At 39.2% G+C, this 85119-nt stretch carries 84 protein-coding genes and 10 pseudogenes; 19 read left to right on the top strand and 75 right to left on the bottom strand.

The features are described from left to right. On the top strand, positions 1-597 hold a 597-nt coding region (locus tag L950_RS01100; RefSeq protein WP_021191770.1), incomplete at its 5' end, for a glycoside hydrolase family 15 protein. A 114-nt stretch (positions 598-711) separates the two neighbouring features. Here the strand turns inward: L950_RS01100 and L950_RS01095 are convergent. The 4 genes and pseudogenes from L950_RS01095 to L950_RS01080 all read right to left on the bottom strand — a co-directional run bounded on the left by L950_RS01095 (position 712) and on the right by L950_RS01080 (position 4645). Continuing rightward, positions 712-1164 carry a nuclear transport factor 2 family protein gene (locus L950_RS01095; RefSeq protein WP_021191769.1) on the bottom strand — a complete coding sequence of 151 codons (453 nt, stop codon included), beginning with the start codon at positions 1162-1164 and terminating at the stop codon, positions 712-714. An 87-nt stretch (positions 1165-1251) separates the two neighbouring features. Continuing rightward, positions 1252-3474 (bottom strand): xanthine dehydrogenase family protein molybdopterin-binding subunit, encoded by a 2223-nt coding sequence (locus tag L950_RS01090; protein ID WP_021191768.1) that lies wholly within the window; start codon positions 3472-3474, stop codon positions 1252-1254. Between the two features lie 31 nt (positions 3475-3505). Further along, positions 3506-4147, bottom strand: coding sequence for a hypothetical protein (locus L950_RS01085; protein WP_021191767.1), 642 nt, complete (start codon positions 4145-4147; stop codon positions 3506-3508). A 40-nt stretch (positions 4148-4187) separates the two neighbouring features. After that, positions 4188-4645: pseudogene (locus L950_RS01080) on the bottom strand ((2Fe-2S)-binding protein). A gap of 274 nt (positions 4646-4919) precedes the next feature. Here L950_RS01080 and L950_RS01075 point away from each other — a divergent pair. Next, positions 4920-6050, top strand: a complete 1131-nt coding sequence (locus L950_RS01075; protein WP_197086160.1) for a cysteine desulfurase family protein — start codon at positions 4920-4922, stop codon at positions 6048-6050. 11 nt (positions 6051-6061) lie between these two features. On the opposite strand, the pseudogene L950_RS01070 reads toward L950_RS01075, so the two are convergent. The 17 genes and pseudogenes from L950_RS01070 to xth all read right to left on the bottom strand — a co-directional run. Further along, a pseudogene (locus L950_RS01070) lies at positions 6062-7401 on the bottom strand (molybdenum cofactor biosynthesis protein MoaE); the annotation flags it as partial. Continuing rightward, positions 7402-7815, bottom strand: coding sequence for a rhodanese-like domain-containing protein (locus L950_RS25615; RefSeq protein ID WP_156169474.1), 414 nt, complete (start codon positions 7813-7815; stop codon positions 7402-7404). Further along, complete coding sequence (locus L950_RS25610; RefSeq protein ID WP_021191762.1) at positions 7812-8498, bottom strand: HesA/MoeB/ThiF family protein; 687 nt, start codon at positions 8496-8498, stop codon at positions 7812-7814. Before L950_RS25610 ends, L950_RS25615 begins: the two co-directional genes overlap by 4 nt. A gap of 1 nt (position 8499) precedes the next feature. Continuing rightward, positions 8500-8730: a MoaD/ThiS family protein gene (locus L950_RS01055; RefSeq protein ID WP_021191761.1), complete on the bottom strand. Its 231-nt coding sequence runs from the start codon at positions 8728-8730 to the stop codon at positions 8500-8502. A gap of 117 nt (positions 8731-8847) precedes the next feature. Then, positions 8848-9582 (bottom strand): sulfite exporter TauE/SafE family protein, encoded by a 735-nt coding sequence (locus tag L950_RS01050; protein ID WP_021191760.1) that lies wholly within the window; start codon positions 9580-9582, stop codon positions 8848-8850. Positions 9583-9588: 6 nt separating this feature from the next. Further along, the gene (gene glp, locus L950_RS01045; protein WP_021191759.1) at positions 9589-10764 is read right to left on the bottom strand and encodes a gephyrin-like molybdotransferase Glp; all 1176 of its coding nucleotides are present in this window, start codon (positions 10762-10764) and stop codon (positions 9589-9591) included. Between the two features lie 92 nt (positions 10765-10856). After that, positions 10857-11351, bottom strand: coding sequence for an NTP transferase domain-containing protein (locus L950_RS01040; protein WP_021191758.1), 495 nt, complete (start codon positions 11349-11351; stop codon positions 10857-10859). Further along, a complete protein-coding gene (locus L950_RS31475) occupies positions 11351-11677 on the bottom strand; it encodes a hypothetical protein (RefSeq protein WP_231576752.1) in 327 nt (108 codons plus the stop codon). The genes L950_RS01040 and L950_RS31475 overlap by 1 nt, the downstream gene beginning before the upstream one ends. Before the next feature lie 115 nt (positions 11678-11792). Beyond that, on the bottom strand, positions 11793-12329 hold the full coding sequence (locus tag L950_RS31470) for a radical SAM protein (protein ID WP_231576751.1): 537 nt from the start codon (positions 12327-12329) through the stop codon (positions 11793-11795). Positions 12330-12337: 8 nt separating this feature from the next. Next, entirely contained in the window at positions 12338-12721 is a 384-nt protein-coding gene (locus L950_RS34800) for an XdhC family protein (protein ID WP_052764273.1), read from the bottom strand. Continuing rightward, positions 12699-13466 carry an XdhC family protein gene (locus L950_RS34795; RefSeq protein ID WP_052764272.1) on the bottom strand — a complete coding sequence of 256 codons (768 nt, stop codon included), beginning with the start codon at positions 13464-13466 and terminating at the stop codon, positions 12699-12701. The genes L950_RS34800 and L950_RS34795 overlap by 23 nt, the downstream gene beginning before the upstream one ends. 78 nt (positions 13467-13544) lie before the next feature. After that, positions 13545-15752, bottom strand: a complete 2208-nt coding sequence (locus L950_RS01025) for a xanthine dehydrogenase family protein molybdopterin-binding subunit (protein ID WP_021191757.1) — start codon at positions 15750-15752, stop codon at positions 13545-13547. A 61-nt stretch (positions 15753-15813) separates the two neighbouring features. Beyond that, entirely contained in the window at positions 15814-16791 is a 978-nt protein-coding gene (locus tag L950_RS01020) for an FAD binding domain-containing protein (protein ID WP_021191756.1), read from the bottom strand. Beyond that, positions 16788-17275: pseudogene (locus L950_RS01015) on the bottom strand ((2Fe-2S)-binding protein). The gene L950_RS01020 and the pseudogene L950_RS01015 overlap by 4 nt, the downstream one beginning before the upstream one ends. Before the next feature lie 393 nt (positions 17276-17668). Then, on the bottom strand, positions 17669-17926 hold the full coding sequence (locus L950_RS01010) for a hypothetical protein (protein WP_021191754.1): 258 nt from the start codon (positions 17924-17926) through the stop codon (positions 17669-17671). After that, positions 17908-18102 carry a hypothetical protein gene (locus tag L950_RS01005; protein ID WP_021191753.1) on the bottom strand — a complete coding sequence of 65 codons (195 nt, stop codon included), beginning with the start codon at positions 18100-18102 and terminating at the stop codon, positions 17908-17910. The genes L950_RS01010 and L950_RS01005 overlap by 19 nt, the downstream gene beginning before the upstream one ends. A gap of 1 nt (position 18103) precedes the next feature. Beyond that, on the bottom strand, positions 18104-18880 hold the full coding sequence (gene xth, locus L950_RS01000) for an exodeoxyribonuclease III (RefSeq protein ID WP_021191752.1): 777 nt from the start codon (positions 18878-18880) through the stop codon (positions 18104-18106). A gap of 252 nt (positions 18881-19132) precedes the next feature. Between xth and L950_RS00995 the strand changes: the two genes are divergently transcribed. Both L950_RS00995 and L950_RS00990 read left to right on the top strand, forming a co-directional pair. Further along, the gene (locus L950_RS00995) at positions 19133-19642 is read left to right on the top strand and encodes a DinB family protein (RefSeq protein WP_031289295.1); all 510 of its coding nucleotides are present in this window, start codon (positions 19133-19135) and stop codon (positions 19640-19642) included. A gap of 109 nt (positions 19643-19751) precedes the next feature. Beyond that, positions 19752-20228 carry a PA2169 family four-helix-bundle protein gene (locus tag L950_RS00990; protein WP_021191750.1) on the top strand — a complete coding sequence of 159 codons (477 nt, stop codon included), beginning with the start codon at positions 19752-19754 and terminating at the stop codon, positions 20226-20228. 168 nt (positions 20229-20396) lie between these two features. Here the strand turns inward: L950_RS00990 and L950_RS00985 are convergent, their stop codons facing one another. After that, positions 20397-21254: a bestrophin family protein gene (locus tag L950_RS00985; RefSeq protein ID WP_231576750.1), complete on the bottom strand. Its 858-nt coding sequence runs from the start codon at positions 21252-21254 to the stop codon at positions 20397-20399. A 408-nt stretch (positions 21255-21662) separates the two neighbouring features. On the opposite strand from L950_RS00985, the gene L950_RS00980 reads away from it, so the two are divergent. Next, positions 21663-21899, top strand: a complete 237-nt coding sequence (locus L950_RS00980; protein WP_021191748.1) for a hypothetical protein — start codon at positions 21663-21665, stop codon at positions 21897-21899. 250 nt (positions 21900-22149) lie between these two features. On the opposite strand, the gene L950_RS00975 is transcribed toward L950_RS00980, so the two are convergent. Beyond that, positions 22150-22617 carry a PA2169 family four-helix-bundle protein gene (locus L950_RS00975; protein ID WP_021191747.1) on the bottom strand — a complete coding sequence of 156 codons (468 nt, stop codon included), beginning with the start codon at positions 22615-22617 and terminating at the stop codon, positions 22150-22152. Positions 22618-23005: 388 nt separating this feature from the next. On the opposite strand from L950_RS00975, the pseudogene L950_RS36145 reads away from it, so the two are divergent. Next, a pseudogene (locus L950_RS36145) lies at positions 23006-23248 on the top strand (ankyrin repeat domain-containing protein); the annotation flags it as partial. A 20-nt stretch (positions 23249-23268) separates the two neighbouring features. Further along, complete coding sequence (locus L950_RS36140) at positions 23269-23478, top strand: ankyrin repeat domain-containing protein (protein WP_316930491.1); 210 nt, start codon at positions 23269-23271, stop codon at positions 23476-23478. Between the two features lie 80 nt (positions 23479-23558). Here the strand turns inward: L950_RS36140 and L950_RS36135 are convergent. The 7 genes and pseudogenes from L950_RS36135 to L950_RS00940 form a co-directional block, all read right to left on the bottom strand. Next, a pseudogene (locus tag L950_RS36135) lies at positions 23559-25745 on the bottom strand (catalase). 22 nt (positions 25746-25767) lie between these two features. Next, on the bottom strand, positions 25768-26316 hold the full coding sequence (locus L950_RS00960; RefSeq protein WP_021191746.1) for a ferritin-like domain-containing protein: 549 nt from the start codon (positions 26314-26316) through the stop codon (positions 25768-25770). A 10-nt stretch (positions 26317-26326) separates the two neighbouring features. Then, a complete protein-coding gene (locus tag L950_RS00955) occupies positions 26327-26794 on the bottom strand; it encodes a ferritin-like domain-containing protein (RefSeq protein ID WP_021191745.1) in 468 nt (155 codons plus the stop codon). 253 nt (positions 26795-27047) lie between these two features. Then, positions 27048-28583: an FAD-dependent oxidoreductase gene (locus tag L950_RS00950; protein WP_021191744.1), complete on the bottom strand. Its 1536-nt coding sequence runs from the start codon at positions 28581-28583 to the stop codon at positions 27048-27050. Between the two features lie 74 nt (positions 28584-28657). Further along, a pseudogene (ligD, locus tag L950_RS36975) lies at positions 28658-30546 on the bottom strand (non-homologous end-joining DNA ligase). Positions 30547-30920: 374 nt separating this feature from the next. Further along, positions 30921-31355 (bottom strand): annotated as a pseudogene (locus L950_RS36970) (DNA polymerase ligase N-terminal domain-containing protein); the annotation flags it as partial. Positions 31356-31387: 32 nt separating this feature from the next. Continuing rightward, positions 31388-31639, bottom strand: coding sequence for a hypothetical protein (locus L950_RS00940; RefSeq protein ID WP_021191743.1), 252 nt, complete (start codon positions 31637-31639; stop codon positions 31388-31390). 723 nt (positions 31640-32362) lie between these two features. Here L950_RS00940 and L950_RS00935 point away from each other — a divergent pair. Continuing rightward, on the top strand, positions 32363-33283 hold the full coding sequence (locus tag L950_RS00935; RefSeq protein WP_021191742.1) for a hypothetical protein: 921 nt from the start codon (positions 32363-32365) through the stop codon (positions 33281-33283). Positions 33284-33527: 244 nt separating this feature from the next. Here the strand turns inward: L950_RS00935 and L950_RS00930 are convergent, their stop codons facing one another. The 25 genes and pseudogenes from L950_RS00930 to L950_RS00820 form a co-directional block, all read right to left on the bottom strand. Continuing rightward, a complete protein-coding gene (locus L950_RS00930; protein WP_021191741.1) occupies positions 33528-36767 on the bottom strand; it encodes a response regulator in 3240 nt (1079 codons plus the stop codon). Positions 36768-37397: 630 nt separating this feature from the next. Further along, entirely contained in the window at positions 37398-37718 is a 321-nt protein-coding gene (locus L950_RS00925; RefSeq protein ID WP_021191740.1) for a MazG-like protein, read from the bottom strand. Positions 37719-37720: 2 nt separating this feature from the next. Beyond that, complete coding sequence (locus tag L950_RS00920) at positions 37721-38071, bottom strand: hypothetical protein (protein WP_021191739.1); 351 nt, start codon at positions 38069-38071, stop codon at positions 37721-37723. Between the two features lie 4 nt (positions 38072-38075). Continuing rightward, positions 38076-38597: a DNA-3-methyladenine glycosylase I gene (locus L950_RS00915; protein ID WP_021191738.1), complete on the bottom strand. Its 522-nt coding sequence runs from the start codon at positions 38595-38597 to the stop codon at positions 38076-38078. 135 nt (positions 38598-38732) lie between these two features. Then, on the bottom strand, positions 38733-39731 hold the full coding sequence (locus L950_RS00910; protein ID WP_021191737.1) for a saccharopine dehydrogenase family protein: 999 nt from the start codon (positions 39729-39731) through the stop codon (positions 38733-38735). A 92-nt stretch (positions 39732-39823) separates the two neighbouring features. Further along, positions 39824-40393, bottom strand: coding sequence for an oxidoreductase (locus L950_RS00905; RefSeq protein WP_316930490.1), 570 nt, complete (start codon positions 40391-40393; stop codon positions 39824-39826). 50 nt (positions 40394-40443) lie between these two features. Beyond that, complete coding sequence (locus tag L950_RS36130) at positions 40444-40530, bottom strand: hypothetical protein (protein WP_316930489.1); 87 nt, start codon at positions 40528-40530, stop codon at positions 40444-40446. 124 nt (positions 40531-40654) lie between these two features. Further along, entirely contained in the window at positions 40655-41272 is a 618-nt protein-coding gene (locus L950_RS00900; RefSeq protein WP_021191734.1) for a hypothetical protein, read from the bottom strand. 38 nt (positions 41273-41310) lie between these two features. Continuing rightward, a complete protein-coding gene (locus L950_RS00895) occupies positions 41311-41889 on the bottom strand; it encodes a TetR/AcrR family transcriptional regulator (protein ID WP_021191733.1) in 579 nt (192 codons plus the stop codon). Positions 41890-42012: 123 nt separating this feature from the next. Continuing rightward, positions 42013-42924, bottom strand: a complete 912-nt coding sequence (locus tag L950_RS00890; RefSeq protein ID WP_021191732.1) for a helix-turn-helix domain-containing protein — start codon at positions 42922-42924, stop codon at positions 42013-42015. Positions 42925-43004: 80 nt separating this feature from the next. Beyond that, positions 43005-43811: an SDR family oxidoreductase gene (locus L950_RS00885; RefSeq protein WP_031289290.1), complete on the bottom strand. Its 807-nt coding sequence runs from the start codon at positions 43809-43811 to the stop codon at positions 43005-43007. Between the two features lie 189 nt (positions 43812-44000). Continuing rightward, on the bottom strand, positions 44001-44654 hold the full coding sequence (locus L950_RS00880) for a hypothetical protein (protein WP_231576747.1): 654 nt from the start codon (positions 44652-44654) through the stop codon (positions 44001-44003). Between the two features lie 81 nt (positions 44655-44735). Then, on the bottom strand, positions 44736-45383 hold the full coding sequence (locus L950_RS00875) for a Crp/Fnr family transcriptional regulator (protein ID WP_021191730.1): 648 nt from the start codon (positions 45381-45383) through the stop codon (positions 44736-44738). A 167-nt stretch (positions 45384-45550) separates the two neighbouring features. Beyond that, positions 45551-46432 carry an alpha/beta fold hydrolase gene (locus L950_RS00870; protein WP_031289288.1) on the bottom strand — a complete coding sequence of 294 codons (882 nt, stop codon included), beginning with the start codon at positions 46430-46432 and terminating at the stop codon, positions 45551-45553. Positions 46433-46552: 120 nt separating this feature from the next. After that, positions 46553-46963 carry a DUF4440 domain-containing protein gene (locus tag L950_RS00865; RefSeq protein WP_021191727.1) on the bottom strand — a complete coding sequence of 137 codons (411 nt, stop codon included), beginning with the start codon at positions 46961-46963 and terminating at the stop codon, positions 46553-46555. A gap of 43 nt (positions 46964-47006) precedes the next feature. Then, positions 47007-47228, bottom strand: coding sequence for a tautomerase family protein (locus L950_RS00860; protein ID WP_031289286.1), 222 nt, complete (start codon positions 47226-47228; stop codon positions 47007-47009). 985 nt (positions 47229-48213) lie between these two features. Next, positions 48214-48651, bottom strand: coding sequence for a hypothetical protein (locus L950_RS31455; RefSeq protein WP_231576746.1), 438 nt, complete (start codon positions 48649-48651; stop codon positions 48214-48216). Between the two features lie 80 nt (positions 48652-48731). Further along, positions 48732-49181, bottom strand: a complete 450-nt coding sequence (locus tag L950_RS31450) for a hypothetical protein (protein WP_231576745.1) — start codon at positions 49179-49181, stop codon at positions 48732-48734. A 7-nt stretch (positions 49182-49188) separates the two neighbouring features. Continuing rightward, a complete protein-coding gene (locus L950_RS00845) occupies positions 49189-50391 on the bottom strand; it encodes a M20 family metallopeptidase (RefSeq protein ID WP_031289285.1) in 1203 nt (400 codons plus the stop codon). Between the two features lie 200 nt (positions 50392-50591). Then, complete coding sequence (locus L950_RS00840; RefSeq protein WP_021191722.1) at positions 50592-51851, bottom strand: SLC5 family protein; 1260 nt, start codon at positions 51849-51851, stop codon at positions 50592-50594. Further along, positions 51848-51988: a hypothetical protein gene (locus L950_RS31445; protein WP_021191721.1), complete on the bottom strand. Its 141-nt coding sequence runs from the start codon at positions 51986-51988 to the stop codon at positions 51848-51850. The genes L950_RS00840 and L950_RS31445 overlap by 4 nt, the downstream gene beginning before the upstream one ends. Further along, a complete protein-coding gene (locus L950_RS00835; protein ID WP_021191720.1) occupies positions 51969-53357 on the bottom strand; it encodes a hypothetical protein in 1389 nt (462 codons plus the stop codon). Before L950_RS00835 ends, L950_RS31445 begins: the two co-directional genes overlap by 20 nt. 134 nt (positions 53358-53491) lie before the next feature. Beyond that, positions 53492-54274: an SDR family NAD(P)-dependent oxidoreductase gene (locus tag L950_RS00830; RefSeq protein ID WP_021191719.1), complete on the bottom strand. Its 783-nt coding sequence runs from the start codon at positions 54272-54274 to the stop codon at positions 53492-53494. A gap of 10 nt (positions 54275-54284) precedes the next feature. After that, positions 54285-55420 (bottom strand): annotated as a pseudogene (dgoD, locus tag L950_RS00825) (galactonate dehydratase). A gap of 248 nt (positions 55421-55668) precedes the next feature. Continuing rightward, positions 55669-56973, bottom strand: a complete 1305-nt coding sequence (locus L950_RS00820; protein WP_021191718.1) for an aspartate aminotransferase family protein — start codon at positions 56971-56973, stop codon at positions 55669-55671. A 201-nt stretch (positions 56974-57174) separates the two neighbouring features. Between L950_RS00820 and L950_RS00815 the strand changes: the two genes are divergently transcribed. Then, on the top strand, positions 57175-57990 hold the full coding sequence (locus tag L950_RS00815) for an SMP-30/gluconolactonase/LRE family protein (protein WP_021191717.1): 816 nt from the start codon (positions 57175-57177) through the stop codon (positions 57988-57990). Between the two features lie 21 nt (positions 57991-58011). Here L950_RS00815 and L950_RS00810 read toward each other — a convergent pair whose 3' ends face one another. The 6 genes from L950_RS00810 to L950_RS00795 all read right to left on the bottom strand — a co-directional run bounded on the left by L950_RS00810 (position 58012) and on the right by L950_RS00795 (position 66279). Beyond that, positions 58012-58500 carry a GntR family transcriptional regulator gene (locus tag L950_RS00810; RefSeq protein ID WP_231576744.1) on the bottom strand — a complete coding sequence of 163 codons (489 nt, stop codon included), beginning with the start codon at positions 58498-58500 and terminating at the stop codon, positions 58012-58014. Further along, positions 58497-58646 (bottom strand): GntR family transcriptional regulator, encoded by a 150-nt coding sequence (locus tag L950_RS31440; protein WP_231576743.1) that lies wholly within the window; start codon positions 58644-58646, stop codon positions 58497-58499. Before L950_RS31440 ends, L950_RS00810 begins: the two co-directional genes overlap by 4 nt. A 109-nt stretch (positions 58647-58755) precedes the next feature. Then, positions 58756-60216, bottom strand: a complete 1461-nt coding sequence (locus L950_RS31435; RefSeq protein ID WP_052764271.1) for a hypothetical protein — start codon at positions 60214-60216, stop codon at positions 58756-58758. Further along, a complete protein-coding gene (locus tag L950_RS31430) occupies positions 60213-61433 on the bottom strand; it encodes a hypothetical protein (protein WP_052764270.1) in 1221 nt (406 codons plus the stop codon). The genes L950_RS31435 and L950_RS31430 overlap by 4 nt, the downstream gene beginning before the upstream one ends. A 126-nt stretch (positions 61434-61559) precedes the next feature. Further along, positions 61560-63173 (bottom strand): RagB/SusD family nutrient uptake outer membrane protein, encoded by a 1614-nt coding sequence (locus L950_RS00800; protein WP_197086159.1) that lies wholly within the window; start codon positions 63171-63173, stop codon positions 61560-61562. A 10-nt stretch (positions 63174-63183) separates the two neighbouring features. After that, positions 63184-66279: a SusC/RagA family TonB-linked outer membrane protein gene (locus L950_RS00795; RefSeq protein ID WP_021191715.1), complete on the bottom strand. Its 3096-nt coding sequence runs from the start codon at positions 66277-66279 to the stop codon at positions 63184-63186. A 523-nt stretch (positions 66280-66802) separates the two neighbouring features. Here L950_RS00795 and L950_RS31425 point away from each other — a divergent pair. From L950_RS31425 to L950_RS31410, 7 genes and pseudogenes are all read left to right on the top strand, one after another. Further along, complete coding sequence (locus L950_RS31425) at positions 66803-67012, top strand: hypothetical protein (protein ID WP_021191714.1); 210 nt, start codon at positions 66803-66805, stop codon at positions 67010-67012. Between the two features lie 17 nt (positions 67013-67029). After that, positions 67030-67826, top strand: a pseudogene (locus L950_RS31420) (PQQ-dependent sugar dehydrogenase); the annotation flags it as partial. After that, positions 67800-68312 carry a c-type cytochrome gene (locus L950_RS31415; protein ID WP_231576753.1) on the top strand — a complete coding sequence of 171 codons (513 nt, stop codon included), beginning with the start codon at positions 67800-67802 and terminating at the stop codon, positions 68310-68312. The pseudogene L950_RS31420 and the gene L950_RS31415, both read left to right, overlap by 27 nt. A 6-nt stretch (positions 68313-68318) precedes the next feature. Then, positions 68319-69544 (top strand): annotated as a pseudogene (locus tag L950_RS00785) (Nramp family divalent metal transporter). Positions 69545-69638: 94 nt separating this feature from the next. Next, the gene (locus L950_RS00780) at positions 69639-70568 is read left to right on the top strand and encodes an NAD-dependent epimerase/dehydratase family protein (RefSeq protein WP_021191711.1); all 930 of its coding nucleotides are present in this window, start codon (positions 69639-69641) and stop codon (positions 70566-70568) included. After that, positions 70568-71476 carry a dihydrodipicolinate synthase family protein gene (locus L950_RS00775; protein ID WP_231576742.1) on the top strand — a complete coding sequence of 303 codons (909 nt, stop codon included), beginning with the start codon at positions 70568-70570 and terminating at the stop codon, positions 71474-71476. Before L950_RS00780 ends, L950_RS00775 begins: the two co-directional genes overlap by 1 nt. A gap of 14 nt (positions 71477-71490) precedes the next feature. Continuing rightward, positions 71491-71652, top strand: coding sequence for a hypothetical protein (locus tag L950_RS31410; protein ID WP_231576741.1), 162 nt, complete (start codon positions 71491-71493; stop codon positions 71650-71652). A gap of 295 nt (positions 71653-71947) precedes the next feature. Here the strand turns inward: L950_RS31410 and L950_RS28315 are convergent, their stop codons facing one another. From L950_RS28315 to L950_RS00735, 9 genes are all read right to left on the bottom strand, one after another. Beyond that, positions 71948-72115: a hypothetical protein gene (locus L950_RS28315; protein ID WP_197086158.1), complete on the bottom strand. Its 168-nt coding sequence runs from the start codon at positions 72113-72115 to the stop codon at positions 71948-71950. Further along, entirely contained in the window at positions 72099-72323 is a 225-nt protein-coding gene (locus L950_RS00770; RefSeq protein WP_021191710.1) for a hypothetical protein, read from the bottom strand. The genes L950_RS28315 and L950_RS00770 overlap by 17 nt, the downstream gene beginning before the upstream one ends. A gap of 109 nt (positions 72324-72432) precedes the next feature. Continuing rightward, complete coding sequence (locus tag L950_RS00765) at positions 72433-72837, bottom strand: DUF5675 family protein (RefSeq protein WP_021191709.1); 405 nt, start codon at positions 72835-72837, stop codon at positions 72433-72435. Beyond that, positions 72834-73355 (bottom strand): DUF6266 family protein, encoded by a 522-nt coding sequence (locus tag L950_RS00760; RefSeq protein ID WP_262506939.1) that lies wholly within the window; start codon positions 73353-73355, stop codon positions 72834-72836. The genes L950_RS00765 and L950_RS00760 overlap by 4 nt, the downstream gene beginning before the upstream one ends. Before the next feature lie 69 nt (positions 73356-73424). Then, positions 73425-74069 (bottom strand): DUF6266 family protein, encoded by a 645-nt coding sequence (locus tag L950_RS00755; RefSeq protein ID WP_021191707.1) that lies wholly within the window; start codon positions 74067-74069, stop codon positions 73425-73427. A gap of 474 nt (positions 74070-74543) precedes the next feature. Then, positions 74544-74783: a MerR family transcriptional regulator gene (locus tag L950_RS00750; RefSeq protein WP_197086157.1), complete on the bottom strand. Its 240-nt coding sequence runs from the start codon at positions 74781-74783 to the stop codon at positions 74544-74546. Positions 74784-74888: 105 nt separating this feature from the next. After that, positions 74889-75602: a LytR/AlgR family response regulator transcription factor gene (locus L950_RS00745; protein ID WP_021191705.1), complete on the bottom strand. Its 714-nt coding sequence runs from the start codon at positions 75600-75602 to the stop codon at positions 74889-74891. A 4-nt stretch (positions 75603-75606) separates the two neighbouring features. Then, positions 75607-76614, bottom strand: coding sequence for a hypothetical protein (locus L950_RS00740; protein WP_021191704.1), 1008 nt, complete (start codon positions 76612-76614; stop codon positions 75607-75609). A 30-nt stretch (positions 76615-76644) separates the two neighbouring features. Beyond that, positions 76645-77574, bottom strand: a complete 930-nt coding sequence (locus L950_RS00735) for a hypothetical protein (RefSeq protein WP_021191703.1) — start codon at positions 77572-77574, stop codon at positions 76645-76647. Between the two features lie 532 nt (positions 77575-78106). Between L950_RS00735 and L950_RS00730 the strand changes: the two genes are divergently transcribed. The 3 genes from L950_RS00730 (at position 78107) to L950_RS00720 (ending at position 79448) form a co-directional block, all read left to right on the top strand. After that, a complete protein-coding gene (locus tag L950_RS00730; RefSeq protein WP_156169470.1) occupies positions 78107-78289 on the top strand; it encodes a hypothetical protein in 183 nt (60 codons plus the stop codon). 101 nt (positions 78290-78390) lie between these two features. Continuing rightward, positions 78391-78648, top strand: coding sequence for a hypothetical protein (locus tag L950_RS00725; protein ID WP_021191701.1), 258 nt, complete (start codon positions 78391-78393; stop codon positions 78646-78648). Between the two features lie 455 nt (positions 78649-79103). Beyond that, the gene (locus L950_RS00720; RefSeq protein ID WP_156169469.1) at positions 79104-79448 is read left to right on the top strand and encodes a hypothetical protein; all 345 of its coding nucleotides are present in this window, start codon (positions 79104-79106) and stop codon (positions 79446-79448) included. A gap of 55 nt (positions 79449-79503) precedes the next feature. Here the strand turns inward: L950_RS00720 and L950_RS00715 are convergent, their stop codons facing one another. From L950_RS00715 to L950_RS00695, 5 genes are all read right to left on the bottom strand, one after another. Then, on the bottom strand, positions 79504-80796 hold the full coding sequence (locus L950_RS00715; protein ID WP_021191699.1) for a TlpA family protein disulfide reductase: 1293 nt from the start codon (positions 80794-80796) through the stop codon (positions 79504-79506). After that, positions 80786-81406 carry a RagB/SusD family nutrient uptake outer membrane protein gene (locus tag L950_RS00710; RefSeq protein WP_197086156.1) on the bottom strand — a complete coding sequence of 207 codons (621 nt, stop codon included), beginning with the start codon at positions 81404-81406 and terminating at the stop codon, positions 80786-80788. The genes L950_RS00715 and L950_RS00710 overlap by 11 nt, the downstream gene beginning before the upstream one ends. A gap of 35 nt (positions 81407-81441) precedes the next feature. Next, a complete protein-coding gene (locus L950_RS00705; protein ID WP_021191697.1) occupies positions 81442-82155 on the bottom strand; it encodes a RagB/SusD family nutrient uptake outer membrane protein in 714 nt (237 codons plus the stop codon). 2 nt (positions 82156-82157) lie between these two features. Further along, on the bottom strand, positions 82158-82700 hold the full coding sequence (locus L950_RS00700) for a hypothetical protein (RefSeq protein ID WP_021191696.1): 543 nt from the start codon (positions 82698-82700) through the stop codon (positions 82158-82160). Further along, the coding region (locus tag L950_RS00695; RefSeq protein ID WP_021191695.1) for a SusC/RagA family TonB-linked outer membrane protein at positions 82658-85119 on the bottom strand (2462 nt) is incomplete at its 5' end. The genes L950_RS00695 and L950_RS00700, both read right to left, overlap by 43 nt.

Below are 85119 nucleotides of genomic sequence, written 5' to 3'. Positions count from 1 at the left end.
TTTGAAAACAGACACTGCTATTCCAATCTGTTTCAATGGGCCGGTGCGACAGCAGCTTTAAAAATTGCCGAGCAGTACGGTTTTGAAGAAATCAAAATTAAAGCTCAAGAACTACGGGAGCGCGCCAGTGTACATATTGAAAGCTGCTACGATGAAGAGCGTGGCGTGTATACCACGGCAACTAAAAACCCCAATTTAGATGCCTCTACCCTACAGCTGATCATGATGAATTATTTGGATCCGGCCAGTGATAAGGCAAAACGCCACCTCGAAGCTTTGGAAGAAGAGCTGAAAGGAGAAAATGGACTGTTTTACCGTTATCTGCATAAAGACGATTTTGGAAAACCGAAATCAACATTTCTGGTATGTGCCTTCTGGTATGTGGAAGCACTGGCCTGTGTAGGACGTTTGGAAGAAGCGCAAGAGGTATTTAAGCAGTTGATTGGTTACGGCAATCACCTCAAATTATTCAGTGAAGATGTCGATGAACAAGACGGCAGTCAATGGGGCAATTTCCCACAGGCTTACAGTCATGTGGGTCTGGTCAATGCGGCAAACCGCATAGCGGTTAAACTGGATCACCCTGCATTCTTGTAATCTATAATGAAATGATTAGAAAAATGGCATAATAGAAAAAGAGATTTACGCTCAATTTCTATTATGCCATTTTATATTGTAAAACTTATTGCTGTATAAAATTTAAGTTCTTATTTAATGTTCGATTTTATGCGTATCACGCACACTGCTAAACGTCATGGCCAGCATCTTCCAATCTTTCTTTTGCTTTTTGTAAACCTCCGTTACCGTAAACTCCGTTACTGCATCATTTCCACGCACATCAGCTGTTAAGGTAATTCTATTCCAAACAATTGCAACATCATCTACGATCTCGACCGCTACATCATGAATAGCGGCTTTCTTATACCAGATTCGACCGGTTTTTATAATGTCGAGTTCTTCATTCTTCTTCCATGTTCCGCTCATATGAACAAACTTTGACTTATCATCGAATAATGCTGCGAGTTTATCGACATTCTTATCAGCCATCCACTGCCACTTCAATTTCGACAGTTCCTTCACTTCTTCTACTGCATTCATTTTTTGTGCAAAAGACAACTGCACTGTCAAGACAAATAAGAGTAATCCAAAAATAGCTTTTTTCATTTTTTATTGTTTTTATATTAAAACTGATGTTCTTTAAGTTTCATAAATACGATCAATCCTCCAATTAGACGAAAGGCTAATAGAGAATTAACCCTCCGCTTCGTGAGCTAAGTATTGTTTCATAAAAGGTTGGTTATAGTATCGTTTACCAGTATGGTGAAAAAGAGCATTGGCAACAGCACCGAACATCGGCGGAAATACCGGCTCTCCCATACCTGTGGGGTTTTCCTGATTTTGCACAAAATGAACTTCGATATGTTTTGGACACTCACTCATACGAATGATCCGATAAGTATTGAAGTTGCTTTTCTGGGGTACTCCATCTGCGAACAATTGTTCTCCGTATAGTGCATTTCCAATACCGTCAATCACCGCACCTTCCGCCATATTGACGGCTGCATCCTGATTTACCACAATACCACAATCGACGCTTGCAATGGCCTGTACAACATAGGGTTCATTATTCTTAACGCCTATATCGACCAAAGCCGCGGCATAGGTATTATGGCAAAAATAAGCCGCAATGCCTCTCCCTGTACCATCGTTTTTTTTTAGTAAACTGGCTTTCTCCTTCAACAATTGCAGGACACCTGCGTACCGTGATGCATCATAATCATTACGTTGTCCAACAGGACGTTCTTTCGCCCTTTTAAGTAATTCCAGACGAAAATCGATCGGATCTTTTTTCATTTCAACAGCCAGTTCATCCAAAAATGACTGCTCTGCGCTAGCCATAAAATTGGATCTCGGTGCACGAAAAGCTCCGATCGTAATATCGGAATCAACCGCCCAGGATTCGGCAAGGTAATTGTCAACCGCTCCCGCCGGAAATCTATTTTCATGTAGCGGAGATTCCGGTATTCCCCCAGCCTTGACATGAAATCCGATCAACTGGTTATTTTCATCTAAAGCCGCCCGATATGTTGCACTGTAAGTCGGTCTGTAAATACCATAGGTCGCTTCATCTTCACGGGTATACATCAACTTTACAGGAGCATTTAATTTTTGAGATATCACGGCGGCCTCCACCAGATGATGTCCATAAGCCCTGAGTCCAAAACCGCCACCCATCCGGGCGAGTTTAATCTTTATCTTTTCTTTAGGCAACCCTAATCGGGCCACCAAAGTTGTTGTGATGACCTCCGGTGCCTGGATAGGCGCATATAATTCCGCTTGATCTGCCGTTACATGAGCAAAACAGGAAACGGGCTCCATGGTATTGTGAACCAAAAATGGTGCTGTATACGTTCGCTCAATGATGCGGGCAGCATTTTTAAATGCAGCATCCGGATCTCCATCCTTACGTTTAACTTCCCCTGGAATCTTTGCATATCGATCCATATCTGCATAATGACCAGCTGTACTCTCCAGTTGAAGTGTGTCTTTATTCTTCCTTTTTGAGGCCGTTTGCAGTTCCAATTGCAGTTTTTTCTTTGCCTGCATCACTTCCCAGGTAGAAGTACCCACAACTACAGCTAAGCTGCCGAAACTCATCGTATCAAAATAATTGCGCGTATAGTCCTTTGCTAGCGGTTCAATCAGAAAAACATCCTTTATCCCCGGCATTTGACGTACTGCAGTATCATCAAACGCTGTGATCTCCTGCCCAAAGGCTGGTGGATGTACAATCATAGCAATCAGCATACCCTCCTGCTTATAGTCGCTGGTAAATAAAGGTTTACCCGTTACAATATTATCCAGTTCTACATTTTGCTTTGACGAACCTATTATATTAAAATCAGCCACGTCTTTTAACTTCACATCTTTTGGTACCGGTATTCGGGCTGCCTGAGAGGCAATTTCACCGTAAGTTATTTTTTGATCACTTTTTTTGTGGAAAATGACACCCGCTTCTGTATGCATTTCGCTTAGCGGTACAGCCCATTTTTCAGAAGCTGCTATTAAGAGCATCTGCCGCGCCGTAGCTCCTGCTGTGCGTAACACGGGCCAAGCCTGCCGAACGGACTGACTACCGCCAGTGAACTGACGTCCATATCTTTCTGGAAAAAAATCAGCCTGCTCCACCGTTACTTTCTCCCAGGCTACATCCAGTTCCTCTGCGAGGATCATCGGAAGAGATGTCTTTACATTCTGTCCAAATTCAGGATTGGGATTAAATAACAGGATATCGCCATTAGGGTAAATTTTAATATAGCTGTTTAATTCAATTAATGTATCAGCTGCTGGTCTCGGCTCACTTGCCATCGCTCCAGCACCCGGCCAGTTGAAATGTAAAATCATTCCGCCACCGGCTAAAAGCGCGGCTTTTAAAAAAGATCTTCTGCCTAGCGTCGTTTTATCTGTTGTCATCGCTTATTTCTTTGATTTTTTGAAAAAATAATTACTTCGTGGGAGCATAAGCACCTGTTGTCAACCAGGTAATCCAAGCTTCTTTAAAAGCAGCATGACTAATCGGAGGCAGTGTCCTTCCTTCTCCGGGCTCCCAGCCCCATTTTACCAATCCATCATCCGCATGCGCTATCAATGCTTTTAGATCTTTATTTCCATTTTGTTTTCGGTCTACCAACTGCTTAGCCAATTCATATGCACTTTTTCCTTCAAAGACCATTTTCATATCCTCAGGTGGAAGATGCCAATTCGGACTTCCTGGCGGAGTTTTCAATCCTGCTGTATTTTCATCCTGATGGCAGTTATTACATTTCATGGTCAGCATTCCTTTTCCTTCAGGCCCACGTTTCGGAAACATCGCATGCAACTTGCGCTCATCACCCTGAAGCGGAATATCACCGCTTGGATGGCAATTCACACATCGAGGACTCTGTAGCACAGCATATACTTTTTTAAACGCTTCAACAGACTGTATGCTATCTTTCTTGACCCTGGTATCCCGTTCTAATGTATTTTCAGATCGCGAATCACTTGTAAAAGCAGAAACCAGAACCGTTAAAAACAGACCGATGACACCCAAAGTCAATGTAAGCTTGTAAGTCCCCTTGCTTTTTATATTATTTAATATTTTCATGAGCTATTTTTTAGCAGATTACACATCTATACATAACCATTTATTTCTTTTGCAATGATGCAGCATGATGTATGGCCTGACGAATTCGAGAATAAGTTCCGCAACGGCAGATGTTTCCGGTCATGGCATCATCAATATCCTGATCTGTTGGATTCGGCAGTTCACGTAATAAAACAGCTGCGACATAATTTGACCGGCATGACAGTACCCGCATTGGGGCACATCCACATCTTTCCAGGCAACTTGCAATGGATGGTCACCTTTTTCAGAAAGACCCTCAATCGTGATCACCTCTTTGCCAACTGCACGTTTCATCTTTGTGACACATGATCTTACCGCTTCACCGTCCATATGGACCACACAAGCACCGCATTGTGCTACTCCACAGCCATATTTTGTTCCAGTCAAACCGACGACATCACGTAAAAACCACAGCAGTGGCATCTCTTTATCAATAACGACCTCGTATTCCTTTTTGTTAATGCGAATGGTTTCCATAATTGTGTATGTTAGTTGTTATATAACAGTCTGTATTCATCATTTGTTTATTTTGGGCTTATCCTCTTTCTTTCAGATGCTTTGGCTATCCACTTTCAAAAGCCATCACATCATGATCTTAGTCTTAAAAATATGTAATTTTCACCTATGCAATGACGAATGCAGAACAAAACAGTAATATTGGTAGAAGAATCCGTAAAATGGGTTGTTAATCGCGTGCAGAATAGTGATTTTTGAATCCGTCCTCTCAATTTAATTCACTACATTTATGACTATGCAGTCATCAATCGTATACCTCGACTATAACGCCACTACACCCGTTGATGATCGGGTACTAGACCGGATGTTGCCCTTTTTTAAGCAACAGTACGCCAATCCCAGCAGTCCCCATCTTTTTGCATTGCAGGCTCAGGAAGAGATTGATTTTGCTCAGCAAGATCTTGCCCATTTAATTAACTGCCGTACAAGCGAACTAACCTTTACTTCAGGAGCGACAGAAGCGATCAATATGGCGATAAAGGGGCTCACCTATGGTCACCGCAAACATATCATTTGTGCATCCACAGAACACAATGCAGTACTTGAATGTTGTCGTTACATGGAAACTAAGGGATATGCTGTCACTTATCTGCCTGTAGATAAAGATGGCATCATCGATTTAAAAACGCTGGAGAATAGCATAACAACAGATACGGCGCTAGTTTGTGTCATGCTTGTGAACAATGAGACAGGTGTTATGCAAGATATACCATCAATTGCCACCCTAACCCATCAGGCGGGAGCATGGTTCCTGTGCGATGCGACACAGGCTGTTGGCAAGATTCCGATTGATGTAAAGCAGATGCAAATCGATTTTATGCCGATTTCAGCACATAAGTTTTACGGTCCTAAAGGTATTGGCGCGTTATATACCAATCCTGCTATTGGTTCACTGGAACCCTTGCTGCATGGAGGTCGGCAACAGCAAGGTATGCGAAGTGGCACCCTCAACGTTCCGGGTATTATAGGAATTGGAACTGCCGCAGCTATCGCAAAACAGGAAATGACAAATCAAAATAAGTTAATTTTAACGTTACGCGATACACTGGAAAAATCCATCTTAGAAATCGATGAAACTTTTGTCAACGGCCACCTGCACAAACGTATCTTCAATACAACAAATATCAGCTTACGCGGTCTACACTCCCAAGAAATGATACTTGCACTGGGCAACATTGCTGTTTCCAGCGGCTCGGCATGTTCATCCGTAACACACAGACCTTCTCCGATATTGCAAGCTATGGGACTGAAGGACGAAGATAATCTCAGTGCGATCCGGTTTAGTTTAGGTCGGTTTACAACTGAACATGACATCGATTACACCCTGGACAGAATCAAGAAAGTTGTGACCAAACTTCGTGGATAGCTAAAAAGCTATCCGTGTCCCTGATTATCCTGAATAGGAAAAACATGCAGTATCTGTGGAAATAAAGCTTTCACACTTTCTTTCACCCCATTTGTTGACCCTGGCAAGGTCAAGACCAGCATTCGGTCTGCAAAACCTGCGACTGCTCTGGAAAGCATAGCCGTTTTTACAAATTGCTGTCCATACTGTCTTGCGATTTCCATTACACCCGGCAATTTCTTGGTTAAATAAGGCTCTACAGCCTCTGGCGTAACATCCCGATCAGACACTCCAGTCCCACCCGTATAGATCAGCATATCGACCCCTAATTCCCTGGAAACCGTCAATTGATGTTGAATAGCATCAATTTCATCTGGCACAACCTCAAATCGTACGACGTCTATACCATAATCTTCCAGTAACTCTTCCAATACAAATCCCGAACGGTCTTGTTTTTCACCTGAATAGACCGAATCACTGCAAACAACAACTGCTGCCTTGATCTTCCTGTTTTCTAACAGATGCGCATGGTCACTTTTTCCGCCCGACTTGTGCAATAAACGAATCGAGCCGATTTCAACATGTTTATCGATCGGTTTTAACATATCGTACAGCACCAGTGCGGCGACAGAAGCACCATGCATCGCTTCGACTTCTACACCGGTTTTATAGATCGTGTGCACAGTTACCGAAATCTTAATTGTAAGTTCTTCAATCTCAAAATCTATTGCCGCATATTCAATCGGCAACGGATGGCAGTCCGGGATGATATCGCTTGTTTTTTTATGGCAAGCAACGTCGCCGCACGGGCAAACTCATAAACATTACCCTTTGGAACCTGACCATTTTTGATAGCATCTACCGTTCGGCCATGTGAAGTAACCACAGATGCTGTTGCTACCGCTTTACGCAAAGTAGCGGTTTTATGTGTAATATCGACCATCTTAATTATTTTTTTCCACTGATGTGTATCGTCCTCAAATAGCTCTTTTCCCCAGATCGGAAGTTCTTTCTTGATGTGCTCCACAAGCTCATGACAAGCCTGTTGCGCATCTGCACGGTGTTTAGAAGATACAAATACAAAAAGGCACAGCTGTCCAGTAGACACCGTCCCTAGACTATGGTACACATGCATACAGATAAGCTTATACTTGGCAAACATTGCCTCTCTGATGGTATCCATTTTTTCTAACGCCATCTGTTCGTAAGCTGTATATTCGATTGCGGCTACGGATCTACCGTCTACCACATCGGCCCTGATCTGTCCCAAGAATAACTCGTGGGCACCGATAGCTGTTTTACTGCTATGTGCTGCAATACTCTTCGCGATCTGATCTGGCGAAATGGCTCCCTGCACAAATATATTTTTCATTTATTCTGCTTTATTAGTACTTAAATATGAAATAATGCCACCTGCCAGGTGACTTACCCTCTTTGCGGGACCGAAATGCGCTTTCAGCTTTCCCGCGGCATGTAAACTGCGTTTTCCGCTTTGACACACCACAATAATATGTGTGGTCTTTAATTCATCCAAACGGTCAAACAGTGCAGACAAAGGGATCTCCTGTGTCGCGATCGGAAATGGAGGTTCCTCATAGGATTCCCGGATATCAACCAGACTGACGTTTTTATCCTGCAGATAGAATTCAATTTCATACGGATAGATCAAGCTGATATCCTGTTCCAAGTGTCGGTCCTGCTCAGTGGCCTCCCTCTTTTCTGTAGCATAAACTTTAGCCCTTTCAGAATTCGGAGTGATCGATAAGATCATGGACTGATAGGTCAAAACATTAAAGTCATTAACTTATTGACCAAGGGCTCTCCAATACCCGTTATTAACTTCATCACTTCAGTGGCTTGCATCAATCCGATGATCCCTGGCAAAACACCTAATACACCATTTTCTGAGCAGTTTGGAGCCTCTTCAGCACTCGGGACTTGTGGAAATAGATCGCGGTAATGACAGACAGTTCCATCATCATCAGCGACATTAAAGATTGCTATCTGCCCTTCGTATTGATAGATCGCCGCAAAAACAAGCGGTTTTTCTAAGCGCGTACAACAATCGTTTATAATATAACGTACCGCAAAATTATCCGTACAGTCAACAACGATATCATACTGTGAAACAATAGCATTAGCATTGCTATCATCAAGCAAAACAGGATGTCCAACGATTGTGATAGACGGATTATTTTCGCTTAGCTTCCGCACAGCAACTGCGCACTTTAACTGCCCAAGATCTGCGGTGCTATATAGGGTCTGGCGTTGCAGATTACTCAGTTCTATCGTATCAAAATCAACGATACCGATACGCCCTACACCTGCCGCAGTCAGATACTGCAGTACCGGACAGCCTAACCCTCCAGCTCCGACAACAAGTACCTGAGCCGCGGTAAGCTTTTCCTGCGCCTCATAACCAAAACCTGGTAAACTGTAATGCCGCTCATATCGTGGATCCCAATGCATACTACCCTCCCGAAAATGGTGGCAGAAGGGCTACCGTATCTGATTCCTGTAACAGAACCACCTCTTTTGTAATCTTTCCATTCACTGCAAGCGCCATTTTACGGTTCTCGAGTAAAGGAAACTGCTGGATCAAACTTGTTAACAAATTTTCCGTATCCACTGCTTCCATAAAGAACTCTTTCTCTATAATTTCTACAAGCGGTCCAAATGCAAGTACTTTAATCTTATTCATCTCTTATTCAAATTAAGCATTCTTTTTATCTAATGAGACATCCCATAGGGATCATGCTCGTCAAAAGTCAAGACACATCTATCCAATTCTGATCACTATTGCTTTCTTACCGCGCAGCTATGCCGAAGTAAAGAGCAATTTATAGGCGGCAACGAGTAACACTGTTGCCAGTACATATTTTAAAACATCCTGATTAAACTTTTTAGAACCTAAATAAGCACCCAAAAGCCCACCACTGAATGCTACCACAATATATAAAATCATATTGGAAGTCAACGTAATACCCTGCGTCAACATTCCTCCCAGTCCAGCCAAAGAATTGACAAAAATAAATGCGGCACTGATTGCCGCCGTTTGCTTTTGGTTGGTCCATAGCAACAAGATCAAAATAGGTGAAAGGATTATGCCTCCACCTATACCGATCATTCCGGACAGAAGCCCTATGAAAGCACCCAACAATATCGAAATCCATTTTACTGGAGGTACCAGACGATCGTCTTCCACATTCTTAAAAAAGAAAAATCGAACGATCGGCAGCAACAGTAAAATTCCTAATATTTTTTTATAAAGATGATCATCGATCGATAACATACCGCCCAGAAAAGCAAAAGGTATAGATGCCAGCGCTATGGGTATAAAAATCTCTTTCTTAAAATGATTTCCGCGGTAATACTGAATAAAGGCAGTCAAGGAAACAAATAAATTTAAAAACAGCGCTGTAGGTTTCATTTCTTGCGGCGCCACGCCATAAAGAGCCATTAAAGCCAGGTAACCGCTCGCTCCGCCATGCCCAACAGAGGCATATAAAAAAGCAACAATAAATAAAATAATAAAAAAAATTTCGGTATCCATAGATTTTTAAGGCAATACGATTACTTGGACTTCTTCACCTGCCACAATACCAGTAGATTCTTCCGGTATCACGAGCAGGCAATTGGCCTGGGCATAAGATTGTAGACGATAAGATTCCTGCGCATGCAGGGGCAATACCTTACCGTCCATTAAATGAGCTTTTATAAAATGTGTTAATCCACTGTTTTTTGGATAATCAACGGTAGTCACGGCTTTGCTGTAGCAAACGGAATCAGCTCGTTGCATCATCCGGTCAATAGCCGGTAAAACATACAGGTAGAAACAGGTTAGCGCTGAAGAAGGATTTCCTGGCAATCCGAAAACCACTGTTTCATCCTTAGTTCCAAAAAACAATGGTTTTCCTGGTTTCTGTTTCACTTTATGAAAATGAGGCCGCACCGACTGCGCCAGAGCACTTTGCACCACAAAATCATAATCACCCACACTCACGCCTCCCACCAGCAGCACCAGATCCGAAGCTAACAATGCCTGTCCCAAGATCTTTTCCAATGCGGCAGGATCATCTGTAGCGTGAAAAACCTGAACCGTTTCGATGCCTGCTTTTTGAAGTGCAGCACGTAGTTGAATCGAGTTTGAGTCGTATACCTGTCCAAAAGAAAGTGGCTGACCCACTTCCTGCAGTTCATCACCTGTCACAATGATGGCTACTTTTGGCGGTTCAAAAATCAGAAGCTTCTCACAGCCGATACCTGCTAAAAAACCCAGTGCAGCAGGCGTCAATACAGTTCCCTGTGCAAGGGCCAATGTGCCTTTTGTGGCTTCGCTACCTTTTTCACGGACATGCATGCCAAGAGTTAATTGCTCATCAGCAACCGTGATCCAATCTCCTTCGCGATATACCCGTTCCTGCATGACCACGGTATCTACCGCCGTTGGTATGGGTGCACCCGTAAAGACGCGCATCGCCTGTCCGGACAATAGCGTTACATCCGACTGTTTTCCAGCACGCATTTCGCCCACAATTTCCAATCGGTTATTGTGGTCCTCAAATTTCAACGCATAGCCATCCATCGAAGACTGCCTAAAACCAGGAATATCATATTTTGATATAATCTGCTCTGCAACAGTATATCCTAAAGACTCAGATAAAGTTTTTATTCCAGTGCGAACAAAATGGGCATGTTTTTTAATGATCGCTTTTGCTTCCGATACTGAAACCATTTCCTGTATTAAATATCTTAAATCAGCAGGTTCATCAATGTCGACTGATCCCTTATCAAAAGCAACTGCAACAACATCATCAGGATATGCGGCTATGATTTTTTAGCACCCTGATCTCCCTGCAACTGCTGTAATAATGGAAAATAAAAGTTACTGAACAGCACCGGCACGCCCAAGGTATCCGCATAGGCCGATGCAATAATCCCTTTCTGACTTTCCAACTGATTTTCATGCAATTGCATAAAATGATGAGCCTCAAGAAAGGGCTGATCACATACTGAAAAGATGCACCGAGTTAACAATGGATGATCGTTTAATAACGTCTCCATTCCTTTACGGATAGACGAGGCCATTCCTGTAGACCAATCATCATTGTAACAGATCTTTAGATCATGGTCAACAAGTGTTCCTGCAACGGCCTCGGCATCAGCGCCCACCACTACGATCACACAAGCAGGGTCACTCGACAGCGCCTGTTCTACAGCATGTTGAACTAATGGCTTATGCTGATAATCCAGAAGTTGTTTTGCAGTCCCTAAGCGTGAGGAACTACCCGCTGCTAATATTATTATACCTGTATCCTGCATTATCCTCCAATAGTTATCATACTTCTATTTTGTAATTTATCCGCATCTATTTGCGTAAAATCAGTGGCTAATTGGCCCCCTAGAGCAAAAGCCTTTGCCTCGATATTCGCTTGTATCAACGGTAATATTGGCTGTCCCTGCCGATAGGCGGTAAGTAAGTCTGTTTCATGAGTAGAAAAGAGACAATTTTTCAATTTACCATCTGCCGTTAAACGGATCCGGTTGCAGCCTGCACAAAAAGGTTCGCTCATGGTACTGATGACGGCGAATGATCCACGGTGACTTGCGATATGAAAATGTTTTGCTGTATCGTGTATACTCCCCACCTGTTCGTGGATGGTATAACTTTTTGGATCACATCTTTTATTTCCCGCAAAGTAAACACCTGATTATTGGTCCATTTATTACCAGAAAAAGGCATAAATTCAATAAAACGTACCTCTAATGGCCATTTTCGGTAAGCGCGACAAAATCAATAATTTCATTATCGTTCAACCCTTTCATTACCACTACATTCAATTTACAGGTTATTCCGGATTCCAGCAACAGACCAATATTTGACCAAACACGGTCAAAAAGATTTCTGCCTGTTATCTTATGGAATTTTTCGGTATTTAAGGTATCTAGACTGATGTTGATACTGCTAAAATTGGCCGCTTTGATTACAGGCAGTAAAGCATCTACCCTAACCCCATTGGTGGTACAGGTCAGTTCCACCGGTAAGGTGGCCAGTCCTGCCAAAATCACAGCTGCATCTTTCCGTACAAATGGTTCCCCACCTGTTAAGCGTATTTTTGTAATCCCCTGCGATACAAAAGTTTTAGCGATCGATAAAATTTCATCGGGTTGCATCAGTTTGGCATGCGCGGCGAAAGCATACTCCTCTTCTGGCATACAGTAAAAGCAGCGCAGATTACAATTGTCCGTAAGCGATATACGGAGATAAGTATGTTGACGGCCAAATTTATCGAATAGCATAATAATGATTAAAGGATTGGAATATTCTCGTGCATCTTAGCTGCGAGGTCACGAAGAGATGCAGCAGATCGGCTGTGGAAAAAAGATTTTACCTCCGCAATAATCGAGAGTGCAATCTCCGCCGAAGTTTCAGCTCCGATATCAAGACCGACAGGGCCATGCATTTTTGCCAGCTGAGCTTCTTCTATGATGCAACCATCTTCTTGTAATGTGTTAAGCAAACGTTGAAACCTTTTTTTAGGTCCTAATAAGCCAATATAAGAAACAGATGTCTGTAGTAAATGCTTGAGAACATCTTTGTCATAATTAAAATTGTGCGACATTAAAACCACTGCGGTATAGGCATCGATATCGATCTGATGCAGAAACTCACTGGCAGCTGCAGTGATCACTTGTTTGCTGCAGGAAACGATCAACTGCTGTGTGACTGGCCCTACCATCAACAATGCTTACTTCCCAGCCAAGCATAGCCGCCATCGCAGCTACCGGTTGTGCATCATTTCCTGCCCCCACAATGACCATATGAATTGGCGGAATATGGTATTCCAATAATAGCTCATAATCCACATTTTTATATTCTAAAACCGTTCGCATCGTTGCCTTACTTCTGCATACCTGCTCCATATAAGCAAGCATATCTTCACCTGCAATAAGCGGATTGGCTCTTAAAACGGTTTGATTTTCCAATCGTATACCACATGTACCGGGCTGCTCAGCATAGCGATCCAATGAGCAGATCGTGACCACAAGTGCTGGTACCCGTTTATTGGTTGTTTTTTTTAATAAGGCAATCGGATTTTGAGGATCGCTCGGGTCAATATATTCAAATAGTAGATGTACAATACCATTACAGCCCAATTGTATACCGAGGGTTGCATCGGCTTCATTTGTGGTATCATAAGTTACCAATTTATTAGTTTGCTGCTGGAGCGCTAGCATCGCCCTGCGAAGCGCATCACCTTCCAAACATCCCCCACTGATCGCTCCGGTCATCTCTCCATATTCGGATACCAGCATGCGTGCACCTGGCATCCGGTAGGATGAACCCTCTACCTTAACCACTGTGGCCAGCACAGTTTTATAACCCTGCGCTTCAGCGGTATCGTATGCGGCAATTATGGTTTTTAATTCACTCATCAAACAATTTTCAAATTAAAACAATTATATAAAAACTTATAATACAACAGAATAAATAAACTAAACTAATGTTTTTGATTAACTTAATATTTTATCAGGAGTAATGGGTAAACTGCGTAATCTTTTGCCCGTGGCATTGTAAATCGCATTCGCAATTGCAGCGGCAGTACCGATAATTCCCACCTCACCTAAACCTTTTGCCCCTGTCGGATTGATGTTGGGATCGGCTTTACCGATAAAACTGACATCAATTATCGGTGCATCGGCATTAACAGGAAAATGATACCCTGCCAGATCATCAGCAATAGCTCCACCGATCCGCGTATCCAGCAGGCGCTCTTCCATAAGTGCCATTCCGATGCCGCCGACAGCTGCACCTGACATCTGGTTGGCCGCCGCTTTTTCATTTACAATTTTACCTCCATCGGCCACACAGACCATTTTTGTCACCATGACCTTTCCCGTTTTCACATTGACCCTTACTTGACAAAAATGAGCAGCAGACGAGCAAAAAGCATATTTCTTACGCTCTTCACCGGGACCTGAGGTTGCTTCTACCACTAATTCATCTAAGTTATTTTGCTTCCACAAGGTATCCAAAGGAATAGTTGCAGTTGTATCATTTTTCAAAGACAAACCAGTTTCAGACAGCACTAAGACATCTTCCTGTACATCCTTGAACCTTTGGTCTTGTTTAGCGGCATAGGCTAACAGCTTTTCTTTCAGCAGACGGACTGCTTCCACAACAGCCCCGCTTACAGAAGACATTCCAGTACTTCCACCTTGGCTGGGCGCTGGAGGGAGATTTGAATGACCAAGTTCGATTGTTATTTTATTTTTCGGAATCCCGGTTATCTCATGGGCAATATTTTTCATACCCGTCCCTGTTCCTGTACCGATATCGGTCATTGCAGTCTGAATGATCAGACTTCCATCTTTTTTCATTTTTATGGCGGCACTCGTTTTATTTCTTCCGGCATTCCACATTCCCACAGACATCCCGTAGCCAATATGCCAGTCGCCATCCTGCATGCTATTAGGTTGTGGATTCCGCTTTTCCCAACCGATACGCTGGGCACCTAAGTTCATACAATCTACTAAATAATTTGATGACCAGGGTAATTTAGAATCCGGATGATGCGTTACAGCAATATTTTTTGCTCGGATCGCTACGGGATCCATATTCAATTTATAGCTCAATTCATCGATGGCACATTCAACTGCAAAATCTCCCGTACAATCACCGGGACCACGCATCCAGGTCGCTGCATTGATATTTAACGGCACTAGTGCATCCTCAGTCTTAAGATGTTCAAAATCATAAATCAGACGCGTTATCCGTGTGATCTGATCTGAAAACCGTTCATATAACGATGTTTCATTACGGGCCTGATGATGGATACCCATAAATTTCCCCTGATCATCTGCTCCAAGCTTAATTTTCTGCCAGGAAGCAGGACGATAACCGGTACCGATAAACATCTGCGGTCTTGTCAGCATTAATTTCACGGGACGTCCCACCTGTTTGGCTGCCATAACGGTAGCCAGTACATGTGGCCACACCCGAAGACCAGATCCAAAACCACCGCCGACAAATTCGCTCATGACCTCCACTTGTTCCTTTTTCAGATTAAATAAAGGTGCGATCACCTGTTGTACATTATTCACTCCCTGTGTCTTGTCGTAAAGTTTGAGATGATCGGTACCAGTCCATGCAGCGATCGTGGCATGCATTTCCATGGGGTGATGTACCTCCGTTTTAATTTCATATTCGGCCTCCACCACATGAGGTGCATCTTGCCAGCTCTCGAGATTTCCGCGTTCTTTACCCGCTTCGTGCAGTGGGATCTGTGCGTAGGTAGAGTCAAAATCAACATTAAATTTTGTCTTTTCATACTGCACCTCTACCAGCGATGCCGCATAAGTGGCATCCTCAAGTGTCTCCGCCATAACCAATACAACCGGCTGTCCCTTAAAATAAATGGTGTCTGTATGAAATACAGGAAGACCAAAACGCGATTCTTTCATCAACGCCTCCGTCGCAAACCCAGGAACTGCAGGTTTTTCCAGATGGGATACAAAACCAAGTACAGATTTTACTTGTTTCGCTTTGGACAGATCAATATTTTTAATTTTGCCACTGGGAACCGTGCTTCCCACTAAAACAGCATAGCACATCTTATCCACCGCATATTCGGCTGCAAATTTTCCTTTCCCGGTCACTTTATCCCGTGCTTCGACGCGCCCTTCAGGTATGGTTATATTTTGTTGATTCAAGTCTTTCATTTTACATTATTTTGTAAAAACCCATTCATTTTTATTAAAAAACGTTATTCCTTGCTACAGATTAAGCCAGCAGGCATTGTGCCAGTGCAGATTCCACAGCACCTTTCAGCATGCCTACTTTAAAACCATTTTGTGCCAAGGGATGCGCATCCGCGACAATCATGGCGGCGGCCTCACTAAATACAGCAGCAGTGGCATTTTTACCGATCAAGAACTCTTCAGCTTCCAGCCAGCGCCAAGGCTTATGTGCTACACCACCAGAGGCTAGCCGAGCTTCAACGATACGGTCACCGTCCAAGTGCAGTGCAGCGGCTACCGAAACCAGAGCAAAGGCATAAGAAGCCCGGTCTCTGATCTTAAGATAAGCACAATGTTTCGCAAATGGATTTTCTGAAATTTTAATAAATGAAATTAAAGCATGATCCGGTAAATTATTGTCCAGATGAGGATCATTTCCCGGAAGACGATGAAACTCCTGAAACGGAATAACAGTCTCTTTTTGATCTTTTTTGATCACGTGTACTTCAGCATCCAATGCAACAAATGCGACACAGAGATCAGATGGATGTACAGCAACACAATCTTTACTATAACCAATTATGGCGCTCATCCTATTTTCTCCAGCATATGCACTGCATCCGGTACCCGGTTCACGCTTATTGCAGTGGGTCGTGGTATCGTAGAAATATGGACAACGGGTACGTTGCAAGATATTACCTCCTGTAGAAGCCATATTTCGGATCTGCGGAGAAGCTCCAGCCAAAACAGCTTTTGCAAGCAACGGAAAATCCTTTAATACCTTCGCGTCGGTCGCAATTTCAGTATTGCGAACCATAGCACCGATATGAATATTTTTGTCATGTGTATCTATTGTACGAATAAGCGCATCATTAATGTCTACAACAGTATCCGGAAGATGCACGTTCTTTTTCATCAAATCGACCAGATTTGTTCCGCCCGCGATATACTGCACATGATCTTTTTTATGAGAAAGTGCAGTTTTGGTATTGGTTACTCTTATAAATTCGAAAGGTTTCATGATTGCGCTACTTTTTGAATAGATTGAACAATACCGTTATAAGCTCCACAGCGGCAAAGATTGCCACTCATAAATTCTTTAATTTCCTCAACGGAATGCGTGTGACCCTCTTTTACACAGGCAATAGCGACATAATTTGCCCGGGTGTACAATAGCCACATTGAAAACCATCACATGCAATAAAAGCCTCCTGCATCGGATGCAGTTGCTCACCATCGGCAATTCCTTCAATCGTGGTTACCTCTTTTCCGACCGCAGAGGCAGAAAGAGTCAGGCAGCTTAAAACCCTTACGCCATCCACATGGACCGTGCAGGCGCCACATTGACCGTGATCACAGCCCTTCTTTGTACCGGTAAGGCCAAGGTTTTCACGCAAAAGATCCAGCAAGGTAGTTCTTGTATCCGAATCAAGCGTGTAAGCCTTTTTATTAATCTGTAACGTCAAAGGAACTGTGCGCTTGGCAGGAACAATAAATTGTTTCACCTGTAGGTAGGCCGCTTTTAAAGAAGCCGGAAGGGTCGCCAGTAAAGTAAGGGCGCCAGTGGTCTTTAAAAAAATCTTCTGCTGAAATTACTGTTTTTCTTCATAATTGGAATATTTTTTTGTCCTTACCATTGAACAGTAAAGACAAATTAAGTAGCCAAAGCATAACTTTAGAACAAATTAAAGCAGTTAAAAGTTTTCATATGCCTATATTAAACGGCGACCGTTACACATAACTAAAAAATATTGTTCTACCTATTTCAAATTTCATGAATAACCCGCAATTAATAGGTACATATATTACTGTTTCTGCTACCAATATTACTGATCCTAAGCTGAGGACTTTTTTAAGATCTCATGTAATAATAATACTAAGTGGCTAGGTTAATTCTTTTAGCGAACTTTCTTTTTTTTACGAGGATCATTTTCTGGTTTTATTTTCCGCTCCAAGTTCGCTAAACGTTTACGCCAGCGCATTATCTGCGGTTCTTCGAAAATAGGAAAACCATTGTCATCAACTAGACCCAATGCTTTAGCTAAATTGTGACTAAGAGCTGCAGATGTACTATTTTCACTTTTCCAAGCTAAAAGATCCTGCTGCACATCCTTCTCATAAGCTTGAAGTGCCTTTTTTATAATTGCGATTTCCATCTTATATTTTTTTGGCGATGGTATAAAATCATGAGTCTATTATATGCCTGCACATGTAATGGATCTTTTCCAATTATTGCCCTATAGCTTTTTATAGCGCCATTAGAATCACGATCTATTTCTTGCTGTTTACCTATTTTCATGAGCTCATTAAGAGAAATACGAATAGCTTTCATACTATTGCTCTTTTAAACATATCCAGACCGGTGCATGGTCGCTTGTTTTCTCCCAGCTTCTTACATGCCGGTCGATTCCGCCTTCTAAAAGTCTATCTTCCAATAAGGGGCTAAGTAAAATATGATCCAAACGGAGACCGGCATTTCGGCTGTAAGCATGCCGTAGATAGTCCCAGAAGGTATATACCTTCTGATCCGGAAATAATTTCCGGATAGTATCCAGCCATCCTTGAGCTATAAGATCCTCAAATGCCTTCCTAACTTCAATTCTGAACAAAGCATTATCGGTGTATTTTTCCGGTTTGTATGTATCCATCTCCGTCGGAATGATATTAAAATCTCCAATAAGGATGACGGGAATCTCCATTGCTAACAAGGCCTTAGTTCGCTTGGTCAGCCGTTTTATCCAGTTGATTTTATAGTCGAACTTTGGTCCTGGATAGGGATTCCCATTAGGCAGGTACAAGCAGCAGATCACGAGCTGATTGACAATAACCTCTAGGTATCGGCTATGGGTATCGTCTTTATCTCCAGGCAATACGCGTGAGACTTCTGTGATATCGTATTTAGAAAGCACTGCAACACCGTTCCAGCTTTTTTCACCATGCCATACTGCCTTGTAACCAGCGTCGGTAATAGCCTGTATAGGAAAACGCTCCTGTGGAGCCTTTAATTCCTGCAGACAAACGACATCAGGAGATTCCTCCTTTAACCATCGAAGCAATACAGGTAGACGGCCATTAATACCATTGATATTATAGGTTGCTATTTTAATCATTACTTAACATATTTGATTATGATCACTTCGCATTAAAACAAACACCGTTCACCAAAGTTTGGCCGACATCGGTATTGAAATAAAAAGATTATTATCCCTGATAGAGAACAAAAGCGGACGATCTAGTGTACTCTTTAATATCAAGGCTTTAAAGGAGCCTACATCAGATGAATGCTAATATTTGCTACAGAGTCGAGATCCGATGCAGGTATGGTAATAACAGTTATTATTTCACCACTTAAAACGAAAATCATGGCAAAAGTACTGATAAATAACATGATACAGCAATTGAAAAATATCGAAAGTGCTGATCTATGGATCGATGAAAACTTCGACAAAAAGCTTACTGAAGTAAATGAAATGACAGCTTTCGAGCGTCCGCTACCGGATATGCACAGCATAGCAGAATTGATATCGCATTTGATCGAATGGCGCAAAGAAGTACTCAGCCGTTTAAATGCAAATCCCCGTGGACTTGAAATGACCGATTCGGCAAATTGGCGAACCAATTCGGAGCTCGCCAAAAAAGGATGGGATAACCTGCTAAAAGAATTTTATACATCACAGCAAAGCGTCATCTATTTCTTAGAGGGGAATGATGACGAATTTCTAGCTGCACCGTACCCCTATGCAGGTCCTGCATTTCCGCACGATCATAAGTATTTGGTAACAGGTCTTATCCATCATGACCTCTACCATCTCGGGCAGATGGGCATAACGATTAAATTCTTAAAAATGCGCGAAATCAATCAGATGGCGTAACAAAGATTATGTAGCACTAAATTGAGCAATTTAGCATTTAACTGATGTTCAAGTTATGAACTAAAAGCCTTTTAGATTGTCTATTAGATAAAGATTAAGCGGATATACTATGGAAAATTTATTGCAGGAACAGGCCTATCTGTTAAATAATTTAGTAGAGGCCAATAATGACCGAATTGCGGGTTATACCAAATATATTGAACTGTTACCAAAAGATACGCACAACGATATTGATAAGTACCTTAGGCAATACCGGGATCAGTCTGAACAATTTATTACAGACCTCAAACCCTTCGTTTATGAGGCAAGCGAATTTCCACAGCTAAGCACAACTATATCGAGCAAATTACGCAACATGTGGCTGGATCTGAAGAATAGTTTTGTTGAGAATACGATCCAGAGCATCTTAAATGACTGCGAAAAAAGAGAAGACATCTACAAGCGTGTGTATCATCACACTTTAGAAGAAAAAGAAGTGCTGACATTAGAAGCAGAACATCTCATTCGGCATCAGGCGATACTGCAGCTTCAGGCTCATGATCATATTAAAAGCCTGCGGGACAAAAATTTAGCGGATTGTCCGTAATTACGGCATTGATTCTTTAAGATGATTTGGAAAGGTGGCCATGCACAAAAAAAAGCAAGCACCAACCGATGCTTGCTTTTATAGCTATTTTTTCAATACGTGAATTGATCTTCCTAGCTCCGTATCCTAGGAACTGCTATCCTGATCTTCGAACTCCTATTCCCACCATTACAGTATAAAAAATGTCTTTGGCTTCAAGGGCTCAGGAATATGTTCTTCTCCAAGCAATTGTTTGATATTGATTTCAATATTACGTGCTATCGCGGTTACGGGCACATCACTTTGCCGATTGCGAAAAGGATCCTGTAGATTATAGGCCGTCTTATCCGCCAGGAAGAACAATGCAGCGATCAGCACCAATAACGGAATTTCGAAAACCGGGCTTACATCCTGTATAGCTATCGATAAGGTAATCAGAAAGAGATAGATCGCTCCGTGAAGAAAAAGGCGGTAAGTAACCGGAAATACGGTATTATTGATCCGTTCAGCACGACCCATCGCATCCACCAGCCTGACCAAGGTTTGATCCAACTGAACACGAAAAAAATCGGGAATTGCCTGCTTTTCCGACAGATCCTTGATAGCAAGCGCCTGCATCTGGGTAATTGCCAAGGGTACATTCCGATGTTCCTGTAAATGGTCGAGCTCCTCCTGTGTCAATTCCAATGGTCTTGCAAGCGGATTAAGGTCGCGAAGTGAATCTCCTAATGCATAACACCAGGCACTCTGCTTATAAGCAATATCCTTTATCACCCCTGCAAATTCAGGAGCGAGGTAACTCTGCATCTGGATGACAAGCGACCGGGAGTCATTAACAATAGCGCCCCATACTTTGCGTGCTTCCCACCATCTTTCGTACGACTGGCTCATTTTAAAAGACAATAAAACCGATATGGCGGTACCTAAAAATGCAGGAACCCCCAAGGGCATATCCGGAAGCTTATCGTGCAAAATATAAGTCAATCCATTAAAAATTAAGCCAAAAATGGCTACCAAAGCCACTTCCCTTTTGACTTTGTTAAACATATAACGAAAGGGAATTTTAGAAGAGTTTAAGATCATAATAGCTTAACAAACTTTATTTATATCTGTTTCCGTCAAGGCTATTTTTTTGAATTTTGTAGCGATCTGTGTACAAGTATTTCATAGAATATCATTAATATTTCTAAAAAGAGTGTTTTCATACTAAATCAGTATTTTGATGGTTCACTCTTGGTACCATCATTTAAAATCTCGTATAAACCCAACATAATTTACGTAAGTTAAGCAGTCCTAAACAATTCAACAGCACACTGATTTGATTTTTCGAAGAGATTCTACAGCACTTAGTTTTACTATTTGATTAAAATAAAATCAACTTTCCTATATGGTTAATTGTTATAGACCTAGATAACAACGATATTTTGGTAAAATCTAATAAAAAAAAGGAGGACTATGCCTTGGTACAATGATGACTATCCGCCAACTTATAAAAATTTGCCTGTACATGTTCGTATAAAAGCCATTGAGATGGCCGATACACTCCTGCAAGAAGGGCTTCCTGAAGATACAGCTATTGCTATCGGGCTGAAATTAGCGAAAGAGCATTTTGCAAAGCTCGAAGAAGATGACGCTATTTCTAAATTAGCTGATGCTCATAATGGACCGATCGATACTAAGAATAGTTTATAGATTTTAAACAGTAAAAATAATAAAAGGCTGCGTATGATATATACAACAGCCTTTTATCCTATTAACCACTTAAATAAGCACGGTGGTGAACCGTATTATAAAATTAAGAATAAAAATATAAGTTAACCACAAATGATTGTAATACCAGTATAAAAATGAAAACTTCCGATTAAATACGTAGATCAATACTGATTTTACCGCTTAAAGCGGTAAAGTGTATTTTGCAGTTTTAGTTAACGTTTTAAAATTTTTATAACGTTACTTCATCACGTAGCATTTTAATGGCATCATGTGCTTCCAGCTGTTTGTCCAACTGCTTTAAAAGTATATTTTTCACCTCGATAGATAATTGATCATTATCCTCTTGAAGAATTTTTTTGTACGTGTCCTTAAACGCATCCTCTCCCTTTTCGCAACTTTCCAGTAAACTTTTCCTGTCATTCCCTGCAATGGTTACTTTCACATTCATCCACATTCTGAATAATTTACCGCTTAGCATCGTTGCGTCAGTGGGTTGCTCACCTTCCATTTCTACAAAAGGTTTCAGCTCGTCAATAAAATGCTGCGATTGTAAGACATATTTTGCAAATAATTGCTGTAAGCTATCCAAACTTAACGTATGCGAAAGATCTAATGCTGTTTTATAACCTTCCACCCGATCATTATTAATTTTTATCAGGTCATTGATAATTTCTGGGTTGTTCAAATGATTTTCCATAATACATTGTTTTACTTCATAAATATTTCTACAGGAATAACAAGCCATCCGAAGAGGAGTTCACGGTCTCTTTAATTTCAAGTATTAACACAGCAATACGGTAATAAATCACAAGAACAATGTATTGTTACTGGCTATGCTAAAAAACGTTTCCCAAATAAGTAATTTCAAATCCAGATGAAGATAGTGCTATTTAAAATATTGTTATTTAGTGAAGCACGGCAACTAAATTTGATCTTGTTTGTTATTGATATAACAGGATTAGGAAATCCTGATGAAAGCTAAACTGGCAAGAAGTGCCTTCTGCATTTGAACATATAGGCATTATAAACATTTAATAAATAGGTTATTAAACATAATTATAAGAATAGACTTAAATAAAAATTATATGATACAGGACGCTCACATTATCATTCATGCCGCACGTGTAGGCAATATTGAAGTACTAGAAGAACTTATTCGTCAAAAAGCAGATCTGAATAGCCGGGATGACAAAGGGTATAGTCCCCTTATTATTGCTTGTTATAATAACCAATATCAAGCTGCAAAATTATTACTGAACTCAGGCGCACATGTCAATGCACAAGATAACGGTGGCAACACTGCACTGATGGGAGCTGCATTCAAGGGTTATAAAGATATCGCCGAACTATTAATCAGCACGGTGCAAATCTTGATCTTCAGCATGGAAATGGTGGCACTGCACTTATGTTTGCTGCCATGTTTGGAAGAAATGAAATGCTGCAGCTTTTATTGGAGCGCGGTGCTAATAAAAGTATTCTGGACACCAGAGGCTTGTCGGTAGAAGATCTGGCTGCGCAACAAGGGAATGAAATTGCGTTGTCCATCTTACAAAATTAAAACCTCATGACTTTTTTTAAAATAAAAATACCCGGCACTCCACAGTACCGGGTATTTTTTATTAACAATATACGGAATGATTATGCAGGTATCAATCGTGGTTTTTCACGGTTCCAAAAGCGATGCTGTGCTATTGCTTGCATAAATAACGGCGCTAGTGCAGCTCCATCTTCTGCAACGACCACACCTTCCGCCAGAACAGATTCCTCAGAAAAATCTTCCGGCAGTTTCTTAAAGAAATAAGTTGCCTCGAGTACCTGTAGCGCCTGTTCATCGGCTGCAATGGCTTTACAATGCTTAAATGCTTCATTCAAAAAATGAACGGCATTTGCTTCAGCTTCCAGCGTTGCCACACTATTCGTACCTCCGGGTACATAAACAGCATCGTACAGCACAGATGCCGCAGTCAAAAAGCTTTCATCGACCGGTACAGGAGTATCATCGGAAGCAACGACCATCCCTTGTTTAGGAGCTATAATATGAACAACACCTCCGGCAGCAACAATACTTCTTTGACCGGCAATAACGATTCAGCGTCCACCCCATCAGCGACTAGGAAAGCAATCTTTCTGCTCTTGATACTATCCTTCACCGTATTTTCCATGCTTAATGCTTCTGATTTTTTCACTTCACCATCCACCTGTATCGGCTTATAGTCGTCCGGATTTCCATCTGCCGGTATACTACGGTTAACAGGTTTTTCCAATACTTCGGGCACTTTAAGCCCTAATTGGAAAGCCACGGCAGCGGCCAATCCCTTATCAACCAGTGACAGGATGCCGACCATTCTTTCACGAACAGCTACCGTTTTAACCTTACCGAGTTCAAAACTGAAAGCATCGATGATGTGATTTTTTCCGGCTCTGACTGACTGTAAAAGAACAACCTAGCTTGGCTAAAATGATCCAAGAAACTTTTACTTCTGCTTCTCACCTTTTTCGCATCGATGCGTTCCTCATAAGAAGTAAAGCCACCATCGGCTTCTTTCACCTGCTGCGGATCGTTATTCCCCAATGAATTGGGTCCGTAGCTGACCTTACCTCGGTTAATCGTTTGACGCATAAATCCGTCCCTTTGGTTATTATAAACAGGAACAATGGGGCGATTGATTGGGATCTCATGAAAATTAGGTCCTCCTAATCGGATCAACTGCGTGTCGGTATAAGAAAACAAGCGACCTTGTAACAAAGGATCGTTTGTAAAATCAATACCCGGCACTACATTTCCAACATGGAATGCCACCTGCTCCGTTTCGGCAAAGAAATTATCCGGATTACGATTCAACGTCATCTTACCGATCCGTTGTACAGGAACCTGTTCCTCAGGGATGATCTTGGTCGGATCTAGCAGATCAATACCAAACTTAAATTCATCTTTTTCAGGCAAAATTTGTACACCTAATTCCCATTCTGGAAACGCACCACTTCAATTGCTTCCCAAAGATCCCTTCTATGGAAATCAGGATCTTTGCCGGAGATATTCTGCGCTTCATCCCAAGCTACAGCATGTACACCCAATAAAGGCTTCCAGTGGAATTTAACAAAATGTGCTTCACCTTTAGCATTGATAAAACGGAAAGTATGCACACCAAAACCTTCCATCATCCGATAACTGCGCGGTATAGCCCGATCGCTCATCAACCACATGATCATGTGGGTAGATTCGGGCATTACTGAAATAAAGTCCCAAAATGTATCATGCGCTGATGCCGCTTGTGGAATTTCATTATCTGGTTCAGGTTTTACCGCGTGTACTAGGTCTGGAAATTTCATCGCATCCTGGATAAAAAATACAGGCATATTGTTGCCGACAAGATCGAAATTTCCTTCTTGTGTATAGAATTTAACCGCAAATCCGCGCACATCTCTCGCCAGATCGGTAGATCCTTTAGAGCCAGCTACTGTTGAAAAACGAACAAATACAGGAGTTTCAATTTCAGTGTCATTTAAAAACCCAGCTTTGGTGACACTTTCCAACGGTTCATATAATTTAAATACGCCGTGAGCTCCAGAGCCCCGGGCATGAACAACACGCTCAGGGATACGTTCATGATCGAAATGTGTGAGCTTTTCTCTAAAAATAAAATCTTCCAGCAGCGTAGCGCCACGATCTCCGGCGCGAAGCGAATTCTGATCATCATTAATGGCTAAGCCATGATCGGTAGTCATCATTTTTCCTGTGGCATCAGTAGTATGTGGAGCTAAAGATTTAATCTTATCATTTTCTGCAGTAACGTCAGACTGGTCTAGAATATCTTTTTCTTTCATCATTATGGATTTAAATAATTCATTATTCTTCCGCTGCATTATAGTTAACCCCATCTTCAGCGACTTCTGTCAATAAAGTATCTGCTGCCTTCTCTTCTGCAAGCGTTTCTTCAAGTAAAGTGGCAACATCTTTTAGTCCCAAGGTAATGGACAACTGCAGTAAACCTCCGTAACTAGCAATTTCGTAATGTTCTACTTTTTGAGAGGCCAGTATGATACCAACATCCCGCGTTGCAGATCCGGGCTCTGTACTTTCTATGATACCCTCTCCTTCTTTAGCTAAACCTTCCATTGCATCACATTTTTTAGCAATTGGCACTTTGCCCATTAGCTGGAATATTTGCTCCAGGCGTGTCACATGCCCTTCAGTTTCGTTCAAATGATTGCTAATGGCTTCAACTAAAGCTGGAGAAGTTGCTGCTTTAATCATTTTTGGCAACGTTTTGACCAAATGGTTTTCTGCCCAATACAGATCCATAATTCCATCCATAAAAAGTTCATGTAGTGCTGGCTCTGCAGTAATAGATGATTGCGTTTTAAATTTCGGGGTTGTTCCAGTTTCATTTTTCATAATATTTTATTTATTTAGTGGCATTATCGCGTAGAATTTTGATTTCTTCATGCGCTTCAGATTGTCGACTCAATTGGTCTAAAAGGATATTACACACAACAGTGGACAATTCATTAACATGCTCATCAAGCGTATTGTTGTATGTTTCTTTAAAAGCATCTTCACCTTTTTCGCAACTCTCAAGCAAACTTTTTCTATCGTTTCCGACAATAGCTCCTTTCACACTCATCCACATTCTAAAAAGCTTACCACTTAACATGGTCTCCTCCGTGGGTTGCTCACCTTCAAGAAACACATAGGGTGTAAGCTCTTCAATAAAGCGTTCAGATTGCATGATATAATTTGCAAACATATGAGGGAGCGGATCGAGACCTAAGCCGTGGGCAAGATCTAAGGCAGTTTTATAACCTTCAATTCGATCATTATTTATTTTTATGAGGTCATTGATGATGTCGGGGTTGTTTAAATTATTTTCCATAACGACTGTTTTAATTGAGGTTTTAATTACAATGGAAGAACATTCGATGAATGGGTTCGTTCACGAAAATTTACATTTTGGGTATTTACACAGACATTACGTAAAAACCACGTGCAGACAGCATACTGATAACCGAAATCTGCTAAAGCGCTTCCTCAACAATTATTGAGCATAATAAAAAAGGTCACAGCACCTTGTGCCGTGACCAACTTTATGTGCGGCATTCCTCAAAAAACCGCAACGTGAAAATTCATTATGCATCTTTCTTTAAGTCATAAACAGATAGACCAGCTGTAGCAGGGCCTGTCAGTAAGTCTCCATTTGGTGCGTAGCGAGCTCCATGGCAAGGGCAATCCCAGCTTTTTTCGGTGTTATTCCATTGCACAATGCAACCAGCATGCTTACATACAGGATCTAAGGCAAATAATGTTCCTTCATCATCTTTATATACCCCTAAGGTGTGTTTATCATAATCGATAATTTTCCCTTCTCCCTTAGCAAGATCAGCTAAGCCATCAATTTTATCAATGGCAAGGCGATCGATGATCAGATGTTTAGCAACATCAAAGTTTTCCGAAATAAAATTCGAAAACCCAGCAATGGGCTTAACCCTCCCCGGCGAAAACAGTTGTTCATATTCACTGGTACCATTTATAATAAGATCAGTAATAATTTTAGCAGATAATGTTCCGAAAATCATTCCATTACCACTATATCCAGTTGCTACAAACTGCTGTTTTGATTTCTTTCCAGGAAAATAACCAATGTAAGGAAGCCCATCCGTGCTTTCGTAATACTGAGAAGACCATTTATACAGCACAGCCCTTACAGCATAATGCTTTCTTACAAATGCTTCCAATTTTACAAAATTGAATTCGGGATTAGGATGTTGACCGGTTTTATGGTCTTGTCCGCCAACCAATAAGATCGTTTGGTCTTGATAAGTAGCTTTCCTAAAATAATGAAAAGGTTCCTGCATATCGTAAATGAGATCATCGGGATATTGATGCTCATCTTTCAATTGAAATCCCATGACATAGCTTCGATAAGGAGCAAGTTTAAACGTTAAGAGATTGATCCCCGGCGGCGTATGGGTAGCATAAACCACAGCATCTGCATAGTAGTGATGATCGTCGCCAACAGTTATTTTTTGTCTATTATTCTCTTCTTTAACTTCATTAACTGCTACCCCTTCTTGAATAACGCCACCAGCATTTTCGTATTGGGATAAAAGCACTTTCAGATATTCCAAAGGATGGAAACGTCCCTGCTTCTCAAACTTTATGGCTTTTGTCATATCCATCGGTCCAGGAATATCAGTGACATAGGTCGCCTGTAAACCTACCTCCAGAAAGGCGTCATATATTTTTTTCAATTCTTTCTCTTCATCTTCATTAGTAGCATACATATAGCCATTGCAATGCTCCAGGTCACATGAAATGTTAAACTGTTGCACGTGATTGGAAATTATTGTCAAGGCTTCTTTTGCCGCACTGGCTGCTAAGGTGGCATTTTCTTTACCAAAGTTGGAAATCAGATCATAGTAAGGCGTATCAAGAACAGTGTTCAGGTGTGCCGAAGTACCCGAAGTTGTTCCGAATCCTATGGTTTTAGCTTCTAAGATTAAACAGTTTTTACCCGCATTTCGCAGCATTAACCCCGTAGTAATTCCGGTTATACCCGCACCGATAATGACTACATCGTAATCGTTTAGCGCTGATGTGTCTTTATGATCATTCAATTGACTTGTATCTTGCCAATAGCTTAAATTAGATCCGTCTCTTTTCATGGATTCTTTCTTTTAATGTACATGTTAACCGATTATTTTACTGGTGAAACATAGTAACTACCGGTGCTATTTACCTATTCTGCTGAGTATTTATCAATTACTTTTTTGAGATCGATTCCTTTACCAAGTACAGGTCTAAAAATATCACCTACACTTTCCAGTCTTTCAATCGCATTAAATATGGTAAAATCACTCATCTTAAGACCTTTTTTTACCTCTTCCCAATATAAAGGCATCGAAACAGTCGCTCCTGGCTTAGGTCTTACTGAGTATACCGAGGCAATAGTTGCATGCGGTCTGTTCTGTAGAAAATCCAGGTACATCCGTCCTTTCCTATTTTTTACTGTACGTTCTAGACTCGTAAAATTTGGAAGTTCCCGATTGATCAAGGTTACGACAACGCGTGCAAATTCTTTGGATTGTTCGTAGGTATACTTATTATTCAAGGGAATATAGATGTGAAGACCCGTAGATCCACTAGTCTTACAATAGCTTGGCACACCCATATCATCCAGCAATTGCTTGGTAACTTGGGCAGTCTCAATAACCTGATTAAATGAATTTTGGTCAGGATCAAGATCAATAATGCAGAACGTCGGATTGTCTGGTTTTTTAACGGTGCTATTCCAGGGATTCATTTCAATACAGCCCAGATTGGCCATATACAGTAAGGTCGCTTCATCTTTCCCGACAAGATAAAGTTTGTCCTTTTGATCTGTCTCACTTTTATATAGATAAGTTTCAGCCATTCGGGTGCGCTGTCTGCCACATTCTTAAAATAGAAACCTTCTCCTTCTATACCATCAGGGAAGCGGTTCATGCTCTGAGGCCGATCTTTGAGATAAGGCAATATATAAGGCGCGATCTGGTAATAGTAATTGATGAGATCGCGCTTGGTAATTTTCTCATCTGGCCAAAAAATCTTATCCAGATTCGTAAACTTCAGATCTTGTTTATTGACCTTTTTGACCTGCGTTTTTTCTGTCGGATTTAATAAAGTTTTTCGTTTCATCTTACCTTGGGCAACAATAATATTTTTCTTTGAATCATTTACAATCTTCTTGGTAGATTCCTCTTTTTCCAGAACAATACTTTTTGGATCTTTATCCTCCCGCAATCCTATAAATGAAGGATGACGCATCACGCCATCTGTCGTCATTTCGGTAAAACTAACCTCACAGATTAGTTTTGGTTGTAGCCAGGTGACATTTGCATGTGGCGGGTCAGGTCGGAACCTAGAGGCTTTATTGACATCAGGTTCTGTACTGAATGGAGATTTATCAGCAGTTACTTGATTAAACTTTTCCAGCATCTCTTTTGCAGCTTGTCACTGAAACCAGTCCCCACCTTACCGGTGTAAACCAGTTTTTTCCCTTCATATACGCCCACTAGAATGCTGCTGAATACTTTACTTGAACCATCGTTTTTTGTAAAGCCTCCAATAACAACTTCCTGCCGCTTATTTGCTTTAATTTTTAACCAGTCCTTTGTTCGAGCATGTACATGGTAAGCACTATCTTTACGTTTTGCCATAATCCCTTCCAGCCCCATTTCTCTTGCAGTTTCTAAAAACTTGATCCCTGAAGTATAAAATGGCGTACTCAACTTAATGGTTTCGCTCGTTGATAAAATTTCATGAAGTATTGCTTTGCGGTCAGTTAAAGTTAATTTGGTCAGGTCCTTTCCTTTATACCATAAAATATCGAATACATAATAGAGTAAATCTCCATCCGCCTCACTACGCCAGTTCTGCAGTGCACCGAAATTGGCATGCCCGTTCTCACCCACAACAACAATTTCACCATCCAAAATAGCTTCCAGCTTCATCGCTTTTAGCTCTTCATAGATGGGGTAAAATTTCTCGTTAAAACTCTTATCATTACGAGATTTAATTTCAGTTGTTTTATTGCCATTTAAAAAAGAAACAGCTCTGTAACCGTCCCATTTCACTTCATAAAGCCACTCATCGTCATCAAAAGGTTGATCAGTCAGTGTGGCCAGCATAGGCTCGACATGCTCATAGAAATCTTTTTTAGGCGTTTTTTTTAGAAGCATCGCTAGGTCGATATCATCACCCTCAGTTTCATCCGAAGTCGAAAGTTTTTCTTCGATACTTGCGGAAGCTTTTTTCTTGCCAGCAGGCTTATCTTTGGAACTACTTTTCTGAGTTGTCTTTTGTCCATAAACACGATCCGGGGACTTTTCCATCTGAGCGATGCTCTTTTTAGAAATAACAGATTTATCCTTTAGGGTGATATCTTTATCACTCGCATATTTATCATCCAGCTTCATCAGCAACCAGCTATTTTCAGCCTTACCATAAGCCTTGACCAAGGCAAATTCGCCCTTCAGCTTGTTGCCGTTAAGCTTAAATTTAAGTTTACCGGCTTTTAGCTGTTTTAAAAGCTCTTTTTCCTGTTTTTTGACATCGCCACCTACAGAATCAGCAGGTTCATAAGTTCCTTCATCCCAAACAATGACTGTTCCACCACCGTATTGTCCCTTGGGAATCACGCCTTCAAAATTCCGGTAATCAAAAGGATGATCTTCGACCATCATGGCCAGTCGTTTAATATCAGTATCGAGCGATGGCCCCTTCGGTACAGCCCAACTTTTAAGAACACCATCCATTTCCAAGCGGAAATCATAATGCAGATGGGAAGCATTATGCTTTTGAATCACAAATCTTAATTCTTTACCAGAAGGTTTACCGCCAAAAGGTTCTGGCGTATTCTTTTGAGATCGTTTTTCACGATATTTATCTAAAGCCATAATTCATGAGTTATACGTTGAAAAAGAAACCACTAAGTAGCCTTACCTTTATGTTCCCAATGATCTTTGATGGTAATGCCATGATCGTCGATTTTTAGTCTTCTGGCGTATCGGTCTCCGATAATATTTCCGTTAGAATTCTTCTTCCCTATAAAAAGCATAATTGGCCTCCCTTCCTCATCCGTTTTAAACATCAGATCGTACCGGCCGAATTTCTGCTCCACCATTGTTAATGGGGCATACTGTTTTACTAGAATTTGTAAAATTGGCTCTTTTAATGACATACCGTAATTATAAATAAATACCTGGTTCCATATTGAACTAAGAACACACCTATTACGCGTATAGTTCTATTGATCATGAAATCGGGTATTTTATCACAATAGCGGGCATAAACCACCGTACGAAAGTCTGTTCCGAATAAGCACCAAAACATAAGATATAGCTCCTACTGCAGTTAACTCGAGTTTATACTGCTCCATACATCTGTTCCAACATGGCTCAATACTGCACAAATTTATGTTGCAGAGATGACAAACCACGTACCGATATAAACGTATAACTCTATAAGTTGTTGAAATATAGATAAATGATTGATTTGTCTGTTTAGTAAAACTTTCTGATATTTGTGTGGCTACAACATTAACCAAAAAATGGCCTTAAAACCAAATGAGAAGATTATTACTAAATGCGATTTTTATCAATAGTTTTTCCTGTACAAATAGTTTCGAAACAAACGTCAATACCAAGACCTTTGGTGGTAACTCTAGCCAAGATCACAATTAAAGACTGTTCAAAAACAACAATCAGTAATTAATTTTAAGTATTGTTTCATTGACAATACTTTTGAATCAAAAAATCAACAAAATACACAATGAAGAAATTTTTAAAAGTCCTTAAGTTCACATCGATCACTATTTTAAGTATTTGCTTACTGTTTATCTTATATTTTTTTATCAGCAATAAATTATTTTAGAATCTAAAATGAGGATAATATAAGCTATCTGATGAAAAATAGTACGGTAATCACAAATTCAATTAATGACAAATTATTTGATGATGATTTTTATCAATCAAAGGTATTCCTTTTGGGAGAAATTCATGGCTACGCTGACAATCAGACATTGGACAGGGAGTTGCTTTTTTTCTTAAATAAAAAAGTGGGTGTTAAATATTACATTGCAGAAATGGATAGCATAACAGCTACAAAACTGAATAATTTCCTGACAGATAGTATCAAAAATCAAGAAACCTTAAAGGACGTTGTATTGGCAATCCGTAAAAGAATTCCGCAACAATCAAGTCAGGAGCTTTTGGAAAAATGGAATGCTATTTATGATTATAATCAACAACTAACCGACTCATCAAGAATTACAGTAATAGGAGTTGACAAAGATTTTGATGACCATTCAAAAGTGGCTAGAGATTCGGCAATGGCCAATAATTTTAAGAATTCAATCAAACATTTAAAACTTAAAAATGAAAAATTCTATGGTCTTTTTGGTTATTTCCATGTATTGCAAAACACAACTGAAAATGGAAAACAAACATTCGCTTCTGAGCTAAAAAAATCGGGTATAAAAACCACGAGTTTTGTTAGCTATACCTTAGATAGCGAAATGTACCTTCCTAAAATTCCGCAATTTCCCACGCCAGAAAATGAACGAGTGGATTGGAGTAATGCAGATGGTCCATTACAACTTGTAAAGGGAATCAATGATTTAAAAGAATTAAGTAAACCAAATTCAATTACTCTATTTAAGTTAAATTCAGAGAACTCACCCTTTCTAAAATCGCAACACCTAATCAGTATAAAGTCGAGAGTTTTTGGAGAAAATATTGTACCTCAAAAAGGCACTGTTACAACAGATTATTTTCAATATGTTTTTTTATTGAAAAATTCCAAAGCATTAACAAGGCTGAAATAAAAAATTACGGTTAACAAATAGTTTCCAAAATAGCGACACAGCTTTTTCGTGAAAACTTTTTTACAAAAAATATCCGGCCAAAAAAAACCGGGTATTTTCTGAAAGAAAGCCACTGGCGCAACTATGATCAAGACCTAAAAAAGTTTTATATCCGATCATCCCGTCATGATACCATAAGATCACCAGATGCTATTATTTTTTATCCTTACTTTTAAATTTTAACAAATTAATCGGTTCTAACGAACTATTCCCAATGAAGCCATTTGGTCAATACGGCACGTAATGTCTGTTCAATTATAGGTTTAACAACAAAATCATCCATTCCTGCCGATAGACATTTTTCTTTTTCTCCTAGTACATTTCCAGCTGTTAAAGCAATAATAGGTGTTCTAGCTCCTACTTCTTCCTTACGGATTACTTCAGTTACTTCATAGCCGTTCATAGCAGGCATCTGAATATCCATCAGAACCAGATCAGGATGCATTTCCTTAAAGATTGCAAGCCCCTGTCTTCCATCTTTAGCTTCCAGAACTTCGATTTCCGGTATGATGTTCCGGATCAAGATAGTTGCAAGACGTATGTTAAATTCATTATCTTCAACAATAAGAATTTTAAGGCCTTCTCCATTGCGCGAATCCTGAGAAACGGGAATAATATCTTTTTCAGTCTCCTGAGCTTCTATCTTTGAAAGAACAGTATACAGATCATCAAGTTTTACCGGATTTTCAAGCCAATGCCGGATACCTAAGGATGCGCAGATGCTGCTCATATTTCCCTCGCTAGAATCAAAGATCGGTATCACAGCGTGATTATTGTCGATACTAAATAATTTTTCTTTCATCTTTTTGATGGTTTCCATACCGTTCATTATTGGCAGGTCATTGTCAATAATAATAGCATCGTACTGATTTCCCTTCATTAACAATTGTAACGCTTCAAAACCATTCGCCGCTTCGGAAACTTTAATATGCTGCAATTTTAACATCTGTGCTAAAAGCGTTCTGCTAGCAGCACCATTGATCACGATCAATACCTCTCGAATAGTTTGCAGATTTAACCATTCGCGTACCTCACCATCATCATAGCGCACGCTAAGATCAAAATAAAAACGGCTCCCAACAAGATATGTGCTTTCAAGCTTTAGCCCGCTACCCATCATCTTCAGCAGTTTATTGGAAATAGTTAGTCCCAGGCCCGTACCACCGTATCGTTTCGTGGTCGAGGCATCTTCTTGAGAAAAGGCATCGAATATTTTCTCCTGTTTTTCTGCTTTTATACCAATGCCCGTATCCCGGACACTGAAGCGCAAGCTGGTCAGATCATCTTGCTTAGATAAGAAATCAACACGTAGTTCAATTTCACCTTTCTCCGTAAATTTCTTAGCATTGCTCAGTAGGTTCATTAATACCTGCTTAACACGAAGGGAATCGACCCAGATATATTGCGGTACGTCCTTCGAGATATTTAAATGAAATTCAACGTTTTTACCCTGTCCCTGAATGTTCAAAAAAGTAGTTACTTGGGTGAGCACTTCGTAAAGATCACATTTATCAATATCCAGCTCCAGCTTCCCGGCTTCAATTTTTGAAAAATCGAGAATATCATTAATGATACTCAACAGTAAAGTAGCGGACTGATCTACAATTGACAGGTATTCTCGTTGGGTATCATCGAGCGTGGTTCTGGTCATCAAGTCTGTAAAACCGATAATTCCATTGAGAGGTGTCCTGATCTCATGGCTCATATTTGCTAAAAATTCAGATTTCGCAATACTACCCTGTTCAGCAAGAACTTTTGCTTTTTCCAATTCTTCACGTTGATGTATAATCTTGCTGATATCGGTCGCTATACCCAGATAACCGATAATATTTTCTTCAACATCATGAATGGCAGTAACCGCAAGCGAAACATATAATAATTGTCCATCTTTTCTTACGTAAGTCCACTCTCTCTGCTCGGCACCATAGAGCTCAGGTTTTTCAACAAAAACGCGAAATCCTGCTATTGAATGTCCCAATTCCATAGTCAGTTCATTCTCACGTATCCGAATCTCATCCTGTAAATGGAAAAGTGAAGGTGTAAATTTGCCGATAATCTCCACACTGCTGTAACCAAGAAGATTTTCTGCACCTTTATTAAACAGGGTGATCAATCCGTGGTTATCTGTCGCAATAATACCTACAGCAGATGTCGCTTGCAGAACATCCTCCAGTAACTTTTTAGATTTTAAAGATTCAGCTTCAATACGCTTACGTTTGTCAATATCTTGAAAAGTACCATATAAACGAATACATTGACCATTATCAAACTCCGCATTTCCAAGTGCCCGTACCCACAGTTCTTCACCTGTAAACGTGACGATCTCCAGCTCCAGGTCCCATGAAATCCCCTTAGTAATAGCCTCATCAATAGCTTGGCTTATTTTTGTTCGACTGTCACCCTCCTTATAAAAATCTAATCCTTGAGCGATATCAGGTTGATAATTAGGTGGAACACCATGAATTTCCTTTGTTATATCAGACCAGGTCAGATGCTTTTCAAGCAGATTATACTCCCACCCACCTATTCGGGCCACTCTTCCTGTCCGCGTTAACATCGCCTGAGTATTTTTTAAATCTTTCTCAAGAAAATGCTGTTCTGTGATATCAACAGCATTACCGATGACATACGGTTTTTTATCACCATTCGGTTGCAGAATGTTATTGAATAACCAGATACGTAATTCACCCGACTTTGTTTTAGTGCGCATCTCTCCTTTTGCCGTACCGGTTTTAACAAGCTGGTTGAGGTATGCATCTAAATTTTTATGTCCTTTAGTAGGAATAATATCATAAAGAGACAGTTTTTCAATTTCAGCTCTAGTATAACCTAAGATAGATGCACTCGCATTATTAACTTTAAGCAGATTACCTTCCAGATCATGCGTACACATCAGACTTTGGGAATTATCAAAAAATGCTTTTAATTCCCGTTCGCTTTCTTTATATCTTTCTTTTTCTTTTCGATTGATAATCAGGGACACGACCTCATCACGAAGCAGCGACAGCACCTGTTTTTGATCTGAACTTAAGTCTTTAGGCTCCGTGTCTATAACACAAAGCGTTCCCAGAGCAAAACCGTCTGGATCAACCAAAGGAAATCCTAAATAATACCGGATGTAGGGATCCGAGGTAACAAGCTCATTATTTTTGAATCGTTCATCTTGTTGAGCATCTGGAACCTCCATAAAATTACGATCTTTAATGGCATACTGGCAGAATGCCAAGCTTCGGGAAGTTTCTCCGACATCAAGGCCAACCCGGGATTTAAACCATTGCCGGTTCTCATCAATTAAGGAGATCAGTGAGATAGGAACACCACACACAAGCGAAGCTATCTTGGTAATACGGTCAAAATCTTCTTCGGGTTGCGTATCTAATATTTCGTAATTATATAGTGCATCTAATCGCTCCGACTCATTTGTTTTTACTGGTCCCTTATTCATAACTTCAATATCAAGTATTATCAATAATTTTAAGACTTCAGGTTTTTATAACTGCATATTAAGTCATAAGTAACTGTCTAACAGTCTGATTTTTCTTCAAAAGAAGTAGCAGGCACGACAATTTTTTAAAAATGTTATAATGACTTTTAAAGATAATGAATTCTACGCAGATATTAATTTAAAAATAATTTATATTATGCACTCAACCACATTATAACGATAATTAAAATACTAATATTTATGTAGTATTTCCAATTTTTTTTTCGATTACCTTTTAGGCTAGCATACATATATATAGTACAATGATATTACACTGTATGTAAATCATTGTTAATAAATACTAATGAACATATACCGAGTCAGAGGAGTAAAAAAAGAAAGGATATTTCTCATACCGTCGCTTCTTTTAAATTCATGTTATTTAAAGCTATTTAGTTATCGTCCTTAATCGAAATACGAACAACATAACTAGAAACAAAGACGACAATCTGATATCATGAAAATGCTAGTTATGATATCAAAAAGGAGACTCCTGACAGAATCTCCTTTTCAAATTTAATATCCAGCATTGTCTCCAGTAAACGTAACCCCAGCGCGACATACCATTAATTCACGAATTAAAAGACAGCTTTATTTCAATAGTGTTTCTGTTTTAGTCAGAAAATTCTGAATAGCATCTTTTATATTGATACCGGATCTTTCTGCTAATACGATCAACCACCAAATATTTTCACCAAGTTTATGCTCCAGTTCAGGTTCCGAACCAATTTTGGGCCAGCGTTTCTGTTGCGACATAATGTTCCGACCGATCAGTCCAGCGTCGGTTAAGTAAGCTAAAGCATCTTCTTCCCAAGTCCATTCGCTTCCATGATGCATCATCTCCAGCTCGTGGTACTTTTTCCTGATTTCTATTGAGCGACGAATGATTTCGTCAAAATTATCTTTCTCCATGATTATATATTTTTATATTGCAACAAATCTGCCTTCACAAACAGTATTTTACCATTTTTAAATTTGATATCAAATGATCCCCCGATTTTGCCTTCTGGAAAATCACCTGTAAATCGTACCTCCAGATATACATGCTCTTGTCCCATTTCCATTAAATTCATTTCTTCTATCTGCGTATTATACCCAATAAAGTATTTATCAAAATATACCTTAATACCATCATATTTCTCAAATTTTATTCCTAAAGACACATCATCTAAGATCGCTTCAGGTAAATAAAATGAGAGATATTTTTCAGTATTGAATGAATTGCTCGCAGCAATCCATGCAGTAATAAACTGTTTTATATCCATTTGTTTATTTTTTAACCCATACAGGTGTAATTGTTAAGATTTTCTTATAAATTGGACATGTTTCAGTATGTGCACCATGTAAATAACCGATGCTCATTAAAAACTCATTTACAATTTCACCGCCAGTAAAACGGAATGTTTTCTTAAAAAGTTTTACCCATTCTTCTTTAGTATTTAAATAATGGAGTTCTAGCCATTTTTCAAAACTGCCATATTCCTGTTGCAGTATTACAATAGTTTTTGCATTCTCAATAGCAGCATTCACCTTCAATTTATTGCGGATAATTCCTGGATCGTTTAAAAGGCGTTGCTGTTCTTTTTCTGAATAGGATGCTACTTTTTTTAAATCAAAATTATCATACGCCTTACGAAAATTGTCCTCTTTTTTTAAGATCGTTTCCCAGCTCAGCCCTGCTTGATTAATTTCCATAATCAAACGCCCGAAAAGCTCATTGTCATCATGTATAGGAAAACCGTAATAATGATCATGATACTTTTGATGAAGACTTCGTCGAGGCTCTATCATCGTTGAAATATACTCGCAATAACTCATAACGTAATATTTAAAATTTATACTGATACAAAGATGATTACATCTAAGTGCTTAAAATTCGCCTAAATGGTGGTTTTCGTTGCCATATTTACAATTTCTAGTATAATACTAAGCTAGGTCAATTAACTTAAGGTCGGGAATATCATTTAAAATATATTCTCCATAGGCAGAACCTGGTGATTGGTAACCAATTTTGAAATCATCACTTAATATACGATTTGCGACTGCTATCACAGAAAGTGGTGTAAGTTCATAACCCGATGGAGTATCAAGATATGCTTTCACTACTTCACCGTCTCTTCCTATAATCTCTGCCGTTATTCCATTTCGTCCTGCTGCTCGTTCTTCTTTTGTTGGACCGTCCGGAAGATTTTCAGATGTTAACTCCGGTAAATCCATAGCAGGTAGTTTTAAAGAGAAATATTCTTCGATATTGGGAATACCTGTAGTTTTATAACTCAGGATAATTCCTCCCAAAGAAGTCGGTATACATGCTACATCTTCATCGCCAAATGAAAATATCCTAGATCTAGGATCTGGATTCTTAATAATTACACCGTTTTTACGAACTAATATACCCAAATCTGCAATGTTTTTGCTACTTAAAATTGACCCTTTGGAGAATCCACCATAGTGACGAAAACCGACACTCAAGTATTCGGGCTCGATTACTAATTTAGATAAATGGGCAACAATCGCATCATAGCTTACAAAAAGACCTGCCCCGGATATGAGTTGGATTCCTGCTCCTTTAGCTCTGTCATCAAACGACTCTGCCAAAAGATAAGATTCTAATTCCGCACTGATATCCAAATAGTGGACAGCAGCTTTCAAGCATGCTTCCATTGCTTGTCTGGCTGTGGAGGCATATGGTCCAGCAGCATTGATCAAGACCTGTTTATCAGCCAACGCAATCTGCCAGGAGCTCTTATCATGTACTTCAAAAACATGGTATCCAACATTTAGTTCATTCGATAAAGAACGAATTTTGCTCTTGTCACGTCCAGCTATTTCAAAATCAATATTTAATTCTCTTGCTCTAGCTGCAATGATTTTACCAGTATATCCTGTAGCTCCATAAAGGAGCATTTTTTTCTTTTGGGTCATGTCTAATTCTTTTAAAATATTATTATGAAAACGAAATACAGGGAAAGATTACGCTATATCATTTCTACTATATTTCATACTTTTAATGCTGATTATACAACTGGAAACGTACCCCCATCGACCAAGATATTTGCTCCGGTAATGTAACCAGCACCGTCTGATACCAAAAAATCAACCGTATGAGCAATTTCTTCAGGTTCTGCCAATCTGTTCATAGGTACCCCACCAAGGCCAGCCATTACCTGTTGTTCTGCTTCCGTTTTGGTTTTTCCTATAGAACTTGCGTAGCTTTCCAAAAAAGATTCCATAGCTTCTGTCCTGACCATTCCAGGAGAAACCGTATTTACCCGGATACCTTCTTTGGAAACTTCGTTAGCAAGCGTTTTACTATAAGCATTTAAAGCGGACTTCATCACTCCGTAGGAAAAATTGGATTCGTACAAAGGAATCTTTCCGTTTATTGAAGAAATATGAATAACAACACCAGATTTCTTTTCCATCATCTGAGACACAATAACTTTATCTAGTCTTATAGCGGCCATCAGATTGAGCTCGATATCTCTATTCCAATCTTCATCACTAAGCATCTTAAAGCCTCCAGCTGGAGACGAAGTACCTCCAACATTATTAATCAAGATATCCGGTATACCATATTCCGCTATTATTTTGGATGATAGCGCAGCTATATCGCTATTATTTGTTAAGTCTGCAGCTATAAATGATGTTTAATGTCTGTATCGGGTGATTTCCTTGCTGTAACAACAACTAATGCACCATTAGAAGCCAACTTGTCTGCAATGGCTTTTCCAATACCTTTTGTTCCTCCGGTTACTAAAGCTACTTTACCAGATAGTGTTTCTGTTTTTTCATGATTGATTATTTATTAATATTGAAACATTTGTTTCAGATATGAGTAAAAAAAATTATGCTTGTTTTATCACAGGATCACGCAGAATAGTCTGTAGGTGTTGTTGGCTCTGTCCTTGTTCAAAATTTGTTAGATGAATTTCATGATGCATCCCTGATTTTTTTAAACCTTCATCCGAAGCAAATTGCTGAAGCACGGGTAGTGTTTGCAGTTCTTCGGCAAAAGGACCTAAATGAAGAATCTGGACGCATGTTCCAGCGGTATAGTTAAAAAGTTCAAAATCCTCGACCATAAAGATATCTTTTCTATTGCGTGCTATTTCAACAATATTTTCCGCAGTAATATAATCTGTGATTCGAATAGCAATACGATAATGAAGTAAGCTTAGATCAAGAGTAGTATAGAAATTTCCAATATTTACATCTGCCCTCTCTTCTTCATCAAACCAGTAAAATATTTCCACTATACGGCTAGTAAATGAACAGGCTGTTAAATCATATTTGAGCTCTAATGCATGAACAAATTCTTTGATTGCCTGTTTTTTTTGATAAAAGACAGCGGTACCGGGACTTCCCTGTCCTCGAACTGAAACGTAGCTAGCCTGCCCTATTTCCACTATTTCAGGCTTTTCAGATGCCGTAAAATAAGTACTGTATTCTTTTGATATATTCATAATTGTAAAACAATTGTTTCAGATTAAAACAAATAAAATCATTGACTTATTTGTTTGATTAAAAATGTTGCCATATTTTTGATTCGTGTTTTGTCCTTATGGATAATAAATGATTCATGCCAACCGCTAAAATGATTTATAATATAATCCGTTAGCATTGCGGCATCTTGGTGTATCCTGATTTCTCCGCTATCAATTGCCTTTTTGACTAAGTTGTATAAAAGATTATAAGTAAAATCATTATCCGCTTTTATAACTTTCTGTACCTGCTCATCATGCGTAGCAACTTCAAAAGTTGTTTTAATCGCCAAACAGCTATTCGGATCATTTGTTATCGCATACACTGAAGATTGAATAAATTTTTCAATTGCCTTCAGCGGTGATTTGATAATTTCTAACTGCTTTACTGCAGCTTTCATTCTAGATTCTGTATAATGTTTAATACTTCTTACAAAAAGTTCGTGTTTGTCACCGATAGTATTATAAAGACTACTACTATTGATACCCATCGCTTCAGTTAGATCTCTCATCGTAGTACCATTATACCCTTTTTTCCAAAAGACATCCATTGCCTTGGATACTGCTAACTGCTCATCAAATTCAATATTTCTTGCCATAATAGATTACAAAGATAATTATTTTCTGAAACATTCATTTCAGAAATTGTCTAATTATTATCATTTTGACAATCTTAGATTTTCTATTCTGTAGCTTTTCTCTATTTTTCAGTATTTATACGCTCAATTCTGTAAGCTTTTCTTATATGCAGAAGGAGAATAAGTGGTTTTCTTTTTAAAAAGCTTATTGAAGGACTGTGGTTGTTCAAAACCTAAACGATAGGCAATTTCAGCTATGGTTAACGCGTCTTTTGCCAGATATTCTTTTGCTTTTTCTATCACTTTTTCATGGATAAATTGTTGCGTGTTTAATCCGATCAGGTTTCGCAACAGATCACTCAGGTAGCGCGGGCTAACATTCATTTTCTGTGCTATATCTTTAACTGATGGTAATCCTGTAATCACTGACCTGTCCTCATTAAAGTAGTCTTGCAACTGCAATTCTAATCGACTTAGAATATCATTGTTAATTACTTTTCTCGTCAGAAACTGACGATCATAGAAACGATTGGCATAATTGAGCAATAATTCAATCTGAGAAATAATAACATCTTGACTGAATTTATCAATACGTTCATTCAGTTCATCTTGTATAAATGAATAAATGTCAAGAATCGTTACCTTCTCTTTTTCAGATAGATATAATGCTTCAGCAGCTGCGTAGCTAAAATATCCATACTGTTTAATATTCGAATTTAGCGCATAGTGGGTTAATAAATCCGGATGAAAATGCAGGGTCATACCTTCATAATTAGCTTCTTCATCTTGCATCTTCAATAATTGTCCAGGAGCGATGAAAGACATACCTCCTTCTTCAAAATCGTAGTAGCCTTGACCGTACTTCAGTTTTCCAGAAAAACTGGTTTTGAATGAGATTTTATAAAAGTTCAGAATAATACCCTGTTCGAAATCCTTTGGATCAAACTGTGCATCACCATAGTTCATGATACTGACAAGAGGATGCGAAGGAACCGGTTGGCCCATGGCTTTATGTAACTGAGATAAAGAATTAAATACGACCGGCAGTTTTTTCATAAGACAAATTTAAGAAATTTATAAAAGTAAATCCTGTCCCAGTCCAAGGTATTGCTGAAACAGGAAAATACAGAACCTGTTTAAAATATGAACTGGGAACGGATCTTTTCGAACTGACCCTCAGGCGTTAAATCAAGTCGCTCGTTATAAAGTTGGATCGCATCATCCCCAGCAATATAGCGCATCTGATCCTTCTCATCAATCGCCGCCTCATAGATCACCTCAGCAACAGCTGTTGCTTTTGAGTAATTTGCAACCTGATCTTCACTATAGCCTTCACTTACTTTCGATATTAATTCACTATATGCAGTATGCATCGCACCATGCAAAGATCTTCCTGCAAAGTCGGTTTGCATGCCCCCCGGAGCAACTACTTTTACTTTAATTCCAAACTGCGCCAATTCATATGCCAATCCCTCTGAAAATCCGTCAACTGCAAATTTAGTAGCATTGTAAATGGAACAGGTAGGATATCCTAATAAACCAAACGTACTGGTCACATTAATAAATGTGCCTCTTTTTCTTTCTCTAAAAAACGTAACAAAGGCTTTTGTTACGTGAATTACACCACCTAAGTTCGTCTGGATCTGCGTCTGGATCTGCTCATCTGTAAAAGCTTCTAATGGGCCGATGAGCCCATATCCGGCATTGTTCAAGACCACATCAATTTCATGGATTTTCAAGACCTCTGAGATAGTTTTTTTAATTTTTACCAAATCCATAACGTCCAATTGCACGACAAATACATTCGGAAGTTCCGTTAATTCTTTTTCTTCTTCAGGTTTTCGCATCGTTGCAATTACCTTCCATCCATTCTTCTGAAATAATTTAGCAGCTGCTTTTCCTAATCCCGACGAAGCTCCCGTAATAAAAATTGTTTTTTGCATGGTCTTTTGTTTTAATTGTACCATACAAAATTGAACATTCCGTAATATCTTAAATGCGCCAAAAATCATAAATTGTTAGCCAAAATGACATCTTAGCATGTACGGTTTCATTTATGGGACATTTTATTTATCTGGAAGTAACTTTCAGATTCCTGAAAAATCCTTCAGTGCCTATATCGACAAAAAGCCCTAAAGATCCGGATTGATCAGCACCCATTTTAGATCGCTTACAATTAAGTATGGTTGCTTCGAGCCATTAATAAATAATTTGGCTTGATTACCATTTACCTCAATCTTTAGTTTTATCCATTTATCAAGCGCTATTGGCGCATAAGATTCATATTGTCCCGGAGCGGTTGCTCTGGAATGTGTGAACTTAAAATTAGGATAAGAAAAATACTGAATGGTGCGGTTTCTTCTCAGCTGGTCGTCTGCTGTACTATTGGTAGGGCGTACGTAAATGCTTTCAAATTTTGAATCATCTTTATTGATACGGAAAGCAAGACCTATGAAACCTCTGGCGTGTGCTGGTGCATCAGGAAGCAAACGTGACAGCACATCCACCTCGATCACGCCATTTTTAAAATTGAAATCATTGATCTTAACATAAGTTGCTTCATCATCTTCTTTGACTGCGGCAGACTTCACTACCCGTACAGCTTTTTTACCGTTAATTTGTGTAATCGACATTGACGTCTGTACAGCAGTTAAACGATCCTCATCTAGCTTAATCTGCTGTGCCGTAGCTTTAGTCATCGAAAATACTGTAAAAACTAATATAAGCACAAATACCATGCGCTTAACAATAGGAGTTTTAATCTGCTGTGTTCTATTCTTTATCATATTTGAAACGTTGTTTTCGTTACGACAATGCATTAAGACACAAAATTAAATAGTTCTTACGGATACTACCCATAAACTAGTTTAAGAAATAATCTGAAACGAACTCAGATCTAATATGAAAAGATGACTATTTACCAACACTTTTTTTCGGATCTTACTTAGAAATTCCGAAGTAATCCCTAAATAAGAAGCAATCTGTGTATTGGGTAAACGATTGATCAGATGTGGATATTGCTTTAAGAACGCCTCATAGCGGTCATCGGCTGTAGAGCTAATATTTTGTAATATCCGATTTTGGTAATCGATCAATTTCCGCTCGGTAATGATTCTAAAATTACGGTCGAATTTATGGTAATTGATATATAAGTAAAGCAGATCTTCATGCTTTATCTGGAGGACAGTTGAAGGTTCAATCGCTTCAATATACAATTTGCTGGGTGATTGGTCGTAAAAACTTTGAAAATCCGTTATCCAATCATCCTCAGCTGCAAACTGAAGATTATGCTCCCGGAAATTGGAATCAACGGCAAACATCCGAAAACATCCAGACACAACAAAAGAATAGTGCTGACAGACCTCACCCTCCTGTAATAAATATTGCTTACGCTTGATTACCCTCGATGTAAAAAGTCTTTCAATTTCTTCTTGTTCAGTATTATTAAGATGAAAAAATTGCTTAAAATGATCTATCAATCTAACAAATAGCTGTTCTGTATGTGGCTGTTCCAATTAATTCGCATTTAGTATACGTAAATATATCATTTCTAGATGAACAACCTCCAGCATATTGCACTTACAATCATCTATCTGCTATATATTTTTTGATAGTATAGTTCAAAGTCCTTGTAGACTGCATCTTTGACGAATCAATAATTTACCAAAATCTCTTTCGGTATTTATTGATTCATAAAAGGGACCATACTTTCCCACACTGCAGGAAAATTGGCAATAAATGCCGGGTGCGGTGCATTGGGTATAATACTTAACTGCGCATGTGGAATCATGTGGTACGCATCTATCACGGTATGTAGTGGTGCGTTCTGATCTTTCTCCCCTGCCATAATCAAAACCGGACAGGAAATTTTCTCAAAAACATGTCTTCCAATAGCTAAACCATTATAATAACGATTGACACTTTTTAGCCATTGCTCCGTTTCCTTAGGCTCTGGCCTCAAAGCCAATTGCTGTTTCCAGAATTGCGTGTCCATAGCAGAAAGGCTTTCGAGGGTCATATCAAATGATCTGAATCCCGCCTTCCATTCTCCAGCACCAATCGCAATAAGCTTACTAATTTTTTCAGGATAATGCTTAGCAAAAAAATATCCGGTGTATGCTCCATCACTAAACCCCAGAACCATCACTTTATCTGTGGTTAATGCCTGAATTACAGCAGCGACATCTTTCGCTTTCTGCTCATAACTAGGGATAACCGAGCCTGTTTCGGACTTACCATGGCCACGTGTAGCAATAACGATAACCTGATAATTGCGCGATAAACTATCGATAAACTGACCCATTTCAAGTGCAGATCCAACAATCCCTCCATGTAAAACAACAATGGGTTTACCTTTTCCATAGATCTCATAATAAATTTTAGCGTCGCCAGATGGTACATAATGTCCCGCCACAGCATTATTTCCGTAGGGAATCTGACTACTTGTACCTTCACCTTGCATAAAATAACGCATATCGTGTGCAACTTGTGCAAAGGATGATGTAAGAAAGCACAGCGAAATGCAAGCTGTCAGAATAATATACCGAAGAAATTTTCTATTCATTTTAGTTTAATTGCAGATACTTTAATATTATTAAAACATGACCAATCTTTACCACAGGTAATGGTTTATCTGCCAGGTTTAAATTTTCGGCCGCACCTGTTTGGTATAGAACAATTGCCTTCATCCTTCCGAACTATATGGTGAAGCTAGGGCTGTTATTGAAAACATAACGGAATATTTTCCAGCTACTTCTTTTTTTCGCAACACAAATAAATCACGGGTCTGTTTGATCACAGCATCATTGGTAACACTTTCTTTCTTACTGGTTTTTGCTGTCGCCGATACAAATGCAAAATTTTCTTCCACCTCAATTTTTTCAATGGTGTATTCAATCTTAAAATCAGTTTTCCTTAGAAAATTTGATGATTTTTCGCGAGATAAATCTAGTTTCGTTAATGTTTTAAATCCTTCGGGCATAAATAGCCCCTCTTCAGCATAGAAGGCTGCTATTGATGTTGTCTGTGCGCCATTTATTGCAAGGGCATATCCCTTTAATACTTCGGCGATTTGGTTTTCTACTTGGTTTTTCATAGCGGATATATTTATATTTAAACTCTAATAATACCGGATAGGATTAATATCCGGGTTTTTTGTAAAGATCATCTAGATGCGGAATTATCTCTTTGTTATAAACCTCCTGCATCCATTTATCTTCAGATACTTCATCAATTCTAATTGATACAGCAGCCTCTGGTTTACCTGTAACATTCATGATTACTTTTGTAATCTCTGCAGCAAGTTTTACTTTTTGTTCCTCCGAATCGGCAGGGTACATTTTAACAACTACGTGTGGCATATATATTTTCTTTTAAAGTTTTAATAAAATCATTTATCATCTGCACGAGTAATATCGAAGCATATGATACGGGCTCATCAGTTATCCCTTGATCTTCTTCTACAAAGAAGAGAACAAAAAAGAACATGCACCCATAAACTAGTTTAAGAAATAACCTTAAACTAGTTCAAGAAGTTTTGTGCATTCTTCAATCATTGCCTTGATACTTTTGGAGTATATCTATAAAAGCTTATTTCTCATAAGCGACGAATCATCGCCTATTCTTGTTATAGCCGGGATAAATTATTTAATCGAGTAGTGACATCCCATTTAAATAAATATGAGATACAGTCAACATTAAAATCAATATATTTAGCACTTTAATATACAAATCGATAATTACGCATGAAGCCTGATCTTCTTTTAGACGCTATTACAAAGCATGTCAAGCTTACAAAGGACGAAGAAAAATAGTTGTTTCTCTTTTGAAAGACAAAAAAGTAAAAAAGAAACAATACCTGTTACAGGAAAAAGAAATACAGAAATATGGCTTTTTCGTGCTCAGCGGATGTCTTCGAAGTTATTCTATCGCTAAATTGCTCGAATCTCGAAAACTAAAATTGAAATTGAAAATGAGCCTACTATATCCGTACAAAATTTTAAAACTAACGTCGAAAACGACCATACTCAAAGTGAAGACAAATCACTTACGATTAATGATAGAAAGATGATATTCAAAGAGATTATCGAAGCTTCAGATAAATCAATGCTATTGGCAGACAAAAGTATCCGAAAACGAGTACTAATCGTTCTTACAGGAATGACGATTATCAAAAAAGTTAGTGAAAAAACTCAAAGTCGCAATCCAAAACAAATATAAAGTTGATGAGAATAGATTAAAAGCAATAGCTCTTGAAAGATTGGAACATAACTGGACAATACCTCCTATGTTGAAGGATTAGTATTTTAAATATATTGAATAGTTATTAATTAAAAATTAGTGTTCTCAATAAAGCGAAACCGTTTTGCCCTTATCTAACTTGCTCTTATAGGCAGCATCAATAAAAGCGCTAATTTCCAATGTCTCCCGAAAATCAAAAGGAGCGCTGCCCGTCTCAAAAAAATGAACAATATTTTTGAGTAAGGGGGCATAACCTTCAAATTTACCTAATGTTACAATCTCCTTCTGCGTAAATACTTTTCCTCCAAAATCTTGGGCTCCTTCACGAATAGCCCTTAAACTTCCGTAGCGACCTCCTTTCCATCGCCCAATAATTAAATCTGAATCTTGACCGATATAAGAGGTTACTTCCTCACAACCCACACCCATGATCGCAAAGAGCATCTCTACACCATGTATGCCATACCAATAGAGATCTTTATGAGAAGGTTCAATTGGAGCCGGACTATAAACCTCTGCCCCTGTTACCATGCTCTTATCCAAATCTTTTATGCCAGAAAGATAGCGTAATGAACTGCTTGAAAAACATGGAACACCTTCTTTTTTTGCTAATTCAAATATCTTTAAGCTATCCTGATACGAATTCGCGATAGGTTTATCAATAAAAGGGTTTTTCGGGAACGAATAATCTGTGTGGCCTGATGAAGATGCATATTTCCATCATTTGTCTCCAAGAGAACATAGTCGACCATAGTCAGAAGCGCTTCGATGGTATCGACAATCAAAACATCGTATTGCTGTATTTCTAATATATTTTTTGGTATACGTTCTTTGTTTAAAGGAATGGTCATATTCCCATAGGGATAAGCAGCAATAACCTGATAGCCAAGATATTCATCTGAAAATCGTGATTCAAACAGTGTTTTCGTGAAAGCTAGCGCATGCGAAGTATCTAAGCCAATGATCCCCACTTTTTTGACTTTTCTATCACTTTTTAAGTTTTTCCATGAAATTAGCGTCATCCCTAGGGGAACTAATCCTTTGACAAATCCTCTCCGATTAATCTGTAACATATGATATTTATTTACGAATAGCACCCAGTAAATCCAATCCTGCATAAAGCATGCTCCCCATCGCATGATGAAAGGATTCTTCATCGACATCAAATGTCGAAGTATGCAGCGCGGAACAACGATGCTTATCTACGTTTGCAATACCAATTAAATAAAAGACTGATGGAAACTGATGGGTGTAATAAGCAAAATCTTCGGCTGCCATCCACCTTTCTACTTCCTGAAAATGGGATTCACCGACATAGTCTAAAAAAACACTTTTCAGTTGTTGCGCAAGTTTAAAATTGTTAACGAGAAAAGGATATCCTCTTCTTACTTCAAGCTCAACTTTTGCACCCAATGTTTCTGGTAATTCTCTAATTACTTTTTCGATCTGAACCAGTGCACGCTCCCTCCAGTCCTCATCAAAAGTTCTAAAAGTACCTTCCATATATATTTCTGCAGGAATCACATTTGCTGCACCATTTGCAATGACCTTACCAAAAGAAAGTACGGATGGTACGGATGGATTGGCTGTACGACTGACAATCTGCTGTAAAGCAGTGAGGAGCTGTGCGCCAATAATCACCGGATCTATCGCCAAATGAGGTTCTGCACCATGCCCCCCCCGTCCTATTATACGAAGATAAAATTCATCACTAGAGGCCATAAAACTTCCAGCACGAAGTCCGATTACACCACTATTCAATCGTGGAGAAACATGCAACCCGATCATGGCCAAGACTTCTTTATCAGGGAAATTCAATTTACCTGAACGAAGAACTGCTACTGCACCTCCAGGGATCTTCTCCTCTGCTGGTTGAAACAGAAGCACACAGGTGCCGCTAAATTGAGATTGAAGTGATTTTAAAATTTGAGCAACTCCCAATAGATTTGCAGTATGAAAATCATGTCCGCAAGCATGCATCACTCCTTCATTTTGAGAGCGGTATGTAACGTCGTTTTCCTCATTGATAGGCAATGCATCCATATCTGCCCTAAAGATCACCACCTGATCAGATACCCCTGCATAGCCTTCAATACAAACTAATATTCCTGTGGTTGCTACTTCCTCAAAAGTTAGTTCCATGGCCTTTAACTGCTCCTTGATATAAGCGGAAGTATTAAATTCCTGAAAAGAAAGTTCCGGATATTGATGGAGATGTCTACGGTGCCGTATTACATCAGGCAGCACCTTGGCTACATATTGTTTTATATATAATTTATCCATGAGACCAAATTCAAATAAAATCGTTACCAATCATTAAAAGTAACGAACGTAAAAATATAGAACGATAACGGTAATTAATAACCACCAATAAAAGGGGTTTCGGACGCCTTTATTATGCTTACGTTCTGATTCAGGCAATTTTAAGCTTTCTTTATCCCATATTAATCCCTTCAAATCCATTTCGGCTGCTGGCTTAGTAACTAAACTAACCAGGAAACAAGCAACATACAAGTCCAAAAAACAATTCCTGTACGATTAAAGAAAGGCATTTCTGGTAAAAAGAATTCTAAGATAAGCGAGAGCGGTATCGATATAAACCCAGCTGTAAGTGCTCCTGCCGAAGTGGTCCGTTTCCAAAAAATTCCCATCAAAAACATGGTTGCAATACCGGGTGTAAACAAACCATAAAGGTTCATGAGGTATAAAAAAATTGGTTTGTCTGAGTAACTGATCAATAAAATAGAACTCATAATCCCGATCATGATAATAATAACACCAGACCTTTTGCCAAAACTTACAGCTTGTTCATCGGACGCTTTTTTATTAAAATACTCCAGATAAATATCCATGGTAAGAATTGTTGTACAGGAATTAATTGCTCCCGAAATATGCGACATGATCGCAGATATTAATCCTGCCATTACCAGACCAATCAATCCTTTAGGGAGCAACTGTTCGACTAAAGTAGCAAACAAAAGGTCTGGTTGATCCAAATGTGGCAAAAATAAAGGTGCAACCAGAGCTGGAATGGTAATAATCAAAGGCACCAAAAACTTAAGATAATTACCAAAAATAACCCCCATACGTCCATGCCATTCATTTTTCGCTGCTAAGACACGTTGCACAATAAATTGATTTGTGGCACAATAAAAAACACTGATACACAACAAACCACCTAAATACATCGTCCAAGGGAAATCGGGATCATCTGCTGGATAAAACATCTTCCAATCTCGACTTGAATCAATAACAGACTGTACGCCTCCAGCTTCTTTTATCGTAGCAAAAGTAAGCACAACACCTCCTACAACAAGTACAACCAGTTGCACCATCTCTGTCCAGATCACAGCGCGCAAACCACCTGTAATGGTATATATTCCGGTCAATATTGCGAGACCAAATACACTATACATAATTGGGATATCGAACAAGGCGTGCAATGAAAGTGCTCCTAAAAAAAGAACCGCTCCAATTTCCACGAAAATATAAGTAAACAGGATCAGCACAGCATAAACTGCTCTCGTAGCTTTGCCAAATCGCTTCTGCAGATATTCGGGTATGGTGTAAAAGCCATTTCGGAGATAAAAGGGTAAGAAAACCCATAATAGTGCATTAAATCCAATAAGAATAGCTCCCCACTCTAAAGTAATCGCCACAAAACCTCTGCTATAGGCTGCTCCCATAGCTCCGACTAAATGATGGCTGCTGATATTTGCGGCTATAATACTCCCTCCAATCATCCACCATGCAACTTGTCTCCCGCTAAAAAGTAATCTCTCTTAGTCTTGGCATTAAAACGGGAGGCATATAAACCTAATAATAAAATGGCTAATATGTAGATAACAAATATCGATATGTCAATAAGTTCTAATTTCATAAAGTAAGCTTTTGAATGGCTTGGGTGATGTGTTGAATAACTTTTTCAAGCTTCCTGCCGCATATGGTGTTTGCCAAACAGCATACAGATCTTTTTCATAGAGATCCGCCGGAGGTAAATATCCAACATATCCATTTGCGATATTTATAAATGCAATATTTTGATCTGGAAACGTTTTTCGCAGTTGCTCCTGAGCAACAGAATACATTTCATTTGCCTGTGCTATTACCAGAGCATTGCCAAGTTGCCATATCCAAATGGGTATATCAACAGTTTTATGATCGCCAATACCTCGACGGGTATTGATCTTTCTCCATAATCTATCTTTCATAACCCGATCGTCACATAATTCGTATTCTAGCATCAAATCTGCTACCGCAGGAAGTTCTTTGTAAGCTACTGTAACCCGTAATATATGAGCTGTCATCCGGTTGTCTTGCTTCTTTTCTTGTAGACCCCACAATGCTAAAGGTGCTCCTGAAATCAATGCTCCTTTAAAAACTAAACTGCTGTTATTTTTAGGAATAGATTCTATTGTGGAAATAACGGCATATCCAAGTTGTCGACCGTGCCTATCCACTACAGCGGGATCGGAAACATATTGTTCTTTTGGAGCTAAGTCGCCTGAAGCACCTTGTAAAAATAAACATGAACATTTCGTATAGCCTTCTACCACTTCGCGCATAGCACCGATATAATCTGGAGATAACATGGTGTTCTCATGCGCGAAGGTTGTAGGATGACAGGCATAATTAACCACAGTTGCAATATACGTTTCATGCTCATCTCGCACCACCCCAACTAACAAAGTATCATCAGCCATCTGCATTGGATTGTATCCGATAAGATATGTGCCATGGTCATCATAATCCCGCTTAGAGGCTAAATTACAAGATCCATATCCCCAAGTTAGAGTTCCGCTTTGTTTCTGTTGCATTCCCTCTTCAATAAGTCCAACAGCTGTTTCCGCTAAAAAATTGAGATAAGGTACAATTAAATCGCCGCCAGGTTTATCGCTGTCAGTGGAACAGATACTTGGTCCTGCGTGTGTATGGGAAAGGCAGATGAGCAGTTGCTCTTCTCGAAGGTTAAATTTATGAAGGATATAATTTCGCAGATTTTGTTCGTCGGTACTATTCTTCCACCACCCAAGGTCGGCCGTGATCCATACGAGAACATCCTGATCTCCACCTTCAATAAGCAGACATTGCATCATCAAAGGTTTGTGAATACTTTTCGCTAAATCGTGCTTTGCGGCTCCCCAATTTCGCGCATAAATAGCTAAAGGAGGCGTGATATCAGTAGCGGTTGCAGCAAATAACCCTGAAAAGGTATCATTTGGTTGTGTTTCGGTTCGCTTAGTAGTCATTATCAAGGTTTATTTCGGTTTAATTGGTCATCATTGATAGATTCTATTTTTCAAATAGTTATTTTCAATAATTGCAGATTCGGATATTGCCATCATTTTCAATCCCATCTGATAATTAGCGGTACTTATCGATTTTAAGTTTTCCGCATCAGAGAAAGCCCCCCGTCCATTAAAATTGTACTCCCCGTCAGATGTCGATTTTCCGGAAGACACATCCAGCAGATCTGCTTTGCTACTTCCTCTGATTCAATAAGTGCCTGAACGGGTACATGATTTTGAGCTTCGGCAGCAAGCTGTGGATCTTGTCTCCATACTTCTTTACTTACTCCAGCATTAACATAACCTGGAGCGATTTCATTGACACGGATGCCTTTTCCGGCATAGGTCAGAGCCATAGTTTGACATAACATTCTTACTGCAGCTTTTGAAACCGAATAAGCGGGTATATTTTCGTGAACAGCATGGGCGGCCCAGCTTCCTAAAAATACAACATTCCCCTTTATCCCTAATTTCACAAAAGATTTACAAGCACTATTTGCCATAAAAAACGAACCGTTCAAATTCACCTGGATTTCATTTTGCCATTCTTCAGTTGTAATCTGTTCTAAATTTTTTAAGGTTACTGTTGCAGCGTTGACAATTGCAACGTCGATATGTCCCCATCTATTCTCAATATCCTGTATCCACCTCTCGACCGCTGATCCATCACCGACATTAACCTGTTGATAGTGATAATCTATATTTTGATCATCTAACACCGTAAGTTTGCTTAATGCGGCTTCTGGCGATCGCACATCTGCGATCGCTATTTTCGCTCCATGTTTACCAAATTCATGTGCTACAGCTAGTGCGATATCGCCCAAACCTCCGGAAATCAAAACCGCTTTATCTTTAAAACTATTTTCCCAAATGCTCATGTTGTTATTATTACCAATCGCCTACACTGCCATCTTTGTAAAATGTACGCTGTAGATGTTCTTGTTTAAATGGATGTTTTTTTACTTCTTCCTCATTAATTTCTATCCCTAATCCCGGCCGGGTATTTGGAAGCACAATACGCCCCTCTTTTTGTACTGTAAAGCCTTCCGAAACAACGTCAGAACGCCATTCCACATCATTATGTACACTTTCGCAAATAATATAAGAAGGAGTTGCGAAACCGAGTTCAAGTGATGCTGCTGTACTGACAGGCCCTTGGGGATTATGCGGAGCCATGGAAACGCGGTAAGCTTCGGCCAATGCTGCAATACGGCGCGCTTCTGTAAGACCGCCACAATGGGTAATGTCTGGCTGAATAACACTTACTGCTCTTTTTCCAGTAATTCCCGGAAAGCATGTACACCGACCAAACGTTCTCCCGAAGCGATCGGCGTCGTAACTGCACGTTGAATCAATGCAATATCATCCATGGTTTCTGGCCAGCAGGGTTCTTCAAAGAAATAAAGTCCGTAGGGTTCCAGTGCCTTAGCAAACATCAACCCCATTCTAGGACTGGGGCGAGCATGACAGTCGACCATGATGTCAATATGATCACCTACAGCTTCACGCATAGCACGCACACAGGCCTCTGCATATTTAATTGGCTGTAAACCTTCTAGCGACATGGTCTCGGGCACTGCCATTGATTTGAATGCCGTAAATCCTTCTTCGACGGCCTGCTGCGCGAGCTCCCCAAATCTTTTAGCATCTCCAGGTGCAGTTTCATAGAAATCTTCCATTTTCCCGCCCCCAAGGTGGCAATACAAACGCACATGATCGCGTACACGGCCACCCCAGAGTTCATGACACGGTACTTGATGAATTTTACCTAAAATATCCCAAAGTGCAATATCGATACCACTGATGGCCGTTCCTCTGACAATACCGTTGCCATGCCAGAAATGTTGTCGATACATCATCTGCCAGAGATGCTCTATGCGTCTAGGATCTTCGCCAACAAGCAACTGCGAGATATCTTCAATCGCTCCTACAACACTTTTTGTATGCCATTCAAGCGTAGCTTCTCCCCATCCCCATAATCCCGGCTGATCGGTGACAACTTTCACAAAAATCCAATTCCTCATCCGTGCATGACACACATAAGTTTCGATAGCTGTAATTTTCATTCGTTTATAATTATATCGTGTTAGTCTATTTTCATCATATACAGTAATAACTCACTCCTAATTCATGAGCTCAAAACAGGCTCTTTAAGTTACAGGTATTCGTATAAATCTTCGGTAGTGATAAAAAACTTCTTGTGCATAATTTCTACTTTTTGAAAAAGATATGCTGTTGAAGGTTCTGGTTTATAGCTTTTATAATTGATCAATTACTTTTTTGTTTTATCCAATGTCTCTGCTATATCTGCAATAGAATGTGCATAGGATATACTTCCTTGTTTAATCGCTGCAGGGAAATTAAAAATCCCATTTTCAATCAACTTTTTACGATACGTTACATCAAACTGAAAATCGTGATGTGTCAAAATATCATGAAAATCTACAGGCGCATGATCCATAAAATAAGCACAGAATGCGGATCCTTGACGAGCAACATAATGTGTGATACCTTTCGTTGTAAAGATATCCCGCAACCCTTCTTCCATCATTTTACCTAAAGATTCAACATGCCCGTAAACATCGCAAATGGGATCAGCTAGTTTCTTCAAAGTAGCTATTGCCGCCGCTGTGGTCAATGGAAATGCATTGAACGTTCCCGCAATAAGGACTCTTTCTTTCTTTTCGGGATGTACAAAATAATCCATATACTTCTTCTTTCCTGCAATCACGCCTAAAGGATAACCGTTGGCAACCGCTTTTCCAAAAGTTGAAAGGTCCGGCTGTATACCACACAGAGATTGATAACCTCCCAAAGCGTGTCTAAAACCGGTCTTTACTTCATCGAATACAAGTAAGAATCCATTCTCATCTGCCAATTTACGTAAACCTTCTAAATATCCAACTGTAGGTTTTACAATTCCAATGTTCTGTAAAATAGGCTCGAGAATGATACAGGCTATTTCGTATCTTTTAATTAAATAAGCAATAGATGCTAAATCATTATAATTAACAATATGTACAAGTGAGCTGTGAGATTTAGGAACACCGGCAGATGAAGAATCAAAGGGATATTCACCAGGAGAAACACGAGCTCCGATATCTTCCAATGTACTGATGACATTACAAGAAACATCGTTATGCCAGCCATTGTATCCGCCCTGCATAACAATAATATGATCGCGTTTTGTTGCCGCACGTGCTATTCTTATGGCATGATAAGTCGCTTCAGAGCCTGTTGTTGTAATCTGAATACAATCTACGGTTGGTACACTTTTACAAAATAAAGAAGCAAACTCACCTTCAAGAGTGGTTGGTCCAGCTCCCATTAAAATGGAATTATCCTGTAAAACAGCCGTCACTGCCTGATTAATATCCGGATCATTATGTCCTAAAAAAGAAGCTGCAAATCCCGCCTGATAATCGATATACTCATTACCATCTAAGTCGCGAACACGACTTCCTTTCCCGCTCTTAAAGCAGATATTTGGCTCGGATTTTCTATTCAAGGAAACCACTCCTCCGGGTATCCATTTTTCATTTTCCAGTAATAAACTGTTAGATTTAGATCTGATCATATTGAATGTAAATTTTATAATTCCTGTTTACTTAAACAAAACAATTAACCAACATATAACAGGCAGAAGATTTTAATCTCCAAGAGCAGACACTAGGTTGTAATGGAAATTAATGTTACTATAATGTTTATAATTGATCGCTTATTATGTATACTAAATTACACTAAAAATGTATACATTTAAAATATATTTTGAATTTTTATGAAAATAAATGCAAATCATTCCATTTTACTCGAAGACCTCCAGTTTCCTGAAGGCCCTGCTTTTGATAAAAAAGGAACATTATGGTTCGTGGAACAGCTTAATGGCAGTATTAGTGAATATAATAACGGAATACTAACACGCCATTTGGTAGGTGGTCGACCGAATGGAATAGCTATAGACCAAACAGATTTAATATGGTTCTGTGATTCGCTAAACAATGAAATCAGAACGTACAACCCCGCAACAAGCACGGTTAACACCATTGTATCGCACATAGACGGGATGGCACTTAATCTACCTAATGACCTTGCGTTTGACGAGTTAGAAAATCTGGTATTCACGTGTTCAGGTGAACAATTACATCTGGGAGATGGCTATTGCTGTGCTCGCAACAGAATGGGAAAACTTGTCAAAATAGAAACCATTCGTTTTTATCCCAACGGCTTAGCTTTCAGCAAAGACGGACGAAACTTATACTTATCAGAAACTGGAACGCAACGTATTTGGAGGGGAAATTGGGATAGTAAATCCTTAACTTGGAATAATTCAGAAGTCTTTACGGAGACCGGAGGACCTGTAGGACCAGACGGAATGGCATTTGATGAATTAGGCCGACTTTACGTAGCGGTATTTGGTTCTTCATCGATTCATGTATACGACCAAAAAGGAAATATAGATCAGAAAATTAAACTTTCGGGTGCGAATCCAACAAACTGTGCATTTGACCCAATTAACAAATTAGGGCTTATTATAACGGAAGCAGAAAAGGGGCAATTATTAAGTTATAAAACTGATTTAAAAGGAATTGTATAAAAAAAAGAACTAAAGAGTCTATTAAAACTCAATAGACTCTTTTTCTCCCCGATCTAAATGTTCCAATAAGGTATCGATCGATTCCTTCAACTTTCCATTTTTCAAATAGTCAACTATTCTGCGATGTTCTACATCGGTTTGTTTGTAGTCGTCCATATGACTGAGTGCATTTCCTAGTTTGAGATGAAATAAAGGAATATTACTATTATGATAGATCTGCAATAAGCGCTCATTACCGGTCGCTTCAATTATTTTTTCATGAAATTTAACATCTGCTTCACATGCTCCGCCATAATATCCTTTCTCGACCATAGATGTAAAGTCTTCACAGATAAGCTCCAGCTCTTTAATCGTCTGTTTATTATTTTTGCTAAATAGAATTTTCAGAGCACCAACCTCTAATAATTCACGCAGTTCACGAATATCTTTGATATCATCAGCTGTCATTTTTTTCACAAAGCAACCTCCCTTTTCGCCATACTCCACCAATCGCTCACCCGACAATCTCATGAAGCTTCTCGAATAGCCACCCGACTAACGCTTAATTTTTCAGCCCACAGACTTTCTACTAATCTTGCTCCACCAACAAGTTGATTTGACAATATTTTCTTACGTATCTCCTGATACGCTTTATATGACAACGAGTCTTCCTTCATTTTGTATACAATTTTATTCAAAAATAAGAATACATCCGCTATATTACAGCATACTTTGGATATATTCTTACATGGCACTATAAAAATATAATAGTTGATAACATTTGCATTAATTAATACTCAAAACTGATTCTGATGCAACATAGGAGCGCCCTAGCTTGATGGTAAAATTTCCACCCGTAGTTCTAAAACTTAAAACATGTTTACCTGCATCGACGATCGTGTTAAAATTTACAGTTAAGTCTTTACTGCTTACATTCCAAAAACCTTCTTTCACTCCTGCAAAAATCACTTCTTTTTCCTCTCCTGCTGGAATCTGGAGATGAATAATTTCATCAAGAAGATTCTTTCCTTTTGACATATAGACAATCTTATCTGCTACATGAAGCAAATAATAGTTACTGAACTCTTCGTATGCTACCTTCAATGGTTGCGCATCCCCATCAACCATTTGAAATAAAGTTAAAAACTGATCTGCTTTATTACTTTGTTTAGGAGCATACATAATACGATAACCACTTGCTTCTGGCCATTTCGAATTCACTTCATATGCTGCGCCAAAAACATGACTGGACTCTTTTCCCCCCAATATCTCAAGGGTACGGTCTTCTTTTTTTGGCAATAACATATCAACATAGGTCTTCCCTACTTTACCTTTCAATTCACTTTTCAAGACCAACCTTCCTTGCTCTTCAATTGGCGCATTTAATGTATTAATTTGCCAATATTTTTTAAACGTTGCATCTTGTACCAGCATATCATCGGTCAGAATAATCGCAGCCGGCACATCCTTACGTTCCAGATTCAAAAAAAGAAAACCTCTAGAGTAGGACGTCATCTTTGCTGTATAAGCAGCTGTTAAATCCATGTTATAATAACTAAATCCTATTTTTTTAGCAACATCTCCTAATGCTGCTGACCGAACAAATCCAACATTGAACCAGGGATCTTTTTGCGTTTCTTCGGGAGTTTTCGGAAACCTTTGACTGAACCGTGTACCACCATCATTTGTCTTGGTTCTAAACAACAACTTCTCATTAGGATCCACTGCCATCATCATACTGTGAGATACAGAACGTTTATTAAAATTAAAGTCATAAGGGGATCCATAAGATAGGTACAAACCCAAATCACCAACTTGTATACCGCGATAATAAATCTGCAACGCACCTGCATCAGCATGTTGATGATTACCGAAATGATAACCACCTCCTTTTATTTCAGCAACCACATCATCACTGCTAGGCTCTTGATTCCATCCCGTACGCACAACCATACTCCCTAAAACTGGGCCAAAGTCTTTAACAAGCGGAAGGGTAGTCTGATCATACTCAGGCTTTACATCGGGATCGTTCAACAGTAAAAACAGAATGGGATTATTAGGCAACCCTCCTTGTTTATAAAATTCACCTTTAATAATCCTATTTCCGGAAAAAGCATAACACAATAACATCGTCTGCGGGTTTTTCCAATAGAATTCATCGCTCGCCGAATATTTTACATTAAACATATCTCCATCTCGAAGCATTTTTCCATCTGGTGTACGCATATAGAGCCAATAGTCACTCATATTTTTATATTATCATCAAAAACAGAATAACCCAACATACGGTAATATAACCACACGGCATGCATTTCCCATCCAAACCGATATCCTCCATAATCAACACCTTGATTATGACGTGGTGATTGATATTCAAATTTGCGCATCGGTACCAATTGCTCTAAAATAGTATATGAGATATACTTATAAGGTTCTGGATCTTCATCATATATAGCTAAACTCCAAGACAACATATCTCGACATATCTGCGCTTCATTGCCATGCCCATTGATGATACTTTCCAGACCATAAAAAGGTGGCCACCCAATTTCCATATCGCGCACCAACCGTTTAAAGTCTAATCTTAATGCAGTTTTGGTCTGTGTATCGATTAAAGGGTAACACCAATCATAGACTAATGCCCCTGTATAGATCGCCCTTCCCAATTCTCTGGTTATATCTCCATGTGTCACATTTCCAAATTCCAATACAGAGAGATATTTTGTCACTAAATCAACGGCTTCTCTACCAACAGAGACATCTTGGGTCATTAAATAATAGAATGCTTTCTGCTCGATAACCTGTTCCAATTTTTCATCATAAAAAACTTCTTTGCTGCGATCAAATTCCAAAGGATACGGTTTTAGGGAAGCTGCTTTCACAGCTTCCCAGGCAACCTTATTCTCTGCAGCTAACAATCTACTTTTCACTATAGGCAGACTCTCTTTATTAACCCATAATCGCGGTCTTTCGGCACTTGGAACTATCTTAGGTTTATACTGCTCCGCAGCCAATGGTGCAACAGGTGAAACATATGGCCTTATTGCAATCGTACTTACCAATACTTGAGCAGGAAGCCAGATCTTTAATTTTTGTTTCTTTTCGGTGATTTCAAATTTACCCAGCACCTGCTTACCGGCATTATAACGATCATAGACAATACGTTTTGTTAGTCGAGCAGCTCCAATTTGAAAATAAGCATAAGCGGTTAACAATCCTGTTGTATCCTGTTTCTTCAATAATTCCATATTTACGGGCAGCGACTCCGTTTCCAGTACATATATTCCCGGCTGGTCAACTTGAATGTCAACTTCTACATCCGCCATACCTTTTTGATAAATATTATGTCCGGCTGCATTTAAGCACACACCAAGCTGACCTTCAACTTTACGTACGACAGTTGTCGTCTTATTTACTTTCCCGTATTGCAACAAGATAACCGAACCCGCTTTTTCTTGCCCCAATGAAAACAAACTAGATAAAATCAGGGAAACTATTAAAATAAACCTATTAAACATCTTCTTATAAAATCACTAATAAATTAAAACTTCTGATCTGCATCTATCGTGCAAATATCTGGGCAGTAATACTTATTCCCAACCCGGATTTTGAGTTAAAGCAGGATTGACATCCCTCTCTGATTGCGGTATTGGCCATAAATAATAATGATCGGGGAAACCTCTTTGTCTGATTTTAACTCCTGTAAATTCTGTCATCCATACACCATCAACGACACCTTTAGCGATCTTCCATCTTCGGATATCAGAATAACGCTGCCCCTCTCCACACAACTCAATCATACGCTCATGTCGAATTTTTTCGCGCATTTGCTCTTTATTTAATCCTTTTGAAAGAGCGGGCATATTTGCACGGTTACGAACAGCATCAACTGCGTCGTAGACGCTCTGATCAGCTCCAGCACTTTCATTTTGAGCTTCAGCATACATCAACATCACATCTGCCAAGCGTATGAGCGGAAAGTTTTGAGGCATATTGTCTTGTAATACATATACCGAACCTGTTTCTACAAATTTTCGCCAAGCATAACTACCAGCTGTCCAAACAGGCACATAAGCCTGAGGATCAGAAGTCACCACAGGAAATTTATATAAATATTCCACCCCACCTTTACCGACAAAGGTTGACCACGGTAAAACTACAGACTTCTGTAAACGGGGATCTCTGTTTTCAAAGAGCTTTCTCACTGAAGATTCATCTGTCCAATCGGCAGGATTGTCAGGATTAAAAGTCGTTCCCTGTGCATTCCTAAAATTCTTAAAGTCAAATGGAGTACCATCTTTCATTTCATAAGCATTTATTAATGCAGGTGTTGGGCGTGTACGCTGAGAACCAGAAGTCGCCCCCCTGGCATTACCGTAGTTTCTATCGGTTGCTAAACCATTTCCCTGCTCGGCAATATACTGTACATCAAAGATAACTTCACTATTATTATTTCCAGCTACACGAAATAAGTTATGGTAGTCACTTACTAATGTTCTATCACTTTTTTGCATCAACTCTTTAAAATCTGCTGCGGCTTTTTCATACTCTTTAGCCCACAGATGCGCCTTTCCACGCATCGCTAATGCTGCCCATTTTGTAATACGCCCTTTGCTTGACTGACCATAACTTGCTGGTAAAAGCTGATAGGCATCTGTCATATCCTTAACAATAAAATCATAAACTTCCTTTTCACTATTTCGTGCTTTGTATGATTCATCTACATTCATAGGATAATCGTAAAGAGGTACAGCCCCAAAATAATCCCATAACTTGAAATAGAAATAACTCCTAAAGAACTTCGACTCTCCTAGCGTACGATTTTTAGTTTCTTCGCTCATCTGGATGCCCGGTATATTTTTCAGTGCCGTATTAGCACGATAGATCCCTTTAAAAAAGATACCCCATGAAGTCGAGTAAAATGATGCATTTGCAGGAAACACTCCGGTTGTCAAACCGGTAGCGAATGACTGATAAGAGATATCAGTAAAATCATCCATCATTCCATACATAACGATGCTATTTGTAAACTCACGATTGGCGTGATAAATAGCATCAACACCCATTACCGCGTCTTTTTCTGATTTCCAGAAATTGCCTTCTGATAAACCTACTAATGAATTTCGATCCAGAAAATCATCACAAGAACTAAGAAAACAGATAGACAATGAGGCTAATATTATTTTGCTAATTTTTTTAATCATGACTTTTCTATTAAAATGTAACATTTAAACCAACCACCCACTGCTTCATTAATGGATAGGAGACACTGGCATTCTCAGGGTTGTATCCTTTAAAAGTTGTAAACGTGAAATAATTCTCAAAATTTGCATAAACCCTTAATCTATCTACTTTAAATTTAGAAGTCATCGCTTGGGGTAAAGCATATCCTAACTGAAGTGATTTAATTCTGAAATAAGAGGTATTGTACAACCAATAATCACTATACATCGTATTTAAAGCTGATCCTGAATTTAGTAACCTTGGATATTCTTTTGATTTATTTTCAGGTGTCCAACGGTTTAAAATTTCTTCGCGTTGCAAGAATCCTTCATTGATATTGAACGTATTAAAACCATCATTGCCCCAATATTCCTTCACTCCTCCGGTTCCCTGACCGATAACACTGAGATCAAAACCTTTGTAACCCACATTCATATTTAATCCATAGGTGATTTTTGGTAATGCCGAATACGCTTTTACCACCCGGTCTTGATCATTAAAGATCTTATCCCCATTGGTATCTTTGTAAAGCATATCCCCTGGCTTTGGAACACCTCCCACATAAGTACCAAAAGTGTAACCATCGGCCAGCAACTGATCTATTTCGGCCTGGTCCTGGATAATCCGATCAAACTCTAAGATATAATAACTATTGAAGGCATTATTTTCCTGTGTAATAGTCGCTGCATTTATAGATTTTGAACCATTAAACTTGGTTACTTTATTATTTACTGTAGACAGGTTACCTGCAATATGATAAGTTAAATCCCGACCGATCTTACCTTGGTACCCTAACTGAAACTCCATTCCCTTGTTTTTCATTTCGGCAATATTTTGCCATGGTGGTGAAAAATTACCCAATACGAGTGGAATAGGAATTTTAGTTAAGATATCACTAGTTGTTTTATCAAAGTACTCAACAGTTAAAGTCAATCGATTTTTTAACAAGGCCAAGTCAACACCAACATTCGTGATCGTCGTAGTCTCCCATTTAATCTTACTATTGGCGAGCTCCTTTGGAGCGACACCTTGCTGCAATTGACCTCCAAATGGATAAAGGTAAGACCCATAAACAACTTGATACGTGTAATCTCCAATTCGATTATTTCCTAAACGCCCCCAGGATCCTCTTATTTTTATATCGCTGAATGTACTTTTCAATCCTTGTGCAAACGACTCTTCCAAAACTCTCCAGCCGGCAGAAAAAGAAGGGAAGAAACCCCATCGATTCTCTTTTGCAAACCTCGAGGAACCATCATACCGTGCATTAGCTTCGAATAAATACTTTCCTTTATAATCATAATTAACACGTCCAAAATAAGATTGAAGTGCATCGTCTGTTCCTGAACCATTTATAGCTTCAAGATTAGCTCCTGCGTCAAGAATATAGATCGCATCATCACCTAAGATATCATTCTTCTTCGCATCAAATTTATCCATACGATTATATTGCTGATCGAAACCAAATAACACCGCAAGATTGTGGCTTTCATTGAAAGTTTCTCTATAACGCATAAGCGTATTCAACACCGTTGAATAATCTCGACGGCTTCCATTGAACAGACTATTGACACTCGGTTTCTTTTGATATTCAAAATCAGTCTGTAAATTCCAAAGAGAGTAGGGACGTACATATTCCCAATCTCGATTATTCCCATAATTAAAACCAAAGCTACTCTCCCATTCTAAATTTTTCAATATATTAACAATACCAAAAAACTTTAATCCCAGACGTTGCTTTTCGTAATTTCCTCTTGTATTATCTACATAAGCTCTAGGATTTGATCCTGCAGGTAAACCTTTAAACATCTCGCCTCCATATCGACCATCTTCATATACCGGAATTACTCCTGGTGTAGTATTGCGGATACTCGAAAAGAAACTAGAGACATCTACCGGCCCACGATCTGACCACGATCCAAAAACGTTCCCTCCCAGGGTGAGGAAGTTTTTTATTTTCGAATCTGCATTAATTCGAAAATTGTATCTTTTAAAATTTGAGTTATCAATTATTCCCTTATTATCGAGATATCCCAATGACATCGCAAAACTCCCCTTCTGTCCTCCTCCACGAACAGATAGATTATGTTCTGTTAACATAGAGCTTTTTAACATTTCATCGTACCAATCCGTATTAGGGTAAAGCGGATTTCCTGCTGCAGACTCTCTACGCCACTCTTCAATAAGCGTATTTGGATATTTCTCACGACCTTCAGATTCATTAACCAATTCCATATGTGTAGCCATATCGGTGATAAATCCGATATTTTTAGACGCTGACTGCCGTCCTGCATAGCCACTATAGGTAACAGTAAACTTATCTTCCTTTCCTCTTTTTGTCGTTACAAGAATAACCCCATTCGCTGCTCTTGATCCATAAATAGCGGAAGAAGAAGCATCTTTAAGTATGGAAACGTTTTCTACATCATTAGGATTAACATCATTTAACGCACCTGGAACACCATCAATAATGACCAAAGGAGATGCATCATTCATGGTCCCCTTACCCCTTACCAGGACATTAAATCCCTCAGCACCTGGAGCAGCGGAAGTCTGCGATATATTCAAACCGGAACTCATGCCCACTAATGCTGATGATAAATTCATGGTCGGCCTACTTGTAGTGGATTCATTAAATTGAACAGAAGAAACAGCTCCTGTCAAATTAGCCTTTTTCTGGGTTCCATAGCCCACAACTACAACCTCATCTAAGGCTTCTACAGAAGAAATCAAAGTAACTGAAGCCGCTTCGTTGGCACTTAGGACTTGACTAGTAAATCCAATAAGTCTAAACTGCAGTTTATCAGTTTTACTCCCCTTGATAACATATGAGCCATCTCCAGCTGAAGATGAGACGAACCCTGTTGTCAAATTCTTAATTTCTACACCTGCAAGTGCATTCCCGTTGGGATCTACTATTCGGCCATTAATCATATCCTGTTTGGCTAGAAAAGACAAAGAGATTTCTCGATTCTCCAAGGCCGTTGAAGTAAGAGGAAGCACTGCCAGAAAATTAATGACAGGGACAAGGAGAAGACCTGATTTTGCCTTACCCCAAAGCCTGTTTCGGTTGATGTGTGTTTTCATTATTTATCTTGGTTTATAATTGTAAACATTTTAAATATTAGCACTGAATTCGACTAAGTGATGATAAAATCTATTCTATAGCGTTGAAATGCGCTGATTTATTCATCCTTACACCGATCCATTTATGCTTCATGGATTGATGTTACTACATATGTATTTCTTTTTCAAGACTTAATTGGCAATTAACTATCTGCGATATTGATCTCGGTAAAACTCTATAATTTCGGTTACGCTAGGTATCGTCGCAAACGCTGTTTTCATAATTATGTATACAATTATATAAAACTTTTGTAAACAAAATATTTTTTTTGATACAGAACAAGTTGTAGTTACCGAAAGATGATACAAACAATTAAAATATTGGATTTTAATGGCAAGAAGCTTGTTTTTGAAAATGTAATCTATATAAACTAAATTTTGTATACATTTTTTATTGCAACTTCGCTACAGAATTTCTACATTTGAATCAGCGCATCAAAAATCAATTAAAATCTGAGATGCACATAAACCAAATTATTAATCCATGTTTAGAAGAAATGATTTAATCGTGTTCGCACTTGCCTTTGGTTTGTTTTTTAATGCTTGCCAGAATCGTGAACAACTTCCTGAAAATGCTGAATTTGTCAAATTAGATAAAACTTCTTTGGCGCTTACCATCGAAGCGGACAGCCTTGACGTCCCTTGGGACTTGCAATACGATAAAAAAGTAGATCTATTGTTTTTTCTGAAATAGCTGGTAAAATCAAAAGATTGGATTTAGAGACACGTCAAATAGAAACACTCCTACAGATCCCTGATGTATACCATAAGCGAACATTAGGATTATTAGGTATGGCGTTATATCAGCCCAAAAATGGACCGGCTTACCTTTTTGTTTCTTACACGAGCATGCTTGGGGATAGTATCTACTCCAATCTGGTGCGCTATGAATACAATAATAAACCAATCAATCCTAAAACTTTACTCCGGATACCGGGTAGTACAGGTCATAATGGTTCTCGTATTATTATTTCCAACGATCAAAAAGTGTTGTGGGCTACTGGAGATGCTGCTAGTGACACTTTCGCTCAAGATAGCACTGCTATGAATGGTAAAATTCTGCGATTAAATATTGACGGTTCTATTCCCACTAATAATCCTATTCCTCATAGCTACGTCTATGCTTGGGGATTTCGCAATATGCAAGGACTTACACAATCATCATCAGGAAAAGTCTATACTTCTGAACATGGGGACGCTATCGAAGACGAAATCAATTGGATTCAACCTATGCATAATTATGGATGGCCACAAATTGAGGGAATGCACGACACAGATGCCGAGATAAAAATTGCTTCACATTCCTCAAGACAGAGCCTATCCGATCTTGGACACCTGTCATTGCTCCAGCTGGTCTAGCATATTACGGTAGCAATACGATACCCGAATGGACCAATACCCTTTTACTAACAACACTAAAGGATCAATCACTCCGTATCTTGAAACTTTCAGAAGATGGAACTCAAATTACTGATGAACATATTTTATTTTCAAAATACCTCGGCAGACTTCGTTCAGTACTTGTTGTCCCTAACGGAGATGTATATTTTTCAACGAGTAATAGAGATTGGAATCCGCAACCAGGGTTTCCTAGATTAAAAGACGATATTATTTATCGTCTCCATCCGACAAACATACTTTCAAAAGATCCAATCTTACCGACAAAACCTGAAGCCAAAATTGCAAAAAGCGGAAAAGAATTATATAAAGCATATTGTGGATCTTGCCACAAGGAAAATGGAGAGGGACTAGCCCCTTCTTTTCCGCCACTTTCCAGATCTGCCATGGTAAATGGATCTGAGCAGATCTTAATAAAAACAATACTTAATGGATTGTCTAAAAAGGAGATAAATGGCACTAAGTATGAAGGTGCAATGCCCTCTTTTTCATTTCTTAAAAATGAAGAAATAGCATCAATCGCAACTTATATCAGAACTCATTTTAGCAATCAAGCGGCTTCTGTAAACGCTAATTCTGTTCAATCTAACCGATAATATATTATGGAAACAATCACAAATAAGAAATCAAAGACAAACTGGCTATCCATATTAGGCCCGGGTATTATTACTGCAGCTCTTGTTTTTGGCCCAAGTAAAATGACCATAACCTCCAAAATGGGTGCAGATTATAAATATGACCTACTTTGGGTCATTATTGTAGCCATATGTTTCATGATGGTTTTCACAACAATGGGAGCTCGTATAGGAGCACAAAATCAAGATTCTTTACTCACACTCATTCGGAAAAAATTCGGGAAACCGGTATCTATCGTAATCGGATTAGGGATTTTTTGGTAGCAACATCCTTTCAATCGGGAAATTCTACGGGAGTAGCTATATCTATAGGAGAAGCATCCGGTACCAATCCGAAAATTTGGATTATTGTCTTTAATGTTATTGGAATCCTGCTTCTATTTTTTAGGTCATTTTACAAAGTTCTTGAAAAGCTGATGCTGGTATTGATCATTGTGATGCTATTCTCATTTCTAACTACCGCAATCTTAGTCCAGCCAAATTTTCTGGAAATGACAAAAGGATTAATTCCCACGGTACCTTCAGGTTCAGTTGGGCTCATTATTGCTTTTACAGCATCCTGTTTTTCTCTTGTTGGTGCTTTCTATCAAGCCTATCTTGTTCAAGAAAGGAAGAAACTAACGAACACTAATAATCAAGATGGAACAGAAAAGGTAGGAAGTCGTGTTGGTATTATTATCTTGGGTATTATGAGTACAGGTGTACTTATTTGTGCGGCAAATATCTTGCATCCTCAAGGTATAAAAGTAACTTCTGCCAGTGAAATGGGAAGAGCCCTAGAACCACTCTTTGGAGATTATGCTTCTCACCTATTTTTTATCGGTTTGTTTGGTGCATCTTTTTCCTCACTTATCGGTAACGCGGTATTGGGGGGCTCCCTACTTGGTGATACATTCGGATACAGCAGCAATCTTAACAATAAGATGGTTAAGCTCTTTATCTCCTTCGTTATGATTGCAGGATCTGCTATTGCTCTGATATTTGGCAGCTTGCCTTTAGAACTTATTGTATTTGCACAGAGTATTACGATATTCCTTGTTCCTTTTATCGGCATTACCATGTACCTCATTGGAAACGATAAAGCAATTATGAAAGAGCATGTAAACTCGACCAGTACAAAAATTTGGGGGGCACTTGGCCTTCTCCTCATCATTGGTTTGGCCTTCAGTAATTTTATCAATTTAATAAACTAAATAAAATGAACAATAACTTAATCGAATTGGAAGATCAAATCTTAGCTCCTTCAGCTTCTTTAGTCGCTGATATAAAAAAATAGAGGGTGATATCATGCTTTTGGGTATTGGTGGAAAGATGGGACCTAGTATGGGGAAATTAGCCGTACGCGCTATTAAAGAGGCTGGAATAAATAAACGCGTCATTGGTGTCTCTAGATTTTCGGATAGTAATGTAAAAACTGAATTGGAGCAAATAGGTATTGAAACCATTTCATGTGATTTATTAAATTCACATGAGTTACAACAATTGCCACAAGTACACAACATCATCTATTTGGCCGGCCATAAGTTTGGCACAACTGGTCGTGAAGATTTTACCTGGGCTATGAATACCTATCTTCCGGGCATGGTAGCAGAACATTTCAAAAATTCCCGAATTGTCGCATTCTCCTCTGGAAATGTACTTCCTTTTGTACCGGTAACAGCAGGTGGAGCTTCAGAAGAACTTACTCCTGAACCTATAGGGGAATATGCCCAATCCTGTTTGGGTCGCGAACGAATATTTCAACATTTTTCCAAAAAGAATCAAACAGATATATTGATATATCGGCTCAATTATGCTGTAGATTTTCGTTATGGAGTATTAGTCGAAATTGCGAAGTCGGTTCTATCTGCTACGCCTATCGATCTAACCACAGAAAATGTAAATGTGATTTGGCAAGGAGATGCCAATGAGATTGCCCTACGTGCTTTACTACATTGCTCAAGTCCTGCTAAAATATTAAATGTAACTGGACCAGAAACACTATCCGTAAAATGGATTGCAGAACGATTTGGAGAGCTTCTAGAAAAGACTCCTGCCTTTATTAACGAAAGCGCCGGAACCGCCCTCCTCAACAATGCATCCGAATGCCATAAATTATTCGGATATCCACGAACGACCATACGGGAAGCCATTGAAATAACGGCACAGTGGCTTCAACAAGGAGGAGAACTTTTTAATAAAGAAACTCATTTTCAAGAAAGAGGAGGAAAATTCTAATGAAACGTCTTGATATCAACTTACATAAACATTTACATTCAGGAACAGTCATACCTGCACATCCATTAGCCTTGCATGAAGACAGAACAATCGATGTAGAGAGGCAAAGATTACTCACAAATTATTACATACAAAGTGGCGCTGGCGGAATTGCTGTAGCAGTACATTCTACGCAATTTGAAATTCGAGATCCGGAAATCAATCTTTTTGAAACTGTATTAAAATTAGCTAGCCAAGAAATTGAAAAGGCAAATTTACAACGACCATTTCTTAAAATAGCGGGCATATGTGGCCCTACACAGCAAGCTTTAGAAGAAGTCCGTATTGCAATCAAACACAAATATGACATTGGATTACTCAGTATGGGCGGGCTTCAAGGATGGAGTGAAAATGAAATTCTGGATCGTACTCGTGCAGTAGCAGGTGAAATTCCTGTTTTTGGTTTTTATCTGCAACCATCGGTAGGTGGTCAGGTTTTTAGTTATGAATTTTGGCAGAAATTTGTTGAAATACCCAATGTTGTCGCGATAAAATGTGCTTCTTTCAATCGATATCAGACCTTAGACGTAATGCGTGCAATCGCTAACTCAACAAGAAAAAATGACATCGCTATGTACACTGGAAATGACGACAATATTGTCGTTGACCTGATGACGACCTATCAGTTTCCCGTAAACAATGAAATAGTTGAGATCGAATTTAAAGGTGGACTTCTAGGACATTGGGCTGTATGGACTAAAAAAGCTGTTGAACTCCTGGCTGAGATAAAAATGTACAAAAATAACAAGAAATTAGCGACTGAAAGTGCATTACTATCCAAAGCTATAGCAGTAACAGATAGCAATGCTGCTTTTTTGATCCAGCTCATCAATTTCATGGTTGCATACCTGGAATACATGAAGTCTTGAGAAGACAGGGCCTTATGAAAGGTATATGGTGTCTAAATATCAATGAAAAACTTTCAATAGGTCAAAAAGAAGAAATTGACCGTGTCTATCGCGATTATCAAGATCTTCATGATGATGAATTTGTAAAAGAATTTTTAAGCCGTTACAACGACAGTTCACAAACAGGCGCTCGGTGATGCGGCATTGCAAATTCAATTAAAGGCACTGGAGATCAAAGGAAACTCGCTTCCCGAGATAAGTTCAATCAGTCTGATCCCTGTTACGAAGTAAATTTTTCTATACCCGGTCCACCTTATACAGATCGGGTATATTTTAATACAGTTTTTAATATTATAGTGATATGATTTGCGTTTAGAACAACAGGATCAAATCATAATCTACATTTGCTGGAGTACGAATCTACTTCAGAATGGTGTATTCAACAACCCTTACGAAAAAAGGCTTATCCGACAACAGATAAGCCTTTTCTTATTACTTTTTCCTCATTCTTCCCAATAGCCGGCTTGTCACATAACTCACGACCGTCCCCACAACAGCCATTAAGGCAGTATGTAGCACATCACCAATAGAAAAGCTAGCCCATATCGAACAGAGCGTACCACCAATAGTCCCAATACGGATATCATTCATCTTCATCAAGCACCTCCTTTCCTTTATCCGATAGCTTCTGTTCAGCATTAAGAGAATCTTCCTCTCTTTTTTTGTCCTTATCCTCCAGCACAGTCTCCACCACACCAAGTCCCAGAGCAATGTATTTAATAATATTTAATGCCTTTCCCGGCAATTTAATCGGCGCCAGCAAGACCACTTGTAGCGCAGCACTTATTTTTTGAATTATCTTTTTCATGTTTTAATGGTATAAGGTTCGTAAATAGTTAGGAAGTGAGTGAGTGAGTAGGTTAGAATCATACTCGTCACTTCGTCACTGGTTACTCCGTTACTACGTTACTGTGTCACTATTTAATCACCAAATAAACCTCTTCCCCTTTATCCCACATTTCGTAGACTAAAGCCTTCAGTTTCGCCAATGCTTTTCCGCTGAAATCACCTTTACCTTCACCTGTTAAAGTTGTTACCGGAGCGATACACCCTAAGAGTTCCTTTAGCGCATCATTTGCAGCATGAATCAGGATCGCTTCTCGTCCTAATACATGCGGAATACCGATCTGCTCCCCATGTCTTGGGTAACGCCGCTTTTCCAGTTTGTACTGACCTATCGGGATACAGCTTATTCGGGGGATATTGTTACGATCTGGGAGTTCAATGGTATGACAGATGAGCTCACCTTTATAGGTAATAGTTCCATTCGTTCCCTTAGCTCCATGAATCCGTTGGAGCAACAGGATATGTTTTGTTTTCATTTTGTTGAATATCCTAAATATTGAGAACGGGAATATTTGCTTCCCGAACGGTCACTCGCCATGAGGTACAGGTGTAGACCATCGTCCTGAAAACCTTTTGGCAGCTGAACGATTATCTTTCCTTCCTGTCGGTGCCAGATCTGCTGATTCACAAAAGCATAACCCTTGTCGAGCTGATAAGCACAAAGCGTAAGACAATCATCTCCAGCACTGAAATCTGAAGGAAACCAATTGTGCAGCACTTCGATACGATCAGTAGAACGTACGATCTGCTCTACCCGAATAGGTGCCAGAGCACCCTCACTTAACATGACCTCTGCCGGATCAACCTGAGGTTGACCATCCGTTATCTTTATTGCGGCATGCAACACATGCCCAAGCGCCAAAGCTGACGCGACAGATTTCTTACGTCTAGCCTTTTCGGCAAAACCCTTTTTGATCACCCCTTTCAACGGAGTCAAAAAAGCAACAGCCATTTTAAATGCAGTCCTTACGCTTTCCTGCGCAGGACTAACGATCCTTTTGCCATATTTTAAAATACCTTAGAAAAAAGGGTCAGACCGGATAGGCCTGACCCGGGGTTTTAATTAGTTAAGTAATACCTCTCCCAGGTATACACTTTTTGATACTCTAGTTTTAGATCTATTGGTTAAAAACATCCAGGTATGTACGATACCTACTTGAAGATGTTCTGAAATAATAAAGCTGATCTCCCCACTTGCCCGAGTACTCGGAGCCGGTGAAGACATGAACTCATCTTTTTCCGGATGATAAGCCAGCACGAAGACCATATCATCACCAAAAGTCTCAAAAGTATCATTGGCGGTCGGATCCCAGGTGAAAGTAAGCTCACCTGCGGCGTGTGCAACGGACACTGTGCCACCGCCATATAATCCGCCATCGGATATGCTGACCTTGGAGTAATCCAAGGAGTAGGCCGGATACGTACCCGTAATGGCCTGCTTCAGATTAAACTGAAAAGCCGCATTGATCGGCGTTAAACGTTCTGTATTTTTACGTCCAAAACCAATTTTCAAAAACATATTGATGGGAAGCAGAAACCGCATCAATGTTCTGAATTTTTCCTGTTGCATCATCTGCAACTCCGAAGCGGGCTTTGATCTCTTTTTATAAAGTCCCTTTATATAGTTGATACTTTTCCAACTACTTCCTATTACTGAGCCGGCTTTACCTTTAAAACCTCCATTTGCTCCATTTACGATTGTTCCCATATTTTTTTTAAATTAAAATCAACCTCTTTTATACCGGTACTATCGATTGACATAACAAACATAAAACACTAAAAAACAATTACAAATAGATGTGTAATGATAGACCGATCAGTGACCGAACAGCATCGGGTTTTTGACCGATAAGGTGCCGAGCTGAACAAAACTTGAGGCTAAAATGAGTGCAAAATTCACTTAAAAACAGAGACATCAACAGGTAATTAATTCCTAACCAATTCCACCATTTTATCGGCTCGGCCTCGGGTGCGCTTCGAGATTTCATGCATGTCCGCCGATGAAATCCCGAAGCCAGGTCGAAGAAAACTAAAGTAAAAGCAGAAGTTGGTTATAAGAAAATAAGAATCATGTCACTCTGAAAGATGGGTACAATTTTCAAAAAATTCGTCCCTCCAAAAGAGAGGGACGAATTGCAAAATTGTAGTTAAGAATAGCAAAAGATCGGGCGATCCTTTACCGCTATCCACGGTAACTATTCCGCAGACGCTCCACATCTACATCACGGTAATACCGTTTGTTTCGGGTGCGTTTGGCAACGCAGATATACCCGTCCCGTTGCAAACGGTAGAGCGTTTCTGTCGAAATACCCACGTAAGATTTGACATAGTCCGCATCTCGCAACAGCATGTTATCCTCCTCCATCTGATCCCGAAGTTCAAGATAGCTGGCCAACTTACGCTTGGTAGCCAGAAGCTCCAACAAGATTAATTTTTGGGCATAGGAATACCCCGGGCTTATGAGAAAGCCCCTTAAATAGCGATTTTTACGCATAGTTATATATTTAGGTTTATAAAAGTAAGCCCATCAATTCATTTTGTACAGTCGTTTTAGTCCCACATCACTTACTTTAAGCTGCAGATCCGGTCGGTCCGGCAGTACGAACGTTTTATCAACTATCTTTGTTGTAAAATCAGTGTTGACAATAAAACCGCGGTGTACCCTTACGAAGGTTCTCTTTGGCACAAGCTGTTCAGCCTGTTCCATCGTAAGGCGGTACTCAAAGTCCTCCTCTGCTTGACGTAAATGAAAGATGACATAATTTTTGATAGATGCAATCGCGACCACATCACTGAATTTAATAAAACGGTCTGTGTTTTTAAATTTGAACCACTGTCCACTCGGTTCTATTTCCAAATCAATCTTAACCGTGATATTTTTCTGCTCCAGGGCGCGCTTAAAGGCAATATATAAATCCGGAAAACTGACAGGTTTGATCAGATAATCTGCAGCAGCTATTTTAATGCCCTTATAACTATATTTTTCTGTTTTGGTGTACAGAATAACTGGCGGCCTTTTATCAACAGGTAAAGTAAGATAAAGGTCCAGTCCGGACATGTCGGGCATTTCAACGTCCAGCAATAAGACATCAGGAGGATTGTCAATTATTGCATTAAAACCATCAATGGCTTTCGTATAGCTCTTAACTTCTCCCATCTGCGGAATTCCCCTTAATGCTTTTTCAGCTTTTCGAATATCGAATAAATCATCATCGATAATCATGACATCATATTTGGCCATTCTATTAAGATTTAAAGGTTAATTTAATAACAAAGTATTTTTGATCATCAAGAGCATATTCCAGTTCAATAAACTGGTTATTCATCTGCTCATACAGCCTGTTAACAAGTTGTAATCCTTTACCTGTCCCATGCTGCAGATCTGTCGAGGCGATACAATTTTTGATCTGGAGCTGCATCCCCTGAGGTACATTTGTCCAACGGATGACAATCGGCTCAACCGGATCACAGGGACTATAAGCAATGGCATTTTCAATCCAGGTCATCAATGACAGCGTTGGAACAGATCTATTCCACATCGCCTGATCCAGCAATTCATCACCTTCGACAATAAAACTGCGGTCCGTGCTATAAGAAACCAAAAGCATTAAGTAATGCCATTCCTCTTTCAAAGGGACCAGTACTGTAGGCTTAGCTATTTTATCGGTCACATACTGAAAGAAATCCAGGCTTTCGCTCTGAACAGATTTCCGCTGCATGCGGACAATATTGTACAGCCGTCTCATAAAATGACCCGACAGCAATTGGACGTCCGACATGCTGTGCAGCTGTGCCTGTACTTTTTTGGAAAGCGCGTTCGTATAGAAATGTGCCCATGCAAAATAATCGGCAGCCACGATCGCAACAAAAAAAAGCAGACCACTACTAATTCGGGAAAGTAGCTCGGTTCGATGTTCTGGTTTCCAAGCGCTGGTAAATCCTTTGAAAAATAGCGGTACCAGATCATAATAATAATACTTGACACACCTATACGTTATCCCCACGAACAGTATAAGTAACAACCACCATAAAAACCATAACCTACCCTTTGTAAGCGCCATTCGGTAACAGGTATACATTGCGGAAAAAAATAGCATAAAAGGCAATACATAGAGGGTAAAAGTCAGTGGCGTAAAAAGATGGAGCTTACCGAAATTGACAATTGTCAGGCCCAGCAGTAAGATTACCAGACAGATAGCCATACGCTTCAAAAGACTATGCTGGATTGATGTTAGGTTTGATTGAATATTCATTCTATAAAAAGGTTAACTCAAACATAATAATTAACTGTCGGTAAAACAAGAAGCTACTTCAAAAAATTGTCTGTTCTTTACGTCAAATAAATATTTTTTACGGTTATATTCGAACGGTGCCAGCCAGCTTCCCTTTGCCGTAATACCTTTTTTGTCAATTGCACCCTGCCCATTATACTGATGTATAAAAGCCCAGTTTTCCCAATAAATCCAGCCTTGATTCATCATCTGGTGAAATGCCATCTGTAGAGCAGAAAATGCGCGCATCATCAATTCTTCTGACGATCCGTTCGTGGTATCTATAATATTCATAAAAGGTGTTATTTTCCATTGCACAGGGTTATTTGCCCGCTTCATATATGTGCAGTGGACAGGAATTCCGAAACGGCACGCCAGTTTAAAAATATTGGTCCGCCAGTAAAAGAAGTGGCTCCCAAAAGGAACAGCCAGCTTGTGTTCACCGATGCCCTCCTCCTCTTTTCCCACACCTTCATCGGCATCCAGGAACATCAACACCAAGCGTTTATTTTTAATAGCCCGCAGGATATGTCGGAGTGAGTTTGCTTGGTTTGCATCAATACATTCCAATTGGTCTTGTAACAGTCCAGCATCTTCCAGTTCCGATCTGTAATAGTTAAGTTCTCGTTTCAATACAGCCCCGGATACTAGTAAAGTGACCTGATAACCCATTTGCACCAGCAATTTGGGTAACAGGCGGTATGGACCATAGTGAAAAGTGATCAAGATCCCAGTGATATCGACCCGATCAATGCTGGACTTATTCAATTCACACAGCCTTTTTAAAGGGAATTCCCGGTATAGTGTTTCAAAATTATCTCGGTTGTTGATCCATGTGGTATAATGCTCCCATAAGATTGAAACCGGTTTGTCCTGAAAAAACTGCTGGACATTTGCCAGCCACATCAACCGGTGTAGATTTTGTTTTTCTTGTACTTTCATATCGTTTATAGCGTATGGATAGCATCATTCAAAGAACCAGAGAGAAGACAGCTTCTCTCTGGCTCGGGAAAGCATTTCTCCTAACTAAAATGAAGAAGGCCAGCACTTGTCGCTGTCTAAATCAATTAGTGGAGTATCTTCAGTAAAAAGCTCAAAGATTGAACTTCCTTCAAAGACTACCGGCTCGATTTTTTGAATTTCGACTTCCATAATCGTCTATTTCGTTTACGACCTATAACCATCCGGGTCAGGTCAATCCCGTTGCCTTAATGAGGCAGTTATTTATCCTTTTTGCTGGCCAGCAGAACAAATATGAAATTTGCTTTTTAAATAAAAAATAATTGGGAAATATTGCTTTATCGAGGGATAAAACGATATTTCATCCAAATACCCTCGCTAAATATTTGAATTCATCCCTCTATCAAGGTGATTCGTCCCTACATATGCCTTTATTTCCCAATAATTGATTTTGCAAACATCGTTTAATAAATTGTGGGTCTATTTTATGCTCAATACCAGCCAATACTTAATTATGAAGAAAAGTAAAGAAGAGATTTTAGCCAGTTTTTTAAAAGACATCCATGGAGAATGGGTATCTGCAATACCTGAATTGACGGATGCATTTGAGGAGATCCGCTTTGTTAAGGGCGAGTACCTGACCAACAACTGGGTGAACTCTACCTCATTTCAGAAGGTATATTTGGAAAGTATATAAAAACATGTCCGGTACGGTATGCCATTAGAGGCGAATCGCTGATGATCCCAAACCATAGGCACAATTATCAGTTTATTGCACTGAGTGACTGCAGGACTTTTATGACCACACGGAAGCAGCTGTATGAGATCAATGCGAAAAACCCGAATCTTTTACCGATCTATATCGGCCTTATGGAGAAACAGCAAAATTATCTGGATTATAGACAGCATTTACGCGATTTGCCCAATATTGACAAATACCCTTTTTTACTGGAAAAGTATCCGAATATTACAAAGTATGTGACTCAAATAGAACTCGCACAGTTCATGGGAATGAGCCGTGAGTATTTACGTCAGCAACAACGTAACTATGATTGACAGATTATTAACAAGTAGTAAAATCCCTCCATTCTTGAAGTAAATAATGTCGATATCTCTAAATGAGTTCGACATTATTATTTTACCAGCCTAACAATATCATTAAAGTGCAAATATTTGGCATCAAAATCACAAATATTAGGCATTAAAAGCGCAAATATTTGCAAAAAGTTCTTCCCAATTTTGACTTAACAGCTTTTCATACTGAGATGACCGATTATTAAATCGGCATACATGCAAGCTGACTAAACTTTGCGCAGGCAGTATAAATGTGAATAAGAAAATCGCTAATCGCTATACATCGGCACTTGGATTCTAGGCTAATCTGGGGAAAGGGCATTACCAGCCAAATGGTTTTTATGGTATTCAATAATTGGGATAGATGGCACCGTACAGAAAATTCGATCCCTTGGGAATAGAAGAATAAAAAAATTATAAATCTAAAGATCATGAAAATGATAAAACTAATTAAAAAATACCTCGTGGCTATAGTAGCTGTGGGTATCGCAGGCACATCATTGATGGCTGCAGAGTGGAACAAGGAGTCAAAAAGTTTATTGACAGAACCACCATTATTTTGGTATGAAATTGATGCTTCTGGGAACATTGGAAATTTAGAAAATCTAAATCCATCAGTTCCACAATCCAAAACGGAGTCTATGCCCGGCGGTTCAAAACAAATTACTCAGTGTAGTGACAACACTTCAGAAGTTTGTTTAAGAGGTTATGAAAGTCCTCAGGCAACTGGGTCTCCTGCAGGGCCTGCATTAAGTGCCGACCATCAAATTAATCAAAGTTAATACTAACTTAAAAAAACATATGGGGAAAATTTCCCCATATGTTTTCCAATATTGATTATTTCACTTCTTTCAGCACAAGTCTTTCAACAGGCATATTTCTCATTTCCAATTTCAAACCATATTTTTTCAATTCTTCCAGTAAACCCTCCAACGTGAAAAAATCAAATGTTAAAGCATCAAAAACAACATCTACATTTCCTTGATAATCCACTAAATCAACAAATGGAGTCTCCGTACCCGTTTCGACCAAACCTTTGATGGCATTACTAAAAAATTGATAAGGCTTATTTTTTAATATTCGATGATCTTCCAACTCAGTCTCTCCTCCCCTAGGAAATCTAGACAGTCCTCTGAAACTAAATGCCTCAGTACCACCCTTTGTTTTTAATAAATCTTTATCCGAAGATCGTAAAAGAACATAGGCCGGTATTGTTACTGTATCTATGCTAGATTTTATAGGAAAATACCGTTCTAAATCTTCAATCATGAATTGAAACTTCTTACTTACTTTTTCCTTTGGGACACGCAGGTCATAATCATACCTATACTCCTCTCCTTTACCGGGTTTCTGAAAATAGCGGTCTATATTTTCGCCTATAACCGATAACTCCCAAAGTCTATTAAAACTACGCTTATAGACATGCTCGTAAGCATTTTTAAATAATAGCTCAACGGAAATATTAGACCATGAAACATCTGTAGCTAAATGACCTTTCTCTTTATTACTACCGATCCTTTTTTCATATTGTGCTTTTGCTAAATAGCTATAGGCAATTAAGTCTTTTCTATAACGCTCATCAAATAAGCTTGGAATATAAGCAGTTTTCACCTTTACGTTCATTTCTAATGAGTCAGATTCAATAAACTTCAAGATATTGCTTTCATTGAGATCTTGTCCTTCTGTGATATGCTGAACCGTTAAATTGCTATCTAACCATACAATATGGGGCATCCCTTTTACATCAAAAAGCTGATGCAGTAGTGTATCTCCTGCAATCATTTTTGTTTTTGGTTGGGTAAGCCATGGCTTTGTCGTGAACATTTTTTTATTTTGAATATCCGTTTCCTTATTTACAAAAATGATCTGAATGCTATTTCCAAATTGTTCCTGTAATTGATTTATCTTTGGCATAGACTTTAAACAGCTTGAACAAAAATGTGACCAAAAATCTAGTATCGTTAATTTATATTTCCCCGTCTCTTCACTCTTATGAAGGTCTGAATTAACAATCATGGCATTCAGATCCACGCTCAACGAGCTACCTATCTTTAAGGCTTGCGCTGTGGTAGTCTGCACTAATAGCACAGCTGCTAGAAACATTATTACGCGATATATATTAGTCATCATATCCTGGGTTTTGTATTAAAAATATATTTGTTTGAATCTCTGAAAGCGGTATCGGCAACCATTGCGCTGTAGTTTCCCAATTCGGTTTTAAATCTGTCAATACCTGATCGATCAGGCCCCACCTTTTCAGATCTAACCAACGGTGCCCCCATTCGGCAAAATACTCTGAGCGCCATTCTTTTATTAATGCTTCCCTCAGGACAATCGGATCAAGACTTTGTATATCCATCAACCCTGCGCGCTTGCGAATTTGATTGATATCATCTTGAGCCTGCTGATAGACATTCATCGCAATCAGCGCTTCTGCTTTCATCAGATAAACTTCTGATAATCGAAAAACTACAGCATATTCATTTGGCGGTAAGGAATTATAATTCTTATACTTAGCCGGATATGGATACGCGATTCCTGCGATCACTTGTGTTGAAATCCAGTTCTTCAAGCGTAAGTCTGTCGATTCAAATTGATCCAATAGACTCGTTGAAATCGTAAAAACAGGCTTTATATTAGCAGAACTAGGAATAAATAAAGTTCCTTCAGATACTGCGGCAGTCGTACTACTCAATTGCCAGATAGTCTCTTTACTTGTTTTTAAAAATGTATTATTCACATTAGATTCAAGTTTAAAATTTGGATCGTTCAAGATCATTCGCAAGTAGTAATTACCTGATCATAGTCCTTTTGGTAAAGATACACCCGAGCCAGTAGCGTATATGCAGCATTCAACTCCGGAACATCACGTTCCTTTGACAATTGATTTCCAATCAGTGCTGTCGCCAATTTCAGATCCGCTGTAACTTGTTGGAGAATCTGATTACTAGGCGTACGTCCTATTTTACTATTTTTAGTATAGTCTGTCTCTGTGCTCAAGGGCACATCTCCAAAAAGCTGCATTAAGTAGAAATAGTAAAATGATCGCACGAAAAGCGCTTGCCCTTTAAAATTATCTCGAACCGCCACGGTCAGCACTTCGTCTTGCTCCAGTTTTTCTAAAATTAAATTTGTTCGATAGATCGCTTTATAGGCATTCATCCAAAAATTACTCACGATTGAGTTGGAACTCAATACCGTATTTTGGTACAAGCTTTCATTAGCTACCGTTGTAGAAGTAGTCATCAAATCATCCGATCCTAAAGACACATAACTTGAAAGCCCACCTCCTGAAATACTCTGATGGCTCCGCATCTGCATATAGAGTCCTGCCATAGCAGCCTCATATCCCTTTTGAGATGAGAAAACATCTGCCGAAGCGATCAGGTTGCCCGGAGATTCTACTTCGACCCATTTTTCGCAAGACGTCAATATAAATTGACAAAAAACAGCAATCATAATCGTGTATTTTAACATCACATTTTTCATAATTAAAAAACAAATTTAATCCCCAGTGAAGTCGTCTGCATTGGAGAGGTGATAAATGGATTTTGAATCTCAGGATCTGCAACCTCGTACCGGGTGAAGGTCAATAGATTTTGAGCTGTCAGAAAGAAATCAACAGCCTGAACCCAGGTTTTTTTTCTCATCGGTAAATGGTAATTAATGTAACAGTTTCTCAGTTTGATAAAAGAAGCATCAACAATAGCACCATCCGAAGAAGCAAATCGTTGTGCGGCTTGATAAGCAGGGTCTGTGGCGGCAGCAACATAGCGCTGATACTCGGCATCATTATTCTGCCATCTTGCCAACATTGTTTGCGGGTGATTAATTAAGCCATATCCAGGAGCATTAGGCAATGAAGTGATATACGAGTTTCCTTTTTGTTTTCTAAAATCAAACAATATACCCACTGTCAATTGGCCGTAACTAATTGTATTCATTAAACCTCCATAGAATTTCGGGTCGAGGTTGACCAATTGGTTTTGATCTAGCGTATTAAACACCCCATCTCCATTCTTATCTTCAAACATATAAATCCCTTGATCAGGATCAATACCCAAATACTTATACTTCTTTTAACAGATAGAGACTCACCTGCCACATAGCGGCTCGCATAGGACGAAGTTTCTAAGTTCGGAAAATCAATCAATTTATTTTTTGTAACCGATAGATTGAACTTAATATTCCAACTAAAGTTATCTCTATTGAGCACTTTGCTATCTATTGTAAATTCGTATCCTTCATTCTTAATCTTAGCAGGCCAATTTTGAATGATACTGGTAAAACCAGTTTGATAAGGAAGCTTATAAGGGATCAATTGATTATCGCTTATATTATGAAAGTAAGATGCACCTAATAATAGATGGTTGTTCCATACTCCTAACTCCAGAGCAAGTTCCCGTTTTCGGTTTCGCTCCCAGGAATAGTTTGGATTAAATAGTTTTGTTGGTTGCATAGCCGTCACACCGTTATATGCAGACCCAACTCCTGTCCAGGTATCCATGTACATATAATTTCCGATCCCATCATTTCCCGTTTGTCCAATACTTCCCCTTAACTTTCCATAGGTAAGCCATGGCATCACAGATTTTATTATTTTTTCGTCCGAAAATATCCAACCCAGACCAACAGAATAAAAAAGAGCATATTTTTTCCCCGGTCCAAATCGACTAGAACCATCTTCACGTAGGGAAACATTCAATAAGTATTTTTTATCATATTGATAATTGACACGGCCAAAGACTGCGGCATACTTATATTCAAAATTGGAATTACTAGGAATCAGTAAACCAGCATTGACGATGTCTTTAATAAAGAGATCGCTTACAAAATTGTAGCCCATTAATACCGTGTTATGCCCCATGCTATACTGAGCTGAACCACCTATTACCCCATTAAATGAGTGTTTGTCGACAAGTTTATTATACGTTAAATAAGGCTCTAGTATCCAGCTATTATTATTTCCAATAGCCGATTGTGCAAATGGTAAATTTGCTGTCGATGGATCCAAACTTGTGCTAGGGCTGAAAGAATATTCATTATTATTCCCCCAGGTATAGCCTGAAGAAAGTTTCAATTTCAGATCGTCTAGAATTTCATAAGAGATCGAAAGATTGGCAAATAAATTATTAAATCTACCGGTATAACTTTTCTCCAGCATTCCCAATGGATTACTCAACCCCAGACTGCTGTAACTAGATGAGCCGACACGCCAATTTAAAGTACCGTCCGCATTACGAAGTATCAGATGCGGGGGTAGCGTCAGATAGACTGATGGGTCAAAAGTTGGAAGCTGAGATTCATTATTTGATAGATTGATTGAAAGATCCATATTAAATTTCCGATCCTTCGAACTGTGATTCAGATTGCTAGAAAAAGTATATCGTTTGGAAAATCGATCATCAGATACTTGAAAATTTTCTTTCTGAACACCCAGATTAACTCTAAAACTAGTACGATCACTTCCACCTGCTAATCCTAGAGTCCAATCTTGCGAATATTTGGTTGAGCCTGCGAGGTATTTAGTAAAATCAGTATATTGAGTCGTATCCATCACTAATAAATCAGGAGCATTGGTTTCATTCATCGTAACCTTACTATTTGAAAATGCCTCTCTACGCATACCCAAATACTCCGCTGTCGTCATCATTTTCATCGTATTAGAAGGAACAGAAAGCCCATTAGTAGCATTGAAATTAATACGCAAGTGATCAGAAGTGCCTTTTTTTGTGGTGATCAAAATAACTCCATTCGCACCTCTGCTACCATATATTGCTGTCGCATCGGCATCTTTCAAAACTTCTATACTTTCGATATCGGCCGGATTAATACCATTGAAAAGACTTAAGCCACTCGGTCCTGTTGCATTTGTCAATTGGGAGATACCCTGCCCATTGACTGCAATTGGATTACCGTTTAATAGGACTAACGGTTCGGTGCCTTGTGCTAAAGAAGCTGTACCTCTTATTTTTAGGCTAACAGATCCTCCATTAATACCACTATTAGGTGATACTTCCAATCCCGGAACCAATCCCTGTAAGGCTAGCATTGGATTAGAAATTGGCTGTTTTTCAATTTCTTTAGCACTGACCTTGGTGACAGATCCTGTTGCATATCTTCTGGTCGTGGTACCATAAGCGATAACCATAGCTTCATCAAGCTGGTTATCTTCAGTTATCAATTTCACAGTCATTGATACTCCTGCGCTATAACTCAATTCTTGGCTTTTAAAACCGATGGAAGAGAATCTGATCTTTCCGCTTTTATTACTGACCGTCAATTGAAACCTTCCATCTTTGGAGGTTTTTACCTGTAAGTTTTCGGCCTCGATTCGCACAGACACTCCTTGCAGTGGTGTACCATCGGAGGAGGATACGACAACACCAGTTAGCTCAGATTTTACCTGCCCATTCACCCCGATGTCCTTGCGGGGTGTCTGAGCTGATAAAC

Source organism: Sphingobacterium sp. IITKGP-BTPF85, from assembly GCF_001006065.1.
Taxonomy (GTDB): Bacteria; Bacteroidota; Bacteroidia; order Sphingobacteriales; family Sphingobacteriaceae; genus Sphingobacterium; species Sphingobacterium anhuiense.
The sequence above is the reverse complement of the archived record's forward strand: the minus strand, read 5'-3'. Positions and strand labels throughout refer to the sequence as shown.

Coding starts and splice junctions, on each gene's coding strand:
- L950_RS01095 (WP_021191769.1), bottom strand. CDS start 1,164: ATGAAAAAAGCTATTTTTGGATTACTCTTATTTGTCTTGACAGTGCAG.
- L950_RS01090 (WP_021191768.1), bottom strand. CDS start 3,474: ATGACAACAGATAAAACGACGCTAGGCAGAAGATCTTTTTTAAAAGCC.
- L950_RS01085 (WP_021191767.1), bottom strand. CDS start 4,147: ATGAAAATATTAAATAATATAAAAAGCAAGGGGACTTACAAGCTTACA.
- L950_RS01075 (WP_197086160.1), top strand. CDS start 4,920: ATGCAGTCATCAATCGTATACCTCGACTATAACGCCACTACACCCGTT.
- L950_RS25610 (WP_021191762.1), bottom strand. CDS start 8,498: ATGCATTGGGATCCACGATATGAGCGGCATTACAGTTTACCAGGTTTT.
- L950_RS01055 (WP_021191761.1), bottom strand. CDS start 8,730: ATGAATAAGATTAAAGTACTTGCATTTGGACCGCTTGTAGAAATTATA.
- L950_RS01050 (WP_021191760.1), bottom strand. CDS start 9,582: ATGGATACCGAAATTTTTTTTATTATTTTATTTATTGTTGCTTTTTTA.
- glp (WP_021191759.1), bottom strand. CDS start 10,764: ATGGTTTCAGTATCGGAAGCAAAAGCGATCATTAAAAAACATGCCCAT.
- L950_RS01040 (WP_021191758.1), bottom strand. CDS start 11,351: ATGCAGGATACAGGTATAATAATATTAGCAGCGGGTAGTTCCTCACGC.
- L950_RS31470 (WP_231576751.1), bottom strand. CDS start 12,329: ATGCTATTCGATAAATTTGGCCGTCAACATACTTATCTCCGTATATCG.
- L950_RS34795 (WP_052764272.1), bottom strand. CDS start 13,466: ATGAGTGAATTAAAAACCATAATTGCCGCATACGATACCGCTGAAGCG.
- L950_RS01025 (WP_021191757.1), bottom strand. CDS start 15,752: ATGAAAGACTTGAATCAACAAAATATAACCATACCTGAAGGGCGCGTC.
- L950_RS01020 (WP_021191756.1), bottom strand. CDS start 16,791: ATGAAACCTTTCGAATTTATAAGAGTAACCAATACCAAAACTGCACTT.
- L950_RS01010 (WP_021191754.1), bottom strand. CDS start 17,926: ATGGAAATCGCAATTATAAAAAAGGCACTTCAAGCTTATGAGAAGGAT.
- L950_RS01005 (WP_021191753.1), bottom strand. CDS start 18,102: ATGAAAGCTATTCGTATTTCTCTTAATGAGCTCATGAAAATAGGTAAA.
- xth (WP_021191752.1), bottom strand. CDS start 18,880: ATGATTAAAATAGCAACCTATAATATCAATGGTATTAATGGCCGTCTA.
- L950_RS00995 (WP_031289295.1), top strand. CDS start 19,133: ATGGCAAAAGTACTGATAAATAACATGATACAGCAATTGAAAAATATC.
- L950_RS00990 (WP_021191750.1), top strand. CDS start 19,752: ATGGAAAATTTATTGCAGGAACAGGCCTATCTGTTAAATAATTTAGTA.
- L950_RS00985 (WP_231576750.1), bottom strand. CDS start 21,254: ATGTTTAACAAAGTCAAAAGGGAAGTGGCTTTGGTAGCCATTTTTGGC.
- L950_RS00980 (WP_021191748.1), top strand. CDS start 21,663: ATGCCTTGGTACAATGATGACTATCCGCCAACTTATAAAAATTTGCCT.
- L950_RS00975 (WP_021191747.1), bottom strand. CDS start 22,617: ATGGAAAATCATTTGAACAACCCAGAAATTATCAATGACCTGATAAAA.
- L950_RS00960 (WP_021191746.1), bottom strand. CDS start 26,316: ATGAAAAATGAAACTGGAACAACCCCGAAATTTAAAACGCAATCATCT.
- L950_RS00955 (WP_021191745.1), bottom strand. CDS start 26,794: ATGGAAAATAATTTAAACAACCCCGACATCATCAATGACCTCATAAAA.
- L950_RS00950 (WP_021191744.1), bottom strand. CDS start 28,583: ATGAAAAGAGACGGATCTAATTTAAGCTATTGGCAAGATACAAGTCAA.
- L950_RS00940 (WP_021191743.1), bottom strand. CDS start 31,639: ATGTCATTAAAAGAGCCAATTTTACAAATTCTAGTAAAACAGTATGCC.
- L950_RS00935 (WP_021191742.1), top strand. CDS start 32,363: ATGAAAAATAGTACGGTAATCACAAATTCAATTAATGACAAATTATTT.
- L950_RS00930 (WP_021191741.1), bottom strand. CDS start 36,767: ATGAATAAGGGACCAGTAAAAACAAATGAGTCGGAGCGATTAGATGCA.
- L950_RS00925 (WP_021191740.1), bottom strand. CDS start 37,718: ATGGAGAAAGATAATTTTGACGAAATCATTCGTCGCTCAATAGAAATC.
- L950_RS00920 (WP_021191739.1), bottom strand. CDS start 38,071: ATGGATATAAAACAGTTTATTACTGCATGGATTGCTGCGAGCAATTCA.
- L950_RS00915 (WP_021191738.1), bottom strand. CDS start 38,597: ATGATAGAGCCTCGACGAAGTCTTCATCAAAAGTATCATGATCATTAT.
- L950_RS00910 (WP_021191737.1), bottom strand. CDS start 39,731: ATGACCCAAAAGAAAAAAATGCTCCTTTATGGAGCTACAGGATATACT.
- L950_RS00900 (WP_021191734.1), bottom strand. CDS start 41,272: ATGAATATATCAAAAGAATACAGTACTTATTTTACGGCATCTGAAAAG.
- L950_RS00895 (WP_021191733.1), bottom strand. CDS start 41,889: ATGGCAAGAAATATTGAATTTGATGAGCAGTTAGCAGTATCCAAGGCA.
- L950_RS00890 (WP_021191732.1), bottom strand. CDS start 42,924: ATGAAAAAACTGCCGGTCGTATTTAATTCTTTATCTCAGTTACATAAA.
- L950_RS00885 (WP_031289290.1), bottom strand. CDS start 43,811: ATGCAAAAAACAATTTTTATTACGGGAGCTTCGTCGGGATTAGGAAAA.
- L950_RS00880 (WP_231576747.1), bottom strand. CDS start 44,654: ATGATAAAGAATAGAACACAGCAGATTAAAACTCCTATTGTTAAGCGC.
- L950_RS00870 (WP_031289288.1), bottom strand. CDS start 46,432: ATGAATAGAAAATTTCTTCGGTATATTATTCTGACAGCTTGCATTTCG.
- L950_RS00865 (WP_021191727.1), bottom strand. CDS start 46,963: ATGAAAAACCAAGTAGAAAACCAAATCGCCGAAGTATTAAAGGGATAT.
- L950_RS00860 (WP_031289286.1), bottom strand. CDS start 47,228: ATGCCACACGTAGTTGTTAAAATGTACCCTGCCGATTCGGAGGAACAA.
- L950_RS31450 (WP_231576745.1), bottom strand. CDS start 49,181: ATGTTACAGATTAATCGGAGAGGATTTGTCAAAGGATTAGTTCCCCTA.
- L950_RS00845 (WP_031289285.1), bottom strand. CDS start 50,391: ATGGATAAATTATATATAAAACAATATGTAGCCAAGGTGCTGCCTGAT.
- L950_RS00840 (WP_021191722.1), bottom strand. CDS start 51,851: ATGATTGGAGGGAGTATTATAGCCGCAAATATCAGCAGCCATCATTTA.
- L950_RS31445 (WP_021191721.1), bottom strand. CDS start 51,988: ATGAAATTAGAACTTATTGACATATCGATATTTGTTATCTACATATTA.
- L950_RS00835 (WP_021191720.1), bottom strand. CDS start 53,357: ATGACTACTAAGCGAACCGAAACACAACCAAATGATACCTTTTCAGGG.
- L950_RS00830 (WP_021191719.1), bottom strand. CDS start 54,274: ATGAGCATTTGGGAAAATAGTTTTAAAGATAAAGCGGTTTTGATTTCC.
- L950_RS00820 (WP_021191718.1), bottom strand. CDS start 56,973: ATGATCAGATCTAAATCTAACAGTTTATTACTGGAAAATGAAAAATGG.
- L950_RS00815 (WP_021191717.1), top strand. CDS start 57,175: ATGAAAATAAATGCAAATCATTCCATTTTACTCGAAGACCTCCAGTTT.
- L950_RS00810 (WP_231576744.1), bottom strand. CDS start 58,500: ATGAGATTGTCGGGTGAGCGATTGGTGGAGTATGGCGAAAAGGGAGGT.
- L950_RS31440 (WP_231576743.1), bottom strand. CDS start 58,646: ATGAAGGAAGACTCGTTGTCATATAAAGCGTATCAGGAGATACGTAAG.
- L950_RS31435 (WP_052764271.1), bottom strand. CDS start 60,216: ATGAGTGACTATTGGCTCTATATGCGTACACCAGATGGAAAAATGCTT.
- L950_RS00800 (WP_197086159.1), bottom strand. CDS start 63,173: ATGATTAAAAAAATTAGCAAAATAATATTAGCCTCATTGTCTATCTGT.
- L950_RS00795 (WP_021191715.1), bottom strand. CDS start 66,279: ATGAAAACACACATCAACCGAAACAGGCTTTGGGGTAAGGCAAAATCA.
- L950_RS31425 (WP_021191714.1), top strand. CDS start 66,803: ATGTTTAGAAGAAATGATTTAATCGTGTTCGCACTTGCCTTTGGTTTG.
- L950_RS00780 (WP_021191711.1), top strand. CDS start 69,639: ATGCTTTTGGGTATTGGTGGAAAGATGGGACCTAGTATGGGGAAATTA.
- L950_RS00775 (WP_231576742.1), top strand. CDS start 70,568: ATGAAACGTCTTGATATCAACTTACATAAACATTTACATTCAGGAACA.
- L950_RS31410 (WP_231576741.1), top strand. CDS start 71,491: ATGAAAGGTATATGGTGTCTAAATATCAATGAAAAACTTTCAATAGGT.
- L950_RS00770 (WP_021191710.1), bottom strand. CDS start 72,323: ATGAAAAAGATAATTCAAAAAATAAGTGCTGCGCTACAAGTGGTCTTG.
- L950_RS00765 (WP_021191709.1), bottom strand. CDS start 72,837: ATGAAAACAAAACATATCCTGTTGCTCCAACGGATTCATGGAGCTAAG.
- L950_RS00755 (WP_021191707.1), bottom strand. CDS start 74,069: ATGGGAACAATCGTAAATGGAGCAAATGGAGGTTTTAAAGGTAAAGCC.
- L950_RS00745 (WP_021191705.1), bottom strand. CDS start 75,602: ATGGCCAAATATGATGTCATGATTATCGATGATGATTTATTCGATATT.
- L950_RS00740 (WP_021191704.1), bottom strand. CDS start 76,614: ATGAATATTCAATCAAACCTAACATCAATCCAGCATAGTCTTTTGAAG.
- L950_RS00735 (WP_021191703.1), bottom strand. CDS start 77,574: ATGAAAGTACAAGAAAAACAAAATCTACACCGGTTGATGTGGCTGGCA.
- L950_RS00730 (WP_156169470.1), top strand. CDS start 78,107: ATGAAGAAAAGTAAAGAAGAGATTTTAGCCAGTTTTTTAAAAGACATC.
- L950_RS00725 (WP_021191701.1), top strand. CDS start 78,391: ATGACCACACGGAAGCAGCTGTATGAGATCAATGCGAAAAACCCGAAT.
- L950_RS00720 (WP_156169469.1), top strand. CDS start 79,104: ATGATAAAACTAATTAAAAAATACCTCGTGGCTATAGTAGCTGTGGGT.
- L950_RS00715 (WP_021191699.1), bottom strand. CDS start 80,796: ATGATGACTAATATATATCGCGTAATAATGTTTCTAGCAGCTGTGCTA.
- L950_RS00705 (WP_021191697.1), bottom strand. CDS start 82,155: ATGAAAAATGTGATGTTAAAATACACGATTATGATTGCTGTTTTTTGT.
- L950_RS00700 (WP_021191696.1), bottom strand. CDS start 82,700: ATGTTTGAAGATAAGAATGGAGATGGGGTGTTTAATACGCTAGATCAA.